General features: G+C 41.1%; 107 protein-coding genes, 3 pseudogenes and 4 riboswitches (1 of these 114 running past the window's edge). Of the genes and pseudogenes, 83 read left to right on the top strand and 27 right to left on the bottom strand.

The features are described 5' to 3' along the window. Window positions 1-47, top strand: the end of a protein-coding gene (locus tag ACTHPA_RS10870) for a threonine aldolase family protein (protein ID WP_440500268.1). It extends 988 nt beyond the left edge of the window; 47 of the gene's 1,035 nt are visible here — the last part of the coding sequence; the start codon falls outside the window, past its left edge; its stop codon occupies window positions 45-47. Window positions 48-106: 59 nt separating this feature from the next. Here ACTHPA_RS10870 and ACTHPA_RS10865 read toward each other — a convergent pair whose 3' ends face one another. Both ACTHPA_RS10865 and arr read right to left on the bottom strand, forming a co-directional pair. Next, window positions 107-673: a dihydrofolate reductase family protein gene (locus tag ACTHPA_RS10865; protein WP_440500267.1), complete on the bottom strand. Its 567-nt coding sequence runs from the start codon at window positions 671-673 to the stop codon at window positions 107-109. A gap of 36 nt (window positions 674-709) precedes the next feature. Then, complete coding sequence (arr, locus tag ACTHPA_RS10860; protein ID WP_440500266.1) at window positions 710-1,126, bottom strand: NAD(+)--rifampin ADP-ribosyltransferase; 417 nt, start codon at window positions 1,124-1,126, stop codon at window positions 710-712. A gap of 334 nt (window positions 1,127-1,460) precedes the next feature. On the opposite strand from arr, the gene ACTHPA_RS10855 reads away from it, so the two are divergent. Beyond that, a complete protein-coding gene (locus ACTHPA_RS10855; RefSeq protein WP_440500265.1) occupies window positions 1,461-3,605 on the top strand; it encodes a transglycosylase domain-containing protein in 2,145 nt (714 codons plus the stop codon). Between the two features lie 212 nt (window positions 3,606-3,817). Here the strand turns inward: ACTHPA_RS10855 and ACTHPA_RS10850 are convergent, their stop codons facing one another. Beyond that, window positions 3,818-4,363: a DUF488 domain-containing protein gene (locus tag ACTHPA_RS10850; RefSeq protein WP_440500264.1), complete on the bottom strand. Its 546-nt coding sequence runs from the start codon at window positions 4,361-4,363 to the stop codon at window positions 3,818-3,820. 371 nt (window positions 4,364-4,734) lie between these two features. Between ACTHPA_RS10850 and ACTHPA_RS10845 the strand changes: the two genes are divergently transcribed. After that, window positions 4,735-5,796 carry a suppressor of fused domain protein gene (locus tag ACTHPA_RS10845; RefSeq protein ID WP_440500262.1) on the top strand — a complete coding sequence of 354 codons (1,062 nt, stop codon included), beginning with the start codon at window positions 4,735-4,737 and terminating at the stop codon, window positions 5,794-5,796. A 146-nt stretch (window positions 5,797-5,942) separates the two neighbouring features. Then, window positions 5,943-6,251, top strand: coding sequence for a hypothetical protein (locus ACTHPA_RS10840; RefSeq protein ID WP_440500261.1), 309 nt, complete (start codon window positions 5,943-5,945; stop codon window positions 6,249-6,251). 86 nt (window positions 6,252-6,337) lie between these two features. Here the strand turns inward: ACTHPA_RS10840 and ACTHPA_RS10835 are convergent. Continuing rightward, a pseudogene (locus ACTHPA_RS10835) lies at window positions 6,338-7,132 on the bottom strand (SMI1/KNR4 family protein); the annotation flags it as partial. 137 nt (window positions 7,133-7,269) lie between these two features. Between ACTHPA_RS10835 and ACTHPA_RS10830 the strand changes: the two are divergent. The 6 genes from ACTHPA_RS10830 (at window position 7,270) to ACTHPA_RS10805 (ending at window position 13,520) form a co-directional block, all read left to right on the top strand. Beyond that, window positions 7,270-7,806 carry a sigma-70 family RNA polymerase sigma factor gene (locus ACTHPA_RS10830; RefSeq protein WP_440500260.1) on the top strand — a complete coding sequence of 179 codons (537 nt, stop codon included), beginning with the start codon at window positions 7,270-7,272 and terminating at the stop codon, window positions 7,804-7,806. Window positions 7,807-7,808: 2 nt separating this feature from the next. Beyond that, window positions 7,809-8,207 carry a helix-turn-helix transcriptional regulator gene (locus ACTHPA_RS10825; protein WP_440500259.1) on the top strand — a complete coding sequence of 133 codons (399 nt, stop codon included), beginning with the start codon at window positions 7,809-7,811 and terminating at the stop codon, window positions 8,205-8,207. Next, complete coding sequence (locus ACTHPA_RS10820) at window positions 8,197-9,495, top strand: FtsW/RodA/SpoVE family cell cycle protein (RefSeq protein ID WP_440500257.1); 1,299 nt, start codon at window positions 8,197-8,199, stop codon at window positions 9,493-9,495. Before ACTHPA_RS10825 ends, ACTHPA_RS10820 begins: the two co-directional genes overlap by 11 nt. Window positions 9,496-9,798: 303 nt before the next feature. Further along, window positions 9,799-9,899, top strand: a riboswitch (TPP riboswitch). A 134-nt stretch (window positions 9,900-10,033) separates the two neighbouring features. Continuing rightward, window positions 10,034-10,786, top strand: coding sequence for a 3-oxoacyl-ACP reductase (locus ACTHPA_RS10815; RefSeq protein ID WP_440500256.1), 753 nt, complete (start codon window positions 10,034-10,036; stop codon window positions 10,784-10,786). Between the two features lie 18 nt (window positions 10,787-10,804). Then, complete coding sequence (locus tag ACTHPA_RS10810) at window positions 10,805-12,112, top strand: LLM class flavin-dependent oxidoreductase (RefSeq protein ID WP_440500255.1); 1,308 nt, start codon at window positions 10,805-10,807, stop codon at window positions 12,110-12,112. Window positions 12,113-12,485: 373 nt separating this feature from the next. Beyond that, window positions 12,486-13,520 carry a serine hydrolase domain-containing protein gene (locus ACTHPA_RS10805; RefSeq protein WP_440500254.1) on the top strand — a complete coding sequence of 345 codons (1,035 nt, stop codon included), beginning with the start codon at window positions 12,486-12,488 and terminating at the stop codon, window positions 13,518-13,520. 151 nt (window positions 13,521-13,671) lie between these two features. Here the strand turns inward: ACTHPA_RS10805 and ACTHPA_RS10800 are convergent, their stop codons facing one another. Continuing rightward, the gene (locus ACTHPA_RS10800; RefSeq protein ID WP_440500253.1) at window positions 13,672-14,481 is read right to left on the bottom strand and encodes a tryptophan-rich sensory protein; all 810 of its coding nucleotides are present in this window, start codon (window positions 14,479-14,481) and stop codon (window positions 13,672-13,674) included. Between the two features lie 202 nt (window positions 14,482-14,683). Here ACTHPA_RS10800 and ACTHPA_RS10795 point away from each other — a divergent pair, with 202 nt between their 5' ends. The 3 genes from ACTHPA_RS10795 (at window position 14,684) to ACTHPA_RS10785 (ending at window position 19,272) form a co-directional block, all read left to right on the top strand. Continuing rightward, the gene (locus ACTHPA_RS10795) at window positions 14,684-15,670 is read left to right on the top strand and encodes an NAD-dependent epimerase/dehydratase family protein (RefSeq protein WP_440500251.1); all 987 of its coding nucleotides are present in this window, start codon (window positions 14,684-14,686) and stop codon (window positions 15,668-15,670) included. A gap of 192 nt (window positions 15,671-15,862) precedes the next feature. Then, window positions 15,863-17,110, top strand: coding sequence for an MFS transporter (locus tag ACTHPA_RS10790; protein ID WP_440500249.1), 1,248 nt, complete (start codon window positions 15,863-15,865; stop codon window positions 17,108-17,110). Between the two features lie 206 nt (window positions 17,111-17,316). Beyond that, window positions 17,317-19,272 carry an LTA synthase family protein gene (locus ACTHPA_RS10785; protein ID WP_440500248.1) on the top strand — a complete coding sequence of 652 codons (1,956 nt, stop codon included), beginning with the start codon at window positions 17,317-17,319 and terminating at the stop codon, window positions 19,270-19,272. A 140-nt stretch (window positions 19,273-19,412) separates the two neighbouring features. Here the strand turns inward: ACTHPA_RS10785 and ACTHPA_RS10780 are convergent, their stop codons facing one another. Together ACTHPA_RS10780 and ACTHPA_RS10775 are read right to left on the bottom strand one after the other, a co-directional pair. After that, entirely contained in the window at window positions 19,413-20,861 is a 1,449-nt protein-coding gene (locus ACTHPA_RS10780; protein ID WP_440500247.1) for an amino acid permease, read from the bottom strand. A 110-nt stretch (window positions 20,862-20,971) separates the two neighbouring features. Next, window positions 20,972-21,149, bottom strand: a riboswitch (Lysine riboswitch). A gap of 94 nt (window positions 21,150-21,243) precedes the next feature. Next, a complete protein-coding gene (locus ACTHPA_RS10775) occupies window positions 21,244-21,783 on the bottom strand; it encodes a hydrolase (RefSeq protein WP_440500245.1) in 540 nt (179 codons plus the stop codon). A gap of 127 nt (window positions 21,784-21,910) precedes the next feature. Between ACTHPA_RS10775 and rbsK the strand changes: the two genes are divergently transcribed. From rbsK to ACTHPA_RS10755, 4 genes are all read left to right on the top strand, one after another. Next, window positions 21,911-22,915 carry a ribokinase gene (gene rbsK / locus ACTHPA_RS10770; RefSeq protein ID WP_440500387.1) on the top strand — a complete coding sequence of 335 codons (1,005 nt, stop codon included), beginning with the start codon at window positions 21,911-21,913 and terminating at the stop codon, window positions 22,913-22,915. Between the two features lie 17 nt (window positions 22,916-22,932). After that, window positions 22,933-24,138, top strand: coding sequence for a M20 metallopeptidase family protein (locus ACTHPA_RS10765; RefSeq protein WP_440500244.1), 1,206 nt, complete (start codon window positions 22,933-22,935; stop codon window positions 24,136-24,138). Next, the gene (locus ACTHPA_RS10760; protein ID WP_440500243.1) at window positions 24,135-25,055 is read left to right on the top strand and encodes a nucleoside hydrolase; all 921 of its coding nucleotides are present in this window, start codon (window positions 24,135-24,137) and stop codon (window positions 25,053-25,055) included. The genes ACTHPA_RS10765 and ACTHPA_RS10760 overlap by 4 nt, the downstream gene beginning before the upstream one ends. 63 nt (window positions 25,056-25,118) lie before the next feature. Then, on the top strand, window positions 25,119-26,402 hold the full coding sequence (locus ACTHPA_RS10755; protein ID WP_440500242.1) for a uracil/xanthine transporter: 1,284 nt from the start codon (window positions 25,119-25,121) through the stop codon (window positions 26,400-26,402). A 27-nt stretch (window positions 26,403-26,429) separates the two neighbouring features. Here ACTHPA_RS10755 and ACTHPA_RS10750 read toward each other — a convergent pair whose 3' ends face one another. Beyond that, entirely contained in the window at window positions 26,430-27,419 is a 990-nt protein-coding gene (locus ACTHPA_RS10750; protein WP_440500241.1) for a LacI family DNA-binding transcriptional regulator, read from the bottom strand. A 171-nt stretch (window positions 27,420-27,590) separates the two neighbouring features. Here ACTHPA_RS10750 and ACTHPA_RS10745 point away from each other — a divergent pair, with 171 nt between their 5' ends. After that, window positions 27,591-28,820, top strand: coding sequence for a NupC/NupG family nucleoside CNT transporter (locus ACTHPA_RS10745; RefSeq protein WP_440500240.1), 1,230 nt, complete (start codon window positions 27,591-27,593; stop codon window positions 28,818-28,820). A 43-nt stretch (window positions 28,821-28,863) separates the two neighbouring features. Here the strand turns inward: ACTHPA_RS10745 and ACTHPA_RS10740 are convergent, their stop codons facing one another. The 4 genes and pseudogenes from ACTHPA_RS10740 to ACTHPA_RS10725 all read right to left on the bottom strand — a co-directional run. Continuing rightward, window positions 28,864-29,499 carry a 2OG-Fe(II) oxygenase gene (locus ACTHPA_RS10740; RefSeq protein WP_440500239.1) on the bottom strand — a complete coding sequence of 212 codons (636 nt, stop codon included), beginning with the start codon at window positions 29,497-29,499 and terminating at the stop codon, window positions 28,864-28,866. Window positions 29,500-29,799: 300 nt separating this feature from the next. Continuing rightward, a complete protein-coding gene (locus ACTHPA_RS10735) occupies window positions 29,800-30,969 on the bottom strand; it encodes a PqqD family protein (RefSeq protein ID WP_440500238.1) in 1,170 nt (389 codons plus the stop codon). Between the two features lie 123 nt (window positions 30,970-31,092). Next, window positions 31,093-32,280, bottom strand: a complete 1,188-nt coding sequence (locus tag ACTHPA_RS10730) for an HD-GYP domain-containing protein (protein WP_440500237.1) — start codon at window positions 32,278-32,280, stop codon at window positions 31,093-31,095. Between the two features lie 213 nt (window positions 32,281-32,493). Next, window positions 32,494-32,607: pseudogene (locus tag ACTHPA_RS10725) on the bottom strand (tRNA-dihydrouridine synthase); the annotation flags it as partial. A gap of 202 nt (window positions 32,608-32,809) precedes the next feature. Here ACTHPA_RS10725 and ACTHPA_RS10720 point away from each other — a divergent pair. The 8 genes from ACTHPA_RS10720 to ACTHPA_RS10685 all read left to right on the top strand — a co-directional run bounded on the left by ACTHPA_RS10720 (window position 32,810) and on the right by ACTHPA_RS10685 (window position 39,902). Beyond that, window positions 32,810-34,171 (top strand): sensor histidine kinase, encoded by a 1,362-nt coding sequence (locus tag ACTHPA_RS10720; RefSeq protein ID WP_440500236.1) that lies wholly within the window; start codon window positions 32,810-32,812, stop codon window positions 34,169-34,171. 20 nt (window positions 34,172-34,191) lie between these two features. Next, window positions 34,192-34,869: a response regulator transcription factor gene (locus ACTHPA_RS10715; RefSeq protein ID WP_440500235.1), complete on the top strand. Its 678-nt coding sequence runs from the start codon at window positions 34,192-34,194 to the stop codon at window positions 34,867-34,869. 62 nt (window positions 34,870-34,931) lie between these two features. After that, window positions 34,932-35,666 carry an urease accessory protein UreH domain-containing protein gene (locus tag ACTHPA_RS10710; RefSeq protein ID WP_440500234.1) on the top strand — a complete coding sequence of 245 codons (735 nt, stop codon included), beginning with the start codon at window positions 34,932-34,934 and terminating at the stop codon, window positions 35,664-35,666. 45 nt (window positions 35,667-35,711) lie between these two features. Next, complete coding sequence (locus ACTHPA_RS10705; RefSeq protein WP_440500233.1) at window positions 35,712-36,422, top strand: cytochrome c biogenesis CcdA family protein; 711 nt, start codon at window positions 35,712-35,714, stop codon at window positions 36,420-36,422. Window positions 36,423-36,645: 223 nt separating this feature from the next. After that, on the top strand, window positions 36,646-38,148 hold the full coding sequence (locus ACTHPA_RS10700) for a multicopper oxidase family protein (RefSeq protein ID WP_440500232.1): 1,503 nt from the start codon (window positions 36,646-36,648) through the stop codon (window positions 38,146-38,148). Between the two features lie 40 nt (window positions 38,149-38,188). After that, window positions 38,189-38,710, top strand: a complete 522-nt coding sequence (locus ACTHPA_RS10695; protein WP_440500231.1) for a CueP family metal-binding protein — start codon at window positions 38,189-38,191, stop codon at window positions 38,708-38,710. Between the two features lie 187 nt (window positions 38,711-38,897). Beyond that, window positions 38,898-39,224, top strand: a complete 327-nt coding sequence (locus ACTHPA_RS10690) for a four-helix bundle copper-binding protein (protein WP_440500230.1) — start codon at window positions 38,898-38,900, stop codon at window positions 39,222-39,224. A gap of 111 nt (window positions 39,225-39,335) precedes the next feature. After that, window positions 39,336-39,902 carry a YdhK family protein gene (locus ACTHPA_RS10685; RefSeq protein WP_440500229.1) on the top strand — a complete coding sequence of 189 codons (567 nt, stop codon included), beginning with the start codon at window positions 39,336-39,338 and terminating at the stop codon, window positions 39,900-39,902. A gap of 84 nt (window positions 39,903-39,986) precedes the next feature. Here the strand turns inward: ACTHPA_RS10685 and ACTHPA_RS10680 are convergent, their stop codons facing one another. Continuing rightward, window positions 39,987-40,964, bottom strand: coding sequence for a tRNA dihydrouridine synthase (locus ACTHPA_RS10680; protein ID WP_440500228.1), 978 nt, complete (start codon window positions 40,962-40,964; stop codon window positions 39,987-39,989). Window positions 40,965-41,268: 304 nt separating this feature from the next. Further along, window positions 41,269-42,033, bottom strand: a complete 765-nt coding sequence (locus ACTHPA_RS10675) for an NRDE family protein (RefSeq protein ID WP_440500227.1) — start codon at window positions 42,031-42,033, stop codon at window positions 41,269-41,271. A gap of 212 nt (window positions 42,034-42,245) precedes the next feature. Between ACTHPA_RS10675 and ACTHPA_RS10670 the strand changes: the two genes are divergently transcribed. The 4 genes from ACTHPA_RS10670 to ACTHPA_RS10655 all read left to right on the top strand — a co-directional run bounded on the left by ACTHPA_RS10670 (window position 42,246) and on the right by ACTHPA_RS10655 (window position 48,675). Beyond that, window positions 42,246-43,115, top strand: a complete 870-nt coding sequence (locus ACTHPA_RS10670) for a DMT family transporter (protein WP_440500226.1) — start codon at window positions 42,246-42,248, stop codon at window positions 43,113-43,115. A gap of 21 nt (window positions 43,116-43,136) precedes the next feature. Further along, a complete protein-coding gene (locus ACTHPA_RS10665) occupies window positions 43,137-43,544 on the top strand; it encodes a hypothetical protein (protein ID WP_440500225.1) in 408 nt (135 codons plus the stop codon). A 903-nt stretch (window positions 43,545-44,447) separates the two neighbouring features. Further along, entirely contained in the window at window positions 44,448-46,250 is a 1,803-nt protein-coding gene (gene glmS, locus ACTHPA_RS10660; protein WP_440500224.1) for a glutamine--fructose-6-phosphate transaminase (isomerizing), read from the top strand. A gap of 526 nt (window positions 46,251-46,776) precedes the next feature. Beyond that, on the top strand, window positions 46,777-48,675 hold the full coding sequence (locus tag ACTHPA_RS10655; protein WP_440500222.1) for an endonuclease MutS2: 1,899 nt from the start codon (window positions 46,777-46,779) through the stop codon (window positions 48,673-48,675). Window positions 48,676-48,864: 189 nt separating this feature from the next. On the opposite strand, the gene ACTHPA_RS10650 is transcribed toward ACTHPA_RS10655, so the two are convergent. Both ACTHPA_RS10650 and ACTHPA_RS10645 read right to left on the bottom strand, forming a co-directional pair. Continuing rightward, on the bottom strand, window positions 48,865-49,401 hold the full coding sequence (locus ACTHPA_RS10650) for a lysozyme inhibitor LprI family protein (protein WP_440500221.1): 537 nt from the start codon (window positions 49,399-49,401) through the stop codon (window positions 48,865-48,867). Window positions 49,402-49,620: 219 nt separating this feature from the next. Beyond that, window positions 49,621-49,809 (bottom strand): hypothetical protein, encoded by a 189-nt coding sequence (locus ACTHPA_RS10645; RefSeq protein ID WP_224654594.1) that lies wholly within the window; start codon window positions 49,807-49,809, stop codon window positions 49,621-49,623. Window positions 49,810-49,920: 111 nt separating this feature from the next. Between ACTHPA_RS10645 and ACTHPA_RS10640 the strand changes: the two genes are divergently transcribed. The 5 genes from ACTHPA_RS10640 to ACTHPA_RS10620 all read left to right on the top strand — a co-directional run bounded on the left by ACTHPA_RS10640 (window position 49,921) and on the right by ACTHPA_RS10620 (window position 55,651). After that, the gene (locus ACTHPA_RS10640) at window positions 49,921-50,355 is read left to right on the top strand and encodes a GNAT family N-acetyltransferase (RefSeq protein WP_440500220.1); all 435 of its coding nucleotides are present in this window, start codon (window positions 49,921-49,923) and stop codon (window positions 50,353-50,355) included. Window positions 50,356-50,477: 122 nt separating this feature from the next. Further along, a complete protein-coding gene (locus ACTHPA_RS10635) occupies window positions 50,478-51,776 on the top strand; it encodes an NCS2 family permease (RefSeq protein WP_440500219.1) in 1,299 nt (432 codons plus the stop codon). A gap of 183 nt (window positions 51,777-51,959) precedes the next feature. Then, on the top strand, window positions 51,960-53,411 hold the full coding sequence (hpaB, locus tag ACTHPA_RS10630) for a 4-hydroxyphenylacetate 3-monooxygenase, oxygenase component (protein ID WP_440500217.1): 1,452 nt from the start codon (window positions 51,960-51,962) through the stop codon (window positions 53,409-53,411). Window positions 53,412-53,497: 86 nt separating this feature from the next. Next, window positions 53,498-54,754, top strand: a complete 1,257-nt coding sequence (locus tag ACTHPA_RS10625; protein WP_440500215.1) for a GNAT family N-acetyltransferase — start codon at window positions 53,498-53,500, stop codon at window positions 54,752-54,754. 30 nt (window positions 54,755-54,784) lie between these two features. After that, window positions 54,785-55,651: a GNAT family N-acetyltransferase gene (locus ACTHPA_RS10620; protein ID WP_440500214.1), complete on the top strand. Its 867-nt coding sequence runs from the start codon at window positions 54,785-54,787 to the stop codon at window positions 55,649-55,651. 62 nt (window positions 55,652-55,713) lie between these two features. Here ACTHPA_RS10620 and ACTHPA_RS10615 read toward each other — a convergent pair whose 3' ends face one another. Next, window positions 55,714-56,355: a hypothetical protein gene (locus tag ACTHPA_RS10615; protein WP_440500213.1), complete on the bottom strand. Its 642-nt coding sequence runs from the start codon at window positions 56,353-56,355 to the stop codon at window positions 55,714-55,716. Window positions 56,356-56,544: 189 nt separating this feature from the next. On the opposite strand from ACTHPA_RS10615, the gene ACTHPA_RS10610 reads away from it, so the two are divergent. Then, window positions 56,545-57,363: a ZIP family metal transporter gene (locus ACTHPA_RS10610; protein ID WP_440500212.1), complete on the top strand. Its 819-nt coding sequence runs from the start codon at window positions 56,545-56,547 to the stop codon at window positions 57,361-57,363. Between the two features lie 133 nt (window positions 57,364-57,496). Further along, the gene (locus ACTHPA_RS10605) at window positions 57,497-57,823 is read left to right on the top strand and encodes a four-helix bundle copper-binding protein (protein ID WP_440500211.1); all 327 of its coding nucleotides are present in this window, start codon (window positions 57,497-57,499) and stop codon (window positions 57,821-57,823) included. A 69-nt stretch (window positions 57,824-57,892) separates the two neighbouring features. Here ACTHPA_RS10605 and ACTHPA_RS10600 read toward each other — a convergent pair whose 3' ends face one another. Then, entirely contained in the window at window positions 57,893-58,864 is a 972-nt protein-coding gene (locus ACTHPA_RS10600; RefSeq protein ID WP_440500210.1) for an arsenic resistance protein, read from the bottom strand. 356 nt (window positions 58,865-59,220) lie between these two features. On the opposite strand from ACTHPA_RS10600, the gene ACTHPA_RS10595 reads away from it, so the two are divergent. The 15 genes and pseudogenes from ACTHPA_RS10595 (at window position 59,221) to ACTHPA_RS10525 (ending at window position 77,839) form a co-directional block, all read left to right on the top strand. After that, window positions 59,221-59,961, top strand: a complete 741-nt coding sequence (locus tag ACTHPA_RS10595) for a YveK family protein (protein ID WP_440500209.1) — start codon at window positions 59,221-59,223, stop codon at window positions 59,959-59,961. A 4-nt stretch (window positions 59,962-59,965) separates the two neighbouring features. Next, on the top strand, window positions 59,966-60,673 hold the full coding sequence (locus ACTHPA_RS10590) for a CpsD/CapB family tyrosine-protein kinase (RefSeq protein ID WP_440500208.1): 708 nt from the start codon (window positions 59,966-59,968) through the stop codon (window positions 60,671-60,673). Window positions 60,674-60,717: 44 nt separating this feature from the next. Further along, a complete protein-coding gene (locus ACTHPA_RS10585) occupies window positions 60,718-61,470 on the top strand; it encodes a tyrosine-protein phosphatase (RefSeq protein ID WP_440500206.1) in 753 nt (250 codons plus the stop codon). Between the two features lie 141 nt (window positions 61,471-61,611). After that, the gene (locus ACTHPA_RS10580) at window positions 61,612-63,420 is read left to right on the top strand and encodes a polysaccharide biosynthesis protein (RefSeq protein ID WP_440500386.1); all 1,809 of its coding nucleotides are present in this window, start codon (window positions 61,612-61,614) and stop codon (window positions 63,418-63,420) included. Window positions 63,421-63,504: 84 nt separating this feature from the next. Further along, window positions 63,505-64,701, top strand: a complete 1,197-nt coding sequence (locus ACTHPA_RS10575; RefSeq protein ID WP_440500205.1) for a hypothetical protein — start codon at window positions 63,505-63,507, stop codon at window positions 64,699-64,701. 26 nt (window positions 64,702-64,727) lie between these two features. Next, entirely contained in the window at window positions 64,728-66,554 is a 1,827-nt protein-coding gene (gene asnB / locus ACTHPA_RS10570) for an asparagine synthase (glutamine-hydrolyzing) (protein ID WP_440500203.1), read from the top strand. After that, window positions 66,551-67,564, top strand: a complete 1,014-nt coding sequence (locus ACTHPA_RS10565; protein WP_440500202.1) for an NAD-dependent epimerase — start codon at window positions 66,551-66,553, stop codon at window positions 67,562-67,564. Before asnB ends, ACTHPA_RS10565 begins: the two co-directional genes overlap by 4 nt. 14 nt (window positions 67,565-67,578) lie before the next feature. Then, on the top strand, window positions 67,579-68,859 hold the full coding sequence (locus tag ACTHPA_RS10560; RefSeq protein ID WP_440500201.1) for a nucleotide sugar dehydrogenase: 1,281 nt from the start codon (window positions 67,579-67,581) through the stop codon (window positions 68,857-68,859). Next, window positions 68,859-70,028, top strand: coding sequence for a glycosyltransferase family 4 protein (locus ACTHPA_RS10555; protein WP_440500200.1), 1,170 nt, complete (start codon window positions 68,859-68,861; stop codon window positions 70,026-70,028). Before ACTHPA_RS10560 ends, ACTHPA_RS10555 begins: the two co-directional genes overlap by 1 nt. A 3-nt stretch (window positions 70,029-70,031) precedes the next feature. Further along, window positions 70,032-70,619: pseudogene (locus tag ACTHPA_RS10550) on the top strand (sugar transferase); the annotation flags it as partial. Between the two features lie 72 nt (window positions 70,620-70,691). Further along, a complete protein-coding gene (locus tag ACTHPA_RS10545; protein ID WP_440500385.1) occupies window positions 70,692-71,807 on the top strand; it encodes an aminotransferase class I/II-fold pyridoxal phosphate-dependent enzyme in 1,116 nt (371 codons plus the stop codon). A 75-nt stretch (window positions 71,808-71,882) separates the two neighbouring features. Beyond that, window positions 71,883-73,364, top strand: coding sequence for a lipopolysaccharide biosynthesis protein (locus ACTHPA_RS10540; RefSeq protein ID WP_440500199.1), 1,482 nt, complete (start codon window positions 71,883-71,885; stop codon window positions 73,362-73,364). Window positions 73,365-73,400: 36 nt separating this feature from the next. Beyond that, complete coding sequence (locus tag ACTHPA_RS10535) at window positions 73,401-75,074, top strand: GNAT family N-acetyltransferase (RefSeq protein WP_440500197.1); 1,674 nt, start codon at window positions 73,401-73,403, stop codon at window positions 75,072-75,074. A gap of 41 nt (window positions 75,075-75,115) precedes the next feature. Next, on the top strand, window positions 75,116-76,804 hold the full coding sequence (locus tag ACTHPA_RS10530) for a GNAT family N-acetyltransferase (protein ID WP_440500195.1): 1,689 nt from the start codon (window positions 75,116-75,118) through the stop codon (window positions 76,802-76,804). A 48-nt stretch (window positions 76,805-76,852) separates the two neighbouring features. Then, window positions 76,853-77,839 carry a polysaccharide deacetylase family protein gene (locus tag ACTHPA_RS10525; RefSeq protein ID WP_440500194.1) on the top strand — a complete coding sequence of 329 codons (987 nt, stop codon included), beginning with the start codon at window positions 76,853-76,855 and terminating at the stop codon, window positions 77,837-77,839. Window positions 77,840-77,895: 56 nt separating this feature from the next. Here the strand turns inward: ACTHPA_RS10525 and ACTHPA_RS10520 are convergent, their stop codons facing one another. Then, complete coding sequence (locus tag ACTHPA_RS10520) at window positions 77,896-78,603, bottom strand: hypothetical protein (RefSeq protein WP_440500193.1); 708 nt, start codon at window positions 78,601-78,603, stop codon at window positions 77,896-77,898. 217 nt (window positions 78,604-78,820) lie between these two features. Between ACTHPA_RS10520 and hutH the strand changes: the two genes are divergently transcribed. After that, window positions 78,821-80,299, top strand: coding sequence for a histidine ammonia-lyase (gene hutH / locus ACTHPA_RS10515; RefSeq protein ID WP_440500192.1), 1,479 nt, complete (start codon window positions 78,821-78,823; stop codon window positions 80,297-80,299). 52 nt (window positions 80,300-80,351) lie between these two features. Here the strand turns inward: hutH and ACTHPA_RS10510 are convergent, their stop codons facing one another. Then, window positions 80,352-80,690, bottom strand: a complete 339-nt coding sequence (locus ACTHPA_RS10510) for a hypothetical protein (protein WP_440500191.1) — start codon at window positions 80,688-80,690, stop codon at window positions 80,352-80,354. Between the two features lie 357 nt (window positions 80,691-81,047). Further along, on the bottom strand, window positions 81,048-82,280 hold the full coding sequence (locus ACTHPA_RS10505; RefSeq protein WP_440500189.1) for an NAD(P)/FAD-dependent oxidoreductase: 1,233 nt from the start codon (window positions 82,278-82,280) through the stop codon (window positions 81,048-81,050). 79 nt (window positions 82,281-82,359) lie between these two features. Between ACTHPA_RS10505 and ACTHPA_RS10500 the strand changes: the two genes are divergently transcribed. Beyond that, window positions 82,360-83,256: a 5'-3' exonuclease gene (locus ACTHPA_RS10500; RefSeq protein WP_440500188.1), complete on the top strand. Its 897-nt coding sequence runs from the start codon at window positions 82,360-82,362 to the stop codon at window positions 83,254-83,256. 34 nt (window positions 83,257-83,290) lie between these two features. On the opposite strand, the gene ACTHPA_RS10495 is transcribed toward ACTHPA_RS10500, so the two are convergent. The 3 genes from ACTHPA_RS10495 to ACTHPA_RS10485 form a co-directional block, all read right to left on the bottom strand. Further along, window positions 83,291-83,806, bottom strand: a complete 516-nt coding sequence (locus ACTHPA_RS10495; protein WP_440500186.1) for a C39 family peptidase — start codon at window positions 83,804-83,806, stop codon at window positions 83,291-83,293. A gap of 23 nt (window positions 83,807-83,829) precedes the next feature. Then, on the bottom strand, window positions 83,830-84,285 hold the full coding sequence (locus ACTHPA_RS10490) for an STAS domain-containing protein (RefSeq protein WP_440500185.1): 456 nt from the start codon (window positions 84,283-84,285) through the stop codon (window positions 83,830-83,832). A 115-nt stretch (window positions 84,286-84,400) separates the two neighbouring features. Then, the gene (locus ACTHPA_RS10485; RefSeq protein ID WP_440500184.1) at window positions 84,401-84,718 is read right to left on the bottom strand and encodes a thioredoxin family protein; all 318 of its coding nucleotides are present in this window, start codon (window positions 84,716-84,718) and stop codon (window positions 84,401-84,403) included. 210 nt (window positions 84,719-84,928) lie between these two features. Between ACTHPA_RS10485 and ACTHPA_RS10480 the strand changes: the two genes are divergently transcribed. From ACTHPA_RS10480 to ACTHPA_RS10350, 27 genes are all read left to right on the top strand, one after another. Next, window positions 84,929-87,313 carry a 3-hydroxyacyl-CoA dehydrogenase NAD-binding domain-containing protein gene (locus ACTHPA_RS10480; RefSeq protein ID WP_440500183.1) on the top strand — a complete coding sequence of 795 codons (2,385 nt, stop codon included), beginning with the start codon at window positions 84,929-84,931 and terminating at the stop codon, window positions 87,311-87,313. A 30-nt stretch (window positions 87,314-87,343) separates the two neighbouring features. Continuing rightward, window positions 87,344-88,519 carry an acetyl-CoA C-acetyltransferase gene (locus tag ACTHPA_RS10475; protein ID WP_440500182.1) on the top strand — a complete coding sequence of 392 codons (1,176 nt, stop codon included), beginning with the start codon at window positions 87,344-87,346 and terminating at the stop codon, window positions 88,517-88,519. 30 nt (window positions 88,520-88,549) lie between these two features. Further along, entirely contained in the window at window positions 88,550-90,337 is a 1,788-nt protein-coding gene (locus tag ACTHPA_RS10470; RefSeq protein ID WP_440500181.1) for an acyl-CoA dehydrogenase family protein, read from the top strand. Window positions 90,338-90,411: 74 nt separating this feature from the next. Continuing rightward, entirely contained in the window at window positions 90,412-90,771 is a 360-nt protein-coding gene (locus ACTHPA_RS10465) for an arsenate reductase family protein (RefSeq protein WP_440500179.1), read from the top strand. Window positions 90,772-90,851: 80 nt separating this feature from the next. Continuing rightward, on the top strand, window positions 90,852-91,235 hold the full coding sequence (gcvH, locus tag ACTHPA_RS10460; RefSeq protein ID WP_440500178.1) for a glycine cleavage system protein GcvH: 384 nt from the start codon (window positions 90,852-90,854) through the stop codon (window positions 91,233-91,235). A 100-nt stretch (window positions 91,236-91,335) separates the two neighbouring features. Continuing rightward, the gene (locus tag ACTHPA_RS10455; protein ID WP_440500176.1) at window positions 91,336-91,677 is read left to right on the top strand and encodes a toprim domain-containing protein; all 342 of its coding nucleotides are present in this window, start codon (window positions 91,336-91,338) and stop codon (window positions 91,675-91,677) included. A gap of 12 nt (window positions 91,678-91,689) precedes the next feature. Further along, window positions 91,690-91,998, top strand: coding sequence for a thioredoxin family protein (locus ACTHPA_RS10450; protein ID WP_440500175.1), 309 nt, complete (start codon window positions 91,690-91,692; stop codon window positions 91,996-91,998). 56 nt (window positions 91,999-92,054) lie between these two features. After that, window positions 92,055-92,159, top strand: a riboswitch (SAM riboswitch). Between the two features lie 95 nt (window positions 92,160-92,254). Then, window positions 92,255-93,268 (top strand): methionine ABC transporter ATP-binding protein, encoded by a 1,014-nt coding sequence (locus tag ACTHPA_RS10445; protein ID WP_440500174.1) that lies wholly within the window; start codon window positions 92,255-92,257, stop codon window positions 93,266-93,268. After that, entirely contained in the window at window positions 93,261-93,929 is a 669-nt protein-coding gene (locus ACTHPA_RS10440) for a methionine ABC transporter permease (protein ID WP_440500172.1), read from the top strand. Before ACTHPA_RS10445 ends, ACTHPA_RS10440 begins: the two co-directional genes overlap by 8 nt. Before the next feature lie 54 nt (window positions 93,930-93,983). Continuing rightward, complete coding sequence (locus ACTHPA_RS10435; RefSeq protein WP_440500171.1) at window positions 93,984-94,832, top strand: MetQ/NlpA family ABC transporter substrate-binding protein; 849 nt, start codon at window positions 93,984-93,986, stop codon at window positions 94,830-94,832. 151 nt (window positions 94,833-94,983) lie between these two features. Beyond that, on the top strand, window positions 94,984-96,183 hold the full coding sequence (locus tag ACTHPA_RS10430) for a dicarboxylate/amino acid:cation symporter (protein ID WP_440500170.1): 1,200 nt from the start codon (window positions 94,984-94,986) through the stop codon (window positions 96,181-96,183). A gap of 362 nt (window positions 96,184-96,545) precedes the next feature. Then, window positions 96,546-97,325, top strand: a complete 780-nt coding sequence (gene sufC, locus ACTHPA_RS10425; protein ID WP_440500169.1) for a Fe-S cluster assembly ATPase SufC — start codon at window positions 96,546-96,548, stop codon at window positions 97,323-97,325. Window positions 97,326-97,343: 18 nt separating this feature from the next. After that, window positions 97,344-98,648 (top strand): Fe-S cluster assembly protein SufD, encoded by a 1,305-nt coding sequence (gene sufD / locus ACTHPA_RS10420; protein ID WP_440500168.1) that lies wholly within the window; start codon window positions 97,344-97,346, stop codon window positions 98,646-98,648. Then, the gene (locus ACTHPA_RS10415) at window positions 98,649-99,869 is read left to right on the top strand and encodes a cysteine desulfurase (protein ID WP_440500167.1); all 1,221 of its coding nucleotides are present in this window, start codon (window positions 98,649-98,651) and stop codon (window positions 99,867-99,869) included. Beyond that, window positions 99,869-100,309, top strand: coding sequence for a Fe-S cluster assembly sulfur transfer protein SufU (sufU, locus tag ACTHPA_RS10410; RefSeq protein WP_440500166.1), 441 nt, complete (start codon window positions 99,869-99,871; stop codon window positions 100,307-100,309). The genes ACTHPA_RS10415 and sufU overlap by 1 nt, the downstream gene beginning before the upstream one ends. A 21-nt stretch (window positions 100,310-100,330) precedes the next feature. Then, entirely contained in the window at window positions 100,331-101,728 is a 1,398-nt protein-coding gene (gene sufB / locus ACTHPA_RS10405) for a Fe-S cluster assembly protein SufB (RefSeq protein ID WP_440500165.1), read from the top strand. Window positions 101,729-102,119: 391 nt separating this feature from the next. Next, complete coding sequence (locus tag ACTHPA_RS10400) at window positions 102,120-102,980, top strand: DUF72 domain-containing protein (protein ID WP_440500164.1); 861 nt, start codon at window positions 102,120-102,122, stop codon at window positions 102,978-102,980. A 2-nt stretch (window positions 102,981-102,982) separates the two neighbouring features. Beyond that, on the top strand, window positions 102,983-103,807 hold the full coding sequence (locus tag ACTHPA_RS10395) for a sulfite exporter TauE/SafE family protein (RefSeq protein WP_440500163.1): 825 nt from the start codon (window positions 102,983-102,985) through the stop codon (window positions 103,805-103,807). A gap of 3 nt (window positions 103,808-103,810) precedes the next feature. Further along, entirely contained in the window at window positions 103,811-105,226 is a 1,416-nt protein-coding gene (locus tag ACTHPA_RS10390; RefSeq protein ID WP_440500162.1) for a bifunctional metallophosphatase/5'-nucleotidase, read from the top strand. A 41-nt stretch (window positions 105,227-105,267) separates the two neighbouring features. After that, the gene (gene yunB, locus ACTHPA_RS10385; RefSeq protein ID WP_440500161.1) at window positions 105,268-106,083 is read left to right on the top strand and encodes a sporulation protein YunB; all 816 of its coding nucleotides are present in this window, start codon (window positions 105,268-105,270) and stop codon (window positions 106,081-106,083) included. A gap of 53 nt (window positions 106,084-106,136) precedes the next feature. Continuing rightward, a riboswitch (Lysine riboswitch) is annotated at window positions 106,137-106,312 on the top strand. A gap of 176 nt (window positions 106,313-106,488) precedes the next feature. Beyond that, window positions 106,489-108,066 (top strand): Na+/H+ antiporter NhaC family protein, encoded by a 1,578-nt coding sequence (locus ACTHPA_RS10380; protein ID WP_440500160.1) that lies wholly within the window; start codon window positions 106,489-106,491, stop codon window positions 108,064-108,066. Between the two features lie 270 nt (window positions 108,067-108,336). Then, entirely contained in the window at window positions 108,337-109,866 is a 1,530-nt protein-coding gene (locus ACTHPA_RS10375) for a sodium-dependent transporter (RefSeq protein ID WP_440500159.1), read from the top strand. Window positions 109,867-109,878: 12 nt separating this feature from the next. Further along, window positions 109,879-109,986 carry a methionine/alanine import family NSS transporter small subunit gene (locus ACTHPA_RS10370; RefSeq protein ID WP_440500158.1) on the top strand — a complete coding sequence of 36 codons (108 nt, stop codon included), beginning with the start codon at window positions 109,879-109,881 and terminating at the stop codon, window positions 109,984-109,986. A gap of 189 nt (window positions 109,987-110,175) precedes the next feature. Further along, window positions 110,176-111,102, top strand: coding sequence for a lipoyl synthase (gene lipA / locus ACTHPA_RS10365; protein ID WP_440500384.1), 927 nt, complete (start codon window positions 110,176-110,178; stop codon window positions 111,100-111,102). A gap of 16 nt (window positions 111,103-111,118) precedes the next feature. Further along, window positions 111,119-111,421, top strand: coding sequence for a YutD family protein (locus ACTHPA_RS10360; RefSeq protein ID WP_440500157.1), 303 nt, complete (start codon window positions 111,119-111,121; stop codon window positions 111,419-111,421). A gap of 106 nt (window positions 111,422-111,527) precedes the next feature. Further along, window positions 111,528-111,977: a DUF86 domain-containing protein gene (locus ACTHPA_RS10355; protein ID WP_440500156.1), complete on the top strand. Its 450-nt coding sequence runs from the start codon at window positions 111,528-111,530 to the stop codon at window positions 111,975-111,977. A 2-nt stretch (window positions 111,978-111,979) separates the two neighbouring features. Beyond that, a complete protein-coding gene (locus ACTHPA_RS10350) occupies window positions 111,980-112,738 on the top strand; it encodes a TIGR01457 family HAD-type hydrolase (RefSeq protein ID WP_440500155.1) in 759 nt (252 codons plus the stop codon). Window positions 112,739-112,828: 90 nt separating this feature from the next. Here the strand turns inward: ACTHPA_RS10350 and ACTHPA_RS10345 are convergent, their stop codons facing one another. Further along, window positions 112,829-113,065, bottom strand: a complete 237-nt coding sequence (locus ACTHPA_RS10345) for a YuzB family protein (RefSeq protein WP_440500154.1) — start codon at window positions 113,063-113,065, stop codon at window positions 112,829-112,831. A gap of 139 nt (window positions 113,066-113,204) precedes the next feature. Here ACTHPA_RS10345 and ACTHPA_RS10340 point away from each other — a divergent pair, with 139 nt between their 5' ends. Next, on the top strand, window positions 113,205-114,269 hold the full coding sequence (locus ACTHPA_RS10340) for an NAD(P)/FAD-dependent oxidoreductase (RefSeq protein ID WP_440500153.1): 1,065 nt from the start codon (window positions 113,205-113,207) through the stop codon (window positions 114,267-114,269). A gap of 75 nt (window positions 114,270-114,344) precedes the next feature. Here the strand turns inward: ACTHPA_RS10340 and ACTHPA_RS10335 are convergent, their stop codons facing one another. Then, the gene (locus ACTHPA_RS10335; RefSeq protein WP_440500152.1) at window positions 114,345-114,671 is read right to left on the bottom strand and encodes a YuzD family protein; all 327 of its coding nucleotides are present in this window, start codon (window positions 114,669-114,671) and stop codon (window positions 114,345-114,347) included. An 84-nt stretch (window positions 114,672-114,755) separates the two neighbouring features. On the opposite strand from ACTHPA_RS10335, the gene ACTHPA_RS10330 reads away from it, so the two are divergent. Continuing rightward, window positions 114,756-114,992 (top strand): NifU family protein, encoded by a 237-nt coding sequence (locus ACTHPA_RS10330; RefSeq protein WP_060210554.1) that lies wholly within the window; start codon window positions 114,756-114,758, stop codon window positions 114,990-114,992. A gap of 47 nt (window positions 114,993-115,039) precedes the next feature. Here the strand turns inward: ACTHPA_RS10330 and ACTHPA_RS10325 are convergent. Continuing rightward, the coding region (locus ACTHPA_RS10325) for a hypothetical protein (RefSeq protein ID WP_440500151.1) at window positions 115,040-115,343 on the bottom strand (304 nt) is incomplete at its 5' end.

The raw sequence follows: 115,343 nt of genomic DNA, 5'->3' as shown, positions 1-115,343 counted from the left end.
AAAAGGAAAATGTTGAGCAACTGATTGAGGATATTAAGAATATATAAAGACAAAAGTTGGAGAGTAGGTCAGATTCGATCTGACTAATGCTCCAACTATTTTTCATTTAATCGCGTTTGTTATGATAAATCAGTTGAACAACACCTGAAGAGAAAGTTTTAGTTTCAATTAATTTTAAATCTAGCTGTTTTTTAATGTCAGTAAACAATGCTTTTCCTTCACCTAAAACAACTGGATGAACAGACAACCTGAACTCATCAACAAGATCCAACTCAATGAAGGTTGTAATAAGGCTTGCCCCACCGTATAACCAGATATCCTTTCCAGGCTGGTTTTTTAGTTTATTCACTTCTTCGGCAATGTTTTTATTGATGTAGATTGTTTTGCTGTCAGTTCTGTTTTCATTTTTGGAAAATACATATTTATCTTTGCTGTGGACCAATCTCCACATTTCTTTTTCATCATCAGCGGCATTCGTTGGTGGATTAAATTCTCCCCACATATCATAACTTTTTCTTCCGTATAAAATGGTGTCAATCTGATGCAGGAAATCTGTAAATCCCATTTCAGCATCCATAATGCACCAATCTGTCTCGCCGTTTTTTCCTTCGATGAATCCATCTAGTGTCGTTGCTAAATCCAAAATGATTTTTCTTTGGCTTGTGCTGGACATTGTTTACCTCCTCTGACGATATTTGATAATGAAGCATTAATCGTATATCACATTTTTCCCTTCTTCAGTTAACTTTTGCAAAGATGTAAGCATATGATTTATCTGTTCATCGGAATGTCTTTCCCATGAGCCTAATTCGGCTACTATTTTCAATGGAGATGTTGACCGATAGGAGCGTGTGGGGTTTCCGGGAAATCGCTTGTCCGTTAAGTTCGGATCGTTTTCAAAATCACCTAACGGTTCCACGATATAAATTCTCTCCTTTTCATTGGATTTTGCTAATTCAGCACCCCATTTAGCAGCCTCTAATGTTGCAGTAAAATAGATATGGTTAGATTTTTTATCCTGATAATTGGAGAAGTGTAAAGGTTCAAGAAGATCTCCAATTTCCAGTTTTGCTTTCGTGCCATGAAAGAACGGACCTGGATCTAAGCTATTTTTATTGTCATTCATACAATTGCCCCCTTTTGCATTTTGACTTGCGTAGTACAGTATAAGGCAGTAATGGCGGGAAAAGTAGTCTATAAATGATCAGCAGATGATGGTATACTATAAGTAGAGAATAAGATGTGAATACTATCAATCCGTTAGAGAGTGCGTAAAGGAGAAGGGCAGCCAATGCTGCTCTTCTTTTCTTTTTTTCTATAGAAAAAATACAAATAGAAGCTCTCCATGACAAATCTGCGTTAGGGGTTGGTAGATTTTTCATGTAGTAATTCATTTAGGTTTCTTCTTCCCAATATGCTAAACTTGTTGTCCGAAAGGCAATCAAGAAGGTGGAATACATATGGGAAGAATTGAACATAAACAGCAACAGAACCGATTGAATAGAGAGAAGAAATGGTCAAACATAAAGAAACCTTTCCGAATACTATTATTCGTATTGCTACTTGTAGTCCTTTGTGGATTGGTCATGGTGAATCACCTAATTTCATCAAGTGATGTGAGTAAACTAGAAGAACCTGAACCGAGACCGACGTTTATTTACGATCAAAACGGAGAGATCGTTAGTAAAATTTCAATTTCCAACATTGAAGGAGTTCGTCTAGACCAAATACCAAATGAGTTGATAGAAGCAGTAATTTCTGTTGAGGATCAACAGTTTTATAAACATCATGGAATTAATTATTTCGGGATTGCGCGGGCATTTACTCAAAACCTGTTAAAAGGTGAGGTTGTGGCTGGTGGAAGTACGATCACTCAGCAACTAACAAAAAATATATTTTTAACCCAGGATCGTACATATTCTCGTAAATTCAAAGAATTACTTATCGCGAGGAAAATTGAGAGAACTTATTCTAAAGATGACATACTGGAACGCTACTTGAATCAAATTTACTTTGGCGAAGGAGCATGGGGTGTTCAACGGGCTGCGCAAATCTATTTTGGAAAAGATGTTAGCGAGTTAACGTTAAGTGAATCTGCTACATTAGCGGGATTAATTAAAGCACCTTCCCATTTATCTCCTTATAAAGACATGGAAAAGTCGGTGGAACGCCGCAACATTGTTTTATCGTTAATGAAAAGTGAAAAGTATATTAGTCAAGCAGAGTTCGATGAAGCGGTCGGACAAGAAATTGTGTTAGCCGATTCAACAATGACGGATTATAAAGGGAAATATCCATATTATATTGACTATATTATTGACGAGGCGGTCGACAAGTACAAGATTTCGAAAAACGAAGTGCTGTATGGAGGATTACATATATATACAGCGTTAAATCCTGTCATCCAAGATGCCCTTGAAGAAGTGTATCAGGATGATCGTTATTTTCCGAAGAGCAAGCCGGATCAACTCATTCAAAGCGGTTCGGTCTTCTTGAATCCTAAAACGGGTGGAATTAGTGCCTTGATCGGGGGCAGAGGAGAATATACGTATGGACGCTTTAATAATGCGACCGAGCTCGTTAGACAACCGGGATCATCCTTGAAACCACTTGTCTACACTGCGGCATTGGAGCAAGGCTATCATATTTCGGATTTGCTCGTTGACGAACCAATTAACATTAATGGATATTCTCCGCAAAATTTCGATCATAAGTTTAGAGGGCAAGTGACAATGTACGATGCAGTCACCCAATCGTATAATATCCCTCCCGTCTGGCTGCTACATAACATCGGAATTGAAATTGGCGTGCGGACCGTAGAGCGTTTCGGAATCCCATTGGAAGAAAACGACCATAATCTTGGCCTGGCATTAGGGGGCTTGCACAAAGGAACTTCACCCCTGCGAATGGCTCAAGCTTTCTCTGCATTTGCGAATGATGGGGTTATGATGGAAGCCCATGCTATTGTAGAAATAAAAGATTCAGAAGGCAAAGTCATTGGAAAATGGCGTGAACAATCAGTAGAAGTAACAGAAGCGGAAGTTGCTCAGCAAATGACCTATATGCTGCAAGGTGCTGTCGAAGTTGGTACGGCCAAGAAAGCTCAACTTTCAGGGATGGAAGTTGCCGGTAAAACAGGCACCACCCAGCTGCCATTCACGGGTGTAGATGGATCGAAGGATCATTGGTTCGTCGGCTATACACCGGACATCGTAGGTGCGGTTTGGCTAGGCTATGATAAAACCGATCCTGAACATCACTTAACGTCGACTAGTAGTTTCACAGCCCCACCAATTTTCGGGCAAGTCCTATTAAGGTCAATGAGTGAATATCCTACGAAGGAATTTGATTTACCGTTAATCGCTAAAGATAAAAAAGAGCTTGAGAAACAGAAAGAAAAGTTGAGGGAGAAAGAACAAAAAGCGGAAAAAGAGAAAAGGAAACAGGAGAAGAAAAAAGAGAAAGAACGGGAAAAAAGAGAGAAGAAAGCCAAGAAGGAAAGAGAGAAAGAAAGGAAAAAGAAAGAAAAGGAGAAACGGGAAAAAGAGATGGGGAAAGAAATAGAAGATAGCCTTGACCGATTGAAGAAGTGGATACAAGAATGATAAAGCAAAATGCAAAAAAGGATATTGAGAAGTTGGTCTTGTTTAAGGATCTACATGATTTCGATGCAAAGGAAACCAGTTCTGATTAAAAATGATCAGAACTGGTTTTTTCTTGAAATCGGAGTAAATCGATTTCATTATCATCAATGAAAAACTGGGGAGCCAATTTGATGTTGGGGAGATAGGATAGAGGGCATTGTCCCGTTGTACCATCACAATTTCGGGTACACAACCGTCCCGTTTTCCTCGATGATTGGCATGGCGCCCCATTTTCCAAGTTCGTGTGCGACCAGTTCGCCGCCGTCTTTTGTCGGGATGATGTGGGTGACTTCCCACTCATGAGCAGCAAGCCAATTGCTGATGAGCAGGCGATGGCAGCGGGCGGGGTGGCGCTCTGAGCAGCAGTATGCAGTCCTCTTCGATTTGGCCAGCTTCATCAGTTCATCGACGCCTTCCTGGAAGCAGTGCGACAGTGTGTAATCCGCATAATTATGGAACGAGGCATTCTGCCAACCGTCATTCAGTACAGGGGAGACCAGGTCGGAGGCGGGCCGCCTTCCGCCGAGATCAGGCATATGGCAGTACGCGATGTTGGCATTTGGCAGCCACTCCGCCATCGTTTCTTTTTTGAACCAAGGAAATTTACGGCTGCCCGGAAAAGACCGAACATCGACGAGCTGCTCAATCTTCGCAAGCTTGAGCAGCTCGATAAATTCTTCTTTTGAATGTGAATAATGGCCGATCGTAAAAATCTCCAATTCGTAACCCCCTCTGTTTATTACAAGTTTTCCACTGAAGGGTGCGGGTAAAACATAGCAGTGGAAAGCGCTGTACAGAACTTGCGATTGCCTCGGATGGGGGATTGAAACAGAATCGTCTCTGAATAAGAGAAGAGTTCGGGGTTTATCGTTCGCAGTTACATAGATGACTGCTTCACTATTCAAGCTACTCCGATTTGGATACTTATGCTCTATAGGAAAACTGCTGATTTAGGACATGAGGCCTTTATTTATTTTCTTCAAGTTTTAGTATAATAAATAGATTGTGAAAATGGAAAATATATAAAGTAGGACCAGTTTATCCAATTTAGAACATGACTGTACATAGTGAAGAAATAGGAGGAAAACAAATGGCGGAAGAAGTGAACACAACAGGTTGGGATGCAATTGAAGAAGCGGCAACGAAATTATACGGGGATCAGGAACCGAAGCATTATGGGACTGCGATTCCTTATTTGCTTGGCGGACAAGACCCATTGGATGGCCTTAGCGCGTATAAGGCGGAAACACCTTCTCCACATTGGCATATTATTACGTTTGGCTTTTCCGAGCTTTATGAGAAGGAATCGGAAAATGCCGAGTATAGCGGCTACGGGTTTGAGCTTTCGTTTCGGGTGTCCCGCACTGATGATGAGGAAGAGCCTCCTGCATGGGCTTTGAACCTTCTTCAAAATATGGGGCGCTATGTGTTTAACAGCGGCAACGTTTTTGCTTCAGGTGATTATTTGGATGCGAATGGTCCCATCTGCTTGGGAGCCGATACGGAGTTAACCGCTCTTGCTTTTATCACCGATCCAGAGCTAGGTATACTGCATACGCCTAACGGACGCGTTGATTTCCTTCAAATGGTTGGGATCACCGAGGACGAGCTGGAGGCGATGAAAGTATGGAATACAGCTGGTCTACTAGAAGCTGGAAAAGGACAGATTCCAGGTTATCTTACGGATTTATCCCGAACTTCGATGCTTCAAGTTCCTGCCGTTCAGGAAAGTGTTCAAATCGGCATAGACCGCGACGGTTCGAGCACTGGTTATTTATTTGTGGATCAATTGACTTGGGAACCCGGTAAGAAAGGGTTGTTCAAAAAGAAGCCTTCTGTGCTCACAGTAGGAGCGAAGCAAGCTGAAACGGTTGGAAAGTTGTTGCAAGGCCGGTTGCTGAAGGGTAGAGATTTGAGATTAGTAAGTAAAGAGGCAAACGTCACATTGGAGCTTGCTCCAACGACTGGATTCGAAACAGTTGAGGGCACGGTCCATTTACGTCTTGATGAAACAGTTGTCAACGAGCTAATGCATAAACTTCTTCCAATAGAAGGAGAAATTCATTTGTCTTCTACTAACGACTTCATCATACAAGTCGTTAAAACGTACATTAAGGATCAAGATGGACAGGTCATCTCTATCGTTGGATAAAGGATCGAAACATTGTTTACCTAAGAATTTATTTAGAGGTAAGTATTATGACCACGCATTGTCCACTATTTTTTCTGCAAGCTGCATTTAGGGCGAACACTTTTCGTCATGTTCCGGTGGAAAAGGCTACTAAAGGAGAGACGCAAATGAGTGACATCAACTCTCAAAATTGCAATCTAAATATATGGTATTACCTACCTGATAATGTATGGGATAAAGTGAAAAATATATATGAGAGTATGCCGGGGTGGAAAGGATATAAAGATGGAATTCCTTATTGGTTCGGGTGTGAAGAAGATAATGTTTTCATTACGGCCTCCGTTGAACCAAGCGGATTATCTTTTTATGCGCGGATGAGTAATGATGATTGGCATTCCTGGATAGAGAGATTTAAATTGGAAGCGACACAAGTATTAGGATTTGCTGTCGGTGAACCGGAGGAAGGATTTATGTAACAATGCAATAACATGCAATAATGTCGTACGTGGAGAAGCCGGAATGGTAAGAGCCCGCTTTTAAAGCGAGCTCTCCATGAACCTGATTAAGCTTCTCGCAACGTATTAATAACTTCCTCCGCATAGGAATCGGTAAACCGGATCATCCCGTTCTCCTGTACAATCCGCCCTTCCTGCATGCGAATATCAAGCCAATCTGTAATGAAGGAAGGGGCATAGCCGCCTTGGCCGAATTCATCACCAAATACGATGATGCTCGGATAAACAGCTACATATTGATCGCGGCTCGTGTCTGGATTTGCCCTCGTATATAACCAAAACTGTACGTCATACATGACATATGATAATTCGTCTGCGTGAAATGAAAAATGGCCTTTCTCTTCGACAATCCGTGTACAGATGCTGCGGATTTTCTGTCCCACCTGCTCCAATTCGATTACCCGAGAGCACAGCTCCTCCAGCAGAGGAGAAAATTTGCCGTATGCTACTTTCCCCATGGCCTCGATTTTATCTTCCTCAGAAGTATCATATTGTTCATCGTTCACTAAGCCTTTAATAAACTCCTCGAAATTAGCGGCTAGGAAGGTAATCTTATAATCATCTTCCTGATCGACATGGACAACTGCAGGTTCGCCATCTGAACCGCTTGCCCGATAGTCTAACATGACGACATCATGACCGGCTGAAGGGCAATCACAGATCACCACACCGATATCAGGATATCCCCATTCCTCAATCATAAAAGGACTGCCGAGATCCCCGCACAGTGAATAGCTTTTCTCGCGACCAATTCCCATAATCCCCGAAATGGCAATATGATTTTCCGCCCAAGAAGTCGGTTCCTCTGTTGGAAAGTTGGTGTTCTTCGGCACCCCGCCATTCTAGAATTATCCCGGTAATGCTAAATACAAAGGCTGTCTATCGCTATTATTAGAAGTTCATATAGACTGCTATATATTACAAATAAAAAAACTTCTGCCAATCGGCACTCGTCTAATGTTATGAAGGGGGATATGAAGTGGATAGCTATTCAATTGAACAAACGAAGTTACTACCGTATGAAAAGATCATTGATGAACTCATGATTGATTATGGTCAAGATATATTACAGCTTGTTATGCAATACGTACATAACCTCTCCGTTGCGGAAGATTTAACACAAGAAATTTTTGTAAAGTGCTATAGGGCATTGCCGACATTCCAGTTTAATTCTTCAATGAAAACTTGGTTATGGCGCATTGCGATTAATCATACAAAAGATTATTTGAAAAGCTGGTATGCAAAAAATGTAGAAGCGACCGAAGATAATCGAATCGCACAAGTGAAAAGTGGAGTTTGTGTCGAGCAGCAAGTTATTAGGCAACAAGAAGATGAAGAACTAGCACGTACTGTGTTCGCACTACCGCTGAAATATCGTGAAGTCATCTATTTATGCTATTACGAGGAACAATCGATGAAGGAAATAGCAGACGTCCTGCAGCTAAACAAAAGTACCGTGAAAACGAGATTGCGTAAAGCAAAACAATTATTGAAGAATCGATTGGAGTGTGAGTAGGAGTGGAAGAACGCTTAAAAAATTTGAAAAAAGCAGTCGATCAAACTGTCTTTAATAAAGTAGAATTTAAAACAAAACATCGACAGCAAATACATAAACAGTTACAAGTATTATCCTTACAACAAACATTACTATCCATGCTCACAGAATCAAAGTCAGGCACGGAAATAACGCAAATGCTGCATGTCCGTGGTGTCGAGCAAATTGTTCATAATGAAGGGATGATTTATTCGGTTTTACATGAAGCCGAGCAGCACGGTTGGCTTTCTGCAAGGTGGGAAAGTGGTGTGAAGTACTATCAATTAACGAAGCTCGGGAAAAAGCGATTACAGCAAGACAATGCGCATGAAAAGCTATCTCTTAAGGAACTAATTTGGGGGGTGCGCATGAATGTTGATTAAGGAGTTTCTACAGCAAGTTACAAGCTATATCCGTTCAAAAGAGGCACGTAGCTATGTAGAAGAAGAATTGCACCACCATCTGACGAAATCCAAACAAGCCTGGGTGAATTCAGGCTACTCTTCAATAGAAGCTGAGCAAAAAGCCATTGAGGAAATGGGCTCTGCTTCACAGCTCGGAAAATCAATGGACAAAATTCACCGGCCAAAATGGGATTTCTGGCTAATTGGCGCAGTGTTGCTATTGATTGCTGTAAGCATTACACCAATCTTAACGACAGATTTCAGCCATCGATTTGGTGTAGATATGACGAATTACTTTGTTAAAAATAAAATCCTTCATATCATACTAGCCGTTGCAGGGATAGCCGTCATCATGTATTTTGATTATCGTAAACTGCAATGCTATAGTATGTTCTTTTATAGAGGGGCACTGTTGTTATTAATCGTTCTCTGGGCTATGCCCAACATCTTTGTTAATGGAGAAGCAATGTATAAAATAGGTCCAATTCGTTTGCAGGCATGGATGGCGCTTCCGTTGTTATTAGTAGCCTTTGCAGGATTTTTCACTGAACGCAAATGGAGAGGTTGGAAACTGACTGGATTATTTCTACTTCCAATATTCTTATTCATGATGATAGGAAGTCTTTCTGTAACGCTACTATATATGGGAGTTGTAGCCGTTTTGTTTAGCTTTAGCTATTTCAACCGAAAAGCGAAGCTTATTGTGTTTTTAATAGTAGGGGGAATGGGGTTAGCGATAGCGGCATTTAGTGTTTATGCATATCACTATTTACTTGAGCCATATCAAACAGTACGCATCAGAGCTTTTTTACATCCTGAATTATATGCGGATTCAGCAGGCTACATGATGCTCCAATTAAATGAAGCACTTGCACGGGCTGGCTGGTTCGGGGCAGATAGGCTTCACTACATTCCTGAAGCCCACACTGATTATGCTTTGGTACAGCTTATTCAATCGTATGGCTATGTTGCAGGACTCGCAGTCATTGGTATCATATTCGCTGTTGCGCTACGCATTTTGTGGCTTGTTACTACAATGCCACAATCATATGGTAAGTTACTCGTTATCGCAGCAGGAACATTATACAGTTGCCAGAGTATTTACTCTGTTTTAATGGTGTTTGGCTTCTTACCACTAACAGGCGTGCCGTTACCGTTTATTAGTTACGGGATTACACCATTGCTGATAAATGCCTTTCTAATAGGCTTAGTCTTAAGCGTCTATCGGAGAAAAGCGTTTATCGGAAAACAAATTTACTCTGCATAAATCATCCATCTGAAGATGATGGCAACACAGAATGTGTGACGCTAAGTATATCATTGTCTCTATGGCAAAGATATTTGACTGGCGTCAATATCGGATCAAAAACAAAAATATCGGGTTTACATTTATCACTCTGTCATTTCGTTCATGAGCAGTAAAGCATTGTTACTCAAGGGCGGACAAGCACCAAGGAAATAAATGGTCCAGTTGTAATAGATCATACTATATGATATGGTTTAAAGTGCAAACTAATAGAAATATTATAAATGGCAGCATGATCTTTTATAAAAACTTTAAAAACTTAATAGTATGCACTAGGGGTGTTATTTAACTGAGATGAGTAGAGACTCAAACCCTTTGAACCTGATCTAGCTGAAACTAGCGTAGGAAAGTGTAAACTCTCGGACATACGAAGAGGGATGACTCTGTCTTCTTTTTGGTGTGTCGTCATAGTTTTACGCAACTTTCCTTTTGGAAGGTTGCGTTTTTTTATTAGCTGCCATTTACCGATTCAAAACGTATAAGAACAGGAGTGGTTAGGATGAGTAAAGTCGTATTGGTAACAGGAAGTAGTCAAGGACTAGGGGCAACGATCGTAAGAACATTGGCAAGCCAAGGATTTCGGGTAGTCGTCAATTACAATAAGAGCAAAGAGGCAGCCGACAAGATTGTTTCCGAGATTGGAAAGGAGTATGCGATTGCCATTCAAGCTGATGTAACCAATCGAACAGAAGTGGATCGTATGGTAGAAGAGGCAACTGACTATTTTGGGCAAATTGATGTTGTGGTGAATAATGCATTAATCGATTTCAAATTTGATCCAATCAAGCAGAAACCTTTCGCAGAACTAACTTGGGATGACTATCAAAGACAGTTGGATGGTACTTTAAAAGCAGCATATAACGTAATTCAAAGTGTCATACCTCAATTTATTGAACGACAAAATGGAAGTATTATCAATATAGGGACGAATCTATTTCAGAATCCTGTCGTTCCTTATCATGAATATACAACAGCGAAAGCCGGATTGATCGGTTTTACACGTAATATTGCTGCCGAGTTAGGAGCATATGGCATAAAAGCGAATGTCGTTTCAGGAGGCTTATTGAAAACAACTAACGCCAGTGCTGTTACAACGCCGGAAGTATTCGATTTGATTGCAAGTTCTACGCCACTGAAGAAGGTCACCACGCCACAAGAAGTAGCGAATATGGTCGCATATTTGTCTTCAGACAATGCAAGCGGTATTACAGGGCAGAATATCACAGTCGATGGCGGTTTAACAATGAACTGACAAATGGGGGAGTGAAAAATGGTTGAAATGAACGCAAAACAACTAAACTTAGGTGTTTTGCTGTATGGCTGCGGACACCACCAAGCTGCGTGGCTTATGCCTGACTCAAGTGTTGAACGGATTGGTGATATTACCTATTATCAAAACTTAGCCAAGTTGGCGGAAAAGGGCCTATTTGACGTCGTATTCTTTGCAGATAATCAATCTTTTGTAGGCAAAGATTGCAGTGATATGCCGGCGTTTTGGTTTGACCCGCTCATCAATTTAACAGCCATATCCCAAGTGACAGACCATGTGGGATTAGTTCCAACGATATCAAGTACTTTTTCGAATCCTTTTACAGCTTCACGACAGCTTTTAAGTTTAGACCATCTTACAAAAGGTCGTGTAGGTTGGAATCTTGTTACTTCAATGACTGATGTTGAAGCACAAAATCATAGTATGGATAAGCTGCCGTCTCATGATGAACGCTATGAAAAAGCAGATGAATTTGCTACTTTAATGAATCATTTATTTCTTTCATGGGATAGCAAAGCGTTTCTGCATGAACGTGAAGAGAAAAAATTGATCGATCCTTCACACATCACGCCATTTCATCACGAAGGTACCTACTTTAAAGTGTGTGGTCCGTCCACTACGCCGAAAAGTCCTCAAGGTAAACCGGTCGCAATGCAGGCAGGGGCGTCCAAGCAAGGCATTGCATTAGCTGCAAAGCATGCAGATGCAGTTTACTCAGTGTCGTGGAACTTCAAGCAAGCAAAAAGGTTTCGAGAAAAAATCAATGAGCAAATGAAACAAAGCGAGAATAGCAACAGATATATTAAAGTGTTTCCGGGCTTAGTCACCTATGTCGGCAAGAGTCGTGAAGAGGCTTTAGCCAAGAAAGCGGCATTAGATGTACAGTTACCTATTGACACGGCATTAAAACAGCTGAGCATTTTTATTCGGCAAGACTGCTCCAATTGGGCACTTGATGAAAAGGTTCCACCATTGCCGCCTGTGGAGGAATTTACTGGACCGGTCGGCCGATATGAGACGATAATAGAAATTATTCATGATACAAACCCAACAGTAAGGGAATTATTGGGGTATCTAAATGCTGGTGGAGGACATTTCACGCTCATCGGCACACCTGAAGAGATTGTCGATCAGATGGAGCTTTGGTTTAAAGCAGGGGTAGCCGATGGATTTAATCTTATGCCTCCCACATTGCCGAGTAGTTTAGAAGACTTTGTTGAATTCATAGTACCGGAGCTGCAAAAGAGAGGTCTTTTCAAAAAATATTATGAAGGACATACATTACGTAGACATTTAGGGCTAACATAATAAAAGATCATGAAAAGGGGAGCGATTCAATAACGCTGCCCTTTGGATTCCGTCTATAGCCCCAGAAATTCCGTTGGTTTTTCAGTATAATCAACCCTTTCCAATTCCACATATCAACATTCAATATACGTCCAGATACGGCCCTATGAATTCCGTAGAATTCACGTGCCATTTTTGTGTCTCCGATTGTTGTGGCAAGCAAGTCTTTCATTTCACTAAATAGACTTGTGGCGTACTTCGACGGTCCATTGTCCAACACAATTGAAGGCTTCTCATTTAGTTAGTTAAACTTTTGGGAAGCCTCTTTTCCTGCATGCAAATAGACATCAACTAATATAATCAAATAGTCTGCAAGAAGGGAGGTTAGGAACTGATGGTGACTAAAAAATACGATGAGATCTTTAGCCGAGTCGTGAAATCAAAGCATATACATGAGTCTGTACTATTTATCCAAAATGGAAATGGGGATTTTTCATACAAAAATGAGTATGGGGGCAAGAGCATAGATGCGCCATTGCTCATGGCAAGTATTACGAAGCTGTTTACAACTACATGCATTTTAATTTTGCTGGAGCAAGGGAAACTCTCATTAGATGATAAAGTGACACGTTTTTTTGATAAAGAGAAACTTAGTGGGCTCCATCTCTATAAAGGACAGGAGTATACCGCAAAATTGACCATCGCTCATTTGCTGTTTCAGACAAGCGGGTTACCGGATGTATCTGAAGAAGGTAAAAATAATCTTCGAAAACGTGTACTTCAGGAAGATATGAACATCACAATTGACGAAATAATAGCGTTTACGAAAGAGATGAAACCACACTTTGCACCTGACACATTAAATAGATCACATTATGCGGATATCAATTTTGATATTTTAGGCCAGATTATTGAGTCCCTTACGAATTCTTCATTGGAAGATGTCTATAAATCTTTCATTTTTGAACCATTGAAGCTTGAGAAAACATATTTACCTATAGATGAGGATGATTTTATTCCCAGTATTTATTTTAAAAATAATGCGCTTTCCCTTCCGAAATACATTAAAAGCTGTCGAGCGAGTGGAGGGGCAATTACCACTGCCCGCGAAATGATGGTCTTTATTAAAGCGTTTTTTGGAGGAGATTTATTTAATCAAGAAATCTTCAACCAATTGGAGATGTATAAGAAGTTACAAATCAGCTTTTATCCCATTCAATATGGTGGCGGCTATATGAGAATCCCATTAGGTGGATTTACAATGCTTTTTACTGGTAAGGGGGAATTGATCGGACATTCGGGCTCGACAGGTTCCTTTGCTTTTTATTATCCCGAGAAAGATCTGTTTTTTGTAGGTGATGTAAACCAAACGGCGAACCCTGCAACAGCAGTACGGATGGCGATACGACTTGCGGTTTCGAGTAAATAAAAGGAACGAATGCAATATTGCATTCGTTCTTTTTTTACATACTTTTGGTTACTCTTTGTTAGTGCGTTTCGCACCTTCTGCAGGAAGCGTGTAGTGCAAAGGGATAGAGAATTCCACATAGGAGGGACATACACCATTCAAGTAATAGTTACTACACGTTAGTTTTGGGCTGTCTTCGATTTCCCACGGCGACAAGGATGATCGTGAGAGATAGAACAATCATGCAAATAATGACAGTCCATATTATGGTGGGGTATTGGTTGTTGAATCCGGTTTCTGATGTATGTTTAGAGTAGATACCGAAATAAGCCCATAATACAGCCAAACCATATGCAGGGTTGTGTAAGCGAAGCATTGTTGTGACACTAATGATTGTTCCGATAATCAGGATAAGTATAGTCCATGTCACTTCAGATAACCCAAATCCATCCCATCTGATCGAGACGAGGAAAGCTGTAATGTTGGCAATGGTCGCAACTGTTATCCAGCCAAAATAGACACTAAAGGGAAGTTTGATAAAAAAACTCTCTTTTAAAGAGAGGGAAGCCTCTGCGGTCAATTTGTTGATGTTGATTAGGCAAAGAAGCAGCCCGATCATAGTGATGACGGATAAGAATAGTTTTTCATAATGCCATGCAAGTATCCAAAGGGTATTAAGAATTGAAGAAATTGAAAAGTAGATGCCGACTTGTGTTAACAGACGGGCTGTAGAAGGTTTTAGCTTTTTATGAAAGAAACCGAGTTGGTATAAGACATGTAATCCTAATAAGACATATATGACGCTCCAGATTGAAAATGTAAAGCCTGCAGGGGCAAATAAATTACTGTATTTCGCTGAAATTTCACCCGTTGTTTGCCCGTTAATGGGTAAAACGTTCGCCAATACATTAGTGACAATCATCAAGATGTATGTAAGAACGATTACTGTATTCAACCATACTCGTTTGCTAGTTAACTTCATCGAATCCTCCTTTCTCGAACTATATTCATCACTCTTTTCTACTATTCCTGTATTCCAACAATATAAACGATTTTTGGCAAGTGGCTGTTGAAGTGTAGAATTTCTAGCATTTTTTTGAAAGTTGAAGGAATTGTGCCGCGGAATAGAGAACAAGTACTTGTTAGATGCCATTTCTATTCAGAATACATGGGGAGGTTATCAATTGAAATTATTAGTTATTGGCGGAACATCGTTTGTCGGTCGTCATATTGTTGAGCAATTACTACTAAAAGGACATGAAGTAGTTCTATTCAATCGAGGAAAAACAAATCCTGATTTATTTCCAGCGTGTCGTCGCATTATTGGGGATCGTCGCATAAATATGGATCAGGCTGCCCTCGAACATTGGGATGCTGTCATTGATACAAGCGGTTATACGCCGAATGATGTAAAACCTGTTATTGAGGCACTGAAAGAAAAGAGTGATCATTATACATTTATTTCAACGATTTCAGTTTATGATGATTACTCAAAAGGCGATGTAAATGAGAATGGCTCGATATTTACACATACTGTCAACACGGACGAAGTGACGGGTGCAACGTACGGTCCGCTAAAGGTAATGTGCGAAAATGAAGTAAAGGATGGATTTGGCGAAAAGGCCCTAATTGTTAGACCTTGCATTATCGTAGGTCCGCATGATCCAACGGATAGATTCACATATTGGGCTTTGCGAACTGTAGAGGAAGGGCCAATTGCCATTCCGGGAGGAGACAGGAAAGTACAATGGATTGATGTTCGTGATTTGGCAAAGTGGATAGTAACCATGATTGAGGGGAAGAAAACAGGGACTTTTAACGCTGCTTCTGAACCCGTTTCATTCGAAGCGTTCATTGATGAATTAATTGCTGAACAAGGAATTGAGACAATCGCCATTCCTGATACGATTGTGGAAAAGGTAGAGATGGATGCAAAGCATCGTTTCCCATTGTGGATGCCAATTTCGGAACAGTTTCCACAAGGCTTTTTTATTGTCGATGCATCTAATGCTGTGGAGGCTGGGCTTTCGATTCGTCCCCTTCGCGACACTGCGGATGACACAAGGGAATGGGCAGCACATCTCGATTCCGGAACATGCAAAGTTGGTCCAAATAATGAAATCGAGAAATTATTACTTGAAACTGCTGCGAGAGAAAGAATATCAAATTGAATAACTGATGGGTGCTAATGACATTTGCCCCTACTTGTAGTGCCTATCCCCGAGCAATCTATTCTGTGGGGATAGGCACATTAGGTTATTAAATGAAGTCGTCAAAACGTAAAGCACTTCGATTACAGATTTTACGCGCTAGTATATGGCTTACATAAATCAAAACCAATGTCCAAATAGGAGTGATCTGCATTGTCGGAATCAACGAAAGGGGAAAGTAAATTTCCTGTCAGCATCATAGTTGCATTGGTGACTGCTTTAAGTCTTTTAGGAGATTCAATGTTATATATTGCGTTGCCTTTGTACTGGAAAGAGGCTGGTCTTGACTCCATTTGGCAAGTTGGTGTGCTTCTATCCATTAACCGTTTTATCCGTTTGCCTTTTAACCCACTTGTTGGATGGCTTTATAATAAGATTTCCCTTAAGACCGGATTAGTTATCGCAATTCTATTAGGAAGCATCACGACGTTAGGCTACGGATTATTGAGCGGTTTTATTGCGTGGATAATTTTACGTAGTCTTTGGGGAATTGCTTGGTCATTTTTCAGAATCGGAGGTTTATCCATTTTGGCCGTTGATACAAACAAGGACAATCGGGGTAAATCAATTGGTCTGTACAACGGATTATATCGATTAGGCAGCTTATTTGGTATGTTAGTAGGTGGATTGCTTGTGCCAATTATAGGGTTAAGTGCCGTTTCGATTATTTTTGGTTGTCTTACTCTGTTAGGGCTTCCTTTGATTTTAATGTATGTGAATACAACTTCCTCGATGGCTAATGTGCAGGATAACAAGGCTGTCATTGTTAACGAACGATTTATTAACAGACTTAAACAGGGCAGAGGAATGATTATTTTTACTGGCTTCTGTATCACTCTGCTCATTCAAGGGGTATTCATCTCAACTCTAAGCTCATTGATTGAACATAACCATGGGGAGAATGTCGTCTTGTTTGGATCAGTAATGAGTGTTACTTTCCTGACGGGAATTATTTTATCGATACGATGGATATGGGAACCGTTTTTAGGAGCACGTTTTGGGATTTGGTCCGATGGAGCAAAAGGAAGAGTGCCTTTACTCGTTCTATCCTTGATCTTTGGAGGCTTGACGTTTGGAATTATTTCCAATGAACTTTCACTCGCTGTGATGATTTTCTTTACTTTCTTAGTGATGATTGCATCTACATCACTTACAACCATTGTGGATGCAATTGCCTTGGACGTTTCAAAAAACACAAATGTCGTTTCATTTCTGACAACGTATACAATCGCTCAAGATCTTGGCGCATCTATAGGTCCTTTTATTAGCTTCATGATTTTTGGGTTAGTAAACGGATTCACTTACGTTTACTGGGGAGGGGCAATTGTATTTTTGTTCCTAGCAATCCTTTGGTCATTCAGCTATAAAAAAGAAAGAGGAGCATTTTCTATCACATCATAAACAGCCGTATGGAGAGGAGGAACCTCTCTCATCCGGCTGTTTTTTATTTCATCATTTAACGCTTATTCGATTCATCTTGGAAATCTTAGTAACTTGACGAAAAAGCTAAAGAGGAGTATTATATTTTACCTGTAGAAAAAGTTACATTAAAATAATGTTTTCCATAGATCAGAAGCAAAATAAAAAAGTAAAAGGTTGGTGTTTACATGAGAAAACAATGGAATATGAAAGATTTTCTTTTACACAACTTTTTAGGAATATATGCAATAGCTGTCTTAATGTTATGGATGAAAACATATATCGCTCAAGCTACACAGTTTGAATTAGGGGTAGAAGGACCTCTTCAGCAATTCCTTTTACTGCTAAATCCGCTCGGTTCAGCATTGCTATTTCTAGGAATTTCTTTTTTGTTTAAAGGAAAGAAAAAATATACATCGCTCGTCGTCATGTACATTCTCATGTCGATTCTATTATATGCAAATATCGTCTATTACCGTTTCTTCAGTGATTTCATTACAATTCCTACCCTTATGCAAACGCAAAATTTCGGGGATTTGGGCGGAAGTGTTCTGTCCTTGCTAAAACCTTATGATGTTTTGTTCTTTGTGGATGTATTCGTTATGATGTACCTTCGATTTTCACGTAAGGTACAAAAAGAGACAAATCGGGTAGGATCTAAAAAAGCGGCTGCGATTATTGCTGTCGCCTTAGTCATTTCTATTATTAATCTAGGACTCGCTGAATCAAGCCGTCCGCAACTATTGACTCGAGGTTTTGATCGAAACTATATTGTGAAATATTTAGGGATGTATAATTACACGATTTATGACTCGGTGGAAACGGCGGCAGCGTCATCACAAAGAGCTTTGGCGGATAGCAGTGATCTCACAGAAGTGATCAACTATACACAATCTGCTTACGCCGAACCGAATCCAACCTATTTTGGTGCAGCCGAAGGAATGAACGTCATCTATTTGCATTTAGAATCATTCCAAAACTTTTTGATTGACTATAAATTGAACGGGGAAGAAGTTACACCGTTTTTAAATTCATTAACAAAAGATAAGAATACAGCGTATTTCGATAACTTCTTCCATCAAACGGGCCAAGGTAAAACGTCCGATGCGGAATTCATGTTGGAGAACTCCATATTCGGATTGCCCCAAGGATCTGCTTTTATTACGAAAGCACAAAATACGTACCAAGCCGCCCCAAGCATTTTAAAGGATTATGGGTATACATCTGCTGTCTTCCACGGGAATAACGGAAGCTTCTGGAATCGAAATACCATCTACAAAGAATTTGGATTCGACCATTTCTTCGATGCGAGTTATTATGATACGAGTTCTCCTATCGACATGGCCGAATACGGATTATTGGACAAACCGTTCTATGAACAATCTGAAAGCATGCTCGCTTCATTGCCGCAACCTTTTTATACGAAATTCATTACGGTTGGAAACCACTATCCGTATGCTATGAACCAAGACTTGGTGACCATCGATAAAGCACAGACTGGGGACACCAGTGTGGACGCTTATTTCCAAACTGCGCGGTATACAGATGAAGCAATTGAAAAAGTCTTCACTCGATTAAAGGAAACAGGCTTATATGATAACTCGGTCATTGTTCTGTATGGTGACCATTATGGTATTTCAGAGAATCATAAAAAAGCGATGGGCCAAATCATAGGGAAAGACATTACACCTTATGAAAGTGCGAACTTGCAGCGCGTTCCATTATTCATACATGTTCCTGGAATGAAAGGTGGCATTAACCACACGTATGGTGGCCAGACAGACCTTCTTCCGACGTTATTACATTTGCTTGGAATTGACACGAAAGACTTTGTTCAATTCGGTTCCGATTTATTCTCGGAAGAGCATAATGAAGTCGTCCCGTTCCGAAATGGCGATTTTATCAGCCCGACGATTGATTCAATCAATGAAAAGTTTTATGATAATCAAACAGGCTTGCCTCTGGACGAGCGTCAAATGGAGCGTGCCAATGCTTTGAAAAAAGAAGTGGATTATAAATTGGAGCTTTCCGATAAAGTCGTGAATGGTGACTTATTGAGATTTTATACGCCAAAAGGATATACACCTGTCGATCCTTCTCAGTATAACTACACTAAAGATGCAGATGTACAATTAAACGATTGACATATTGCAGTTGAAGAAGCATGTTCTCTCCTAATGGAGAGGGCATGCTTCTTTTTTTCGCCGATTACCCATTCATAATATATAAAAAACAGCCGAATGGAGAGGGGGATACCTCACTCATTCGGCTGTTTTACATATCATCATTTACTTTCAAAGTCGCAATCCTTTAATGGAATCAGCTTTGTTTTGAACTTAACTTTATAAATTAGCCAAACGATCAAGAAAAGAGGAAGACCTATATAGGAAACGAGTGCGCCGTTCCAATCGATGTTACCGCCAGTAAAGGCTTGGAAGTTTTGGCCGGCAATGATGAAAATACATAGGACCAGAGCTAACAAAGGACCGAATGGGAACCATTTTGCGCGATAAGGAAGATCCGAGAGATTTCTGCCTTGTGCAATAAAGGCCCTTCTGAAACGGTAGTGACTGATTGCAATTCCGAGCCATGTAACAAATCCAGCCATCCCTGATGCGTTCAACAACCAGACGTACACCGTACCGTCTCCGAAGAAAGTGGAAAGGAAGGCAAGGGAACCGACTAATGTCGTAGCGATCAACGCATTGACCGGCACGCCTCTTCTATCTAATTTCGCTAAGAACTTTGGCGCTTTCCCATCACGCGCCAAATCCCAAAGCATTCGGGTAGATGCATACATACCCGAGTTACCAGCAGATAAGACCGCAGTCAAAATGATGGCGTTCATGACAGAAGCAGCAAATGCAAATCCGGCCCGTTCAAATACGAGTGTGAACGGACTGACAGAAACCGACTCACTCAATAATCGTGCATCCGTATACGGAATTATCATCCCGATGACGAAAATCGCAAAGATGTAGAAAAGAAGGATGCGCCAAAAAACAGAGTTTACCGCTTTGGGAATCGTCTTTTCCGGATTTTCACTTTCACCGGCAGCGACACCAAGCAATTCCGTACCTTGGAAAGAAAACCCTGCTGCCATGAAAATACCAAGGATCGCAAAGAATCCTCCGTTAAACGGTGCATCACCAAACGTGAAGTTCGAAAAGCCGATCGCTTCGCCGCCCATAATGCCAAAAATCATTAGAAACCCGGTAATGATGAAGATGATGACCGTTACAACTTTAATAAGTGAAAACCAGAATTCGGTTTCGCCAAAACCTTTAACAGACATATAGTTGATGCCGAACATGATCAGAAGGGCAAGTCCGCTCCATAAGAACGAAGGGCTATCAGGAAACCAGAATTTCATGATCAATACAACCGCTGCCAGTTCCGCAGCAATCGTAATCGCCCAGTTATACCAGTAATTCCAGCCGATTGCAAATCCGAATGCCGGATCGACGAATCGTGTAGCATATTCTTTGAATGATCCTGCCACAGGCATATAAGCGGCCATCTCCGCAAGGCTCGTCATCAGGAAGTACACCATGATCCCTACAGCTGCATACGCAACCAATGCCCCTCCTGGCCCTGCAGCATGGATTGCTCCGCCACTTGCCAAGAAAATCCCCGTTCCAATCGAGCCTCCAAGAGAAATCATCATCAGGTGACGGGCTTTCAATGTTCTTTTCAATTGAGGCGTATTCGTAGTTGTTAACTTGTTCTCCATGTTGTCCACTCCTCTTTATGACGGAAGGTTGTTACATCTACATAGTTTACCCAAATTAAAAAACAGCCATCAAGGCAAATCGACGGCTGTTGGATAAATGCGTAAATCCTTCCGAAGATAGTTCTCCACGTTAAAAACGTGACAATGATGTTCCTATTCGAAAACATCACCAGCATGGATAGCCAATGATCTATCCACACTTCGGCAACTCATCCTTTCAAACGGAGTCAACAATCTCAGAGAATCTCGTCCGTCCTACTCTTATGAGCAGCAGCCTCTATCCCATCGGTGAATGGGAGTATTAAATTAATGAATAAATTATAGGACAATATTATTCATAATGCAATGGTAAAACATTACACAATCAACTTCTTCAGATGTGCTACTTAATAATTTTTAAGATTTGTTTAAACTCTTTCGCATCCGCTGATTCTAGCAATTCATAAATAGCCATTTCTACACTTGTTCCAAAAATGCCAAGTGCCTCCATTTTTTCTAGTCCAAGTTGTTTATTTGCCAACGTGCGGGAAGATACGGCATCCTCAACGATTTGTACATCATAATTCGATTCTTTGAGATCGGCAGCTGTTTGGTAAACACAAATATGCGTTTCGATGCCCGCAATAAGGATTTGCGATTTTTGCGTTGTTAGCAGTGCATTCCTAAATGCCTCAGTTTTATAAGCGCTAAATGTCATTTTAGGAATTGGTGTAAGTCCTTCCAATTGTTCCGCCACTTCTTCTACAGTAGACCCTAAACCATCTGGATACTGTTCGAGCCAAATAATTGGCACATTCAAAATCCGCAAACAGCTGATCAGCTTCCTCAAATTATCGATTAACTCCTCGCTGTCATGCACAATTCTAGCCAATTTGCCTTGAACATCTACAAGTACAAATACCGTTTGATCTTTTGTGAACATGTGAAAATCCAGCCCCCTTTGTAAACTAGATTAATTATTTGATTATTCTATATCCAATCATATCATGTATCGCCAATAGGAACGGTGCAATTAATTATAAAAATTGATTGGAGTATTAAATTTGGGGATGCCCGAAATTCAATTTGCCGAGGTGATTGACGTATGGTATCCTAAATGTGTAATCGGTTACACATTAATGGATTTCCGAATGAAGGATGAAATAGGTGATTGGGTGAAAAAGAAAATAGTCGTCGTTGGCAGCATTAACATGGATATCGTCATTTCAGCGGAACGGCTTCCGAAGATGGGAGAAACAATTTTGGGCGAGCGGGTTACGTATTTGCCTGGAGGAAAAGGTGCCAATCAGGCAGTCGCCGCGGCACGACTTGGCGGTGAAGTCCGAATGGTTGGAGCAGTTGGAAATGATGAGTTTGGTCGTAGTCTTCTCTCGCAGCTGAAGGAAAATGATGTTGATACGGAGTTTGTAGAAACAATTGACGAAGTGCAGACAGGGATTGCGAATATCTATTCCGTCGACCACGACAATTGTATCACTGTCGTGCCTGGCGCAAATTTTGCCATAACTCCCGATAAGATCGATAAGCGGATTGAGCAAGTGATTGCTAGTGCAGATGTGCTTGTGACACAGTTGGAAATTCCGCTTGCCACCGTTGCTAAAGTCTTGCAAGTGGCGAAATATAATGGCGTAACGACAATTTTGAATCCAGCACCCGCACAGATTCTTCCTGTTGAACTGCTAGGATTGGTCGATTTCTTGACGCCGAATGAAACAGAGTTTGAAATGATGACTGGACATTCCTTTACATCTCGCGATCAATTGAGGGCACTAATGGATGAATGGCAAACTGTTCATGATCAAACCCTTCTCGTCACACTTGGAGCGGAAGGGTGCGCCTATTTAGATAACGGTATATTGAAAGTTGTTCCACCGCCCAAAGTAGAGCTGGTCGATACAACTGGAGCAGGTGATTCGTTTAATGGAGCGCTAGCGGTTGGCGTGACAAAAGGATGGTCGATTACTGACATGGTTACATTTTCAGTAAATGCATCGGCCAAGGCTGTGACGAAATTTGGAGCCCAGGAAGGGATGCCTTTCCTGGATGAATTGTAGGATAGGAGGTCAGTAGGATGGAGCATATTTCATTATCTTATATCGAAGAAAACTTAGAGTCCTATTTAAAGGAGACTTATACATTTTTACATCAGCATCCAGAACTTAGTAAAGAGGAGTACGAAACGCAAGCATTTATTGTGAAAGAATTGGAACGGCTCGGAATTTCTTATAGGAAGATGGCAAAGACAGGGGTTTGTGCTGAATTGACTGGAGCGGAGCTTGGAAAGACTATTCTGATCCGCTGCGATATCGACGCACTTCCAATCGATGAACAGACAGGACTTGACTATGCATCCACCCGGTCTTGTGTCATGCATGCGTGTGGCCATGATGCACATGTAACGGTCGGGCTCGGTCTTCTAACTATATTGAAAGAGCGGGAAGCCGACTGGAAAGGGACTGTGAAGGTGATGTTCCAGCCATCTGAGGAAGTACATCCTGGCGGAGCGAAATTAATGATCGATGAGGGAATTTTGGAAAACCCGAAAGTGGATGCGGCAATCTGCCTTCACACTAATCCATTTCTGACACCGGGAAAGTTTGAAATGAAGAAGGGGTATATGCTTGCAAATACAGATAGAATATTTGTTTCACTGATCGGGAAAGGTGGCCATGCGGCAGCGCCACAGCAAGGGATCGACGCTATAGCGATGGCGGGCCAATTCATTTCAGGAACGCAGAATATTGTGTCCCGTCAAACCTCGCCGCTCGATCCTGCGGTCATTACATATGGAACAGTGAACGGTGGTTTCACTTCAAATGTTATGTGTGATCGCGTGGACATTTCTGGAACTGTCCGCACGATCAAGAAGGAAACGCAGGACCGTATTGAACAGCAGATCGAGGCGCTGTTGCAGTCGGTGACTTCTTTTTGGGGTGGGACGTATGAATATGAATATAACCGGGGGTATCCGGCATGTTGGAATGATCCAGAGATGACAGAGGTCGTTTCCAATGCAATCCGAACAGCTTTTGGCGATGATAAAGTGGTGGAAGTAGAGCATCCATATATGAGCGGAGACGATTTTTCGATTGTCGCGAGCCACGTGCCGTCCGTCTTCATGTATTGGGGTACTGGGTCGACGGAGAAAGAGAATTTCCCATGGCATAACGCCAAATATCACGTTAATCTTGATGCACTTAAATATGGTATGGCGACTGCAGTAGAATGTATTGCAGCCTTACTCGAAACAAACAAGGTAGGAGGAGAGGAAGCATGAAAAAAGTAATTATCGATGTGGATACAGGAATAGACGATGCTATCGGTCTTTGTTTGGCAGTCCAAAGTGGACAAGCTGATATTGTTGGCATTACGACAGTGAACGGCAATACTTCACTAGAGCAAGCGACCGTTAATACGACAAAAGTGATGAAGTTGCTTGGCAGGGAAGATGTAGCTATCGTTAAAGGCGCTAACCGTCCATTGTTGAGAGATCCTCATTTTGAAGTGAGCGTCCATGGGAATGACGGAATTGGCGGCGCGTTGAAAGAGATGGAAATAGTAGTGAATGAAGACGGGTTCGCTCCTGACTTCATTATTGAACAGGCGGCAAAGTACAAGGGCGAGCTGACAATCATTTTGTTGGCACCAATGACAAATATGGCGCTTGCAATTCGTAAAGAACCACGATTGAAAGATTGGGTGAAGGAGCTAGTCATCATGGGAGGAGCTGTGAGTTCACCTGGCAATATAACTCCTACCGCGGAATATAACATTTTTATCGATCCTGAGGCAGCAAAGATTGTTCTTCATGCCGGTATTCCAATTACACTTGTCGGTCTGGACGTAACGCGGCAAACACTCTTGACGGAAGCGGATATTGAGCGGATGAATGCAGGTGCCGTCCGTGACTTCGTGCAAGAATCAACTACCCATTACATGAACCGTCATTTTCAATTGACTGGGAATCGTGCATGCGCGATGCATGATCCGCTTGCTGTAGGGGTGGCTCTCGACAAATCGCTCGTACGTACAGAACTGCACTACGTAGATGTGGAAACGAAAAGCGACTTATGTGACGGACAGACGGTTTGTGATTTCAAAGGCTGGCTGAAGAAAGAGCCAAATGTCAATGTGTGCGTGGAAGTGGATCGGGACCGGTTCATTGAGACATTAGTGGATACATTAGGTAGATAAGCTTTGGATTGGAGTCTGACGAAATGTGTCAGACTCTTCTCCGTTTAGAAAGAAGGAAATTGAATGAACTCTTTATCGAAGCCGGCATTATCGCTAGCCGGGGTGCAATGGCTGTTTTTCATGTTTGCCAATACGGTTGTCGTTCCGTTGTCTGTAGGTGCCGCATTTGAGTTGCCTGACATGGAAATAGCGGGCATTATCCGGACATCCTTCATCGTTACAGGGGCAGCAAGTATATTGCAGGCGGTATTGGGTCATAAGTATCCTCTTATGGAAGGCCATGGAGGAGTGTGGTGGGGATTGGTGCTCAGTCTATGTGCATCAGCGCCTGCTGTCGGACTCAGTTATGCAGAGGTCGGTGGCAGTCTTGCGCTCGGTATCATCCTCGCGGGAATAATGACGATTCTTCTCGGTGCATTCGGATTTGCGGGTACCTTGAAGAAGCTCTTCAACCCTATCGTCTTGACGGTATATCTGTTTTTATTGTCTTGCCAGCTGATCATGGTGTTCTTTAAAGGGATGCTTGGAATTGATGAGGAAGGGAAGATTAATGCACCTATCGCCATGCTATCGATCGGAATTGTAGTTCTTGTATTAGTACTTGCAACGAAAGGATTCGGAAAACTTGGGAATTATTCTATTTTGATTGGGATGATGGTTGGTTGGATTGCACATAGCCTTTTAATTACAACAAGTGTACAAGTGAGCGGTGGTTCGTCTACGCTCCTCCCGTTTTTACCTTGGGGAGCATTCCGGATGGACATCGGTATTGTCCTGACCGCTTTTCTCGCCGGACTGATTAATATGGCCAATTCATTGGTAGCTATTACAACAATTGAAAAGTTGTTAAAGACGAAGACTTCAGCTCGCCAATATCGCAGTTCTTTTATTCTGACAGGTTTTCATACGATCATTGCAGGGTTGTTCGGCCTCATCCCCTACGGGCCATATACATCATCGATCGGTTTTTTGGAGAGCACGAGAATTTACGAGCGACTGCCCTTCATTATAGGTGGAAGTCTTTTTATTGTGATGGGACTCGTACCGATGCTCGGTTCGTTTTTCTCAATGATGCCGACGAGTATTGGGGATGCCGTATTATTTGTCGCTTATTTACAGCTGTTTGGCAATGCGGTGAAAAATATTCGGCAGTTGCCGCTAGAGGAGATTCCCTTATACCGGCTGACCATACCTGCTCTTGTAGGATTAAGTGTCATGACTCTTACACCTGTGGCATTCAGCGTATTTCCTGTTCTTGTGCAGCCAATTATCAGCAATGGGCTGCTTGTCGGTGTTTTGCTATCATTGATAATGGAAATATCTTCGAAGAAGAAAGTGGAAGTTTGAAAAAAAGGTGAGTTCCATATTAGGAACTCATCTTTTTGTTGATTGTTTTTCCATCAATTTTACTGGGAAGCGTCTGCTCATTACATCGATAGATTTTTTATTAATTAACGCGACGACATACTCCATTGCCGTCTTACCGATCTCATAAATGGGCTGTGCAATAGTCGATAGCTCCGGCACCATCATTTCCATATGAATCCCGTCAAAACCGATGACTTTCACATCTTCTGGCACTTTGATGCCTCGTTCTATCAATGCTTTAACAGCGCCTGCAGCCATCAAATCATTGCTGGCGAAAATGCCGTCAAGATCGGGATGGGCGTTAAGGAGCTCATTCATAGAATCGTAACCGCCCCTCACTGTGAAATCACTGTAAGTAATGAGACTTGGCATGAATTGTCCTGTCTGCTTATAAGCCTCCTCATATCCTAAAGTGCGTTCTCGAGAGGAGATGATATGCATTGGACCGCAAATATGTCCGATCTTCCGGCAACCTTGCTCGACAAGATACTGTGTCGCTAATATGCCGCCGCCTCGATTATCAGCAAGAAGAGAAATGATATCCTGCCCTGGAAAAGCATTATCCATCAGAACGACGGGAATAGAGTGCTTTTGCAGATTAGCCACCTGATCTGGCTTAATTGTATAAGAAGAGATGATAATGCCATCGATCTGTTTCTGGATAAGTGTCTCGATGTATTTTGCTTCCTTATCAGGATCATTATCCGTATTGCAAAGCATGACTGTGTAACCGATTTCATGTGCCGCATCTTCTACCGCACGGGCAATTTCAGGGAAAAATGGATTTAAGATATCTGGAACCATTAGGGCGACAGTCGCTGTCTTTTTCCCTGCTAAACTCCTAGCAATATTATTTGGTCTGTAATTCAATTTTTCAATTACCTCTGTAATCGCTTGCGCCGCTTCTTTACTAACATATCCATTCTTGTTCAGAAAACGGGAGACGGTTGCCACGGAGACACCGGCCAGTTTGCTCACGTCTTTGATTGTAGCCATAAAGCACCTCAATTGTGATATCGTTTACATCAACATAACAACAATCCATAACTTGGTCAATGGTATGTTTTTAAATTCACATTGACAGTCGATAAAATGATATGGTAAATTACGTGTAACCGATTACACATAAAGTGTAAATGAGTTTAGTTTGGAACGGGGGAAAGGATTATGAATATATTAGTAGGCCTGTTAGGCTGTCTTGTAATCTTGGCAATTGCATTTCTATTATCCGAAAATAAAAAGAAGATTAACTATCGAATCGTTGGTATTGGGGTTCTTTTGCAAATTCTGTTTGGTTATATCGTGCTCAAATCCTCAGTCGGCCGAATAGTGCTTGAAAAAATATCGGAAGGGGTCAGGAATATTATCCATTACGGAAATGAAGGATTGATGTTCGTTTTCGGTGGATTGGCGGATGCCTCCCAACCTACCGGTTTCATTTTCGGTATCCGTGTCGCTGCAATGGCTATATTTGTAACAGCACTCATTTCTGTATTGTATCATTTCGGGATTATGCAACTTTTTGTCCGTGTTATCGGAGGAGGACTTTCAAAGCTCCTTGGGACAAGTAAGGCTGAATCGCTGACGGCTGCTTCAAATATTTTCTTAGGCGTTCAAGAAGCACCGGTCATCATCAAGCCCTATATTAAAACATTAACACGATCAGAAATTTTTGCGGTCATGGTTGGCGGATTGGCTTCCGTTGCCGGCGGTACGCTCCTTGCATATGCAGCACTTGGTATTCCAATCAATTATTTGCTCGCTGCTAGTTTCATGGCCGCGCCAGCTGGACTCGTTTTCGCAAAAATTTTGATCCCCCAAACTGAAACGCCATTGAATATAGTGGATCCGGAGAAATCTAATGCGACTGAAGCTGATGAAGTAAAACCGAGTGTAATTGACGCGATTACTAGAGGTGCCATGGAAGGTTTAAAGATGGCGGGTCTTATTATCGCCATGCTAATCGCCTTCATTTCGATAATGGCTCTGTTTAATGGTTTACTTGGAGGCATCGGTGGATGGTTCGGATATCCAAAGCTGTCGCTCCAACAGATTTTTGGTTATATTTTCTCCCCACTCGCTTTCGTGATGGGAGTCCCTTGGTCGGAAGCATTAACTGCAGGTAACTTGCTTGGCCAAAAGGTTGTATTAAACGAAATGGTAGCTTTCACGTCGTTCCAGCCTTTGATCGATTCATTGTCTGACAAGACGGTAGCCATTATGACATTTGCATTGTGCGGCTTTGCCAATGTGGGATCTCTTGGAATCTTGATAGCCAGTATGACCGCATTTGCGGAAAATCAACGCGGTGTTGTCGCTAAGCTTGGTATGAAAGCGGTTCTGGCTGGGACGCTCGCCAACTTGATGAGTGGTACCATCGCCGGAATGTTTATGTAAAAAAATAACCGTCCTGACATGATTTGTCGGGACGGTTTTGTATTTACCTAACTCTTTGTTTCCTCATCCATTGCGTTGCGACCCACTTTTCACCAGTGATAACAGGTGCACCGCCGTGTAAAGTTAAATCATTTAGATCTTGATCGTTATAGAAGTATTCGAAGTAGACTGCAGTCCCTTTTTTAGGCGATACTGAAAAGTTCAGTTTAGGGAAATAGGTTTCTCCGCCTTCTTCAACATCATTTAAATACATAACGAGTGTACTAATTCTATTGTTTGTTACTTTGCTTGTTGATGAAAAGAAATCATAATGAGCCTTATACTGTTGACCAGGAGTATACCGTAGGATTTGAAGGCCTTCTCCATGTTCAATAGGTATGTTCATAATCGTTGAGATTCTCTTTTCGATTCTCTCCACAATTTCGTTTTCACTTTCTTCGATAAACATACTGCTACTTGTTCTCAACTCATTTTCTTCGCGTGTTGTTCCAATCTTTGAGCGTTTCATTCTATCTGAAGACAATTTGATCAGTTCATCGCATTCTTCGTCACTTAAAATATTTCCTAAAACGACTACTAATGGCTCCTCTAATCTAGCGACAATGTCAATTTCTCTATCTGTCATAATTTTGCTTCCAACATGATTAAATATTGTTTGCTCTTTATTATCCGTTATCATCTTCGAACACCTCTTAAACTGTTTAGTTTTTAAAACAAATACGTTTTTGGGCAATAGGTAACTTGTAATAACGGCCTTCTTGTACGGTTTCCACTTCCTTTTGGAATTAAATTCAATTTATTTTATCACGTAGTTTTATATCACGTAAAATTTTAACTGAGGGATTTTTTCGGAATTATTTTCCAAGCGCGCTATGTAATAAATTTAAAATGATAAACCATATTAATCCGTAAAAAAGAAGCCAATCATAAGTCCTTGATTGGCTCCCTGTGTGTACATTATGGCAACTGTGCGTTCAATTTATACCTTTCTTTTCGAATACAAAAATAGACCTAACAACAATACTGTCTGTCCAAGAAAAGCAATGGCATCCCAAAAAGCGGATGGAGTCGAAGAATGAAATAGATTAGAAAGAACTCGTGAGTAAGCATAATAGGCTTGTGGCAGGAAGTAAAAGACAAGTAGACTAAGTGATAACAAAATCCCGCCGATATAAAATACGCTGTACATACGTACAACTCTTTGCTCTCCATCGAACGTCTCGGCATCCCTAGAGTACCTTCTTAAAAATGGCAGCCATTTACTTAAATATTGCCTCCCACTTTCCATCAAGTTATAACATCCAGTTATGTTTTCAACGAAGTAATATACGTCAGTTTTCATGTAGAAACAGCATTGATAGATTGTTTTTATGAAAATATCAAAAACGACTATACTAAGTATCCCTATTAAAATTGCATTCCCTTCCGGAAAGAGAAGCTGTATTGTTAATGCGATTAAAACACAAACTTGTTCAAATGACATACCGGCAAAATAGAGGATATTTCTTTGCCTTGGCGCCAGTCTCCATGCTGATGTTAAGTCTGTTTCAAAAACAACAAAGATAAGTCTGTTCCCAATCCCTAATGCAGCGGGTAAATTATAGGATCTTATAGCCAAAATATGTCCAAACTCATGGATGAAGATTAATACGAGGGAAATCAGCATGTAAGTAATGATATTGAACATCATCGAATCGAATATAAATATATCTTGATAATGTGGGAATAATCCAGGGTTCCACATGATAAGCGAAAGATTGATCAATACTAAAATGACATAAATCTTATTCATTATCCCATTAAAAAAGAAACGTCCGACAGAAGGGGGGAGCCATGTAAAACCACCAGAAGCTTGAATTTCTTTTTTTTGAATGATACTTTCCCCATCTATCTTTTCAACAAGACCTAATTCAATAAGCTGTTCGCCAAATTCGATCATGTCTACGTTTTCATTTGGATATTTCTTCTGCAGCTCTTTTTCGATTTCCCCTAATGTCTGGCCTTTATTTATTCTTTCAATCGCTTCTATACATATAACTGGCATTTCAAAAAAGTCACCAGAAACAGGTTCTTCCACGATATAATTCTTCTTATCTTTTTGTATGGTTAAAGGATATAAAGTGAATTGTGCTAGCAATGTTAATTTCAAACTTAGCTCCACCTCCCTTTAAAATGAAAATAGGATGCTATCAGATAGCATCCTATTGGTAGGATTCCTTAAACTTTGGGAATTAAGAAGCACCACCAACATGTCACTTTAACTTTCTTAAGCTTACGGATTTTCATGTTTGCATCCCTCCTTTGGTGTATGGTCTTTTAAATATTGTTTAGAGATTGTTATCCAATCTGGATACACTTGTTTAAAAACTTCCACCAATTCAGGATCAAACTGGGATCCTTTTCCGTCAATGATTCGTGTATATGCTTCTTCAAAAGGAAGCGCTGGTCGATAAGATCTAGTAGAAGTCATTGCATCAAAGGCATCTGCCACAGCTGTAATTCGAGCAACTAAAGGTGTTTCTTCTCCCACAAGCCCATCCGGATAACCCTTGCCATCCCATCTTTCATGATGATGATAAACGACGGCAAGATTATCGCCAATTCCTTCTACATCTTCAATTGCTTTAGCTCCTACAACAGGGTGGGTTTTAATAACTTCATATTCTTCTTCTGTAAGTTTACCATGTTTCGCCAAAATAGTGTCAGGAATATTTACTTTACCGATATCATGCAATAGACATGCATAATAAAAAGAATGTAATTCAGAATCATTTACTTTCCCTGTTGCTTTTGCAAGACTCATCGCATACTCCGCCACTCGCTCACTATGTCCACGTGTATAAGGGTCTTTGAGTTCTAATGTGGCGATGACTCCTTTCACCATACCAGCTAATTGCTCGTCATAAGAAGTTTTTAATACTGTAACGTATCTTAAGATTCGGTGTAGGAGAATATAAGATATACCTGCCAATATGATAAGAATAATAACTGGGAATAATATGACAGGGTCCTGTATGAATACTCCTACCAGTAAGTATTTTAAGATCAATCCTGATGTAACTAGATAAAAAAATCGTTTGTTAATGAAAATCGGCGAAAACATTATAATAACTAGCTCAACTAGGTTGCCACTTGAATAAGAATCTGCTTTGCCAAAGTAATAATAAATATCCGTGATGAGGTTCGTAACTAAAAAAGTAATGACGACAATATATTTGACCTTTCCGGGGTCTCCTTTTTTGAAGAAATAGATCGTAATAGGAATAAGACAGATAATAATAAAATGTTTAATGAAATTTAATAAATACCAAACTCCATCTGGTTTCACATTCGCCGTCCATGGAAATAACGGAAACAGATTATAATAAAAAATATCATATAAAAAAAAGACTATATAAAATAAGGACATAAATAAAACAGTAGCTCTTTTTTCTTCTTGTAATAAGGATGTAATCTTCATTTTTCTGCCCCAGTAAGTATGGCTCTAAGGTGATGTAGTTGTAACTCTCTCATAATCACTAGCTTCCTTCGTAATAGATTTTGCTTTATACATTCTTTTATCGGCAATTGTTAGCAAATATGAAGTGTTCTGCCCATCATAATGACGAGGAATGGAAAAATTAAAAGGGAGCCGATCATGTCAGTGCATGATTGGCTCCTTCTTCGTAGATTTTTAATCTAACTCGTTCTCCAAAACTTCCTTCACTAACCGACGTACTTCATCTGTCGTTTTCGTATTCATCAATTCGTTCCTCAATTCAGCAGCGCCTCTAAATCCGTGAATATAATACATACTCGTTTCATGCCTATTCCGTCTCGTATGTTGAAATGCCTCAATAGTAATTACTATACTAAAGAGATTTGAATAACGTGTGTAGACACAAAGAAGTCATCAATTCATGTGAATGCATGGATTATCCCTTCATCTGCATACCTTTTTGATAATTATTTTCTATACTAATTGCATGAGGAGAGGAGAACAAACTGTATTGAATAAAATTTCGAAAAAACTAGCTGCATACTTTATCATTTCTTTCCTTGTCCTTGAAACAGTTCTCATGATGTATTTGCACCAAAATATTGTTCATACAAGAGTGGATGAAGAATATTCTCGCCTATTGGCAACAGGCTCCAATCACCGAAACGTCTTAATCGATTATTATTCTGAAGAAACGATTACGCACATTGTGTTAATGGAAACCGAAGGAGACAGGGGAGTTATCATTACCGACAAGAACGGGGAAATCATTCGAAGTTCGGATGGAAAGCTGGAAGATCTCCTTCCGTCACGATTTTTATCACCTAACTCATTTGTTCAAGATGATCGGATTATAGAGCAAGAATGGGAAGATTCGCCATATATCATAAGCGCTCATCCCTACATGATTGACGAGAAGCATGCGGGGAATGTGTTGATGTTTCAAAGCACTGAACCATTGGAACAGCTGGTGCGCAAGCTGAATCTTCATTTTGGTTTAGCGGGTGGAGCAATTATTGTCATCCTGTTTATCATCTATTCGATTTTGTCCAAATTTCTTACTCGGCCTTTAATTCGAATGAAGGAGGCGACAGAGAAGTTAAGCGATGGGAAATTCGATGTTAGCCTTCCGGCTGGAGGTAATGATGAGCTTGGTGAATTATCGATTGCGATTCGGAGACTGGCGAATGATTTGGAGAGGATGAAAAAGGAGCGAAATGAGTTTCTTGCATCGATCTCACATGAATTAAGCACCCCTCTAACCTACTTAATTGGTTATTTGAAAGTGGCTATGAGACCTGATCTGACTGAAGAAGAGAGAAATCATTATTTAAAGATTATAGCGGAAGAATCAAATCGAATGAAAGATTTAATGAAAAATTTAATGGATTTAGCAAAAATGGATGAATTGACATTTTTAATTTCAAAGTCGGATTTTTCTGCGCGAAAATTCGCTGATGATATTTATCGCCTTGTCCAACCTTCTTTTGCTTTAAAGAATGTACATCTGGACTTGAAATGCAACGAGGATTTTCAAATTCATGCAGATCCGGTGAGATTGGAACAGGTTGTACTGAATCTATTGGATAATGCGTTAAAGTATTCAAATGAAAAAACTACTGTTACGTTTAGGATTTCCAAAGAACAAAATCGAACGGTCATTACAGTTGCGGATGAAGGAATTGGAATCCCGGCAGAGCAAATCGATATGATTTTCGAGAAGCTTTTCAGAGTGGAGAAATCCCGCTCGAGATCGTTTGGAGGATCGGGGCTTGGACTTGCTATTGCGAAGGAATTGGTGGAAGCACATGGCGGTTTGATTGAAGTGAAAAGTGAGTTGGGCAAAGGGAGCGAATTTACAATTAGGATGTAAAACGGTAAGGAGTTGAACAAATGCATACGATTTTGCTAATAGATGACGAACAGAGAATGCTTGATTTACTGGGGTTATTTTTGGCACCCCATGGATTCGAATGTATAAAAGCGCATACCGGAAAGAAAGGACTTGAAATCGTAAAGAACGAAAATGTCGATCTCGTATTATTGGATGTAATGATGCCTGAACTGGATGGTTGGGAAGTGTGCAAAAAGTTACGAGAACTGTCGACCATTCCGGTAATTATGCTCACTGCAAGGGCAGATAAAGTAGACATCGTGAAAGGCCTGGAATTTGGGGCGGACGATTATATCACAAAGCCTTTTGATGAAAGGGAGCTAGTGGCGAGAGTGAATGCATTACTCCGCCGCGCTTCAACCGAAGTTGCTGAAAGCAGCAATACAGTGTATGGAGATTTCATTTTGAATCGGGATTCTTATTCATTACATTACAAAAACATGGAAGTGCAATTGACGTTAAAAGAATTTTATATTATTGAGGCGTTGATCACTCAGCCGAAAAGGACATTTACACGTGAACAGCTTTTACGTACAGCGTGGGACTATAACACATTCACGGATATTCGAACGGTGGACTCGCATATACGGAATTTAAGGGAAAAACTAAAAGTTGCAGGCTTCCCAATTAATGACTTCCTAATAACGGTGTGGGGAATTGGATATAAGTGGAACTGATTCTTGAATCTTGGATTGAGTGAGATAAGTTGCTGAATAAACGATAGGAGGAGAGATCCTCAATGTATACGTTTTTATCGAAAATTAGCCAGGTCATCACGGAGCCGATTACAGGCATCCTTCATTCGTACGCAGATTTCCCGCTCATGTTTGCATTACTGTTAGGGGTGGTTGGCGCTGTTGCACCATGTCAATTGACAGGGAATATAAGCGCTATCACGCTATACGGCAATCGTACTGTTCAATTCAAGACTGATTGGCTCGAAATTTTTGCTTTTATTGCAGGAAAGGTTGTCGTTTTCAGCTCTTTTGGTCTTTTGGCATGGGGGTTCGGTCAAGCATTTGAATCCAAGATGACGGAATATTTTCCGCTTTTCCGTAAAGCGATAGGCCCTCTTATTGTTTTTACTGGACTTGTTCTATTGGGCGTATTGAAACTGAGAATCTTTCAACGTATGACGATACATATTCCGGTACGGATTCGAGAATGGAAGGCAGGTTCCTTTTTGTTAGGTGTGAGTTTTTCACTTGCATTTTGTCCGACAATGTTTGTTCTGTTTTTCGTGTGGCTCATGCCAATTATTTCCTCCACCTCTTATGGACTCATACTCCCCGCTGTCTTTGGGATTGCCACATCGTTTCCCCTTATCCTTCTATTCTTGATGATATGGCTATTTGAAACAGATCGCCGAATCATGAAAAAAAGTGTGAAAATCGGCCGGGCCATTCAACGTTTGGCGGGATTGCTACTAGTGGTGATCGGGTTTTTTGATACGTTGACGTATTGGGGGATGTAACGATTGGTCTCGTAAAATGCGTTTATCTGTAAGGAGTGTTTCTATTTGTTCACTGATTTGAATTTATTTCTAGCATTTGGTGCAGGTCTTCTTAACTTCATATCACCTTGTACGCTACCCCTGTATCCGGCTTTCATTTCCTATATTACAGGCATGTCCTTGGATGAATTGAAATCGGATAAAGTGAAAATAAGGAAAAGCGGTGTGATACATACGATTTTGTTCTTAATTGGCTTTTCCATCATTTTTATCTTTCTTGGATTTAGCTCTTCTTTCGTAGGTACTTTCTTTATTCAATACCAGAATTTGCTTCGGCAAATCGGTGCTATTTTCATCATTCTTTTTGGTTTGATGATCATTGGTCTGTTTACACCGGAATTCCTAATGAAGGAAAAGAAAATGCAGTTTAAAAACCGACCGGCTGGCTATTTTGGCACATTTCTTATCGGACTAGCGTTTGCAGCGGGGTGGACGCCATGTACCGGTCCTATTACAGGAGCTGTATTCATGCTTGCTTCCCAAAATCCGGGTGCAGGCGTCTGGTATATGCTTGCCTATGTTCTTGGATTCGCCATTCCGTTTTTCCTACTCTCCATTTTCATTACTCGTATTAAATGGATTCAAAATTATAGCCGAACAATTACGAAAACCGGTGGCGTTATTATGATTGCACTTGGAATTCTACTGTTCTTTGATGGATTGACGTTAATTATTGCATGGCTCAGTCCATTTTTCGGCGGATTCATGGGGTTCTAATACGAAAGTAATATCTAAAAGGAGTACGTGGTTATGGGCTTGCAAAAATATTATTTCCAGCAGCCAAATATATGTTATGTGTTACCTTACGATAGGTAGCCCCTGAAAGCTAATTCTTTGCATAAATTACGACCATTAGTAGAAACAACTGTCATATGCATATTTTTTCATACATTCTTGAAATACTGAAAAATGTAATCATCAACGAAAGGGGAAATAAGAGGTGGGTTTAAGGATAAAACTTGCCGCAACGGCAATCGGTATATTAGTCATCAGTGGGTGTAGTAAAAACGCTCAGCTTGGCGAGGAAATGGATCACTCGACAATGAATCAACATATGGAGGACATGGATCATTCCTCTATGGGTGATATGATGGAAGGACATATGAGTCATGACGATGTAGTTATGTTACATGATTCGACAGGGGAAAATGAATTGAAAATCCCTACGATGCTTGAACGGGATGCTGGGGAAGGGATTATATACACGGTTCGAGCACAAAAAGGAAAGACCGAAATATTCGACGGGACTAAAACGGAAACGTATGGATACAACGGATCGTTTTTAGGGCCGATGCTCCGTTTCGAAAAAGGGGACAAAGTTAAAATTAGAACGATCAATGAGCTGGACGAAGATACCACTTTCCATTGGCACGGGCTGGAAGTATCTGCGAATGTGGACGGCGGTCCCCACGATGCGCTAAAGCCGGGTGAAGAAAAGGTGATTGAATTTGAAGTTGCCCAAGAGGCGGCGACTTTATGGTTTCATCCACACCCTCATGGTAAAACATCTGAACAAGTATACAATGGGCTTGCCGGTTTAATTTATATTGAAGATGATAATTCGAAAAGCATTGGACTCCCGAGTATATATGGTGAAAATGATATCCCTTTAATTTTTCAAGATCGGAAATTTGATGATAAAAAACAATTGAATTACACCGCAGTAAAGAATGAAGACGGAACAATTGGCGATACATTATTGATTAATGGGACGTTGAATCCCAAGTTGACTGTAAAAAAAGAGAAGGTGCGTCTTCGTTTAGTAAATGGATCCAATGCCAGGAATTACACATTTAAATTGAGCTCTGGGGATCCGTTCGTTCAAATCGCGACAGATGGCGGTTTATTGAATGAACCGGTTACGTTGAAAAAGGTGACATTGACGCCTTCAGAGAGAGCGGAAATTATTGTTGATTTCTCTCAGATGAATTCGGAAGGTGAAATAGCATTAATTAATGAGGAAGGGTCAGTTCTTTTACCTTTCAAGGTTTCTGACCAAAGTGGTGCTGTCAGCAGAATACCAGGAGAGATGAATGATTTTTCATTGATAGAAGAAGAAATGGACTTGCCCGTCACAAAGAAGATAGAGCTTTTTGGAATGATGAAGATGGTAACGATAAATGGGAAGAAATTTGATCCGGAAAGAATTGATTTTACACAGCAACAAGGGGTTACGGAAGTGTGGGAGATTTATAACAAACCGGATATGATGGGTGGCATGATCCATCCATTCCATATACACGGCGCACAATTTAAAATCATCTCCAGAGATGGGGAAGCACCACCGGAAAATGAACGAGGATGGAAGGACAGCATTTCTGTAAAACCAGATGAGAAAGTGAAAATAGCTATACAATTTAAGCATAAGGGTGTTTATATGTTCCATTGTCATATTCTCGAACATGAAGACAACGGAATGATGGGACAAATTTTGATAGAGTAGCACAGTAAATGTTGAATATAGAAAGGGAGGGACATCATTCATGAGAAAAAGTGTACTCGTTGTATTCGGTTTATTGCTAAGCCTTGTTTTAGTCGCTTGTAGCAATGATTCGTCCGAAAGAAAGGAAATTGAAGATATAAAAGAAAAAGTACATGAGTATAGCGTTGGGAATTTTGGAGATGATGTAACAGCGTCCATTACATCTCATGAACTCATTGTTAAAGACAAAGGAAAAGAAACGACATATGACTTGCCAAGTAATGAATTCTTCGTTTCTATTGCTCCATTCATTACAACTACACATCCTTGTGGAATCCACAGTTTAACAGGGTGCCAAGGTGAATTAGTTAAAAAGGATTTCGACGTGTTTATTCAAGATGTAGAGGGCAACGTTGTGGTCGATGAAACAATGACCTCACTAGAAAATGGGTTTATCGATTTATGGTTGCCGCGGGATAAAAATTTTAAAGTGAAAATTACACATGACGGGAAAACGGTTGATGCTAATATTTCTACCTTTGAAGGCGACAATACTTGTATTACAACGATGCAACTAACTTAATGACTTACTTTTCATTCACACGGAATCGTGAAGTATTCACCATACTTCTCACGGTTCTTTTTATTTTTCAAGAGACTTCAATAATGAAACGAGAAATAAGGATTTTATAAGGAGATATGCAATTTCCGTTTAAATTAATACCCCTAGGGAAAAAATACACCGAATGAAAATCTCAGGAGGTGCGTTTATGAATACGAAATACGCAGAAACAATTAAGGTGATTCTAGAATGTCTTAAGGAATGCAATAGTTGTTTCGATGAATGCTTGAACGAAGAAGATGTAAAAATGATGGCTGAATGTATTCGGTTGGACCGAGAATGTGCCGACGCTTGTACATTCGCCGCGCAAGCGATAACGCGTAACAGCCCATTCACGAATCAGGTTTTAGAACTTTGTGCTGAAATCTGCAACCGTTGTGCTGAAGAGTGTGATAAGCATGACATGGATCATTGTAAACGCTGTGCAGAGGCTTGCCATAAATGCGCTGAAGCATGCCGTCAAGCAATAGCGTAATCGATATTGATGAAACTTCATTGGAGGAGCTATCTCGAGAAATGTAAGACGGTTTCTTGCGATAGCTTCATTTATAACTAATTTAGAAAAAAACAGAGGTGTAGTAGACAAATGAAGAAGCATGTATTTTTTCTAGGTCTCGCGATGGTTATCGGTTTAAGTGGATGTGGGGACAAAACGACCAACGAGAATAGTACAGACGTTAATAATGAGCCGCAACAAGAAGAAGATATGGAAATGGAGATGAACCATTCCGGCTCAGGTGAAGTGCCTGCAAACTTGAAAGTGGCTGAAAATCCAACCTATGAAGTCGGAAGTGAAGCCATCATTAAAGCTGATCATATGAAAGGGATGAAGGGGGCCGTTGCGACCGTTGTGGGTGCTTATGATACGACAGCTTATGTAATTTCATATACTCCGGTAACTGGCGGAGAAAAAGTGGAAGATCATAAATGGGTAATCCAAGAAGAGATTAAGGATGCTGGTGATAAAAAATTGGAGACAGGTACTGAAGTCACCGTAGAGGCAGACCATATGAAAGGGATGAAAGGAGCGATAGCAGAAATTGATTCAGCTGAAAAAACTACAGTTTACATGATTGACTATATGCCAACTACCGGCGGTGAAAAAGTAACTAATCATAAGTGGGTAACAGAAGAGGAACTTACAGCTAACTAACGATATAAAAGGAACGCCCCATATGTTGAGGGAATATCAACTTATGGGGCTAATCAGTTTATATGCAATTAAATTGAACTTGCCTCAATCCAATTCGTTATCCATAACTTCCTTCACTAACCGACGTACTTCATCTGTCGTTTTCGTATTCATCAATTCATTCCTCAATTCAGCAGCGCCTCTAAATCCACGAATATAAATTTTGAAAAAGCGGAGAAGTGGTTTGAATGGACGCGGCTCTTCTTCTGTTGAATATTTATCGTGTAAATCCAATTGCAATAACAGTAAATCGAGATATTCCTTCACGCTATGTTCTCTCGGTTCTTTCTCGAAAGCAAATGGATTCGTGAAAACGCCGCGGCCGATCATAACGCCGTCAACGCCGTATTGTTCCACGAGTTTTAGTCCTGTTGCACGGTCAGGAATATCGCCGTTGATTGTTAACAACGTATTTGGCGCAATTTCATCCCGTAACTTTTTGATTGCCGGGATCAATTCCCAGTGTGCATCCACTTTGCTCATTTCTTTTCTTGTGCGAAGGTGAATGGACAGGTTTGCAATGTCTTGCTCCAAGACATGCCGTAACCATTCGTGCCACTCGTCGATTTCAATATAGCCAAGTCTTGTTTTTACACTGACTGGCAATCCACCAGCTTTAGCGGCTTGAATGATTTCCGCTGCAACTTCGGGGCGTCGTATTAATCCCGCACCTTTTCCGTTTGCAGCAACGTTTTGCACTGGGCAGCCCATATTGAGATCGATGCCTTTAAAACCGAGTTTCTTCATGTCGATGCTCATTTGTTTAAAATACTCAGGTTTATCGCCCCAAATATGCGCGACAATCGGCTGTTCATCTTCTGTGAACATTAAGCGGCCACGAACGCTTTCTCTCCCATTCGGATGGCAATAGCTTTCCGTATTCGTAAATTCCGTGAAATACACATCAGGTGGTGCTGCTTCAGCGATGACATGACGAAACACTACGTCAGTCACATCTTCCATAGGTGCTAATATAAAAAACGGCTTTGGTAGATCAAGCCAAAAATTATCTTCGTTACTCATTTTGTATCCTCCTGTTGCATGCAAAATCCTTTGCTCATCAAATAGTATCATTTATTGTGGTCAATTGCACTGATACATTCTTAAAAAGTAGTAGTTTGTATGCATGATCGAATTAGGGCTCCATTAATCGCACAAGGGCTCCATTATTCTGCCAAGGGCTCTATTAATCGCATAAGGGCTCAATTAATCGAGCAAGGGCTCCATAAATCGCATAAGGGCTCAATTAATCGAGCAAGGGCTCCATTAATCGGTCAAAGGCTCCATTAATTGCACAAGGGCTCTATTCTATCGTCGTCGGAGTCATTTATTGAATGGAAAAACTAAACGTTCGGTCTTCCACAAACTCTCCGTCCCGGTATGTCCTTTCGACGAAAGTGATGTTATTCTCATTATCGATGAGAAGAGCTGTCGAAGAGCGGGTGCCATATCCTTCAGATTTAATGAATAGGGAAGAAAGAATACGTTCCAGTTGTTTTCCCACACCTGTATCAGGAAGTTGTTCGTCCGGAAACGGTTCGGCATGTTGCAGTATATCGAATAGTTCACTGGACTGTATGACGCGTTTCTGTTCGACAAGTCCCCGGAGATCTGCTTTTCCCTTAACGACTTTTGGCCATGGTGTATCAATAAAATGGTTACATAGCCCATATGTTCCGGGGGAAATCTCCTTCACTTCATTTTCGATATTCGAGTAATAGAACAACTCATCCGAAGTACCGACGATTACGTTGAATCCCGCATACTCCGCCTGCTTTCGTTGCAACGATTTCAGAAATTCAGCGGCAGTCAAATCGGAATCGAGAAAATTAGTCACAATTTCACCACGCGACCGAACGTTCTTCTTTTGCTCAGATGGATTTCTGTAGTTGGTCAGTGCAGCAAACCGGCCTTTTTTCGTAATGCCAAGCCATGTTCCGCCTTGGGATAAATCCTTGCCTGCCAACAAATAGGGCTTGTCTTCCCAAAAATGCGCCGGTGCAGTAGGGCGTTCGTAAAACTCATCACGGTTCGCAGCTACAATCAAACGGTAGATCGGATGGTCTTGAAAATGAAAATTAATCAAACACATGACAACATCACTTCTCCTTTCTAAAAGTATACATTGTTAATTGGGATTCGTACTACAGATAGTGAACGCTACTCCTACTTACCACAACTTTTGATAGAAGGATCTTTTATACAATGACATCATCTCTACGTACAATGTTTACGTGTTATACTAATTTTACAAACTTTGTAACTATTTTATATTAGATAGGTTTTTTGAAGGGGAATACAATAATGAACAGATGGCTTTTTGGATTTTTAGTCGTATTAACAACATCTTTAATGGGGTCAGCTTTCGCAATCGGAAAGATTGGATTGGTTTACGCTACACCGATCATGCTTGTAGCATTGCGCTTCCTTATAGCTGGGGCCATTATGTCAATAATTGTAAAATGTTTACGAATCGCTCATCCAAAGCAGATGGCAGATTGGATAAAAATAGCGTTGATCGGTTTTTTTCAAACGGCTGGTGTCATGGGATGTATTTTCGTCAGTTTACGGACGATAACAGCGGGGCAATCATCAATATTAACCTTTATGAACCCGCTTTTAGTTGTTATATTTGGAACGCTTTTTATGAAAATGAAATATAGTTGGCGCCAATGGTTCGGCGTTATTTTAGGTTTTGTTGGTGTAATGATAACGCTTGGAGCACAGGTGGACTTGAAAATTGGAACCCTTTTTGGCTTTCTGTCTGCCATTTCGTGGGCCATTGGAACTCTCCTCATTAAAAAGTGGGGCGTTCAATTTAATACTTGGGTGTTAACAGCTTATCAGATGTTGTTTGGTGGTTTGATTTTATTCGTTGGTAGTTTTCTACTGGAAGAACCTTCATTTCAAATTACCGCTATATCAATAACCATCCTATTATGGCTAGCACTCATGGCTTCCATAGTGCAATTCGCCGTATGGTTTTACCTTTTACAAACAGGAGAACCCGGTAAGACAAGCGCATTTTTGTTTTTAGCTCCATTTTTCGGTGTTCTTACTGGCTGGTTATTACTTGATGAAATGATTGCGTGGAATGTTGTAGTCGGTGGTGTATGTATATTTGGGGGTATATTTATGGTGAATTGGACGGCTAAAGTAAAGAAAAGTGTATGAGAAAGGAGGGGAGTACTCAAAATGGAAACAAGCTATAAAACGATATTTGACCGCGTCTCTATCTATTTACTGGCGATTTTCGTTTCTCCCATCCTCTTTGGAATTTTCATGGCACTCTACTCGATGATCGCTTTTCAAGACTCTTGGAGTTTTGGCCCGACCGTCATAGTTGTAGCTTTATATTCTTGGCCATTCTTTGGATTTGGGGCCTTTCCTATTTCAGTTTACATCGATTTTTCAGCTCGACTAAAGGAGCATCCGAACTGGATAAAGGCGTTAGTATATGCATGTTCAGGTGGCATAGCGGGTCTTATTGCTAGCGTTATTTTTTATGGTCTGTTCTCGATGATCTTCATGTTCCTCTTTGGTATGGTCGGCGGAGTAATTCATTTTATCGTATTGGTACTGATTAAAAAATTCCTAAAGTAATACTCGCGTGAAAAAGGGATGTATTTGTTGCATGAAGATAAATAAAGACCTGAAGATAAGCGAGAAAGATTGAGACAATAAAAATTAATAAGAAACCTAGGAGGAAGTATTTTATCCAACAAAAAAGACCCCTATTGAATTTAATTAGGGGAAAACAAGATGTGTGGCTTAAAAAAGGAATCTATAACATGCGGATAGTTCCTAAATCCACCAATAAATAGGTAGACATGAAAAAGTTCAACATTTTTTCTTGTTGCATTTTTTATTATTAGCGAATATTGCGATAAATGCACCCGACAAAACAGTCATCCATAAAATGAGATTCATTTTCCACCTCCAATCGGCTAGTTATATTATTATACTTCGGATAATGCGGGAACAGCAATTGCGGACTATCAAGAAAAAATAAAAAGTTAATGTCACAGTTCGATAATATTGTTCAATAATTCCTATAATCATTCGAAGGGTGCCTTTGGTAATCTCTCCTTCATCAATTAAATCTATACCTACCCCATCTGTAACCTTTTGGAATTCATCATGTTGGGCTTAAACCGTAATCATGACACTACGGTTTGACAATAAAATAGCGAGTTTTGTATGATTAACAAATCGGTGTCGAACGACCCGTGTTAAGGAGGGGAGCAATCAGGAAAATCGGAAACCAATGAAAGCGCCAGTGCTGGGAAAATCGGACGTCCCACATTCCCAGCAGACGAGGTGGAGGAGTATCGAAACATTCGGCGGATGCCTCCCGATCGAAACGCCCGATTGTAACTTTTACCTACAAAACATCCGAGCAATCGTATGGACAACAAGGTAAAAAGGCTATTCTAACAAGTAATAGGCAAACACTTCGGAATCCCGAGGTGGACTTTGTCATTTCTTCATGAGGAGGAAATTAATATGTGTGGAATTGTCGGTTATATTGGAGAGCAGGATACGAAAGAGTTCTTACTGAAAGGGCTCGAAAAACTTGAATATCGTGGATACGATTCAGCAGGACTTGGACTTCTGACAATGAACGGTGTAGAAGTCATCAAAGAAAAAGGACGGATTGCGGATTTGCGAAAAGCAGTTGATCCATCCATCGAATCCAAAACAGGGATTGGCCATACCAGATGGGCGACACATGGGATTCCCGATCGGAAGAATTCCCACCCGCACCAAAGCGAATCCGGACGCTTTACGCTTGTACATAACGGCGTCATTGAAAACTATGTACAATTGCAAAAGCAATATTTGCAAAACGTGAACATGAAATCGGAAACTGATACGGAAGTAATCGTACAATTGGTTGAAGTGTTCGTAATAGATGGCATGACAACCGAAGAGGCTTTTCGTCATACGTTATCCTTATTGCACGGTTCCTACGCCATTGCCATGTTAGATACGGAAGACCAAGGAACAATCTATGTTGCTAAAAATCGCAGTCCGTTGCTTGTCGGCGTCGGGGAAGGCTTTAACGTTGTCGCGTCCGATGCGATGGCGATGCTGCAACTGACTGACCAGTTCATCGAGCTCCACGATGAAGAAGTCGTCCTAGTGACAAAAGAAGCCATCCACATCATGACACTCGACGGTACGGAAATCAACCGGGCTCCTTATACGGCGAAACTCGACATGAGCGATATCGAAAAAGGAACATACCCGCACTATATGCTCAAAGAAATCGATGAGCAGCCAGGCGTTATGCGCAAGATTTTAACAGCTTACACGAATGATCAAGAAGAACTTACAATCGACCCTGCAATCATCCAAGCAATTAAAGATGCCGATCGACTCTACATTATCGCAGCAGGTACGAGCTATCACGCTGGCTTGATAGGTAAGCAATACTTCGAAAAGCTCGCAGGCATTCCAGTCGAAGTGCATATTTCAAGCGAATTCGGCTACAATATGCCATTGCTTTCGAAGAAACCGTTATTTTTATTCATCACCCAATCCGGGGAAACAGCGGATAGCCGCCAAGTGCTCGTGAAAATCAAAGCGCTCGGCTACCCGACGATCACAATGACAAACGTTCCGGGCTCAACGTTGTCACGGGAAGCGGATCATACATTGCTTCTTCATGCAGGTCCAGAAATCGCGGTCGCATCGACGAAAGCGTACACAGCCCAAGTCGCAGTGATCGCCGTCACTGCATATGTTGTTGCAAAACAATTGAACAGGGAAATTGATTTCGATTTGAGACAGGAACTATCCATCGTCGCTAATGCCATCCAAACGCTCGTCGACTCGAAGGATGATATGGAACAGATTGCGAAGGAGTACCTTGAAACGACACGCAACGCCTTCTTCCTAGGCCGGAACCTAGATTTCTACGTTAGCCTGGAAGGCGCACTCAAACTAAAAGAAATTTCCTACATTCAGGCGGAAGGCTTTGCCGGCGGAGAACTGAAACATGGAACAATCGCTCTTATTGAAGAAGGCACACCTGTCTTCGCCTTAGCAACTCAAAAATCCGTCAGCCTCAATATTCGAGGCAACGTGAAAGAAGTCGTTGCTCGTGGAGCGCATCCTTGCATCATTGCTATGGAAGGCATTGAAGAGGAAAGTGATCGCTTCGTCTTGCCGCCTGTGCATGAGTTACTAACACCAATTATTACTGTTGTTCCGCTGCAGCTGATTGCATATTATGCATCGCTTCATCGTGGATGCGACGTAGATAAGCCACGGAATTTGGCGAAGAGTGTTACAGTTGAGTGACTAAGCTTTTTAGTTGTGTAGTTGTAGGTTTGATATAAAGTAGTAGCGATTATGAAAAAGATGTGGTGCCCGCTTGTGTAAGAACGTTTTATGGGATATTTGACATTCTTTACATATTCCTCATCACTACGTATAATAGACCTGTAAAGTCGATTTCAATGAGCATATCAAATAAATTGATAAGTGGTGAACTTTGTGAGTGCGGTAGTCTCTAAATAAGAAAACATTATAGGAAATAAGGAAGTTTTAACAACAGGGGATTTCAGTTATATTCACCCCCTTTATTTTGTTGTGGACTTATTTCCACTTATGAAGACACCTACCATACTTTACAAACAAACAAGCGCATCACTTCATGATTAGAACTATCGTTATAGATGGTTTTATTTATGTATTTTACTTTTGCATTGTAAATGTAAGCTGCGGTAGATACCGCAGCTTTTTATATTTATCTCCAACTCATTGAAATTTTGCCGTTAGGTTTCTTCATTGCTGATTTAATAATCACATGGAGGAGAATGAAAACATGAATGAAAGTACTTTTGAAAAATTACAGTACAACGAACTAAAAGAGATTATAAAATCTTATTGCGTTAGCGGACTGGGCAAACAACTATTTGACAAATTAATTCCCAGTTCTAACTTAAAAGTAGTCAAACATCGATTAACCGAAACATCTGAAGCGCGTGCCATTCTGGATGCAGGAGGAAACGTACCTTTCATGGGGGTTTCCAACATTGAACATACAATTGATAAATTGGATAAAGGCATAATTTTAGCCCCAATAGAACTTTTAAGTATTTCCGATTTTTTAAGAGGTTGCCGAAAAATAAAAGTTTTCATGTCCGGTAAAGAATTTCTTGCTCCGATATTATCGTCATATGCCATTTCCATGACAGAATTCATGGAGTTAGAAGAGGAAATCAACCTTTCTATAAAAAATAATCAGATTGACTCGAACGCCAGTAAAGAACTCAAACGTGTTCGTCATCATATCCAAACAACTGAACAAAAAATAAAAGAACGATTAAATAAATTTCTAAACAGTAGTGTAAATAGAAATTATATTCAGGAGTTCATAATTAGTATCAAGAATGATCGCTATACAATACCAATAAAATCCTCATACAAAAATCAAGTACAGGGAACTATCATTGAAATATCATCTAAAGGTTCGACAGTCTTTATGGAACCTAGTATAGTGCAAAAATTAAGTGTAGAACTAGCAACATTAAAATCTGAAGAGGCAATGTTGGAATATCAAATACTAGCTACTTTGACAGGTCTAGTGACTGAAAATCTTAAAGCCATTACTATTAATATTGAGCTCATTTCTCAGTACGATATGATTTTTGCTAAAGCTAAATATAGCAAACATGTGGATGGAATTGAGCCAAACATAAATGATTATGGGTATATAAAATTAGTTAATTGCAAGCATCCATTACTATCGGGTCATGTTATACCACTTCAGTTTCAGATTGGGAGCACTTATCGTAGTTTAATCATAACCGGACCTAATGCCGGGGGAAAAACAATTGTGCTGAAGACAATTGGCCTTGTTACTTTGGCAACTATGTCTGGGTTCCATATTACTGCTTCGAAAGAAACTGAAATTGCAGTATTTGAGCGCATGTTTGTAGATATTGGTGACAATCAGAGTTTAGAAAATGCACTTAGCACGTTCTCTTCTCACATGAAAAACTTGTCTGAGATACTTCGATCAGTAAACAACAATACCCTGCTACTATTTGACGAAATCGGAAATGGGACTGAACCAAATGAAGGAGCAGCATTAGCAATCTCCCTCTTAGAAGAGTTTTATCTTAAAGGATGTATTACCGTTGCTACAACGCATTATGGAGAAATAAAACGTTTTTCCGAAATGCATAGTGACTTTATGAACGCCGCCATGCAATTCAATCATGAAACGTTAGAACCGCTATTTAAACTTCTCATCGGACAGTCTGGGGACAGTAATGCTTTATGGATCTCTAGAAAAATGAATGTGCCGGAAAATGTTTTAAAAAGAGCAGAGGAGTATATGGAAAATAAAGAGTATCGCTTGGAACGGTTAAATGAAAGCAAAATCCTTAGACCGAAAACAGTGGTTGGAAAAGTTGAAAAAAATATTGACTATCAAAAGGGAGACCGTGTAAAACTGCTTGACCACGATGACTTTGGGATAGTGTATAAAGAAAAGGACAACTATTATAACGTTACTGTGTATTATCAAAATCAATTTATTGAAGTGAACGAAAAACGCTTGTCACTAGAGTTAAAAGCTGAAGAGTTGTATCCAGAGGGCTATGACTTAGACACTTTATTCATTGATTATAATACTAGAAAACTAAATCATGATATAGAGCGAGGATCGAAAAAAGCACTTCGTAAAATCCAGAAAGAAATTCGAGATAATAAATAAACAAAAAAAGATTCCCACTTTCGTTCGAAGGTGGGAATCTTTTGTGATTTAAATACTTATGGGTGTTGTTTGCTGTCCGGTCGTTTGCAAATCCTTTATCTGAAAAAAATAGCATTCACATTCGGCAACTGACTCATAAAAAAATGATATTTTATGGTGTTTCAAGTTGATTGACACACGGCCAGCAGATCAATATTTCATATAATCCTCAACCAATTCATAACATCTCTCTTCTGTCAGATTTGCTAACACAACCACATATTCCAAATGTTCCTGTGTACCTCCTTCGTATTGTAGTGAAGCTTCCTTTGCAGTAACATCCCGATATGTTATCCAGTTTCGTTGTTCATCTCTCAATTGATTCATTTCTTCTGTAGCAAGTTGTTCTTGTAGGATGCCATACACTTCATTCAATAATCCATCCCACAGATCATATCGATCTCCTTCAACTTTTTTCATAGCGTAAGTAGAGGAATCATTGGAATATGTATTTCGGATTTCTTCAACTTCTTCGTTAATATCAGCAAGTTTTTGTAAATATTTTTCTTTCATAGTGCCATTTTTATCTTCACTATCTGCATCAACTTTGTCGATGCCTGTAGTGTTTTCTGTTGTGTTAATAGTAGAGGAATCGTTAAATTGTGACTCATCCGATGAGTTTCCGCAAGCGGCTAATGCAACAACTACTGTCACCATTCCTATGACTGATTTCCAATAGTTTTTCATGAAATACCAACTTTCATCTTTAGATTTACTCTTGTCCGTTACAGCCGGGCGATAAGAATTTCTTTTCTACTATACAATATCAGAAATTCTAGTTTTACATTTAGTAATTAGGTCGGTAAGTTAGAAAAGGATATTAGTTTGAGTTTGTGGAATACAATAATATGTTAGTGAGCAGCAAAATAAAAAGACTCAGAATGATTTCTGAGTCTGCACTCCTTATTAATGTTTCCCCAGTAGAGCCATTAAACCTTTGTAGATGAGGAAAAGGGAAAAAATTAAAATAGCTACGATACCTATAATGTCAGTGATGGGCTCTAAACCTGCTAGAAAAGTACCTGCCAAGGGAACCTTTACTAATGCAAATCCGGCTAAAATAGTAGCCAATATCAATAAAATCAATCGATCCATTCAGTTAACCCTCCTTTCACTACATTATATGAGCACGATTCAAGTGGAGTAGGGGTAACGTTTTGTTCAGTTTATGTTGGAAGTAAAGAAGTTATTGAAAAGGAGATTACAATGAACACATTAACTAGTAAAGAACTTCACTCCAAAGAAGAAATTCTTGAGGCTTTTCCTGTAATGAATCAACTACGGACCCATCTGAATGAAAACACGTATATTGATCTTGTGATGGAAGCGAAAGAAAAGGATATGTATCGATTATTTGCACTTTACGATCATGGAGAAATCGTTGCAGTTACCGGCTTTAAACCAATGATCACCTTATACTACGGACGTTTCATTTGGATATGTGATTTAGTTACTGATAAGAACAAGCGCTCAAACGGATATGGTGAGAAGCTTCTATCTGTCGTTCATGAATGGGCTAAAGAAAATGGCTTTGAACGTGTCGCTTTATCATCGGGTTTACAACGAAGCGATGCACATCGATTCTACGAAGACAAAATGGGCTATGACAAAGTGAGCTATGTATTTAAAAAAGAAATTTGATTGAATGGCTTCTCGGTGAATAAACTTCTCCAACTTTTAAGATTAAACACTTGCCAATTCCTCTATAAACGAATAATATATGTAATGGATTAAATAATGTTCGTCTTTGGAGGAGTATCTCTTTGTTTAAATTACAAGAAAACAATACAACTGTAAAAACGGAAGTCCTTGCAGGGTTCACGACCTTTTTTACGATGGTCTATATAGTAATTGTTAACCCAATCATTTTAAAAGATGCAGGTGTCCCGTTTGACCAAGTGTTTACGGCTACAATCATTGCGACAGTCATCGGGACATTGTGGATGGCGCTTGCAGCGAATTATCCGATTGCAATTGCACCAGGAATGGGCATGAATGCTTATTTTGCCTATTCAGTCGTAGGAACGAATGGTATTACGTATGAAACAGCGTTCTCAGCTGTGTTCGTTGCAGGCATCATTTTCGTTATCTTATCGCTTACCTCCTTCCGAAAAGTGTTGATTGAAGCGATTCCTGATAACTTGAAGCATGGGATTACCGCGGGGATTGGCTTATTTATCGCTTTTATCGGAATGAGACAAGCTGGCATGATCGTCTCCCATCCATCGAATCTTGTAGCGCTCGGGGATCTACATTCGCCAACTGTGCTTTTTGCCTTGCTCGGACTAGCTGTTACGCTTATTTTGATGGCATTGAGAGTGCATGGGGCATTGTTCCTCGGTATGATCCTTACAGCAGTCGTTGCCTTTTTCACAGGGCATTTATCGTTTGACCAAGGTTTCGTTCAAATGCCGTCACTTCCGGATGGGATCATCATTTCCAATCCGTTCACTGCCTTCACAGATGTATGGCAGCATATGCTGTTCCCGGTCGTCTTTTCATTCCTAATGGTAACGATTTTCGATACGACAGGAACGATGATCGGTGTTGCACAACAAGCCGGCTTAATGAAAGACAATAAAATGCCAAGGGCTCGCCAAGCATTACTCGCTGACTCTGTTGCAGCAACGGCTGGCTCGATGTTCGGAACAACACCGACGAGTGCGTATATCGAATCATCTGCAGGTGTCGCGGCAGGTGGAAGAACAGGACTCACTACGGTTACGGTTGCCATTCTATTTATCGTTGCAGCGTTTTTCGGACCTCTTGTTAGTGCGGTTTCAGGATTATCTTCCATTACAGCTCCAGCATTGATCATCGTCGGCAGTTTAATGATGGGATCCATTGCGAAAATCAAATGGGATGAAATTGACGAAGCATTCCCTGCTTTTCTCATCATTTTAAGCATGCCACTCACGTCAAGCATCGCAACGGGGATTGCATTAGGGTTCATTTCATATCCGATTTTGAAGGTCGTAACAGGGAAATGGCGTGTAGTCCATCCGCTTGTTTATGTGTTCGCGGTTCTATTCTTTTATCAATTGGCATTTCTGCCTCATTAATCTAGTCATCTGTGAAAAAAGCAACTCCCAATTTCTTGGGTAGTTGCTTTTTTCATTGATTAACCGGTAAATGGAAGCGACAATTTCAATTCGCTATAGGTGAAAAAGGAATATTAGCAGGCTCCATTCACATAAATTATATGTAGATTGAATGACCAACTAGCGATTATTGGGGAGTGAAATATGGGTGCTATTAATGGAAGAGATTATATTAACCGAATAAATCAGCTACATAATGAAGTTTGGTACGACGGTGAAAAAATTGCAGGGCCGCTCTCGGAACACCCAGCATTTAAAGGGCTCATTCATTCAAAAGCAGCACTTTATGATTTGCAGCATGATCCACAAATTAAAGATGAGATGATATTTATTTCACCGGTATCTGGAGAACCAATTGGTCTTTCCTATTTGCAACCGAAAACGAAAGAGGACTTAGTCCGAAGAAGAAAGATGATGCAACATTGGGCCAAGTATTCTAAGGGAATCATGGGAAGAAGCCCAGATTATTTGAATACGGTTATAATGAGTTTTGCTTCTTCAGTTAACTTTTTAAGAAATAAAGAAAATTGTTTTCCGAATAATCTACAAGCCTTTTATGAATACGCTAGAGAACATGACTTATCATTTACACATACATTTATTTCCCCTCAAGTAAACCGTTCTCAAATTTACATTGAAGACAGCGATGAGCCAATCGCTGCAAAAGTTGTGGCAACAAATGAAGAAGGAATTGTCATTAAAGGGGCCCGTCTTTTAGCAACGCAAGGGGGCTTAACAGATGAAGTTTTAGTATTTAGTGTTGGTAAGTTTTTACTCGATGAAGATCAAGCTTTCGCTTTTTCTATTCCTTCTAACACGAAAGGAATAAAATTCATTTGCAGGGATACATTCTTGGGAGGTCAATCTTCCTTTAACCATCCATTGAGCTCGCGGTTTGAAGAGATGGACTCGATCATTGTCTTTGACAACGTAGTAGTGCCTTGGAATAGAGTGTTTTTTTACAACAATGCAGAGGTTGCTGAAGAATTCCCATTTCAAAGCTCATTCCACTCCTTTGCAAAGCACCAAGTCGTGACCAGACAAATTGTGAAAACAGAGTTTGTATTAGGGATTGCTGAGCTTTTGATCGAAACAATTAATGTTAGTGGATACCAACATATACAGGAAAAGATGTCGGAAATCATCATAGGACTGGAAACGTTGAAAGCCTTATTGGAGAAATCGGAGAATAACGCGGAGGTAGATGAATGGGGTTATATGCGACCAGAAATGTTCCCGCTACAAGTAGCAGGAAACATCTTTCCTAAAATCTACCCTCGATTCACTGAAATTATCCAACTAATTGGAGCAAGTGGAATGATTGCATTGCCAACCGAAAATGCATTTCATTCTAGTATTAGAAATGACTTGGATCATTATCTTAAAGGAGCAACGAAGACGGCAGAGGAACGGGTAAAGATTTTTCGTTTAGCGTGGGATTTAACAATGAGCTCATTTGGAACGAGACAAACTCAATATGAGCGATACTTTTTTGGCGACCCTATTCGGTTGGCGAGCGATTTATATAAAAGCTATCCTAAAAATGAATATGTAGAGACGGTTAGTGATTTTTTACATCTGACAAGAGAAGAGTAACTCCCAAAATGTCGGGGGTTCTCTTTTTTAATGGCGGTTTACTCAAATAATTTTAACACTTATAATTTTGGAAGGGGGGGATTGATGTGATTCGTTTAGTAAATACAAACGATTTAGAACAAGCTGCTTCTTTAGTGACGATGGCTTATCCAGGGATGCAAATATCGGGAGAGGAAGCTCAAAAAGGATTTATTGAGAGACTGACACTCGAAATTGAATCAGAAAATAACTTGAAGTATTACGGATTGTTTAATGAACAAAATGAGTTGTTAGGGTTATATAAACTGCATGATCTGAATGGAAATGTAAACGGAAAGATGATTCGTATTTGGGGAATTGGCACGGTAGCCGTTCATTTTTTCCATAAGAAAGAAGGTATAGCGAAACAGTTGCTGCAGCATTTTCACGAGCTTGCTAGACAAGAAAATGTCGGGATTGTGTCGTTATATCCCTTTAGCACGTCTTTCTATCAAAAGATGGGATACGGCTATGGACCAACACGCTATCAATATAAACTGAAGCCTGCAAGCTTTCCAAATAGTGGTGATCGAAAGAAAGTTGTCATGTTGTCACCAGCCAATGAGGAAGAGATTGTTGCCGTATACAATGAATTCGTATCGATGCATCATGGCATGATCGAACGGACTTGGCATGAACGGAACTTAATTAAGAAAAAAGCTACGTATTATGCGGGAGTTTATGAGGGAAAAGAGTTAGTCGGTGCACTCGCTTATACATTACAACCGGTGAAAGATAGTCATTTTCTTCATCATGAAATGAATATTTTCGAATGGATATGGACGAAACCAAGCGCTTTCATTGATATGTGTACGTGGATCCATTCACAACAGGATCAAGTAGACCGTGTATACGTTCGAACACAAGATGAGTCACTCATCTATCAACTTGAAGATCCGAAGAATGATAGCAATCGTTTGATTCCGAGCGTTTATCATGAAATCGGAACGGTTGGTACAGGGCTCATGTATAGAATTAGCTCTATTACATCGTTTGTGGAACAAACGAATTTTCATTCGCTAGAGCGGCCTGATGGACCTGTTTCGATTTCTTTATTTGTTCAAGATTCATTTATTCAGGAGCAAAACGGGAGTTTCCGTTTAACATTTACGGAAGATTGTTGGAACATAGAGAAATTGTCCAATTCGATGGAAGAAGTCGACTTGTGCATTTCGATTTCAGATTTAAGTTCTTGGTGGATGGGCTGTGTCAGCTTGGAAAAGCTAGCCGAATATGGAAAAGTGGAAGTGAACAATTGGCACGCTAAGCAGTTGGATCGATGGTTCATGCCTTCTTCGAAACCAGTGTGCCTAACTTCTTTTTAATAATTAATCATTGTAAAGTGAGGGCAAGTCATGAGTATTTCGTATAAATTGATGTCTGCTATGACCTTTGAGGAAGCGCATGCTCTGTTTAACCGAGGGTTTGAAGGTTATGTAATGCCAATGAATTTACCGTTTGATACTTTCGTTGGCCGTTTCGGAAGTGATGGACTCTCTCCGGCACAATCAATCGTTGCGTATGATGGAGCAGTCCCATTCGGTTTTGTGCTCCAAGGGATAAGAGATGTCGATGGTCAAAAGATATCCTGGAATGGTGGAACAGGTATTATTCCAGAATACAGGGGGAGGAAGCTGGGGATTCCCTTGATGGAGGAAGCGGAAAAACTCTTAAAGGAAAATAATGTTTCTGTAGCGACGTTAGAGGCGCTTTCTGAAAACAAGCCAGCTATCTCTTTATATGAAAAATGTGGTTACAAAGTTGAGGATGATTTGCTCTTTTTACGGGCAAACGGGGTTCTAAATAGTCAACTGCCGGATCTTGATGGTTATGAAATGGTAAGAATTCCGGCTGCCCAATCGATTGGCTCAGATTTATTTCCAACTATTGTCCCTTGGCAAACGGATGCGAGTAATACTCCGAAAGTAGGTGGGGAAGCTGTTCTAATTACTAAGAATGGGGAAGTACAGGCAGCTTGTCTCATACGGAAAAAATGTGTGTTTGACACTGAGGCGGAAAGCATTACATTATTTCAAGTGAAGGAAAATGGGAATAAAGATGCTTTCAACAAACTTCTTGCTCACGCTTTGGAATATGACCAACCGATTAATCGCACAACTTATAACTTCCTAACAGGGAATGGTCGTGTTGTTTCCTATTTGCTTGAAAGCGGTTTTGAAAATACGCCAATATCTCAAGTTTTCATGACGAAAACTTTCTAAATTAACGAGTCGAATTGTACCGGTGCCTGGGCATCGTGCTTGTGCATAGGCACCGGTTAGAATTACAGTTCAGGAAAAGTAATTATCATTTCACCGTCGTTGTTGATTACTTCAATGGTTGCATGGTCAAATAGATAAGGTGTGTCACTTCCGTCTTGCGGCTTAATTTTTTCGTACATGTTTCTTACAGATAAAACCGGGAAAGTTACAGGTATGAATCGCCCTTTATGCAACACTTTCATATTACCCATTAAAAACAATTCTTTACTGGAAGCTGCAAAGCTTAAGTGGCCAACTTCCTTCTTTCCGCTTTCCGATAGCAATTTAACGTTTTGCAGCAATGAAATAATGCATAAGATGAAATCATTTATAACTTCGGGAGGCAGTTTTTCCAGACCTTGTTCAGTGAATAATGTATTGAAGCCATTCCGAATTTCTTTAAAGGAAAACATATTCTCGATTTTTTGCTTTTTACCTTTGCCTAGATTATTTATTATTTGCTTGCACTCATCGAAGAACGATTTCACATGACCCGTACAATTTTCTCTATGTACAATAAAATCTCCCAGTTCTTTAATTACTTTATTGTCTTGTGCATCATCTTTTACAAATAGAAGAAAGCTTAAAAGATCTTTTTCGTCAAACTTCCTATCTGCAAACTTTCTGTAATAATAATCAAAGATTTGTTGTTCTTTGTTGTCCACTGCTCTTCACTCCTTAACATCATGATGTAATCGCGGCATGCGTACATCCATTCCTCCATCATACCACGCAATGTTTCGTGAATAATATTATTTCGATTAAACCTACTTGAAATTATAATGTTGCACAAGGGAAACATTAGACATATAATAGCACTATCGATATGACAGTAAGAAGTAAGGAGAATAGATATGATGGATTATTTTTTAGGGCTAAGTCCAGTCTATCAAGCATTGATCGCCACATTGTTCACATGGGGGATGACTGCTATCGGGGCTGCTTTGGTCTTTACGACCAAGAAAGTTAACCAGAAGTTAATGGATGGTATGCTGGGATTTGCGGGCGGCGTAATGATTGCGGCCAGCTTTTGGTCGTTGCTAGCGCCCGCTATCGAAATGGCCGAGGCTAATAGTTCGTTTCCATCTTGGTTTCCTGCAGTTGTCGGCTTTTTATTGGGTGGCCTTTTTCTAGGAGTGGCGGATAAAATCATTCCTCACTTGCATCCAAGCTCTTCCATGAAAGATGCAGAAGGCATAAATCCTGCCAGCAAGCGACGAAGCACACTTCTTGTCTTCGCCATCACTTTGCATAATATACCTGAAGGTCTCGCGGTTGGTGTAGCATTCGGTGCAGTAGCGGCTGGAATGCCGTCCGCTACAATGGCAGCTGCAATTGCTTTAGCAATTGGAATAGGGATTCAAAACCTTCCAGAAGGGACAGCTGTTTCGATGCCGCTTCGCCGAGACGGGATGTCTCGCCGGAAAAGTTTCTTTTACGGACAATTCTCAGGAGCGGTTGAACCGATAGCCGCTGTGATTGGTGTACTTGCAGTGACAACGATGCAGCCACTTCTTCCATTCGCCTTAAGTTTTGCTGCGGGCGCAATGATCTTCGTCGTTGTGGAAGAGGTCATCCCAGGTTCGCAGGAAAATGGCAATAAGGATCTAGCATCGCTTTGTTTAATGCTTGGATTTGCTGTAATGATGATATTAGACGTCGCATTTGGATAAGAATAAAACTACAAAAGTACAGCCAGTGTGAATGATACCACTGGCTGTTTTATTATTTGTTTTCATATATACGATTTAAAATTTCAATTAAGGGAAAATAAAACTGACCGTAAATAGAGAAGGAGGGAGTAACATGGACAAGAAATACGAGGAGTGTCTCAAAGTAATTCAAGAATGTCTAAAAGCATGCAATACATGTTTTGACGCATGCTTAAAAGAAGAAGACGTCAAGATGATGGCTGAATGTATCCGATTGGACCGTGAATGTGCGGATATTTGCGCATTTGCTGTACAAGCGATCACGCGGAACAGTCCTTTCACAAATCAGATTTTAAATCTCTGTGCAGATGTGTGTGAACAGTGTGCTGAAGAATGTGCGAAGCATGAACATGAACATTGTAAGCGTTGTGCTGAAGCTTGCCGGAAATGTGCAGACGCCTGCCGTAAAGCAGCAGCATAAAAAAACTATGGAACTTTTCTGGAGTATCGAAACTATTTCCAGAAAGGTTCCATTTTATAATATATGTATCTATATCGTTTTATCACGCAAAAGTAAATTTGGGATGACGCGAATATAAATAAGTGAACCGATTAGCTCCACAATTGTTTGGGTTACAATTAGGGCTACAACTAACGAACTTACATTATCAGGCAATGCCAATGCAAAAGGAAGGACAACAAGTGAATTACGAGTAGCTCCGCTAAAAATTAGCGCGCGTCCTGTTTTAATCTCAAGCTTAAATAACATTACGATGATTCGAGAGATGACAGGCATAATGATCATAAAAGCGATATAAATCGGAATCACCTTACTAATTACATCTATGTATACATAAAGTTTCCCTATTTGTGAAGCTACAATAACAAGTAAGGTAAGAGCCATAAAAGGAACTGGAAGCCATGAGGAGAAATCAATAATGTTAGCTCCGATTCTTGCGTTTTTTGAATACAACTGGATCACTATTGCAATTCCTAAAGGGATGACAATTAACCCGAAAAATGCTTCAAGAAATGGTCCCACTTCCACGATTCCTACCGCTTTCCTTCCCATAAACAACGATAAATATAAAGGTAGTAGGATCATTTGGGTGACGAAAAGAATAGGAGTCGCCATCAGCAATAACTTTTCATTTCCCCGACCGAGAGCCGTAAAAACAATAACATAATCAATGCAAGGAGTTAACAAAACTAAATAAACGGCAAGCAATAATGGCGGATAATCCGGTAATAACTTGGTTAATAGCCATACGACAATAGGCACCGCCATATAGTTAACAGTAAGTAAAGCTCCAATAAAACGGCGGTTCTCAAATGGGTTTTTCAAAGATGCAAAAGGAATTTGAGAAAACATACTATACATCAATATACCAATGACTACAGTAATCGTAGTATCCAATCGACCAGCGAAGTCAGGTGCGAACAAACCTAATCCGGCAGCAACCATTATAACTATTGCATACAGTATTATTTGTCCTTCTTCTAATTTTTCTCGCGTCATCATTTCAGCAAACCCTCCGGTATGTTCCAATCCATAATTTCTCGTAGTACATCCACACTTCACTATAGTAGCATTCCAAAGATTCGATTGTAACGATCAAGGTTCGTGCTTTTTTCGTGCTTGGGAAAATTTTTTCGTGTTTAGTTCCTAAGAGAGTTTTAACCGAATTGGGCTCGATTGCATATAATAACTGTGCGCGTCAATTCAATATCATAGATTTTTCCGCGTGATGATATTGGAACTATATTATTTTGTTACTGCATAGGATAAATATATAGATTTGAATTGAAGGACTTGAGAATAATAAATTTAAAGAACTATAGAAATCTGGATAACTGTGACAATTCGCTGTAAAGGGGATGAGTAAGCCTATGCAAGAAACGATCAGCTTACATGATTTGATCAAAGTAGTTAGAAAGCGGTTTATATTCATTATCGGTACCGCCCTATTTGCAATGGCCATAACTGGAGTCATAAGTTACTTTTTCTTGACCCCTACTTACAAAGCATCAACACAAATACTTATAAATCAGAAGCAGACAGAACAATTCCAAGTTAGTGCTCAAGACATTCAGACGAATATTCAACTTATAAATACATATATCGTCATTATCAAAAGCCCTGCAATTCTTTCGAAAGTCATTGATATTTTGGAACTGGATACAACTCCGGCTTTACTTGAAAAAAAGATTAAAGTAGAAACTACACAAGATTCCCAAGTTATTAAAATAAGTGTCAACGATCAAGAACCTTATAGATCGGTAGATATAGCCAATACGATTGTAGAAGTTCTCCAAGAGGAAATCCAACTATTATTGAACGTTAATAATGTGTATGTCCTCTCGCCGGCGGTCTATCTCGAGAATCCAATACCCGCAAAGCCAAATCCGTTGCTGAATATGACAATCGCGGCTGTCAGTGGATTAATGATTGGAGTCGGAATGGCGTTTCTCCTTAATTATTTGGATATGACCGTTAAAACAGAGCAGGATATTGAAGAATTATTAGGTCTTCCCGTTATTGGGATTGTAAGTCCGATTGCGGAAACGGAACCCAATAGGATAAAAGGGGTATTAGGTCGTATATGGAGAAGGGGATAGTAGGATGTTTAAAAAGAGAAAGAAGAACAGTCGAACAGCTTCACGTAAACTTGTTGGTAGAGATGTCTCTAAGTCTCTCTCTTTAGAGCAATTCCGAATGATCCGAGAGAATATTATTTTTTTAATGCCGGATAAAAAAATAAAAACCCTTCTTTTTACCTCTACTTCTTCCGGGGAAGGAAAGTCGACAATGGCAGCAAATGTCGCGATAGTTTTCGCTCAAGCCGGAAAGAAAGTATTGTTAGTCGATGCAGATATGAGAAAACCAACGACACATTATACGTTTAGAACAACAATTTCGCCTGGTCTATCCCATGTTTTAAAAAGACAAGGGGGACTAAATGAGGTTATCAAAAGAACCCAATTCAAAGGGCTGGAACTTGTCACTTGTGGGACGATGCCAATCAATCCCGCCGAACTCCTTGGATCAAGTACAATGGATGATCTTATCACTGAAATGAAATCAAAGTATGACATTATTATTATCGACGCACCGCCAATTCTTTTAGTTGCTGACGCACAAATTCTTTCAAACAAATGTGATGGAACAATTTTAGTCGTTAGTTCTGGAAAAACCGAGAAAAACGACGTTAAAAAGGCGAAGGGATTGCTAGAAACTTCCAAGGCGAATGTCTTAGGAGTCATATTGAACAATTATAAACTTGAAAAGGGCCATTATTATTATAATTACAATGGTGTTAAGGGGGAATAGGAAGTATCAATTTATACTCTTTTACTGCTAGGAAGGAGAGACAAATGATTGATATGCACTGTCACGTTTTGTTTGGTGTAGACGATGGACCAAAAACAATTGAGGATACAATACGTATTGTGGAAAAAGCAGTGAAAGAAGGAATTACAGATATGATTGCAACACCGCATGCATTCAGTCCTCATTACCATGTCCCCAAAAAAGAGATCGAAGGTCAAATTCGACTTCTTACAGATAGTCTGCGTGCAGGGAAATATCCAATCAAACTTCACACCGGACAAGAAGTGCGACTTCATGAAAACGTCATAGAAAAAATAATAGAGGGTGAAGCGATGACGCTTGCAGGGTCACGTTATTTACTACTCGAACTGCCGTCACAATCTATTCCACTTTATATAGAAAGAGTCATACAATCGATGCTTGAATATAACACTATACCAATTATTGCACACCCTGAACGGAACAGTGCCATTGCTCAGAAACCCGCGCGACTCGAGCGGTTGATTCGACTTGGAGCATTTGCACAGGTGAATGCAGGAAGCCTATCAGGTCATTTCGGGAAAAGAGTTCAACGACTTTCAATTCAACTTGTCGAAGCAAATCTAATTCATACATATGGATCGGATGTTCATGATACAAAGGCGAGGCCGTTATTGTTCAATGAAGGACTTCGCTATCTAGAAAAAAAGAAAAAACACGATAGTATTGACATTTTATTAGAAAATAACGAGCGTATTTTAAAAGACGACGCGTTCATTGTTCTAGACCCGGAAATTCCAGTGAAAAAAAAATGGTGAAATCAATGAGCTAAGCCCCAGTTACTTTCAAGTCTAGCGAGTATTCTGGAAAGGAGACAATTATGTAAAGACGTCATTTGACTGCGACGCTTACTATTTACATAGTTGGGTTGGGAAGGAGTGGGAGGGGCCCTCGTGTTAATGAAAATGAAAATGAGAATGAGTATACTCGCAATTATCGATTCCCTTATTGTTCTATTTTCGATCTATGTCGGGTATTTCATCTTGTATCCGCACATCAATGTATTTACTAATAAAGTGCTCTTCATATGCGTCATCACAATTCAAATTGCACATCATTACTTTGCGTGGAAGTTTGGGCTTTATAGAAAAGCCTGGTCCTACGCGTCGACTGGTGAACTGAATTCGATCTTCAAGGCAGTAACGTTGACTATAACAGTTGTCATGGTCGTCCAACTTGTCCTCATGTATAACGTATCTTATAGAGCGCTCATTCTCACATGGATGCTGCATATTCTTTTAATCGGAGGATCGAGATTATCTATTAGACTCATGAGTGAAACGGTAAATCGACAAAAGAACATTGAGGCAACCCGCGTAATGATTGTCGGAGCAGGGAAGGCAGGGACAATGATAGCTCGCCAAGTCCTCCAGAATCCCGAATCAGGAATGAAACCTGTACTATTCGTTGATGATAATCGATCTAAAACCGGATTAGAGATTTATGGAGTGAAAGTTGCAAGCGGCACAATGGATATTCCGAAGCTCGTAAAAGAATATGATATTGAAAAAATTGTTATTGCTATTCCATCCTTATCAAAACAGAATATGGTGAGCCTTTCAAAACGGTGTATTGAAACGGGAGTAAAGACAATGACAATCCCACGTATCGAGGATTTGATGACGGGAAAAGTTTCTGTCACTGACATGCGTGACGTAAAAATAGAAGATCTCCTCGGTAGAGAAGAAGTTGAGCTTGATTTGAAAGCAATTGAAGAAAAGCTTGCAAATAAAACAATTCTTATCACAGGCGCGGGAGGGTCAATAGGGTCTGAAATTTGCCGGCAAGTAAGTAAATTCAAGCCTAAAAGTATCATACTTATAGGTCATGGTGAAAATTCAATTTACAACATAGATATGGAATTACGAAAGAATGTGGATGTTCATACAAAAATTATCCCGATTATTGCTGATATTAAAGACCGTTTGAGGATCTTAGAAATAGTCAGTGAGTTTAAGCCGGATGTTATCTATCATGCGGCAGCATATAAACATGTCCCTTTGATGGAAGCAAATCCAAAGGAAGCCGTCAAAAATAACATATTCGGTACGAAAAATATCGCCGAAGCGGCAGACGCGTATGACGTCACGTATTTTGTCATGGTCTCTACGGACAAAGCAGTTAATCCTACGAATGTCATGGGTGCGTCGAAACGGTTCGCTGAAATAATTGTGCAGAACCTTGCGAAAGAAAGCAAAACGAAGTTTGCTGCAGTGCGTTTTGGGAATGTGTTAGGGTCTCGAGGAAGTGTAGTCCCACTGTTTAGAGAACAGATTAAAGAAGGCGGCCCGATTACTGTCACAGACCCCGAGATGACAAGATATTTTATGACAATACCAGAGGCTTCTCAGCTTGTCATTCAGGCTGGTACGCTTGCTATGAAGGGAGAGGTGTTTGTACTCGACATGGGCGAACCGGTAAAAATAATCGATTTGGCAAAAAACTTAATTAAACTATCGGGGTATAGCGAAGATGAAATAGAAATAGTTTTCTCTGGAATTCGTCCAGGCGAAAAACTTTTTGAAGAGCTTCTGAATGAAGACGAGATTCAAACCAATCAAATCTTCCCTAAAATTTATGTAGGAAAATCAGCACCGATAAGCAAGGAAGAAATGAACAGCATACTTGAAAAACTTTTGGATATGCCGGTAGATGAAATGACGAAGACGTTAATTGAAGTAGCTAACCGCAAAACATCTGTAGCATGAAATATATTTTAATATTGAATGGGACAGAATATAGTATTCATGAAGTTTAGATTATTATCATTCGACTATACGAAGGAGATAATAATGAATTCGAACAAAATGATCCCCATCCTTCTTGGTGTTGCATTGAGCTCTACATCCTTTACGAAAGTAAGGTTTTTTGGACCTGTTGGAATAGGTGAATTGTTATTAACAATTACGGTAATCATGCTGGTCATTCAACTGGCATACAACCAAAAAATATATGTAACTGAAAAAAGTATTAAACTTGTTTCTCTTTTATATTCATTTATATTATTGGCTTTCATTTCAAATCTTTTCGGCGCGTTCAAAGGATCAATTGAAATTATAGACTTTAGGGATACAATTGCATTTTTACTACCAATCGTTTTAATCATTCTCGTAGTACATTTACCTGATTATCAAGACGTATTAACAAAAGCCGCTCTATTTTTTTATATTTTTTCGCAAGTATATATTTATTGCTGCTTATTGTATATATTGTTCATTCGTAAAATCTTCTATATAGATTTCCTTTATTATTACTCGACAAGATTTAGTGGACTTTCACTTAACCCCAATCAATTAGCAATATTGACCCTACTCCTTCCAATTATCTCTTTATATTTAATGAACAGTAAAAAAATACCGGTTTACCTAGGATTTCTAAATATAGTCGCAGCTGTCTGGGTCGGATTAAAAATAGAAAGCGATGCCTTAATATTGACTTGGATCGTATCACTTCTTATATATTGTTACGTTATTTTCTTCAAGGCGATGAAATTTAAAAAAAATGTAAAAGTGATCATAAATATTTTCGTCCTTTCATTTCTTGTAAGTATGCTGAAAATATCATTAGATATTGTTAAAAGTGTATCAAATTCGTTTAACGAAGTAAGCAATCAATCGTCTATAAGATATATCTTATGGGAAAACGGAATAAAAGCATTCGCTGGATCACCTTTAATTGGAAATGGAACTAAATCACAATCTGGCTTAACTTCTCCTTTCGAAGGAGTGGAAGCACATAATACGTTAATCGATTTAATTTCTATGTTAGGTCTACTTGGATTAATAATTATTCTACTACTATTCTTTTGGGCGACTATTAATTCACGAAATAATCTATATTACCTTATTTTATTATTACAAGTATTATTTTTTTCTAACTTTCACAATGTAATGAGGCAACCGATATTCTGGTTTGTCCTATTTATTCTATTGTTGAATAGTCAAAAGCAGGAATTGATACCATCCAATGTAGGGAACGAAATTGGCTAGCGTGCACTCTAATTGCTTGGGGAGGGATGGGCTTAGTAATGTGTGGTTTTACTGGAGTTTTAAATAAATTAAGCGCTGAATTACAGTTTCAGGACAATGAACTACTACATGCTGTGGCTGAACAATCGACTTTTTATAAAACGAATTCTAAAACAATTAGATTTACCGGAAAAATATACAATGCTCAAGAGCTAAAGAAGAAATTTGAAAATGACAATCATCAATTTAAAACCAATACTGATTCTGAATTGATCCTTACCATGTATGAACAATACGGTGAACGCTTCATGAATTATTTGCATGGTTCGTTTGCCATTGCAATTTGGGATGAAGCTAAAAAGGAATTAGTCATGGTAAGAGATAGAGTAGGTAAAAAACCATACTATTATTGTAATGGGCATGATAAGTTGCTATTTGGCTCAAATTTGAAAAAAATACTAGCTGATAACAAGCAAGAAATCAATTTCGAAGCAGTAGAGAGTTTTTTGCGTTTTTATTATATCCCGCAGCCAATAACAATATTTGAGAATGTCTTTCAATTAATGCCGGGACATTATATTACTTATTCTTTAGAAAAAGATACTTTGAAAGCAATGAAATATTGGGACATAAAACAAGATATTGCTGAAATAGATGATTCTTATCAATCTATTCAAAAAAGGTTAAGGGAGACGTTAACTAGCTCTGTTAAAGAACGTATGGAGAGCGAAGAAGCTGCTGGCGCATTTTTAAGCGGAGGCATTGACTCAAGTATTGTTGTAGGTTTGATGGCTGAACAGTCAAAGAATCCTCTCAATACGTTTACGATTGGCTATAAAAATCAAAAACAATACGATGAGTCAGCTTTAGCGAAGCAAGTTTCAAAACTGCATAATACTACTCATCATGAACTATTTATCGAATTTAATGATTTACAGGAAGTCATAGAAACAATTATAGGAAAAATGGAAGAGCCCTTTGCCGATTCCTCCGCTATTCCAACGTACTACGTTTCCCGGCTAACTAAAAATCATAGTTCTATCGCTTTAAGTGGCGATGGTGGGGATGAGTTATTTGCCGGTTATAATAAATACACAAGTGTCTATTATCAGCAGCTGTATTATAAAATTCCAAAGCTGATTAGAGAGAAGATCATTGAAGCTCCATTGCGTTTAATTCCTGAAGACAAAAGAAATCCAATTACTTCATTCGCCATGAAAGCGAAGAAGTTCGTCAGAAGCGCTACGACCGAAACCTTTCAAATGCATGTTAATCTAATGGAATCATACGGCCAAGACGAGATTTCTCGATTAGTTAAAAATAAATCTTCCAATAGATTCAATGTGGATCAACAGTTGCTTCATTACTTTCAGTATTTAAACACGAATGAGCCAGTAAATCGGATGATGTACACCGATTTCAAATTCGCTTTACCAAATGACATGCTCGTAAAGACCGACCGAATGAGTAAAATAAATGGGTTAGATATACGTTCACCTTTTCTCGATCATCAAGTAGTGGAATTGGCGTATGAAATTCCTTTGAAATACAAAAAGCGAGGCGCGCAAGGGAAAATCATACTGAAAGAGACGTTTTCGGACTTACTCCCCAAGGATATACTTACTGCCAAAAAGAGGGGATTTGAAATCCCTTTAACTGAATGGTTCAAGAATGAACTAAAAGAGTTGGTAGTTACCTCTCTGTCTAAAGAAAAAGTAGAAAAGGCAAACCTCGTTCATTTCCATATCGTTGAAATCATCATTGAAGAGCATATGAAGAGTAAAAAAAATCACGCCAACCTTATATGGAGTCTTATTGTTTTACACAAATGGTATGAAAACTTCCTTAGACATATTGAGGGAGGAGAAAAATGAAGGTATTGATTACAGGTTCATCCGGTTTTATAGGCTTTCATTTATCGGAAAAATTGTTATCCATGGGTCTTGAAGTCGTTGGTGTAGACAACATGAACAATTATTATGAAACTTCATTAAAGGAAGCAAGGCTAGAAAAACTCATTCATCATAAGTGTTTCAAGTTCTACCATACTGATTTAGTAGACCGGGAGAAAGTTCAAACGGTATTTAGTGAAAATGAAATCGATATCGTTATTAATTTAGCTGCACAAGCAGGTGTGAGATATAGCATTGAGAATCCTTATGTCTACATCGATTCGAATATCGTCGGCTTTATCAATGTGTTGGAAATGTGTCGTCAGCATAAGGTGAAGCAATTGATATATGCATCGTCCAGCTCCGTTTATGGTGCCAATACAACATTGCCATTCTCCGTGCACGATACGATCGATCATCCTCTCAGTTTATACGCGGCGACTAAGAAAGCGAATGAACTGATGGCGCATACGTATAGCAGCCTTTACAAATTACCGACGACGGGTCTTCGGTTCTTTACGGTATACGGACCGTGGGGGCGTCCGGATATGGCTCTCTTCAAGTTTACGAAAAATATTATTGAAGGAAAGCCGATCGATATATATAACAATGGAAACATGATGCGCGATTTCACATACGTAGATGACATTGTAGAATCCATTTCCCGTCTTCTTCATAAGCCCGCCATGCCTAATCCGAATTGGTCCGGGGAAAATCCGGATCCCGGCACGAGCTATGCCCCTTACCGAGTCTACAACATTGGAAATAGTAGCCCGGTGAACTTAATGGACTTCATTTCTGCTATTGAAGAAAAGCTAGGAAAAGTAGCGGTAAAGAACTTCATGCCATTGCAGGAGGGGGATGTCCCTGCCACTTACGCAAATGTCGATGACTTATATCAAGAAATCGATTTCAAACCAAAAACATCCATCAAAGATGGCGTCGACAAATTTGTTGACTGGTATTTGGCGTATTATCAAATAAAGTTGTGAAAGGGTCGTCTGTGATGGATAGAAAAATAGCTGTTATCGGCTTGGGATATGTAGGGTTACCTGTGGCGGTTGCTTTTGGAAAAAAACATCCGGTAATCGGTTTCGATATTAACGAACATCGAATATCTACATTACAGATCGGCGTCGATTATACAAATGAAGTTCAGGTGAACGATTTAAAGGAAGCGCAAATTGAATTCACATTTGATAGTGAAAAATTAAAGGAGGCAGACTTTATGATCGTGTCTGTCCCTACACCAATTGATGCACATAACCGACCTGATTTGTCACCATTGCAGCATGCTTCCGAAACAGTGGGGAAAAATCTTCATAAAGGGACAATTGTTGTTTACGAGTCAACCGTCTATCCAGGCGCTACCGAGGAAGTGTGCATACCTATATTGGAAAAGCATTCAGGCTTAAAGGCGGGCATTGATTTTTTTGTCGGTTACTCTCCAGAACGAATTAATCCTGGTGATAAGGAACATACATTTACGAAGATCACAAAAGTTGTATCGGGTCAGACGCCAGAAGTGTTGGACATCATTGCACAAGTTTATAGCGATGTTGTCGAAGCAGGTGTATATAAAGCGAGCACCATCCGTGTTGCAGAAGCCGCAAAGGTAATTGAAAACACACAAAGGGACGTCAATATTGCACTTATGAATGAATTAGCCTTAATATTTGACAGCCTCGGGATTGATACTGCAGAAGTGTTGGAAGCGGCAAGTACGAAATGGAACTTCCTTAACTTCTTCCCAGGGCTAGTCGGTGGTCATTGTATCGGTGTAGATCCTTACTACTTGACTTATAAAGCGCAAGCAGTCGGCCACTATCCGGAAGTGATCCTTGCAGGTCGTCGGATCAATGATAGTATCGGACGTTATATTGCACGGGCATTAGTGAAAAAAATGATAAAACTCAATTTGCCTGTACAAGGTGCGAAGGTAACAGTTCTTGGATTGACTTTTAAAGAAAATGTCCCAGATCTTCGCAACTCTAAAGTAATTGACGTCATTCGAGAGTTGCAGGAATTTGGGGTGGAAGTGCAAGTAGCCGATCCGCATGCAGATGTGGATGAGGCCTTTGCTGAATATCAACTCGCATTGACACCTTACGAAAAGCTGCCGCCTGCAGACGCCGTTGTGTTAGCCGTATCTCATATGGAATATGTCAATGAAGGTTGGACCCAGTTCGATCGGTTATTAAAACATGGCAAAGGGATCGTTATGGATATTAAAAGTGTGTTCGACAAGACGACTAAGCCCGATCAGATTCAATTATGGAGACTATAATGAAGGTTTTACAAATTACGAATGTAAGTTTTACAGTTAAGAAGTTTTTGCTTCCGCTTATAGATGAGATGAGTAAACAGAAATACGACGTTCACATCGCTTGTTATAAAGATCCGACAAGATATGAAATTGAAAAGGATGGGTATGTCGTTCACCACATACCGTTTCAACGAAATTTGAATGTCTTTAGCCACTTGAAAAGCATGCTAGCTTTGGTCAAATTGATAAGAAAAGAAAGATTTGACATCGTCCACTCACATACCCCAGTTGCCAGTCTCGTTGCTCGATTGTCAGCACGATTGGCTAACGTACCTTTAATCGTTTATACCGCACACGGATTTTACTTCCACGAAAATATGAAACCAATACCCTATAAGATCATTTATTCGCTTGAAAAGATTTGGGCGAAATATTTCACCGATAAACTATTCTTCCAAAGCAAAGAAGACTATGAATTGGCCTTAGCAAAAGGCTTTCAAAAACCGGAAAACCTTATTCATATTAATAATGGTGTGTCGGGTGATCGATTTAACCCCGCATTATATAGCAGAGTGAAGAGCAGAGAGTCGTTAGGAATTACGAATGAAAAAGTGATTATGTTTGTCGGGAGATTAGTGAGAGAAAAAGGCATCGTTGAACTTTTAGAAGCATTTCAATTGGTTCGGGACGAAATGAAGGACGCAACGTTAATGATAGTAGGGGATTCAGTTACCGGCGATCGGGATGGACTGGATGTTGAACAGCTTATTCAATCGATGCCAATGGAAACAAAAGAGAGAATTCGACTCTTAGGAATGAGAGAGGATATACCGGAACTATTATGTGCTGCGGATTTGTTTGTATTGCCATCGTACCGTGAAGGGCTGCCACGTTCCATCATTGAAGCGATGGCTATGGGCAAACCGATTGTGGCGACGGATGTTCGCGGATGCAGAGAAGAAGTCTTTCCAGATGTGAATGGGTACTTATGCAAGACGAAAGATAGCAGCTCATTGGCAAACACGATCCTTGAAATTATGAAAGATGAGTCCATACTGAAGCGGTTTGGAGAAAACTCACGAAGACTATTTTTGGAAGAGTTCAATGAGAAGGTCGTTTTAGAAAGGCAGATGAATGTATTTAACGAATTTCGAGAGGAAAGGTCGATGAACAAAAGACCAAGGAAGTGAGGAATGAAAAACAATCTTACTTTTTTTGAAAAGGTTGTCAAACGATCTTTTGATCTTTTGTTTTCCATAGTCGGACTCGTACTGACGGGGTGGATTATACTAATTGCTTTCATTATTGCTTCTATTGATACAAGAAGCAACGGTTTTTTCATTCAAGAACGTGTAGGGAAAAACGGGAAGCTTATTAACGTGATCAAAATAAAAACAATGAAACCGGCAGAGAATAATCATTCCACGATAACGACAAGCAGTGATTCAAGAATTACTGTATGTGGACGTTTTTTCAGGAAGACAAAAGTTGATGAGCTTCCGCAGCTATTGAATGTTTTGAAAGGCGATATGAGTTTTGTAGGCCCCAGGCCGGATGTGCCAGGTTATGCAGATAAATTAACTGGGGAAGATCGGGTCATTTTAACGATACGACCAGGAATTACTGGACCTGCGTCGATTAAATATAAAAACGAAGAACAGATATTAGCAAACGTAGACGACCCAAAATGGCATAACGACCATATCCTTTTTCCGGATAAAGTAAAGCTGAACGTGGAGTATATTCGGAACTATCGTTTTTTGAAAGATATCAACTATATTCTCATAACGATATTGGGTGAAAAGAGGAGTTATGATTTGGAGCCGAAAAGGATTTTTCTTTCAGTACCGCATATGAGTGGGAATGAGCAAAAATATATCAATGAAGCATTTGAGTCGAACTGGATTGCACCACTTGGAAAAAATGTGAATGAGTTTGAGAAAGAAATGGCCGAGTATACTGGAGCGGCAGGAGCAGCTGTCTTGTCATCGGGAACAGCCGCCATCCACTTGGCTTTGGAATTGCTAGACGTGAGATATGGAGATGTCGTTTTCTGTTCCAGTTTGACGTTCGTTGCAAGTGCAAATCCAATTTATTATTTGGGCGGTGAGCCTGTTTTCATTGATTCCGAAAATGAGACGTGGAATATGTCCCCCGTTGCGTTAGCGCGGGCAATGAAAGATGCGCAAGCAAAAGGAAAGCTGCCAAAAGCGGTTGTCGTCGTAAACTTGTTTGGCCAAAGTGCAAAGATGGATGAAATATTGGCAATTTGTGATTCTTATGCTGTCCCCGTTATTGAAGATGCTGCTGAATCACTAGGTTCAACTTATAAAGGGAAGCAGAGCGGAACGTTTGGCACGTTTGGCGTCTATTCATTTAATGGCAATAAAATTATTACAACATCGGGTGGCGGGATGCTCGTTTCCGATGATGTTGAAAAATTGGATCGTGCCCGCTTTTTAGCAACCCAAGCGCGTGAGAAAGCTAGGCATTACGAGCATCAAACTGTTGGCTATAACTATCGTATGAGCAATGTTCTAGCGGGAATCGGCCGGGCGCAGTTAGAAGTGCTCGATGATCGTGTAAAAGCTAGAAGAGCTGTATTTGACCGTTATGAAAAAGCACTTGGCGGGATTGATGGGGTAGTGTTCATGCCAGAGCTCGAAGGAACCTATTCGAATCGTTGGTTAACGGCGATGGAAGTGAATCCGGACATAACAGGCGTTACGGCAAATGAACTGATGGATGCCCTGGAAGCGGAAAATATTGAAGCGAGACCGGTTTGGAAGCCGCTTCATTTGCAGCCGTTGTTTAAAGGATGTAAGTTTTATCCGCATGCAGATGATGACATAGTAAGTGAACGCTTGTTTGCAAGAGGGATATGTCTTCCTTCCAGTTCGAAAATGACTGTGAAAGAGCAGGAAAGAGTTATTCGAGTCATTAGAGAGAAATTAAGGTACCGCCAGTAGAGATATGACCTCGTCACATCTCTACTGGAAAGTTAAACTTTGAGGTGTTACTAATTATAAAAAACAGGTGAAAAAATGCCGACTCAGATGTCGTTAAAAAGTAAAACAATCACAGGGCTTTTTTGGAGTTTCACAGATTTAATGGCAAACCATGGGATTCAATTTGGCGTGCAGATTATTCTTGCTCGGTTGCTGCTCCCCGAACATTTTGGAATTATTGGGATGATATTAGTCTTAATATCCGTTTCCAACGCAATTGTAGATAGTGGATTTTCTCAAGCGTTAATACGGGATCAACATACGACACAAGAAGACTATTCAACTGTTTTTTATTTTAACTTTTTTATTTCGTTAGTACTGTATGCTCTATTATTTAGCACGGCTAATTTGATAAGTGTGTTTTTCGAAGAACCACAACTGACAAAAATTATAAGAGTTCTCTCTTTAATATTTATCATCAATTCATTAGCGATTATCCAAAAAGCAATGCTTGTGAAGAGAGTGGATTTTAAAACATTAACAAAAATAAGTGTCATTTCTGTCGTTTTATCCGGAAGTATTACGATTTTATTGGCAATGTCAGGTTTTGGTGTTTGGAGCCTCGTATTCAATATGATCGCTTTGCAATCCATACAGACAGGATTATTTTGGTATTTTAATAAATGGATGCCTTCATTGACATTTAAAATTCAATCATTTAAAAGGTTTTTTAGTTTTGGATACAAGTTATTACTATCAGGGCTAATTGATACTTTTTTCTATTATAGTTACTTCGTTATTATTGGGAAAATGTATTCTTCCAATCAACTTGGTTATTATTCAAACGCAGTAAAAATAAAAGATCTTGCTTCATTTGCAATCGTTTCGACGGTACAGCGCGTCACGTATCCAGTCCTTAGCAGCATTCAGCAAGAAGAAGAACGTTTGAAATATGGGTTTAAGTCCGTTATTAAGACTTCAGCATTTATTAACTTTCCTTTAATGGTTGGTTTAGCAGCAATTGCAAAACCGCTGTTTATTGTATTGTTCGGTATTAAATGGATACATTCGGTTATCTATTTTCAATTATTATGCTTTGCAGGAATGCTTAATCCCATTCACTCTATCAATCTAAATGTTCTTCAAGTTAAGGGTAGATCGGACTTAATCCTGCTATTGGAAATTATTAAAAAGAGTTTATTGGCGATTCTAATTGTATGTTCTTTATTGTTTGGGTTCGGCATTATCGGCTTAATATGGACGACAGTAATTCATTCATTTATTTCTTTTTTAATTAACTCTTACTACTCGGCGAGAGAAATCGATTACTCTTCAATGGAACAGATAAAAGATCTGCTTCCCAGTTTTTTAATCTCTTTTATTATGGGGATTGCAGTCTTCCAGGTTGGTAGAATCGTCGATGAAAATCATCTTCTCCAACTAATTGGGCAAATCACATTAGGTGTAGCCATTTATATAACTATCAGTAAGATATTAAAGGTTAAAGAGTTGAATACCCTGTACCTTATCGTTTTACCAATAGTAAATAGGATTAAAGATTTTAAAGGACCAAGGTGATTAGTAGGACGATTCAAGCAATAAAAGGAGGAGATTATGGAGCTTACACGGATTACATCACTTGATCAACTCGAACAATACCGGGATGATTGGTCGCTCATATTGGAGGAAAATCAGAATACAAATCCGTTTATTGAATTTGTTTGGGTTTATGAATGGTGGAAGCATTTTGGCGGCGAATATAATATGGAAATTATGCTCTTCAAACAAGATGATAGGCCAATTGGATTTGTTCCATTGATCCACAAAAAAAGATGGTTTGGTCATACGTATACTTTTATGGCTTTCGGTCATGCGAATTATATGGATTTTGTTGTATATAACCATTTGTTAAAAGACGTTATTGAATCCACATTCGATGAATTAATAAAAGAGAAAAAGAATGTAGTGTTTTACTTATACGGGTTATTAGAAAGTACTGAGACGCCAAAAAACATTGAGGATTATTTACGACAACGAAAATACAGTTTTTCACTTCACCGAGTAATTACTCCATACATTAATTTAAAAGATATAAAACATGAAGATTATATGGATAAAAGAAAGAAACTACATCGGCTGGATAAAAGAGAAAAGCGGTTACGGGAAAATGGAGAAGTCAAATTTTCGCGTAGCGGACAAGAAGAAATGGATACAGTCTTTCAACTCCATGACAATCGATGGAAGAAAAAGCGAGACACGAGCGGATTTACGAATGACAAGGATAAAGAATTTTACCGAAGTCTTGTAGGTATACAGGAAGGACCGATGCAAACGGAACTTGATGCACTTTACATTAATGATACGATGATTGCTTTCCATTACGGATTCAAATGTCGGGGAAGAGTGCTTTCGTATGTGTTAGGTTTTGATGATAACTTTGAACCGTTCGGGCCGGGAAGAATACTGGAAAGAGAAAAGATTTTGCAATGCAAAAAAGATAGGATTACGGTATTTGACCTAAGTATCGGATATGAACCATACAAATTTGCGTTGAATACAAATGTAGATTACACAAGAAAAATGATTTTCTCATCTTCTGTAATGACCGCGAAAATTAGACGATTCTTATTATCGATGAAGGAATCTTTAATCGAACGATTAAAGAAGAATTATGAATTCGTGTTGTTTATTCGCATTACAATCGGCAAGTTTCTTTTTGTTATCCGTAATTTATTCAACAAGACAGAATCAGATGGTGCAAGGAGAGAGTTGCATGCGTTTTTGTCGCGTATTAAAAAGTACTTATATGAAAAAGAGCGATATGTAGTTTATCGAATGGAGAATAAAGACGTTCCTGAATTAGCAATCACTGAAGACATTATCGAATTGACAATAAACGATGCGATGAGTAGTCCAACCATTTCCCCCAAAAAATTAAAGGAAATTTGCGAGAAAATGTATCGTGGATATAAGGGGTATTATCCGGCAGGCAATCTAGTATTCGAAAATATAATTTGGATGAATGACAAAGTACTTCGAATTGGCCCTATTTCTTATAGTGAACGACTCGGGAGAAAAGCAATTCATTTCAAGAATTGGCATGAGGGCAATTTGGAGGCTGCATGCTCCTTTGTCAAGAAGAACAATAAGGCAAAAACAGTGTTTGTAACTGTAAAAGACGAATTTGGAAATAAGCCTAATGTTCTCGAAACTATAGGCTTTTCCATTGATAAGCAGATTGAAAAACGAACATTTTTTGGAAATGAAAAATATGAAATCATAGAATGAAAAGGAAGTAGGATGAATCATACTATTGAAAGGAGGAAAATATGGAGCTTGCACGGATTACATCGCTAGATCAACTTGATAAGTACCAGGATGATTGGTCGCTCATCTTGGAGGAAAATCAGAATACAAATCCGTTTATCGAATTTGTCTGGGTTTATGAATGGTGGAAGCATTTTGGCGATGTATACGATGTAGAAATTATACTCGTAAAATTAGATGGAAGACCAATTGGATTTTTTCCTTTTATCCACAAAAGTAGATGGTTCGGACATACGTATTCTTTTATAGCTCTCGGAATCGCAAATTATATGGATTTCGTTGTTTATAATCATTTGAAGGAAGATGTCATCGAATTCGTATTTGATGAACTAGTAAAAGTACAAAAGAACGTTGTTTTTAATTTACATGGATTACTTGAAAGTGACAAAACTCCGGAAAGGATAGAGGCTTATCTAGAGAAACGAAAATATAACTTTTCGATTCATCGAGTGGTCACCCCCTTTATTCATTTGGGAGAAATAGATCTTGAAGAATTTAGCAGCAAAAGAAAAAGACTTTATCGGATTGATAGAAGGGAAAAGCGATTACGAAAAAATGGAGCAGTGAAGTTTTTACAAAGCGGCCAAGAAGACTTGGATTCGGTCTTTCAATTGTTTGATAAAAGGTGGAAGAAAAGAAGGACTACAAGTGATTTTACGAGTGATAGAGGAAAAGCGTTTTTTCGCAGTCTTGCTCGTATTCACGAAGGGCCAATGCAAACTGAAATAGATGGACTTTATATAAACGACAGGATGATTGCTTTTCAGTATGGTTTCCTTTGTCGGGAAAGATTTGTTGGGTATGTAAAGAGCTATGATGATGATTTCGATGTGTTCGGTCCGGGAGTAATTTTGGAAAAACAAAAGACATTACAATGTAAAAGAAATGGAATTATAATATTTGATTTAAGTATTGGATATGAACCATCCAAATTCGAATTGAATACAGGTGAAGATTATACAAGTAAAATGATTTTTTCTTCTAATTCGGTGATCGGAAAGTCTATTCGACGCTTTTTTACATTGAAGGAATCTTTGCGAGAGCGAATGAAAAAAAATTACCGCTTCGTTCTATTTATCCGAAATACAATTGGAAAGATGCTTTTCGTTACTAGGAATCTATTCAGAAATACAGAATCAAAAGCAATTAAGGAAGAAATAGTAGCGTATTGGACTCGGGTCAAAAAGTATTTATATGATAGAAAGAAGTACATTGTTTATAAAATAGAGAATAAAGATCTTCCGGATTTACCTGATACAGGGGACTTTCACGAATTGACGATTGGAGATGCTGTAGATTGTCCTAGTATTGCAAATAGCTATATGAAGGAAATTTCTAAAAAGTTATTTGCCGGTTATCAAGGATATTATCCCGCAGATTGTTTGTCTATGAATTCAATCTTTTGGTTGAATGAAAGAGTATTACGTATTGAAAACATATCTTATGCAGAAGAACTTCATAAGAGTTCAGCCTCCTTACAAAATTGGTCGGTTGAAAACTTGGAGAAAATATGTTCATTCGTGAAAAGAAAAAATGCGGCTAGTACTCTGTATGTGAGCGTTGAGGAAGGGGCTACATACAAAATAGCCAAACTGGAAGATTTAGGATTTACAATAAGGAAATATGTGTTCAAAAGGACGTATTGTGGTTTTGTAAAAGAGATCATTAAACCTCTAGAAGATTCAGGATGAAATCTATTAAAACAAAGGTTAGGAGAATTCATATTCAAGAAGAATAGTGTGAGCAAAAAAGGAGCAATCATCATCTCGCTTGATTTTGAATTGAATTGGGGGGTACATGATGTTGTTCCATTAGAAAAATATAAAGAAAATCTCTTAGGTGTTCGAGAAGCAATACCGCAAATGCTAGAATTATTTCAACGCTATGATATTCATGCTACATGGGCAATTGTGGGAATGCTCTATTGTGAAAATAAAAAAGAGTTGTTGAATAGTCTGCCTTCAATCCAACCAAACTATGAAAACAGTAATTTTTCTCCCTATAAAAAACTAAACGATATTGGAACAGATGAGAAAAGTGACTTGTTTCATTATGCAAAGTCATTAATAAAACAAATTGAAATATATCCGAATCAAGAAATTGCAACACACACATTTTCACACTACTATTGTTTAGAAAAAGGACAAAACGAAGAAAGTTTTGAAGCGGACTTACAAGCCGCGATAAACATTGCAAATGGAAACGGCCATGTTGTTAAATCGCTAGTGTTTCCAAGAAACCAGATGAATCAAAGTTATTTACAAGTATGTAAAAAGCACGGGGTTCAATGTTTTAGAGGAAATGAACTAGGATGGCCTTATAGGGCAAGTCGTTTCCATAGCGAAGGGATTCTGAAAAGAGTACTTAGATTATTGGATAGTTATTTTAATATTTGCGGACATGATACGTATCCGATGACTGAAGTTGAGACAGAACCGATCGTCAACTTGCCTTCCAGCAGATTTTTAAGGCCTTACATTGCCAGGTTGAAGATTTTAGAACCTTTGCGTTTAAGAAGAATTAAAAAAAGCCTAACGCACGCCGCTCGGAGAGGTGAAGTGTTTCATCTCTGGTGGCATCCTCATAATTTCGGTAAAAACATCGATGAAAATATTCAATTTTTGACTGAGATTCTACAGTTAGTATCGCAATTGAGGAGTGAATACGGCTTCGAGAGTCTTAGTATGGCAGAAGCCTCGGACATAGTATTAACGGTGAATAGATGAATGGGAAAACCTCCATCCAAGATTGAACTGGATGGAGGTTTACTTTGTAAGGTTCGTCAAAAACAAGTAAATTGGTCAATCCGATTCAAGTCAATACCGAAATACTCCCAACGTCGACGGCTAGGTCTCCAGCGGTATCCTGCCACAGATGTACGACCGACGAATGTAGGGAAGTACCAGAATCCATTACGTCTTGATGTCCAGACGTAAGTGTATCTGAATAGACATCCTCTAATAGCACCTGGGTCTACTGCGAAAAGCTGCGCTTGATTCCCACCCGGGTAGGATGGTGTGTAGTTTGGTGGTGGTGAAGATGGCGCTTGTTGTCCGCCTTGACCGCCTTGCCCCGGCGGGAATCCACCGCCTGGGAATCCGCCGCCTGGGAATCCGCTGCCTGGAAATCCACCACCAGGAAATCCGCCACCTGGAAACCCTGGTGTTTGCCCTGGTGGAAATCCTCCTGGAAAACCTGGCCCGCCTTGACCCGGAGGAAATCCGCCGCCTGGGAAGCCCGGTCTGCCTTGCCCTGGAGGAAATCCTGGAAATCCCGGTATTCCAAATTGTGCCACCCCGTTGTACTCTCCCCAATTCATTTCAGGATATTGCATTCCCATAGAGGACATCCAGTCCGTTCCGTAGTTTGGCATGCCAGTACCCGGCATGAATCCACCCATTCCCTGTCCTTGCATTCCATCAACCTCCCCTGTATATCCTTCCGGTAGTTGTGGATACCACTGTTCTTCTTCGTAATTCATGTTCGTCATCATTTCTCTCCCTTCAAGCGATTCCTCCTATCTTATGTCCCTATGAGAGAAATGGGTTGGACTCTTGGGTAAGGAAAAATTTTTCTACTACATCACCACACTAAAACAACATCACATTACTATAGAACAAATTTTCGTAAAAATCGCCAAAATCCTTTTAACTTCGTGTACGATGACAGTATGAATACGATTTTTTTTAGATGAAAGGATGTTTTGGATGATTGAATTAACTGGAGCCTCTCTAACACTCGAACAAATGGAAAGTATTTTATATAAAGGGAAACAGGTTGAGTTAAATGTTGATGCTTTAGAACGCGTGCGAAAAAGCAGGGAAGCTGTTAATCGAATCGTCGAGAATGATAAAACGGTATATGGCATTAATACTGGCTTCGGCAAATTCAGCGATGTGAAAATTGATGAAAAAGATACGAAGGCATTACAATTGCATTTAATTCGCTCACATGCTTGCGGCGTTGGTGAACCTTTTTCTGAAACTGTATCGCGGGCTATGGTCGTACTGCGTTTGAATGCGTTGTTGAAAGGCTTTTCGGGCATACGAGTAGAGGTGCTGGAACGTTTTGCATTCATGGTGAATAATGGAATCCGCCCTGTCATACCGCAACAAGGGTCGCTCGGTGCGTCAGGAGACCTTGCACCGCTATCTCATTTGGCGTTAGTGCTGTTAGGGGAAGGATTTGTTTGGAAAGATGGCGGGCATGTGCCTGCAGAGCAAATTTGGAAGGAATTCGGAATAGAGCCGATCGTTCTTGAAGCGAAGGAAGGACTTGCGTTGATTAATGGCACGCAGGCAATGACGGCGCAAGGAGTCGTTAATTACTTGGAGGCAGAGAAGCTCGCATATAGCAGCGAATGGATCGCCGCTATGACAATGGAAGCGTTACATGGGATTACAGATGCTTTTCATCCAGCAATTCATGAGGCACGCGGTTATAGAGAGCAAGTGGATGTTGCAGCTAGAATATTGGATTGGCTGGAGGATAGCCGCCTTACGACATCACAGGGAGAGACGCGCGTTCAAGACGCCTATTCAATCCGTTGCATCCCGCAAGTCCACGGAGCTAGCTGGCAAGTGCTTTCTTATGTGAAAGAAAAATTGGAGATTGAAATGAATGCGGCGACAGACAACCCTCTCATCTTTGAAGACGGTGAAATTGTCGTGTCGGGCGGAAATTTCCACGGGCAGCCTATCGCATTTGCGATGGACTTTTTGAAAATTGGTGTAGCTGAACTCGCGAATATATCCGAGCGTCGTATTGAGCGACTTGTCAATCCTCAATTGAACGAAGGACTGCCGCCTTTCCTTAGCCCGCAGCCTGGATTACAATCAGGAGCGATGATTTTGCAATACTCAGCAGCGAGCCTTGTGTCGGAAAATAAAACACTGGCACATCCGGCATCCGTCGATTCAATTCCATCTTCCGGCAACCAAGAAGATCATGTGTCGATGGGGACGATCGGTTCCAGGCATGCACAGCAAATTATTAAGAATGCTAGAAATGTATTGGCAATTGAAGCGCTATGCGCCATGACGGGCTGTACTTTCCGTGGTGTTGAAAATATGGCGCCGAAAACGCGCAAGGCACTTGAAGGACTTCTGCAAATCGTAAAACCGATTGATGAAGACCGGATCTTTGGACCGGATATTGAAAAGATTGCAGACTACTTGAATAAATAATTAGTAGAGGCTGCGCGGGAGGTCAGGGAAGACTAGATTACCGCGGCAGTCTTTATTTATATCGCGTCCAAAGCAAGTCGCCGCGCGTCCAAAGTGAGCCGCCGCGCGTCCAAAGTGAGTCGCCGCGCGTCCAAAGCGAGCCGCCGCGCGTCCAAAGTGAGCCGCCGCGCGTCCAAAGCGAGTCGCCGCGCGTCCAAAGCGAACCGCTCCGCGTCCAAAGCGAGTCGCCGCGCGTCCAAAGCGAGTCGCCGGGCGTCCAAAGTGAGCCGCCGCGCGTCCAAAGCGAGCCGCCGGGCGTCCAAAGTGAGCCGCCGCGCGTCCAAAGTGAGCCGCCTCGCGTCCAAAGCAAGTCGCCGCGCGTCCAAAGTGAGCCGCCGCGTGTCCAAAGCAAGCCGCCGCGCGTCCAAAGCAAGTCGCCGCGCGTCTAAAGCGAGTCGCCGGGCGTCCAAAGTGAGCCGCCGCGCGTCCAAAGTGAGCCGCCGCGCGTCCAAAGCAAGTCGCCGCGCGTCCAAAGTGAGCCGCCGCGCGTCCAAAGCAAGTCGCCGCGCGTCCAAAGTGAGTCGCCACGCGTCCAAAGTGAGCCGCCGCGCGTCCAAAGCGAACCGCCACGCGTCCAAAGTGAGCCGCCGCGCGTCCAAAGTGAGTCGCCGCGCGTCCAAAGTGAGTCGCCGCGCGTCCAAAGCGAGCCGCCGCGCGTCCAAAGCGAGTCGCCGCTCGTCCAAAGTGAGAGGGGAGCCCTCCAACTCTATTATAAAATCATCTCCCCATTCACTTCCTCAGCATTTCTAGTCAACTGCACAATATGTGCTGCAGGGTGTTTAATTCTACATAGCTGATCAGCAAGTATTTCTGCGCCAAGCATGCTGTAGACCGTGCCATTTCCTCCGTACCCCAATAGATAAAAATGTTTTTTTCTATGTGGATGTTCGCCAATGAATGGCAAATTGTCTAGAGATTCCCCGAAGGTGGCACAATACGCGTAATCTATTTTTATTTCCAAATGTGGAAAGACTTCATTAAATTTATCTCGCAATTCATTACCACGTTTTGTAAGCAGATCATCCGAAATTTCGACCACGCCATTGTTTTCATCTAATCCTCCAACGATGATCCTCCTGTCTGCAGTCGTTCTCATATAAAGATAAGGGCGTTTTGTCTCCCAAATAAGCGCATTATCATACCAAGCGGGCACCTCTCCCAGCGGCTCGGTCACGATGACGTATGACCGGTTAATATCCGCGCCGTTCCGTTTACCAATCGGTAATGTTTCGTAGCCGGTCGTGAAAATGATATTTTTAGTTTGCATGTCTCCATCTGTTGTAGAGATTCTAAGTATATCTTCAAACTCATTCACATCCAGCATTTCCGTGAATTCGAATAGGTGAGCTCCCTTCGTTTCCGCAAGGTCGAAAATTCCATTTGCAAATGCATAAGGATTCACTTCCGCATCCCTGAATGTCACAATGGCGCATGGTCGATTGATGCCGGTATTGCTTAGTAACGATTCCTTGCCCCAATAGGTGCAGGGAAAGCCGTATTTCGTCAATGTTTGATACTCTTTTTCAATCTTCACCACATCGTCCTCATCACTTGCGTAATAAATACTTTCTTTACGCATGAAATGAGGATCGACTGACAGTTGGCTGGCGACATTCTCCAATTGTCCTACCGCTTCTAGGCAGTTCCTGTAAAAATGAACAGCATCGTTTAGACCGATCTGTTCAATCAATTCATGAAGCATGATATCATTAGAGTATTGCAGAAGACCTGTATTCGCGGACGTGCTTCCAGCCGCAAGTTGCCTTTTATCTAAAACTGCGATTTTTAAATTTCGTTCTACTAAGGATAAAGCGGTCAATGCGCCTGATATACCGCCTCCAACGATGACTGCATCATAGCAATCCTCTTTTTTTGTTTGTTTTTTTCTATGAGTTGATTGATAAGTTGTCGGCCAATACAATGAACCTTTATGTAAATCCATAAGTATACCCCCTTCCTTTTCTATACCCATTTACTAGTGGGGAGAAAAGCGAAATACAAAATTTTAGGAGATGATAGCAATGACTGACGAACATAAGCCGCATATTTTACTAGTAGACGGCATGGCTTTATTATTCAGATCGTTTTTTGCAACTTCAGCGATGGGACATTATTTTCCAAACGACGCAGGAGTACCGACAAACGGAGTTCAAGGATTCGCTCGACATGCATTGACGGCAGCTTCAATTTTCAATCCAACCCATATGGCGGTTTGTTGGGATATGGGTGCACATACATTCAGGAATGATTTGTTTGACGGCTATAAAGCAAACCGTCCTGAACCAGCACCGGAGCTTGTGCCGCAATTTGACATGACACGGGAATTATCCGAACTGATCGGTTGGAAGAACTACGGAATTCCAGGGATGGAAGCTGACGATTTGATCGGCTCGCTCGTTTGTGAATGGGAAGGCAAGGCAGATATCACCATTGTCACGGGAGACAAGGACCTTTTACAGCTATTGCGTCCTGGTGTGAAAATCGCCTTCATGAAAAAAGGGTACAATGTATATGATATTTATTCCGAAGAGCGGTTCGTTGAAGAATACGAGATTACTCCGGAGCGTTTTGTCGAAGTGAAAGCATTCACGGGAGATACGAGTGATGGCTATCCGGGCGTAAAGGGGATCGGCCCGAAAACAGCGTTGAAACTCGTGAAAGAATATGGAACAGTTGAAAATGTCATCGAGTCATTGGCGGAACTCGCACCAGGAATGAGGAAGAAGATTGAAGCGGATATGGATATGCTGCTTTTATCAAAACAGCTAGCACAAATCCATTGCGAGCTTGATTTTGATGAGCCTATCGAGCAATTAAGCCTTCCTGATTTCTCGGGAGTGAGGGAACAATTAGAAGAGAGAGGCTATTCTATGGTCATAAGACAGCTGAACTCTTTATTTCCGGAATTGATTGCTTAATCGCTGGCGTTTAATAAGAACGAAAAACCACTGCTTACTTGGCAGTGGTTTTTCTAATCTTTATAAACGATAAAATTGGCTTGTTAGGTTCATACGGAATAGCGCGGATTCGGCTTTCGCGGTTCCTTCCTCCATTGTCATGAACGAGTAGCGTTAGTCCACTATCGTCTTCTCTATAACCAATGACCGGAACCCAATGATAATCAAAGGCATATTCGCCGAACCAATGAAAAGTGAACCATTTATCGAACTTTGCCGCAACTGGTCGTCCTTCATTGATTTCCTCTTTCAATTCCTCAATGGTACAATGTGCAACTTTCCATCCTGAACCGAGCAGTTTTCGCATGTTGCGGATGAAACGCCATTTAAACAGTCCAATTCGAGTCCCACCAAGAATTCGGTACAGTTCATTTACGTTAATGGTGGAATTATGGAGATGATGTCGGAGGATGGTGAATGCAGTTACCGGACCGCAGGCGGAAGGCTGGAAACGTATATCGATTTCGTCATTATATTGTGATTGACCTTGAAAACCTTCCACCTGTTTCATTTACTATCCCTCCACTAACCGAATTATAGCGAAGCTTTCTGTTCTTTTAGAAGGACTTTAAGTGCCATCCTGAAATTGATATATGATTCAAAGTCCATTTGGACTCCAGCAGCAATGATCTTTCTGACGATTTGCGGATTGAAACCGACTGAGATCGGTCGGACATCCATCAGTTTCAACGTATTGTACAGCATTTGCAGTTCAAGCGCGAGCGAGTCATATTCATGCAATTCCTTCTCATTCAAATCAGCAGCCGTAAAATCGAAAATGACACAAATTACATTACGGTGCTTGTCAAGATATTCTAAGACGAGGGTACGGATCAGCTCAAACCGCTCTGCTCCCGTATAGCCAACAACCGGAACTAGAATTGTGTTATCGACAACTGATGAAATGATGGGTACGGATGATCTTTTGATGGACTCTTCCAAGTCGGCAATTCTTTTTTTATATGTTTCTATTTCTTTTTCGTAATCCATTTGGCACCTCGGTATATGCATTTTCTTTTATTATACGATAAACCGATAGAAAAGAGGCAGAATAAAATAGGAGGAGACCTATTGGATGGCCTCCTCCTTTAATTATATAATTAATTTATTTCACAGTTTCAAGAAAATCGGTTACTTGATCTGGAGTTTTGGCGTTTGCACTATGTAAGTGTGCCTTTTTCTCTCCGTTTTGGAAAATGAGCAAACTAGGAATTCCCATTACTTCGTACTTCTCTGCAATCTCGGGCAATACATCACGGTCCACGTCATACCATGTATACGTATCATATTCCTTCACGATCGGATCGATGAACATATCCATGCGCGTGCAGTCCGGACACCATCCAGCTTGGAATTTGATAAGGGATTTGTTGTCGCTGTTAATGACTCTGTTGAATTCTTCTACTGTAGTAATTGATTTCATATTAACCACACTCCTTTAGTATGTAGTGTACCTTCTTTTCATGAATGAACATAGAAAAATGCCCATAACAAAAAATAGGGAAAAAATACATTTCAATATTGCGAAAAAGAAGAGAATGATTTAGACTGATAGATATAGAGACTGTTTCTATTTTTTTTGCTCATAAAATGAATGAGTGTTCATTCAAAAGAAAAAGGGAGGCTTCGCAACGTGGCATATCAAATCAAGAAAGCGGCAGTATTAGGTTCAGGTGTAATGGGATCTGGCATTGCAGCCCATCTCGCCAACATCGGCATTCCTGTCCTTCTGCTGGACATCGTTCCAAACAAGCTGACAGAACAGGAAGAAGCAAAGGGCCTTACATTGGAAAACCCACAAGTCCGCAATAAATTTGCGGCGACTGCTTTGGAGAAACTTTTGAAGCAGAAGCCGGCACCATTGGCTGCCAAACAAAACCTATCACTAATTGAAGTCGGCAATTTCGAGGATGACTTGGAAAAATTGAAAGACGTTGACTGGATTATCGAAGTCGTCGTTGAAAATTTGGACATTAAAAAGAGTTTGTATGAAAAAATAGATGCAGTACGGAAACCGGGGACAATTATCAGCTCCAACACTTCAGGCATCAGCATTGAAGCGATGGCAGAAGGACGTTCAGAAGACTTCCAAAAGCATTTCCTCGGAACTCACTTCTTTAATCCGCCGCGCTATTTGAAGCTGCTTGAAGTGATTCCGACGAAAAAGACGGATCCTGAAGTTCTCGCATTTTTATTGAAGTTTGGAGAGGATCGTTTAGGAAAAGGTGTCGTCATCGCCAAAGACACACCAAATTTCATTGCGAACCGAATTGGAACGTATGGCCTTCTCGTAACACTTCGCGAAATGGAGAAGAGAGGCTATTCAATCGGCGAAGTCGACTCGGTGACAGGAACATTGATCGGCCGGCCGAAATCCGCTACTTTCCGCACATTAGATGTAGTCGGATTGGATACATTCATGCATGTTGCTAAAAATGCGTATGACAAGACGGAAGGCGAAGAGCAGAAAGTGTTTGAGCTTCCGCCGTTCATGAAGAAAATGATTGATAATGGCTGGCTCGGAGCGAAATCGAAGCAAGGATTTTACTTGAAGGAAGGCAAAGAGATTCTTGAATTGGATCCAAAGACATTTGAATACGGACCGATGAAAAAAATGAAAACGCCTTCAATGGAAATGGCTAAGCAACAAAAAGGCCTTTCGAACAAAGTGAAGACGCTCGTATACGCTAATGATCGGACAGGAGAAATCCTTTGGAGCATCCTTTCGCCGACGCTTCGCTATTCAGCTGAATTGACGGGTGAAATCGCGGACGATATCGTTGCAATCGACAATGCGATGAAATGGGGCTTCGGATGGCAGCAGGGACCATTCGAAGTTTGGGATGCAATCGGAGTTGCCAAATCAGTTGAGAAGATGAAAGAGGAAGGTGCCAAAATTCCTCCATTTGTAGAAAAAATGCTCGAAAACGGTGTTGAATCTTTCTACAAAGAAGAGGAAGGCGACCTATACTTCTATGACGGAGAAGGATATAAGCCGGTGCCAGTCAATGAAAAAGCGATCGACTTGAAACGGTATAAGAAAAAGCATGGTGTCATCAAAAAGAACTCAGGCGCCAGTCTAATTGATCTTGGTGACGGTATTGCTCTTTTGGAGTTTCATTCACAAGCAAATGCAATCGGCCCTGATATTATTCAAATGATTAATTTTGCAATTGACGAAGTGGAGAAAAACTATAAAGGCCTCGTAATCGGAAACCAAGGAAAGAACTTCTGTGTAGGTGCGAACCTTGGCATGATTCTTATGGAAGCACAAGACGATAACATCTTTGAGCTTGATTTTATTATCCGTTCATTCCAAGCTGCAATGATGAAAATAAAGTACAGCCGAAAGCCGGTCGTCGCGGCGCCATTCCAAATGACGCTTGGCGGGGGAGCGGAGGTAAGCTTGCCGGCAGCGCATATTCAAGCCTCAATGGAAACGTATATCGGCTTGGTCGAAGTCGGTGTCGGTTTGATTCCTGGTGGCGGCGGCAACGTCAATCTATACACGAAGCATTTGAAAGGTTTGCCGCACGGTGTGCAAGTTGATTACCAATACGTCGCAAATAAAGTGTTTGAAACGATTGCGATGGCGAAAGTGTCAACTTCAGCCGAAGAGGCACGGGAAAATAACTTCCTAAACTTTGCAGACGGTATAAGCGTCAATCCTGATCACTTGATTTACGACGCGAAGCAGGCCGCGCTTGCACTGCATGAAGCGGGCTACACACCGCCGAAGAAAGAGAAAATCCCAGTAACCGGAGATTCCGGGTATGCAACGATGCTTCTTGGGGCTGAAGGTATGTACCTGTCAGGATATATTAGTGAGCACGATTTGAAAATAGCGAAAAAGCTTGCATTTGTTTTATCCGGCGGAAAAGTGCCGTATGGAACACTTGTCGATGAACAATACATGTTGGACCTTGAAAGGGAAGCGTTCCTGAGCCTAGTCCAAGAACCGAAATCCCAACAACGTATGCAGCATATGCTCCTTAAAGGGAAGCCGCTGCGCAACTGATCTGCACATATAGCAAAAGGAGGAAGTCAAATGCGTGAAGCAGTAATTGTAGCAGGTGCCAGGACACCGGTCGGGAAAGCGGGCCGTGGCTCTCTAGCAACTGTTCGCCCGGATGATTTAGGTGCTTTAACAATTAAAGAAACATTAAAACGTGCAAATGGATACGACGGTCCGATCGATGACTTAATCATTGGATGTGCAATGCCGGAAGCGGAGCAAGGAATGAACGTCGCTCGCAATATCGGGGCGCTTGCAGGATTACCTGATACAACGCCTGCCATTACGGTTAACCGGTTCTGTTCTTCGGGTCTCCAATCAATCGCATATGCTGCTGAGCGGATCATGCTTGGTCATTCCGAGGCGATCATCGCTGGCGGCGTCGAATCGATGAGTATGGTACCCATGATGGGGAATACGATCCGACCGAACTTCAAGCTTGCTGAAACAGCTCCCCAATATTATATGGGAATGGGCCATACAGCCGAACAAGTGGCAGTAAAATATGGCGTCAGTCGAGAAGACCAAGATGCATTTGCAGTTCGTTCCCATGAAAAAGCGGCTGCAGCAATCGCTGAAGGGAAATTCGTAGATGAAATCGTCCCAGTAGAAGTTGTGAAACGATTCGTCGATGAAAAAGGAAAATATCAAGAGAAAACAGTCCTGTTTGAAATGGACGAAGGCGTGCGAACGGGCACATCGATGGAAGTGTTGGCGAAATTACGCCCAGCTTTCTCAGTGAAAGGTTCTGTCACCGCAGGAAATGCATCGCAAACGTCTGACGGAGCTGCATCTGTGCTAGTCATGGACCGTGAAATCGCTGAAGGGAAAGGCTTGAAGCCAATCGCGAAATTCCGTTCGTTTGCTGTAGGAGGCGTGCCCCCTGAAGTGATGGGTATCGGACCGATTGAAGCTGTTCCGAAAGCGCTGAAGCTTGCGGGACTTTCCATTGAGGATATCGATCTATGGGAATTGAATGAAGCATTCGCATCTCAGTCATTGCAAGTCATCCGCCACTTAGGCTTGGATATGGATAAAGTGAACGTCAACGGCGGCGCAATTGCTTTAGGCCATCCACTTGGCGCAACTGGCTCTGTTTTGACTTTGAAGCTAATGAATGAATTGAAACGCCAAGGCAAACAATTCGGCGTCGTCACAATGTGCATCGGCGGCGGAATGGGCGCAGCCGGAGTGTTTGAGCTGCTTTAATTTGATGAAAAATAAGGGAGGAATAATAAAATGACTGAAACAACAACAAAGGATTTCATTCGTGGAGGAGCATTCCTTATCGAAGAAATCGACGCATCACGCGTGTTTACACCTGAGGATTTTTCAGATGAACAAAAAATGATCGCAAAAACAACAGAAGACTACGTCAAAAACGAAGTACTACCTGTCGTTGAAAAATTAGAAAACCATGAATTTGAGCATTCTGTCAGACTACTCAAATCCGCAGGAGACCTTGGTCTTCTTGGAGCAGACGTACCAGAAGAATATGACGGCTTAGGCCTTGACAAGATTTCATCCGCTTTGATATCCGAAAAGATGTCTGTAGCAGGCGGCTTCTCCATCACCCACGGAGCGCATGTAGGAATCGGTACATTGCCTATCGTCCTCTTCGGTAACGAAGAACAAAAGAAAAAATACTTGCCGAATTCAGTGACGGGTGACAAAATCTCAGCTTATGCGTTGACTGAGCCAGGTTCCGGTTCAGATGCACTTGGGGCCAAAACAACTGCGAGATTGAACGAAGCAGGCACGCACTATGTTTTGAACGGTGAAAAACAATGGATTACAAACGCTGGATTTGCGGATGTATTCGTTGTTTATGCAAAAGTAGACGGCGATAAATTCTCGGCATTCATCGTCGAAAGGGAATTCCCTGGCGTGTCTGTCGGAGCAGAAGAAAAGAAGATGGGAATCAAGTCGTCTTCCACACGCACGCTTATCCTTGAAGATGCACAAGTGCCGGTTGAAAACCTTCTTGGTGAAGTAGGTAGAGGACATATTATCGCATTCAACATTTTGAATATCGGCCGCTACAAACTAGGAGTAGGCACAGTTGGAGGTTCTAAACGGGCTTTTGAATTGGCGGTTACGTATGCAAATCAGCGTCAACAATTCAAGACACCGATTTCGTCATTCAATCTAACAAAAGAGAAGCTTGCGACAATGGCTTCAAAGATCTATGCAGCAGAAAGCTTAATTTACCGCACAGTCGGTTATTTTGAAGAACGCAACAGCCAAATGACGCCAGAACAGCAAAAAGACGGAAAAGCGGTTGCAGCTTCCATTGCTGAATACGCAATCGAATGCTCCATCAACAAAGTTGTCGGTTCCGAAGTACTTGACTATGTTGTCGATGAAGCTGTTCAATTGCACGGCGGATATGGCTTCATGCAAGAATACGAAGTGGAGCGAGCTTACCGTGATTCCCGCATTAACCGTATCTTTGAAGGAACAAACGAAATCAACCGCATGATCGTTCCAGGCACTTTTTTGAAAAAAGCGATGAAAGGCGAACTGCCATTGCTTGAACAGGCGCAAAGCTTGCAGGAAGAACTGCTCATGATGATGCCTGAAGAAATTGGCGACGAAGCACTTGCTCAAGAAAAGGTGCTTGTGAAAAACGCGAAGAAAATCGGTTTGCTTGCAGCAGGTATGGCTGCTCAACGTTTCGGTACGAAACTGGAATCAGAGCAGGAAGTTCTTGTGAATATCGCTGATATTGCAAACAACATCTTCGCTATGGAATCTGCGTTACTCCGGACAGAAAAAGCGATTGCGAAAAACGGGGAAGAGAAGGAGAAACAAAAAATCCTTTACACAGAAATCTTCTGCCAAGAAGCGTTCGAAGCAATTGAAAAGGATGCGAAGGAGACCCTTCTTGCATCCGTTGAAGGCGATAACCAACGGATGATGCTTTCTGCACTCCGCAAGTTGACACGTTCGAATCCGTATAATATTATCGCGAAAAAACGTGAAGCATCCGTCAAATTGATCGATGCTGAAAAATACATCGTTTGATCGTACACCGCCCAGGTTATTTTATACCTGGGCGGTTTCTCTGTTATACTTGAGAAAAATGGAGGTGTTGCGAAATGGCTATGACTTATTACGGATATCCGAAATGCGGGACTTGCAGGAAAGCGAAAAAATGGTTGGAAAACGCCGGGCTTGAATTCGAGGACATCAACATCGCTGAAAACCCGCCGACAAAAGAGCAACTGAAGGAAATGATCGCGAATTCAGGTCTTGATATTAAGAAGTTCTTCAACGTGAGCGGAATGAAATACCGTGATTTGAACTTGAAGGACAAGCTCCCAGAAATGACGGATGATGAAAAAATGAGCTTGCTCGCTACAGATGGCATGCTCATGAAAAGACCGATTGTAACAGACGGCTCAAAAGTGACTGTCGGCTTTAAGGAAGATGAGTACCAAGAAGTATGGGGAGCATAATATACCTTCTTGTCTTTAGCTTCGGAATATGTCAAAATTGAATGTGAATCAATAAATGTTTACTTATGGAGGGTTATGGGATGAGCACACCTAAAGACTTGCGTTATTCAGAAGAACACGAGTGGGTAAAAGATGAAAGCGGAAAGTATCGTATCGGTATTACACATTTTGCACAATCCGAACTTGGCGATATCGTATTCGTTGAATTGCCACAAGTTGGAGATGAGTTGAAAGCGGACGAGCCGTTCGGTAGTGTTGAATCGGTGAAAACAGTATCCGAACTATACGCTCCTATCAGCGGTAAAGTAGTTGAAGTAAACGAAGAATTGGAAGACAGCCCTGAATTGGTGAATGAATCTCCATATGAAGGTGCTTGGATGGTTGTTGTAGAAGCTTCGGATGAATCTGAGCTTGATGCACTTATGTCAGCTGAAGACTACGAAAAAATGACTGTCGGCGAGTAATCGTAAAAGTAGCGCCTGGATCTATGACTCCGGCGCTTTTTTCAATGGAAACCAAACAATTAATTCTGTGCATATGGGTATCCTTTAAGGAGGCGGGCAGATGGACAGTCAAAAAGTCTTGATCGTTGAAGGTGGATCGGACCGGAAAAGATTGCAAAAGGTGCTTGCAGAACCGGTTGAAATCATTTGCACGAACGGGACAGTCAGTCCGTATCGGATCGAAGAGATGCTAACGCCTTATGAAGAGTTTGAAATGTTTGTTTTTCTAGACGCTGATGAGTCAGGGGATAAGATCCGAGCTTTATTCAAAAGGTATTTTCCTGAAGCGATACACCTTTATACGGAACGGACTTACCGCGAAGTTGAAACGACTCCATACCGTGTGCTTGCAGCCGTCCTACTAGCCGCGAATTTTGAAGTGCATTCCGAATTCTTACTTTGAAGGTGATAAATAGTGGCCAATATTGAAAACTGGACACGTGAACAATGGGAAAAGAGCAAAGTCGATTTTCCAAAATCGATTTTTTATTTATATACACCAATGTGCGGAACATGTGCAATTGCTTCCAAGATGATTGAAGTCATTGCCGCCATGAAACCTGACTTGCCCATTGGGAAAGCGGACATGAATTATGTAGAAAAACTCGCTGTCGATTATGAAATTGAAAGTGTCCCTTGTTTACTAATTCAGAAGGATGGACAATTAGTACATAAAATCTATGCGTTCCATTCCATTCCGCATCTTCTCGAAAAGATAGGTTGACATTCTGCCGACAGACATGATATAAGTATATCTATTAACTTTAACTGAATATGTCGCTCTTATAAAGAGAGGTGGAGGGAAGTGCCCTATGAAGCCCGGCAACCGTCACGAAAGTGAAATGGTGCCAAGTCACACAAAGCGTTTGCTTTGAGAGATGAGAGATCGGATGGACGTTTATTTATAAAACGTTGTAGCCTTTCTGCTTGTCTGCAGAAAGGTTTTTATTTTGGACAAGATAGTAGTAGAGGTGATAATGATGATTCAATTAAAAGACGTTAAGAAAAGTTTTGGTGCAACGAACGATCAAATCTTGGCGGTAGATGACGTCTCCTTGACGATTGATGAGGGAGAGATCTTCGGCATCATCGGTTATAGTGGTGCTGGGAAAAGTACATTGATCCGCTTATTGAATGGTCTTGAGACACCAACAACGGGAACAATCAAAATTGGAAATCGTGAAATATCGGCATTCACAGGTAAAGAGCTTCGGGAAGCAAGACAAAAAATCAGCATGATCTTTCAACATTTCAACTTGCTCTGGTCCCGGACTGTTAAACAGAATATAGCTTTTCCGCTTGAAATCGCCGGAGTGAAGAAAGCGGATCGGGAACGAAAAGTGGCAGAACTGATCGAGCTTGTCGGTCTGAGCGGCAGAGAAAATGCTTATCCATCGGAACTGTCCGGCGGTCAAAAGCAACGTGTCGGTATCGCAAGGGCGTTGGCGAACGATCCAGAAGTGCTGCTTTGTGATGAAGCGACTTCTGCGTTAGACCCGGAAACGACAGATGCTATCCTTGATCTTCTAACAAGTATTAATGAACGGCTTGGGCTAACAATTGTTTTGATCACACATGAAATGCATGTCATCCGGAAAATCTGTCATCGCGTGGCGGTCATGGAAGCAGGAAAAGTGGTGGAAATCGGTCCCGTACTTGAAGTATTCCAATCACCGCAAGCACCGATTACAAAGCGCTTTGTTTCCCAAGTGACGGAACCTGCGGGAACTGAACAGGTTCTTGCGCATATACCAGGAGGAACGCTCATCAAACTCGCATTTGTCGGAGAGAAGACTGAGCATCCTGTGTTGGCAAGTTTGATTCGAAAATACGACATTGATGTAAATATCGTCCAAGGGAACATATCCCATACAAAAGGCGGCGCTTATGGCTCGCTTATATTACAGCTTCTTGGCAATGAAGATGATGTTGATCAGGCGATTGCCTATCTCCATGAGCTAGGTGTACAGACAGAGGTGATCGGCAATGATTGAAGAGTTATTTCCAAATGTAGATTGGGAAAAAATGTGGGAAGCAACTCTTGAAACGTTATATATGACTGGGCTTTCTACTTTATATACATTTGTTTTCGGACTAGCACTTGGCGTTCTTCTATTCTTATCAAGTCCGGGGCAATTATGGAAAAATAGATTGGTGTATGGCGTGACGGGAGCATTTGTTAATATTTTTCGTTCTATTCCATTTATCATTTTGATTATTTTGCTTATCCCGTTTACGACATTGTTGGTCGGATCAATACGCGGTCCAGAAGCTGCAATACCTGCGCTTGTCATCGGGGCTGCACCATTTTATGCGCGAATGGTCATGATCGGATTGCGTGAAATTGATAAAGGTGTAGTCGAGGCAGCAAGATCGATGGGTGCAAAAACAAGTACGATCATCTTTAAAGTGTTGCTGCCCGAATCAATGCCCGCTCTTATTTCGGGAATTACGGTAACGGCGATTGCGCTTGTCGGATATACAGCAATGGCTGGAGTCATAGGAGCAGGCGGACTCGGGAACCTCGCGTATTATGAAGGATTCCAGCGAAGCCGCTCTGACGTGATGGTTGTTGCAACTATTATTATTCTGATTATTGTATTTGCGATTCAAATTATCGGCGATTTTGCAGTGAGGAAATTGGACAAACGATAATTTACAGGAAGTACCTGTTAATTATATAAACCAACTAAGAATGGAGAGAACATGATGAAAAAGATTTTAACCGCATTATTATTAACGGTTCTTGTGCTCGCATTAGCAGCATGCGGAACGAAAGATAAAGAAGAAGGCGCAAACAGCAACAGTGCAGGTGGGAAGGAAGAGAAGACTAAAATCGTCGTCGGCGCTTCCAACACGCCGCATGCCGTCATTTTGGAAAAAGTGAAGCCGTTGTTGAAGGAAAAAGGCTTTGACTTGGAAATCGAAACATACCAAGATTATATTTTGCCGAATAAAGACTTGGAATCAGGACTATTGGATGCGAACTATTTCCAAACGATCCCTTACTTGGAAAGTCAAATTGCTGATTTCGGCTATGACTTTGTCAACGCGGGAGGAATCCACATCGAACCAATGGGTGTTTATTCAAAAAAATATAAATCGTTAAATGAATTGCCTGAAGGTGCGACGATCCTTATGAGCAACTCGGTTTCGGATCATGGCCGTGTGCTTGAAATGCTTGAAAAAGAAGGATTGATCACACTTGCTGAGGGTGTTGATAAAGTTAAAGCTGAACTTGGCGATATCGTGGACAACCCTAAAAATCTGAAGTTTGAACCCGATTATGAAGCAGCTTTAATGCCGACACTTTATAAAAATGGTGAAGGCGACGCACTTCTCATCAATTCCAACTATGCCATCGATGCAGGTATAAATCCACTTGAGGATTCAATTGCGCTTGAAGAGACTGATTCACCATATGTCAACGTTATCACAGTTCGTTCAGGTGATGAAAACAGCGCCGCAATCAAAGCACTCGTAGAAGTGTTGCAAACCGAGGAAATCCAGGAGTTCATGTTGAAAGAGTGGGGCGGCTCAGTCGTGCCAGTAAAATAATTGAAAAACCGTCTGCTTCCGTCAATCGGATGTAGACGGTTTTTTCATTTAAAAGTACAAAACTCAAAATAACTGTTCCCATTTTTTCTTTACTATGATAAAGTGGTGTTGTTGTTTTCATAAACATTTGTACACCTGAGGAGGACATCTTATGAAATGGAAGATTGGCCTTATATGGCGAATCATTATCGCTATAGGGCTTGCGGTGGGGCTAGGACTGTTGCTCCCCAAAATACATGAAGGATTCGCAGGTTGGTTCACGAGCTTATTTGCAACGTTCAATATGATTTTCGGCGGTTTCTTGAACTTTGTCGTACCGTTCATCATAATTGCATTCATTGCACCGGGAATTGCGAAACTAGGCGCTGGATCCGGAAAGCTTTTAGGGATAGCAACTGTACTTGCATATGCCTCTACAATAGTAGCTGGGGTATTGGCATACTTCGCAGCAATGTCGATTTTACCGAGCTTTATAGGAGGCATCGGTGCTGAATCTGTTGCTAATTCAGGAAAATCACCTGCTGAATCATTTTTTGAGCTGGAAATGACACCGATAATGGGAGTCATGTCTGCATTGCTGCTCGCATTTATATTTGGAATTGGAATGGCGTCCATTAATAGCAAAACAATGCTTTCTTTCTTTGAAGAGATGAATGTTCTTATTGAAAAAGTTATCTCATTTATTATCATTCCGTTATTGCCATTCCATATTTTTGGTATTTTTCTTAACATGACTTATAGCGGGCAAGTTGCGAAAGTACTATCAGTCTTCTCACTCGTCTTCGTCATGGTCATTGCCTTGCATTTGCTCATGCTCGTAATTCAATACACAGTCGCGGGAACTCTTTCAAAGAAGAATCCGTTCTTCCTGATGAAAACTATGGCACCTGCATATATGACAGCAATCGGAACACAATCATCCGCAGCAACCATTCCAGTCACATTGAGACAGGCGAAGAAGACAGGTGCTTCAGAAAAAGTAACGGACTTTACGATTCCGTTGTTTGCTACGATCCATTTGTCCGGAAGTACAATCACCTTAGTATCCTGTTCAATCGGAGTATTGCTCATGAACGATATGTCGTTCAGCTTTTCAAGCTATCTGCCATTCATCCTTATGCTCGGCGTAACGATGATCGCTGCTCCTGGAGTTCCAGGCGGAGCCGTAATGGCGGCAGTAGGACTTCTTAGCACAATGCTAGGGTTCGATGAATCAATGGTTGCACTCATGATCGCGCTGTACATGGCACAAGACAGCTTCGGCACAGCCACCAATGTAACAGGCGACGGAGCCTTGGCCATGATCGTAGACCGCCTAACGCCAAAAGTAAAAGGCGTAGATGTAAAGTAAAGTTTCATTTTAAAAGTAGAAGAGGGAAGTTATCATTTCCGCTTCTGCTTTTTTATTTTTATTTTAAATATCAAAACTTTGTTTAGGATTGAAGCGTACCAGCGTCCGACCTACTGGTAATCCGTTTACTAACATACTAAAGAAAGAAAACTATATTCGTTGATTCTCAATAAGCGCCGGATAATTGAAAATGGGTTACCTTGCAAATTATATGATAAAACGTTGAATTAATCGTATTTCCCCCACAAAACGATAATAATTCTTAATGATTTGCAACAATGTGCTGAATGCGCTAAAATTAGAATGATACTAAATAGAGAATGGATTATCCCGTTCATCTTTATCATATTGGAGGTATTGGAATGGCAACTTTGGAAATTAAAGACCTTCACGTCGAAATTGAAGGTAAGGAAATATTGAAAGGCGTCAACCTAACAATTAATACAGGTGAGATCCATGCGATCATGGGACCTAACGGAACCGGTAAATCGACACTTGCATCCGCAATCATGGGCCACCCTAAATACGAAGTCACTTCAGGAACTGTCACGCTGGATGGCGAAGACGTACTTGAAATGGAAGTGGATGAGCGTGCGAAAGCGGGACTTTTCCTTGCTATGCAATACCCAAGTGAAATTACAGGAGTTACGAACGCGGACTTCATGCGCTCAGCAGTCAATGCACGCCGTGAAGAAGGCGATGAAATATCCCTCATGAAATTCATTCGTGAATTGGACAGCAAAATGGAAGTCCTTGAAATGGATCAAGATATGGCAACACGATATCTAAACGAAGGATTCTCGGGCGGAGAGAAAAAACGTAATGAAATCCTCCAATTGATGATGCTGAAACCGAAATTTGCAGTGCTTGATGAAATTGACTCAGGACTTGACATTGACGCATTGAAAATTGTTTCGAAAGGTATCAATGAGATGCGTGGAGAAGGTTTCGGATGCTTGATCATCACTCACTACCAACGCCTCCTCAACTACATTACGCCTGATTTTGTCCATGTTATGATGCAAGGCAGAGTCGTTAAGTCCGGCGGAGCAGAACTTGCGAAACAGCTTGAAGAGAGCGGTTATGATTGGATTAAAGAAGAATTAGGAATCGAAGACGAAACAGTTGGACAAGAAGCATAAGAAAGGGGACGATTCAAAATGACGGTTGAAACAAAAATGGCATTGACCGAACAGGACGTCCGCTCTTTTTCCGCAAACATGAATGAAGCCGATTGGATGGCAGAATTCCGCGCAGATGCGTTAGCGAAAGTGGAACAGCTTCCGATGCCAACACCAGATAAAACTAAAATTGATAAATGGAACTTTACTGAGTTCCCTACACATGCAGTTGAAAGCTCCACATATGCTTCACTCGCCGATTTGCCTGCTGAAGCGAAGGAATTGGTCGGCGACGATCAAAAGAACATCTACGTGCAACATAATAATACGCCTGCATTCATCTCACTTTCAGCCGATTTGAAGGCGCAAGGTGTCGTTCTGACTGATATTTTCACTGCTTCACGCGAACATGCCGATCTGTTGAAAAAGTATTATATGACGGATGGCGTTAAAGTGGATGAGCATAGACTGACTGCTTTACACGCAGCACTTATGAATGGCGGCGTTTTTGTCTATGTACCGAAAAATGTCGAAGTCGCAGAACCTCTTCAAGTTCTATTTTTACATGATGATGCACAAGCATCTCTTTTCAATCATGTCATCGTTGTAGCTGACGCGAACAGCACTGTAACATATGTGGAAAACTATTTGTCAACAGTCGAAGAGGCTGCAGGACAAGCGAATATCATTTCGGAAGTATTCGCAGGCGATAATTCTAAAATTGTATATGGAGCAGTGGACGTCCTTGCAAAAGGATTCACGACATATGTCAACCGTCGCGGAGTTACTGGAGCTAACGCGCGCATCGAGTGGGCGCTTGGCTTGATGAACGACAGTGACACAATTTCAGAAAACATTACACATCTCGTCGGAAACGGCTCTTCAAGTGATTTGAAGACTGTCGTTGTCGGCCGAGGCAGCCAAAAACAAAACTTCACTTCCGAAATCGTCCATTGGGGACTCGATACAGACGGATTCATCCTTAAACATGGCGTCATGAAGGAATCTGCTTCTTCAATCTTCAACGGCATTGGCAGAATTGCCAAAGGTGCTACAAGATCGAATGCTGTCCAAGAATCACGGGTTTTGATGTTGAGTGAAAAAGCCCGCGGAGATGCAAACCCGATTCTATTAATTGATGAAGACGATGTAACTGCAGGACACGCTGCTTCTGTAGGCCGTGTAGATCCGCTTCAATTGTTCTACTTGATGAGCCGTGGTATTTCGAAACAGGAAGCAGAACGCCTAGTCATCCATGGTTTCCTTGCACCTGTCGTTAGCAAATTGCCAATCGAAGGTGTCAAGAAGCAATTGACGGAGGTAATCGAAAGGAAAGTGCGCTAAATGCTCAGTAAAGAGATCCGCAACCATTTCCCGATACTTGACCAGGAAATCAACGGGCACCCGCTCGTTTATTTGGACAGCGCCGCGACTTCCCAAAAGCCGCGGCAAGTCATTGAGGCAATCAGTGACTATTATTTGTTCAATAACGCGAACGTCCACCGCGGAGTTCATACATTGGGCAATAGGGCTACGGATCAATATGAAGGTGCGCGTGATAAGGTCCGCAAATTCATCAATGCGAAATCTACGCAGGAAGTGATTTTTACCCGCGGAACAACAACAGCACTTAACATGGTAGCCCAAAGCTATGGACGCGCGAATATCAACGAAGGCGATGAAATCGTCATCACCCATATGGAACACCATTCCAACATTATTCCGTGGCAGCAATTGGCGAAGGAAAAAGGCGCAGTCCTGAAGTACATCGTTTTGGAAGAAGACGGAACACTCTCCCTTGATAAAGTTCGTGAAACAGTCACGGATCGTACAAAAATAGTATCAATGATGTACGTATCTAATGTGCTTGGCACAATGAATCCTATTAAGGAAGTGACAGAGATTGCGCATGCACACGGCGCCGTCATGGTCGTCGATGGTGCACAGGCTGCTCCTCACTTGAAGTTGGATGTCCAAAACTTGGATTGCGATTTTCTCGCTTTTTCAGGCCATAAAATGTGCGGCCCTACGGGGATTGGTGTCCTTTATGGAAAAAAAGATTTATTGAATGAAATGGAGCCGGTTGAATTCGGTGGTGAAATGATCGATTTTGTCGGCCTCTACGATTCTACGTGGAAAGAGCTTCCGTGGAAATTCGAAGGAGGTACGCCGATCATTGCAGGTGCTATCGGATTGGGCGCCGCCATTGATTTCTTGGAAGAAATCGGTTTAGATCAAATCGAACGGCATGAACACGAGTTAGCGGGTTATGCTATGGAGAAAATGTCATCGATGGACGGTCTTTCGATTTATGGACCACAGGATCCAGATAAGCGTGCAGGCATCGTGACATTCAATTTAGATAACGTCCACCCACATGATCTGGCCACGGTACTAGATATGAACGGAATCGCAGTGCGGGCAGGTCATCATTGCGCGCAGCCGCTTATGAAATGGCTCGAATGTTCAGCGACCGCCCGTGCAAGCTTCTATGTATACAACACAAAAGAAGATGTTGACCGTCTCGTAGAAGGACTCCGTATTGCAAAGGAGTATTTCCAATAATGCCTACAAACAATTTAGATCAGCTATATCGTTCAGTCATCATGGATCATTATAAGAATCCACGGAACAAAGGTGTACTGGAAGAAAACAATGTTACAATTGACATGAACAATCCGACGTGCGGCGATGTCATCCATTTGACTTTAAAAGTCGAAGACGGCATTGTGCAAGATGCAAAGTTTGAAGGGGAAGGCTGTTCGATCTCCATGGCTTCCGCATCGATGATGACACAAATTATCAAAAACAAAGACGTGGATACTGCAGTTAAATATGCTCATTTGTTTTCTGATATGATGCTCGGCAAGGAAATCGACGACTCCGTCGACCTTGGCGACATCGAAGCCCTTTCCGGCGTAGCCAAATTCCCTGCGCGCATCAAATGCGCAACATTAGCATGGAAAGCAATGGAAAAAGGGGTAGGAGAAAACGCTGAGCAATAATGAAAGAACGGAGGAATAATGATGGCTAAAAAAATGCCTGAAATTGGCGATTACAAATATGGTTTCGCAGATAAAGACGTATCTGTTTTCCGTTCGGAACGTGGTTTGACACGTGAAATTGTTGAAGAAATCTCCAAAATGAAAGAAGAACCACAATGGATGCTAGACTACCGTCTTAAATCCCTTGAAATCTTCTATAGCAAACCAATGCCTCAATGGGGCGGAGATTTGAACTCCCTTAACTTCGACGAAATCACATATTACGTAAAACCTTCCGAAGCGACAGAGCGTTCATGGGATGAAGTGCCTGAAGAAATCAAACGCACATTCGATAAACTGGGAATTCCAGAAGCTGAGCAAAAATACCTTGCTGGTGTTTCTGCACAATACGAATCCGAAGTTGTTTATCACAACATGAAGGAAGAACTTGAAGACATGGGAATCGTCTTCAAAGACACAGATTCTGCTTTACGTGAAAACGAAGAGCTCTTCAAGAAATATTGGGGAACAGTTATCCCGAATACGGATAACAAGTTCGCTGCATTGAATTCCGCTGTATGGTCCGGTGGTTCATTCATCTACGTACCACCAGGCGTGAAAGTGGAAACGCCACTTCAAGCTTACTTCCGAATCAACTCGGAAAACATGGGACAATTCGAGCGTACGTTAATCGTCGTAGACGAAGGCGCAAGCGTCCACTACGTAGAAGGATGTACAGCACCTGTTTATACAACGAACTCACTTCATAGTGCGGTCGTTGAAATCATCATTAAAAAAGATGCATACTGCCGTTACACAACGATTCAAAACTGGGCAAACAACGTTTACAATCTTGTAACTAAACGTGCAGTTTGTGAAGCGAACGCGACGATGGAATGGATCGACGGCAACATCGGTTCGAAGCTTACGATGAAATACCCTGCATGTATCCTTAAAGGTGAAGGTGCACGTGGTATGACATTGTCTATCGCTTTAGCTGGTAAAGGACAACACCAAGATGCAGGAGCAAAAATGATGCACTTGGCGCCAAACACGTCTTCTACTATCGTTTCCAAATCGATTTCCCAACATGGCGGTAAAGTAACATACCGTGGAATTGTCCACTTCGGCCGCCGTGCAGACGGAGCACGTGCTAACATCGAATGTGACACGCTCATCATGGATAAACTATCAACTTCCGATACGATTCCATACAATGAAATCTTGAACGATAACATTTCACTCGAGCACGAAGCGAAAGTTTCCAAAGTCTCCGAAGAACAGCTCTTCTACTTGATGAGCCGTGGTATCGGTGAACTGGAAGCGACAGAAATGATCGTCATGGGCTTCATCGAGCCATTCACGAAAGAATTGCCGATGGAATACGCAGTAGAAATGAACCGCCTTATCAAGTTTGAAATGGAAGGTTCAATCGGATAATTAACACGTAAGACCGCCTCCTTGCAGGCGGTTTTTTCGTCTTCAATAGAAAGAGAAACCAATTCGCGCTCAAGAATTATGCTCCGCGCTCAAGAATAGCAATATGCGCTCAAGAATTATGTTCCACGCTCAAGAATAGCATTTTGCGCTCAAGAATTATGTTCCACGCTCAAGAATAGCATTTTGCGCTCAAGAAATATGCTCCGCGCTCAAGATATAACATTTTGCGCTCAAGATTTACGATTCGCGCTCAAACATGTGTAAATCCCGCTCAACAACACCCGCCTTGTCCATCCCCGTCCACACGCTCAAGGTGCAAAATGGCGGAATCCCCCCGTAGACATATGATATGATGGGAAATATTCATCTACGAACGGAAAAGAGGGATACTATGATTCAAATTGGATTGACGGGTTGGGGCGACCATCCGGATGTTTACTCGCCGACTTCGAAGAAAAATGAAAGGTTGATTGATTACAGCTCCCATTTTCCAATCGTTGAGCTAGACGCATCTTTTTATGCCATTCAGCCTGAGCGCAATATTCGAAAATGGATTAACGAAACACCTGATGACTTTCAATTTATCGTAAAAGCATATCAAGGAATGACGGGACATCAGCGTGGAAAGCTGCCGTATGATACTCCCGAAGAAATGTTTCAGCAGTTCAAGCTTTCTATTGATCCGATGAGGGCTGCTGGCAAGCTTGCTATGATTCTCGTACAATTTCCTCCTTGGTTTGATTGCAAACGTGAAAATGTAGACCAAATTAGATACATACGCAGTCAACTGGAAGGATACGATGTAGCAATCGAGTTTCGCCACCAATCATGGTACGATTCATCCATGCGGGAAGGTACACTTACATTCCTGAAGGATTTGGATTTCATACACACCGTTTGTGATGAACCGCAATCTGGAGATGGCAGTGTTCCGCTCGTTGCCGAAACAACTCGCAGCGATAAAGTATTCGTCCGTCTGCACGGCAGGAATGTGAATGGCTGGCGAAATACAACAGGAGATAATGAAGCGTGGAGAAAAGTTCGCTATCTTTATAATTATTCTGACAGTGAATTGGCGGAAATTCTTCAAGTTGTCAATAAATTAAAGAAAGAATCGAAAGATGTATTTATCATCTTCAATAATAATTCTGGTGGCCATGCAGCTGAGAACGCCAAACGTTTTCAAAAAATGATGGGTATTGACTTCCAGGCACTTGCACCTAAGCAGCTTGACTTTTTTGAGGAGGAATGAGCATGGCATATTTATTGTTGGCGATTATTGGTGCAATATCCGGCATTATGGGATCGATTGTTGGCCTAGGAGGCGGTACGATACTCGTGCCGCTGACGTTATTAGTTGGAATCGACCTCGGTTGGATTCCGGGTATAACACCGCAAAGCGTAGTTGGAATTTCAGTCATCATGATGATTTTCAATGGTCTTTCATCCACTATTTCGCATATGAAAGGGAAGACAGTCGACTTCCGGACAGGTTGGATATTTTTCGCAGGTTCCATACCCGGCTTAATGATTGGAGCGTTTGTAAATAAAGGGATCGATCTGCCTTCATTTAATCTATACTTCGGCATTTTGCTTATTGTTCTATCTATCCTTTTACTGGCGCGTAAATATTTGAAACCAATCAAGTGGTTTGTCGAGCACGGCAAACAGAGGACATTTATCGATACAAATGGAGATACTCATGTGTATGGGTACCCGATCTGGTTCGCCCTTATTCTGACATTCCTTATCGGATTCACTTCGGGGCTATTCGGCATCGGAGGAGGCACGATGATTGTACCTGCGCTTATCCTATTGTTTTTGTTCCCGCCGCATGTCGCAGTTGGTACATCGATGTTCATCGTCTTCCTGTCAGCAATCGTGAACTCTGCCACCCATATTTCTTTAGGGCATGTGCCTTGGCTTTATGCGCTTCCGGTTATTCCAGGTGCTTATATCGGCGGTATGATCGGGACGAAGCTTAATAAGAAGATGAATTCGGATACATTGGTTCTCGTGTTGCGGCTCATGCTGTTATTATTCGGGGTAAGATCAATCATTGAGGGGATTTGGGGTTGAGTCATGAAACGCCAAGTAGAAACAATCCATTTTTATCATACGAATGATATTCATAGTCACTTTGACAGCTGGCCAAAGATTAACAGATATCTTCTTTCCAAAAGGCAACAGCATGAAATGGGAGGAGAGGCATGCTACATTTTCGACATAGGAGACCATGTCGACCGATCTCACCCATTTACGGAAGGGACGTTCGGTAAAGGGAATGTCGCATTGCTGAACAGTGCTGGATATGACGCGGTAACAATCGGCAACAATGAAGGAATTACGATGTCCAAAAAAGCGTTAAACAGCCTTTATGAGGGAGCGGATTTTGATGTCGTCCTATGCAATTTATCAGAGACAGATGGATCATTCCCGAAATGGCTGGTGCCTTATAAAATATATAGCACGGAGCAAGGCATAACCATTGGAGTCGTTGGCGCAACAGCGATGTATACGGCGTTTTATGAGAAATTAGGATGGCATATCGAAGAGCCAAAAAGATTACTGAAAAAAATCGCCGACCAAATCAGGCATAAAACAGATATCATTGTTTGCCTTTCGCATTTAGGTGTACATGAAGATAGATTTCTCGCGGAACAATGCGATTCCATCGACGTTATTTTAGGTGCGCATACCCATCATTTATTCCCAGAAGGAGAATTGGTGAATCATACATTGCTAGCCGCTACAGGTAAATTTGGCGAATACGTAGGACATATTGCCATCCAATTAGATATGGATACAAGGAAGGTTATCGGGAAAAAAGCGGAAGTTATCCATATGAATGAGTTGGAAAGTCACGAAGAAGATATACAGGAAGCGAATGAATTTATCCAAGCTGGGAATGAAGCGTTGGATGAAAAAGTGTTCTTCAATGCAAGCCCGCTAAAACAACAGCTTTTTGTAGATAGTCCGATGTCATCATTTTTCGGAAGAGCATTAATCGATTATACGGGTGCGGAATGTGCCATGTTCAATGCAGGTATTTTCCTAGGGAGCCTTGAACAGGGATGGGTGACAAAAAGGATGGTACACTCTTTGCTGCCGCATCCGATCAATCCTTGTACAATAACGTTGGACGGTGCAGAGCTGCTGGAAGTTTACAAACTAGCAGGCAATGAATCATGGCCAGAGACGGAAATTAAAGGGCTCGGATTCCGCGGTACGTTCATGGGCAAAATGATTTTTGAAAGGTTATTCAGGAAAAGTGATGGAGAACTGTATGCCGGCAATCGAAAAGTGGTCGTCGGCCAAACCTACACACTTGCAACACTCGATATGTTTACATTCGGCTTCTTCTTCCCTGGATTGAAAGATGCGGTTAAAGAATATCATATGCCTGAATTGATCCGGGATGTCTTCATTTGGTATGGAATGAAAAAGGATAGCCGAAACAGATCCGAGACAAATCAAGCCAACTTTACACAAGAATGAACGGCCCCTTTCCTGCATAATATTAGGCAGGAGGGGTCGTTTTGAGATTTTATGGGCAACCGTCCCGAAATTATAGAAAAAGGAACAGATATCGTCGTTCCAGTCCTAATGGCAAACCTCGTCGAAAGCGCCGTTTGTTGCCACTCATCTTTCCAGCATTCCTCGTAACAATCGCTCTATTTCTATATTTTGTAAACTCAAAACTCACTCCGATTTATCTGCAATATGCGGAAGTTGAAACGGAGAGGATTGCGGCGCATGTTATTACACAGGCGATTAAATCACGATCTACGGACATTTACGATGTGAATGAAATCATCGAAAATGTACCGAATGATTCACCTGGAATGGTGACCAATACATTGAATGCTGAAATCATTAACAAATCGAGGGCAGAGATACATAGCCTTGTGGAGGCTTATCTCAAAATGGCCGAGAGCGGAAATCTAGAAATGCTGCCTCTTAGTGAAAACATCGAATATGATCCTGATGCGATGGAGGCTGACGGTGGTGTCGTCTTCTTCGTTCCGATGGGGCAAGCAACAGGTATCCCGATGATCGGAAATTTTGGTCCGAAAATCCCAATTCGATTTCATGTTATCGGGGAAGCGCAGACGACTGTCGAGACGGGTATTACAGAGTTTGGCATTAACAACGCAATGGTGGAAGTGAATATTTTAGTGACGGTGAATGTCCAAATCATCGTCCCTTTGGCAACGCGTAGAAGTGTTGTGGAGCAGAAAATACCTGTAGCAATCGGATTGATTCAAAGCCCGATTCCTCAAATTTACAATCGGAGCGGCGACAATCCTCCTCAAATAGAAGTTCCATTTCCAATCGTAGGCGGTGGGGAATAAGCGCTTGAAATAACAATGAGTACCTGTTATGCTAGTAGCCTATAGAGGAACACCGATTAGGTAGAGGCTGCAAGGCTTATTAGTAGTGGACGCGAGATTGGCATCAAAGACCGCCCATGAAAGGAAGTTTTGCCGAAGCTTGGAATGGAAGGCCGACCATCCATGCTGGGGTCATTTCGAACAGGAATGGCACTGTCATGTGCTTAATGCATGATGAGCTACAGATCGTACGTTAGATAAAACATCTTAGATTATCTTACAAACGAACCGTAGAATACGCCGACACCTATTACACATTCTAGTGTAAAGGGTGTCGGTTTTTTACGTTTAGCTCGTGGTGGCATACTAGCCGCCATCCACATTTGGTCTGTTCTTCAATAAATCAATTATTGGAGGAATGTTTAAATGATAGGCACTTGGGTTTCAATTTTGCCGCCAATCGTGGCAATTGTTATGGTATTGACGACAAAAAGGGTACTCTTATCCCTTGGAGCGGGAATTGTAACAGCAGCATTATTAGTTGCTAGTTTTTCCCCGTTCGATACATTGCAAAATCTTTGGACTGCGATGACCGTGTCCTTCTGGTCTGAAGGGGAATTGAATACGTATAATATTTTTATAATGGTTTTCATCTTGCTTCTAGGAGTTATAACGGCGTTTGTCAGTTTGTCCGGCGGCAGCAGGGCTTTTGCTGAATGGGCAATCAAGCGAATAAAGACAAGAAGAGGGGCTAAGCTGCTCACAGTTTTCATTGGTATTCTAATTTTTGTGGATGATTATTTCAATTCTTTGGCAGTAGGACAAATTGCAAGGCCGATTACAGACCGACATCGCATTTCACGGGCGAAATTGGCCTATTTTATCGATTCTACATCCGCTCCAATTTGTGTAATTTCGCCGATTTCGAGCTGGGGTGCATTTCTCATCGGCCAATTGGCACTTATTTTTGGTACATCTGCCGCAATTAGCTATTCTCCACTATCTGCGTTTCTCATGATGGCACCGATGAATTTTTACGTTATTGCCACATTGGCAATGGTATTTTTCTTTGCTTGGACAAATATCGATTATTTTGACATGAGAAAACATGAGATGCGTGCTCAAGAGAAAGGGGAGCTTTTTGATCCAGAAAAAGAGATTCCGGGACAATTAAAAGAAGATTTTCCAGTTCATTCTTATGGACGTGTCATTGATTTGATTGCACCGATTATTACACTTGTCGTCGTTACATTAAGCATGATGGTTTGGACAGGTTATCGTATCGGTGGATCATCGAGTATTTGGACGATTTTTGAAAATACAGATGTTCCCTTGTCATTAGTAGTAGGAGGCCTTGCGGGCACAGTTTTGGCATCAATCCTGTACATTTCCCAAATGGGTAAAAACGAGACCGCTACCTATAGCCTTATTGGAAAAGCGTTCATTAGTGGAGTTAAAGCAATGATGCCTGCGATTCTCATCCTGATTTTCGCATGGGGATTAACAGACTTGATCGACGTATTGGAAACAGGTCCATTCTTATCAAGTGTCGTGGAACAGTCTAATGTGCCCGTTCACTTTTTGCCGGTCATTATGTTTGTTCTTGCTGGCCTAATGGCGTTTTCAACAGGAACTTCTTGGGGGTCTTTCGGTATCCTTCTTCCGATTGCCGGTACGATTATGATCAATGCAGAACCGGAATTGCTTCTACCTGCATTGTCCGCCGTATTGGCTGGGGCTGTGTTCGGGGATCATTGTTCACCGATTTCAGATACGACCATTCTTTCATCAACCGGTGCTGGGTCCAACCATATGGATCACGTGTCGACACAGCTTCCGTACGCTTTAATTTCAGCCGGCATTGCCGTGATCGGCTACTTAATTCTAGGCGTTACAGGATCGGTTTGGATTGGTCTTGTCGCGGTTATCATTTTAATCGCTAGTTTGTTCACCATATGGATTTCGAGACGGAATAAAGCTGAAGTGAAAGCAACTTCTGTCTAATACATTGCGAACCGCCACAACCACTAAATAAATAGTGGATGTGGCGGTTTTTTATTGAATCGAAGTATAAACCTTGCCTTTCAATCATAAATTTTCACTACAAGAGCGTTTTCAGAATCTTGTGTCGAAGAAAAAAGTCATATATCAAAATACATATTCTACCTATAAAAAACATTTTGACAATAGTAGTTAAGATAGATATACTAACTTTAAGATTATATAATAATCTGAAAAAATAATATTATAGAACAATAGGAAAGGGGAATTGTAATGGAACAGCGTTCGCAATGGGGGACACGCGCCGGCTTTATTCTAGCGGCTGTTGGATCGGCTGTCGGTTTGGGAAATATCTGGCGTTTTCCATACGTCGCGTACGAAAACGGCGGAGGGGCATTTTTTATACCGTACTTATTTGCACTATTGACCGCCGGTATTCCGATTTTGATTATGGAATTCACGATAGGTCATAAGTATCGTGGTTCAGCGCCTTTATCATTCTTCAGGATGAAAGGGAAAAAGGCAGAGTGGATCGGATGGTGGGGGATATTCGTTTCGTTTGTCATTTCAACGTACTATGCAGTTATTATAGCTTGGGCGATGAAGTACACGATCTATTCCTTCAATATGGCTTGGGGGGATGATACAGGAGGATTCCTATTCGGCAATGTTCTGAACTTGGCGGATAATCCAGGGGAAGTCGGTGGACTCGTTCCAGGAGTGCTAATCCCGCTCATCTTAGTTTGGGCAATCGCTATCACTATTTTATTAGCAGGAGTCAAACGGGGAATTGAAATGGCGAATCGGATTTTCATTCCTACACTCGTCGTTGTGTTTCTTCTTGTCGTCATTCGGGCAATTACTCTCGACGGAGCAGTTCTCGGGCTCGAAGCGTTCTTCAAGCCGGATTTAAGTAAACTGGCGAATCCAACTGTATGGGTAGCGGCTTATGGACATATTTTCTTCAGTCTTTCGATAGCTTTTGCCATTATGATCACATACTCAAGTTACTTGCCTAGAAAATCCGATTTAACAAACAACGCTTTTATTACAGGCTTTGCTAATTCAGGTTTTGAATTACTTGCAGGAATCGGAGTTTTCGCAGCTCTAGGCTTCATGGCAGCACAAGCGGACACATCGGTTGCAGAAGTTGCTTCGGCAGGTGTAGGACTCGCTTTTGTCGTATTCCCGAAAATTATTAATGAAATGCCTGGGATGAACGGTCTATTCGGAGCATTGTTCTTCCTGTCGCTTGTCCTTGCGGGTCTAACATCACTTATCTCGATCTGTGAGACATATATCGCTGGTCTGTCGGAAAAATTCAATATTTCTAGAACGAAATCCGTATTATTTGGTGTTGGACTTGCGGCGATAATTTCATTACTTTTCGCTACGCGGGGAGGTTTGTATTTCCTCGATACGGCAGACTACTTTATTAACCAATTCGGAGTCGCTGCAATCGGTTTGGTCGAAGTCGTTTTAATCGCTTGGGTCTTCAGAAAGCTTCGCGTTTTCGAATCACATGCGAATGAAATCTCGGATATACGAGTCGGTATGTGGTGGAAAATTTGTTTAGGTGCTATCACTCCAATTGTCCTTGGCTATATGATGGTAGGCTTACTACGCACCAATATTATGAAATTGCATGAAACTGACAATGGAAACTACGAAGGATATCCAGATGCGTTCATTATGTCAAGCGGTTGGATGGTTGCATTATTCGCTATAGCTATGGCGATTATCTTTACGATACTCAAATGGAACAAAAAAACAATGGAATCAACAGATTATGATAATCGATAAGGAGGATTCGCTATGAGCGGTGGAGCTATTTTTATGATGATTGTCGGAATCCTCGTTATTTGGGGAGGATTGGCCGGTAGTATATTTTGGGCAATTTCTAAATCGAAAAGTAGAGCCTGAATCTATTTGAAGTGAAACAACTTATAAGGAAAGCGCCTATTCCACGGCGCTTTCTATTCTTTTTTACTACTTTTTTTATTGGCTATCAATAGTTGTTGGATGTCAGAATATATGTTACATTGACAGAAGGTGATAAAAGCAAAACAAGCAAATAGATTGGAGTCGGTTATCGTGTCATGCAGATCAGAGATAGGGAAAAAGACAGAACATGTTCGTAAGCCCGATTGGCTTAAAATTAAATTGAACACGAACGAAAACTATACAGACTTGAAAAAATTGATGCGCGAAAAAAACTTACATACCGTCTGTGAAGAAGCTCGTTGTCCAAATATCCACGAATGCTGGGGCGAACGTCGCACGGCTACATTCATGATTCTTGGCGCAGTTTGTACTCGCGCTTGCCGTTTCTGCGCCGTGAAAACCGGATTACCGAATGAGCTTGACTTAGCTGAGCCTGAGCGCGTTGCAGATTCCGTTTCTCTCATGAACTTGAAACATGTTGTAGTTACAGCAGTGGCGAGAGATGACTTAAAAGACGGAGGATCGGCAGTATTTGCTGAAACAATCCGTGCCATCCGACGCAAAAACCCATTTACAACCGTTGAAGTGTTGCCGTCTGACATGGGAGGGGATTATGATAATCTCGAACGTTTGATGGACGCAAAGCCGGATATTTTAAATCATAATATTGAAACGGTGCGCAGATTGACACCTCGGGTCCGTGCACGCGCGACATATGAGCGTTCATTGGAACTTCTTCTTCGTGCAAAGGAATTGCATCCGGAAATCCCTACGAAGTCCTCGTTGATGCTTGGACTTGGTGAGACAGTGGATGAAATCATTGAAACGATGGACGATTTGCGTGCCCATAAAGTGGACATTATGACAATCGGCCAATATTTGCAACCAACTAAAAAACACTTGAAAGTCCAAAAATATTATACGCCTCAGGAATTTGCAGAGCTTCGTAAAATTGCAATGTCAAAAGGCTTTTCACATTGTGAAGCAGGTCCGTTGGTACGTTCAAGCTACCATGCTGACGAACAGGTTAATGCCGCGGCAAAAGAAAAACAGCGTATTGGGGACGAACTCTTAGAGTCAACAGTACATAGCTAAAATGGCGGTGATAAGTTTGGTAATAATAAATAATTATGAGTATGAAATCATTACGGATTACCGGAATGGTTTTAATGAAGAAGCATTAGTTGCGAGATTCAGCGATGTGCTTTCTAAATATGACTATATTTTAGGCGATTGGGGTTACGGTCAGCTTCGGCTGAAAGGTTTTTACGAGGATCGTAATTCCAAGGCGACATACGAATCGAAAATTAGTACATTGCAGGATTATCTATATGAATACTGCAATTTCGGTTGTGCCTACTTTGTCCTTCAAAAAGTAGGAAGAGTAAAAGTGCAGCCTGTCGAACAAGAATAAAATGGATGAACCGCCTCGTACACGGGTAACTGTGTACAAGGCGGTTCATTCGTGTGTTCAATATGATATGATGAAGAGGAGTTTAGACTACCGGGAGGGAACAATTTTGTACTTTATCGATCGTCAAAAAATCAATGAAACACTCGCGTATATGGAAAGCCTTCTCGCTTTATTTGAAGGGCATCAAAAATGGAATGAAAGTAAAGTTCAAGCTTTAGCGCTTGAAAGGATTGCACATACGATTGTCGAATCAATCATTGATGTCGGCAATTCAATGATTGACGGCTTTATTATGCGTGATCCGGGAAGCTACGACGATATTATCGACATTATGGAAGATGAAAAAGTAATTACAGCTGAAATGGCGGAGCCGTTGAAAAAAGTGATCGGACTCCGGAAAATGATTGTTCGGGAATTTGTCGATGTTGACAATGACGAGATCGAATCGGTTTTGAACGAAGCAAAAGAAGAGATTAAAGCATTTCCAATAAAGGTGAGACATTATTTGGAGAACGAACTAGGTCCTGTATCCGCCTTCAGTCCGCTGGAGCAGTAATGATGGATCACTATAAAGCGGTTTGTTTTGACCTGGATGGGACTGTCTATCGAGGCAATGAAGTGATTCCGGAAGCTTCCGCTTTGATTCAAGAACTTCAGCGGAATGGCATCGAACCTTATTATGTAACGAATAATTCTTCTCTCACGGCAAGACAGTTTCAGATTAAGTTACTTCAAATGGGGATTAGGACAGAGCCGGATCAAATTATGACATCTGCAATTGCATCCGCGAAATATTGCAAAGAACAATTCGAAGGTGCTTCTATTATGATGATCGGTGAAGAAGGGCTTGAACAAGCTCTTCTTTCTGAAGGGTTCCAGCTGACTGAACAAAATCCTGACGTCGTCGTCATCGGAATCGATCGTAGCATTACATATGAAAAGCTCGCTGCCGCCAGTTTGGCGATTCGCGCAGGGGCGCATTTTTTAGCGACAAACGGAGATCGGGCATTCCCGACAGAAAGAGGTCTCGTCCCGGGAAATGGATCATTTGTGAAACTTTTGGAATCGACAACGGACCGCAATGCCATCTATGTCGGAAAACCGGAGCCGCATATGCTGCATTTCATTCAGCAAAAAGGGTATAGAAAAGACGAGATGATCATGATTGGAGACAATTATGAAACAGACATTCAAGCAGGGATCCGCTTTGGAATCGATACGATTCATGTAGAAGGCGGTGTGACAAGCTTGGAGACGGTAAAGAAGCAGACGGAGCTTCCGACATATCTGTACAAAAGCCTCGCGGATTGGAAATAATCAAAAGCGCATGGAGCTGTACGACAAAAAGAACCGTAATAAAAGTTTACGGTTCTTTCGTCTAGCTCTATGCGCCATTCGCTTTTGGATTTAGAATAACGGGTTCTCTTCTATGTACTGATAGATCTGTTCCGTCAATTCATCAGGTGTCTCAGCTTCGACGACTTCACCGTTGACGAGTGCATATAATCCTTCAGCACATTTTGTGCAATAACTGAGACAACCATATTCTAATACATCTATATTCGGATCCTTTTCCAACGCTTCCAATGTTTTCTGTGAACCGTTTGCAAGATTGCTCATACAGAATTCTACGATCGGATTCACGACGATCACCTCACCTACTTGGCATGCTACTCTTATTTTCACCTGCCGTCAAATAGGATGTCTTATTGTGAAACTTCTCACAAACTGGTATAATTGCGATGGGAATATATCGGAAAATTGATTGGCAAAGGAGAAAGCTATGAGAAAACTAGTGTTATTAGGTGCAGGCTACGGGAATATGCGTATTTTGCTTCGTCTACTCAACAAAGAATTGCCCGCCGATCTGGAAATCACATTAATTGACAGGACACCATTCCATAGTCTTAAAACAGAATTCTATGCACTTGCAGCTGGAACAGCGCCGGATTCGGACATCCGGGTCGCGTTACCTGCACATGAAAAGCTAAAGGTCGTTGAAGGGGAAATTGCAGAAATTAAATTGAAAGACAAGGCGATTGCTCTTAAAAATGGCGACGAAATTACGTATGACGAGCTAGTGATCGGACTTGGCTGCGAAGATAATTACCACGACGTACCGGGTGCTGCTGAATATACGAGCAGCATACAGACGATTGGACAGTCGCGTGCAACGTACAAGCTGCTTCAAGGCCTTGGAGGCGGTGCGACGGTCGGAATTGTTGGCGCAGGACTGAGTGGAATTGAACTAGCGAGTGAATTGCGTGAAAGCCGGCCAGACTTGAAAATTAAATTATTCGATCGGGGACCGCGTATCCTAAAAGATTTCCCTGAAAGACTAAGTAATTATGTTAAAGATTGGTTCGACAAACATGATGTAGAAGTCGTCTCCAACTCGAACATTACGAGAGTCGAAGAGAATGTTTTGTATAATCACGAAGACGAAATCCATGTCGATGCCGTTGTATGGACTGCAGGCATCCAGCCGGTAGCCATCGCTCGTGAAATGGATGTGGAAACAAACAGGGGACGCATTGTGCTGAACCAATACCACCAAATTCCAGGATATGAAGATGCTTACGTAGTTGGTGACATCGCAGACCTTCCTCATGCGCCGAGCGCCCAGCTCGCGGAGGAACAGGCAGAACAGATTGTCCGTGTGCTCCGTCTCGTATGGAATAACGAACCTCTGCCAAATGAGATGCCCGAAATCAAGCTCAAAGGTTTCATGGGCTCTTTAGGAAAGAAGCAAGGCTTCGCTTATCTAGCAGACCGCACTGTGACAGGACGGATAGCAAGACTACTGAAATCAGGTGTGCTTTGGATGTATAAGTGGCATAATGGATAATAGTAAAAAACCTTTTCCAATTAATGGAAAAGGTTTTTCGTTCTCAGTTAACTACATTTATTATCAATCATAATATTACGCTGGAATGTATCCGTGCTTTTCCAATTCGTTGAATACCGGTTTCAGCTGAATATAGCCTTCGCCAATGACTTCATTCTCGATGATGACAAGCGGATAGAAATATTCGTCATTCCTCACTTGCTCTGCAATGTCTTTCTTTTTCGGATCTTCGATGTCCGATTCGATATCGATATATTCAATATCAAAAGGTTGGCCCGGATATTTCCTCCCAATTGCTGCTTGCAGCCACTCATATGTATCTTTTGAAGAAGGAGCATTCACACAGCTTGCGCATATAATATCGGCTCCATAAATTTCGATTTTCACTTTGTGTTTCTCCATGAATATGACCCCTTTCAATTCTCTATTGGATTTTTTCCGTAATCCAGTTTATAATAAGTATAATGAAAGGAGAGAAATAATACAATGACAGATACAGCTATGATGGAACCTGTACAAGAAGTTTTAAATAAATTACGCCCTTTCCTCCTGCGTGACGGAGGAGACTGTGAGTTAGTCGATATCGAAGAGGGAGTTGTCAAGCTTCGTCTCTTAGGTGCATGCGGTACATGCCCAAGTTCAACGATCACTTTGAAAGCGGGTATCGAAAGAGCTTTGCTTGAAGAAGTGCCTGGAGTCGTGGAAGTTGAACAAGTATTCTAATTGAAAAAGGGACTGCCCGGAAAGAATTCACGGGCAGTCTTTTTTGTTCATTTTAAAAATGGCGCGTCCAAAGCAAGCGGTTCCGCGTCCAAAACGAGGTGCTTGGCGTCCAAAGCAAACGGTTGCGCGTCCAAAACGAGGTGCTTGGCGTCCAAAGCAAGCGGTTGCGCGTCCAAAACGAGGTGCTTGGCGTCCAAAGCAAGCGGTTCCGCGTCCAAAACGAGGTGCTTGGCGTCCAAAGCAAAGCAATCCGCGTCCAAAGCGAGGTGCTTGCCGTCCAAAGCAAGCGGTTCCGCGTCCAAAACGAGGTGCTTGGCGTCCAAAGCAAACGGTTGCGCGTCCAAAACGAGG

Source organism: Sporosarcina sp. SAFN-015, assembly GCF_051966875.1.
Taxonomy (GTDB): Bacteria; Bacillota; Bacilli; order Bacillales_A; family Planococcaceae; genus Sporosarcina.
The sequence above is the reverse complement of the archived record's forward strand: the minus strand, read 5'-3'. Positions and strand labels throughout refer to the sequence as shown.

What these genes read in the sequence shown, in the direction of transcription:
- arr (WP_440500266.1), bottom strand. Translation starts at nt 1,126, where the DNA reads ATGAATGACAATAAAAATAGCTTAGATCCAGGTCCGTTCTTTCATGGC.
- ACTHPA_RS10730 (WP_440500237.1), bottom strand. Translation starts at nt 32,280, where the DNA reads ATGAAGATTACATCCTTATTACAAGAAGAAAAAAGAGCTACTGTTTTA.
- ACTHPA_RS10330 (WP_060210554.1), top strand. Translation starts at nt 114,756, where the DNA reads ATGACAGATACAGCTATGATGGAACCTGTACAAGAAGTTTTAAATAAA.
- ACTHPA_RS10440 (WP_440500172.1), top strand. Translation starts at nt 93,261, where the DNA reads ATGATTGAAGAGTTATTTCCAAATGTAGATTGGGAAAAAATGTGGGAA.
- hpaB (WP_440500217.1), top strand. Translation starts at nt 51,960, where the DNA reads ATGGGTGCTATTAATGGAAGAGATTATATTAACCGAATAAATCAGCTA.
- ACTHPA_RS10560 (WP_440500201.1), top strand. Translation starts at nt 67,579, where the DNA reads ATGGATAGAAAAATAGCTGTTATCGGCTTGGGATATGTAGGGTTACCT.
- rbsK (WP_440500387.1), top strand. Translation starts at nt 21,911, where the DNA reads ATGCCCGAAATTCAATTTGCCGAGGTGATTGACGTATGGTATCCTAAA.
- ACTHPA_RS10490 (WP_440500185.1), bottom strand. Translation starts at nt 84,285, where the DNA reads ATGGATTACGAAAAAGAAATAGAAACATATAAAAAAAGAATTGCCGAC.
- ACTHPA_RS10530 (WP_440500195.1), top strand. Translation starts at nt 75,116, where the DNA reads ATGGAGCTTGCACGGATTACATCGCTAGATCAACTTGATAAGTACCAG.
- ACTHPA_RS10465 (WP_440500179.1), top strand. Translation starts at nt 90,412, where the DNA reads ATGGCTATGACTTATTACGGATATCCGAAATGCGGGACTTGCAGGAAA.
- ACTHPA_RS10690 (WP_440500230.1), top strand. Translation starts at nt 38,898, where the DNA reads ATGAATACGAAATACGCAGAAACAATTAAGGTGATTCTAGAATGTCTT.
- ACTHPA_RS10590 (WP_440500208.1), top strand. Translation starts at nt 59,966, where the DNA reads ATGTTTAAAAAGAGAAAGAAGAACAGTCGAACAGCTTCACGTAAACTT.
- ACTHPA_RS10470 (WP_440500181.1), top strand. Translation starts at nt 88,550, where the DNA reads ATGACTGAAACAACAACAAAGGATTTCATTCGTGGAGGAGCATTCCTT.
- ACTHPA_RS10805 (WP_440500254.1), top strand. Translation starts at nt 12,486, where the DNA reads ATGGTGACTAAAAAATACGATGAGATCTTTAGCCGAGTCGTGAAATCA.
- ACTHPA_RS10695 (WP_440500231.1), top strand. Translation starts at nt 38,189, where the DNA reads ATGAGAAAAAGTGTACTCGTTGTATTCGGTTTATTGCTAAGCCTTGTT.
- ACTHPA_RS10745 (WP_440500240.1), top strand. Translation starts at nt 27,591, where the DNA reads ATGAATATATTAGTAGGCCTGTTAGGCTGTCTTGTAATCTTGGCAATT.
- ACTHPA_RS10785 (WP_440500248.1), top strand. Translation starts at nt 17,317, where the DNA reads ATGAGAAAACAATGGAATATGAAAGATTTTCTTTTACACAACTTTTTA.
- ACTHPA_RS10670 (WP_440500226.1), top strand. Translation starts at nt 42,246, where the DNA reads ATGAACAGATGGCTTTTTGGATTTTTAGTCGTATTAACAACATCTTTA.
- ACTHPA_RS10840 (WP_440500261.1), top strand. Translation starts at nt 5,943, where the DNA reads ATGAGTGACATCAACTCTCAAAATTGCAATCTAAATATATGGTATTAC.
- ACTHPA_RS10750 (WP_440500241.1), bottom strand. Translation starts at nt 27,419, where the DNA reads ATGGCTACAATCAAAGACGTGAGCAAACTGGCCGGTGTCTCCGTGGCA.
- ACTHPA_RS10335 (WP_440500152.1), bottom strand. Translation starts at nt 114,671, where the DNA reads ATGGAGAAACACAAAGTGAAAATCGAAATTTATGGAGCCGATATTATA.
- ACTHPA_RS10810 (WP_440500255.1), top strand. Translation starts at nt 10,805, where the DNA reads ATGGTTGAAATGAACGCAAAACAACTAAACTTAGGTGTTTTGCTGTAT.
- ACTHPA_RS10655 (WP_440500222.1), top strand. Translation starts at nt 46,777, where the DNA reads ATGAATGAAAGTACTTTTGAAAAATTACAGTACAACGAACTAAAAGAG.
- ACTHPA_RS10650 (WP_440500221.1), bottom strand. Translation starts at nt 49,401, where the DNA reads ATGAAAAACTATTGGAAATCAGTCATAGGAATGGTGACAGTAGTTGTT.
- ACTHPA_RS10390 (WP_440500162.1), top strand. Translation starts at nt 103,811, where the DNA reads ATGAAACGCCAAGTAGAAACAATCCATTTTTATCATACGAATGATATT.
- ACTHPA_RS10455 (WP_440500176.1), top strand. Translation starts at nt 91,336, where the DNA reads ATGGACAGTCAAAAAGTCTTGATCGTTGAAGGTGGATCGGACCGGAAA.
- ACTHPA_RS10500 (WP_440500188.1), top strand. Translation starts at nt 82,360, where the DNA reads ATGACTGACGAACATAAGCCGCATATTTTACTAGTAGACGGCATGGCT.
- ACTHPA_RS10715 (WP_440500235.1), top strand. Translation starts at nt 34,192, where the DNA reads ATGCATACGATTTTGCTAATAGATGACGAACAGAGAATGCTTGATTTA.
- ACTHPA_RS10710 (WP_440500234.1), top strand. Translation starts at nt 34,932, where the DNA reads ATGTATACGTTTTTATCGAAAATTAGCCAGGTCATCACGGAGCCGATT.
- sufC (WP_440500169.1), top strand. Translation starts at nt 96,546, where the DNA reads ATGGCAACTTTGGAAATTAAAGACCTTCACGTCGAAATTGAAGGTAAG.
- ACTHPA_RS10595 (WP_440500209.1), top strand. Translation starts at nt 59,221, where the DNA reads ATGAGTAAGCCTATGCAAGAAACGATCAGCTTACATGATTTGATCAAA.
- ACTHPA_RS10580 (WP_440500386.1), top strand. Translation starts at nt 61,612, where the DNA reads ATGAAAATGAAAATGAGAATGAGTATACTCGCAATTATCGATTCCCTT.
- ACTHPA_RS10350 (WP_440500155.1), top strand. Translation starts at nt 111,980, where the DNA reads ATGGATCACTATAAAGCGGTTTGTTTTGACCTGGATGGGACTGTCTAT.
- ACTHPA_RS10610 (WP_440500212.1), top strand. Translation starts at nt 56,545, where the DNA reads ATGATGGATTATTTTTTAGGGCTAAGTCCAGTCTATCAAGCATTGATC.
- ACTHPA_RS10400 (WP_440500164.1), top strand. Translation starts at nt 102,120, where the DNA reads ATGATTCAAATTGGATTGACGGGTTGGGGCGACCATCCGGATGTTTAC.
- ACTHPA_RS10675 (WP_440500227.1), bottom strand. Translation starts at nt 42,033, where the DNA reads ATGTGTTTGATTAATTTTCATTTTCAAGACCATCCGATCTACCGTTTG.
- ACTHPA_RS10780 (WP_440500247.1), bottom strand. Translation starts at nt 20,861, where the DNA reads ATGGAGAACAAGTTAACAACTACGAATACGCCTCAATTGAAAAGAACA.
- ACTHPA_RS10800 (WP_440500253.1), bottom strand. Translation starts at nt 14,481, where the DNA reads ATGAAGTTAACTAGCAAACGAGTATGGTTGAATACAGTAATCGTTCTT.
- ACTHPA_RS10415 (WP_440500167.1), top strand. Translation starts at nt 98,649, where the DNA reads ATGCTCAGTAAAGAGATCCGCAACCATTTCCCGATACTTGACCAGGAA.
- ACTHPA_RS10520 (WP_440500193.1), bottom strand. Translation starts at nt 78,603, where the DNA reads ATGACGAACATGAATTACGAAGAAGAACAGTGGTATCCACAACTACCG.
- ACTHPA_RS10820 (WP_440500257.1), top strand. Translation starts at nt 8,197, where the DNA reads ATGTTGATTAAGGAGTTTCTACAGCAAGTTACAAGCTATATCCGTTCA.
- ACTHPA_RS10620 (WP_440500214.1), top strand. Translation starts at nt 54,785, where the DNA reads ATGAGTATTTCGTATAAATTGATGTCTGCTATGACCTTTGAGGAAGCG.
- ACTHPA_RS10535 (WP_440500197.1), top strand. Translation starts at nt 73,401, where the DNA reads ATGGAGCTTACACGGATTACATCACTTGATCAACTCGAACAATACCGG.
- ACTHPA_RS10845 (WP_440500262.1), top strand. Translation starts at nt 4,735, where the DNA reads ATGGCGGAAGAAGTGAACACAACAGGTTGGGATGCAATTGAAGAAGCG.
- ACTHPA_RS10380 (WP_440500160.1), top strand. Translation starts at nt 106,489, where the DNA reads ATGATAGGCACTTGGGTTTCAATTTTGCCGCCAATCGTGGCAATTGTT.
- ACTHPA_RS10585 (WP_440500206.1), top strand. Translation starts at nt 60,718, where the DNA reads ATGATTGATATGCACTGTCACGTTTTGTTTGGTGTAGACGATGGACCA.
- ACTHPA_RS10370 (WP_440500158.1), top strand. Translation starts at nt 109,879, where the DNA reads ATGAGCGGTGGAGCTATTTTTATGATGATTGTCGGAATCCTCGTTATT.
- ACTHPA_RS10605 (WP_440500211.1), top strand. Translation starts at nt 57,497, where the DNA reads ATGGACAAGAAATACGAGGAGTGTCTCAAAGTAATTCAAGAATGTCTA.
- glmS (WP_440500224.1), top strand. Translation starts at nt 44,448, where the DNA reads ATGTGTGGAATTGTCGGTTATATTGGAGAGCAGGATACGAAAGAGTTC.
- ACTHPA_RS10740 (WP_440500239.1), bottom strand. Translation starts at nt 29,499, where the DNA reads ATGATAACGGATAATAAAGAGCAAACAATATTTAATCATGTTGGAAGC.
- ACTHPA_RS10685 (WP_440500229.1), top strand. Translation starts at nt 39,336, where the DNA reads ATGAAGAAGCATGTATTTTTTCTAGGTCTCGCGATGGTTATCGGTTTA.
- ACTHPA_RS10680 (WP_440500228.1), bottom strand. Translation starts at nt 40,964, where the DNA reads ATGAGTAACGAAGATAATTTTTGGCTTGATCTACCAAAGCCGTTTTTT.
- ACTHPA_RS10645 (WP_224654594.1), bottom strand. Translation starts at nt 49,809, where the DNA reads ATGGATCGATTGATTTTATTGATATTGGCTACTATTTTAGCCGGATTT.
- sufU (WP_440500166.1), top strand. Translation starts at nt 99,869, where the DNA reads ATGCCTACAAACAATTTAGATCAGCTATATCGTTCAGTCATCATGGAT.
- ACTHPA_RS10375 (WP_440500159.1), top strand. Translation starts at nt 108,337, where the DNA reads ATGGAACAGCGTTCGCAATGGGGGACACGCGCCGGCTTTATTCTAGCG.
- sufD (WP_440500168.1), top strand. Translation starts at nt 97,344, where the DNA reads ATGACGGTTGAAACAAAAATGGCATTGACCGAACAGGACGTCCGCTCT.
- ACTHPA_RS10485 (WP_440500184.1), bottom strand. Translation starts at nt 84,718, where the DNA reads ATGAAATCAATTACTACAGTAGAAGAATTCAACAGAGTCATTAACAGC.
- ACTHPA_RS10430 (WP_440500170.1), top strand. Translation starts at nt 94,984, where the DNA reads ATGAAATGGAAGATTGGCCTTATATGGCGAATCATTATCGCTATAGGG.
- sufB (WP_440500165.1), top strand. Translation starts at nt 100,331, where the DNA reads ATGGCTAAAAAAATGCCTGAAATTGGCGATTACAAATATGGTTTCGCA.
- ACTHPA_RS10505 (WP_440500189.1), bottom strand. Translation starts at nt 82,280, where the DNA reads ATGGATTTACATAAAGGTTCATTGTATTGGCCGACAACTTATCAATCA.
- ACTHPA_RS10600 (WP_440500210.1), bottom strand. Translation starts at nt 58,864, where the DNA reads ATGATGACGCGAGAAAAATTAGAAGAAGGACAAATAATACTGTATGCA.
- ACTHPA_RS10540 (WP_440500199.1), top strand. Translation starts at nt 71,883, where the DNA reads ATGCCGACTCAGATGTCGTTAAAAAGTAAAACAATCACAGGGCTTTTT.
- ACTHPA_RS10755 (WP_440500242.1), top strand. Translation starts at nt 25,119, where the DNA reads ATGAACTCTTTATCGAAGCCGGCATTATCGCTAGCCGGGGTGCAATGG.
- ACTHPA_RS10575 (WP_440500205.1), top strand. Translation starts at nt 63,505, where the DNA reads ATGAATTCGAACAAAATGATCCCCATCCTTCTTGGTGTTGCATTGAGC.
- ACTHPA_RS10640 (WP_440500220.1), top strand. Translation starts at nt 49,921, where the DNA reads ATGAACACATTAACTAGTAAAGAACTTCACTCCAAAGAAGAAATTCTT.
- ACTHPA_RS10495 (WP_440500186.1), bottom strand. Translation starts at nt 83,806, where the DNA reads ATGAAACAGGTGGAAGGTTTTCAAGGTCAATCACAATATAATGACGAA.
- ACTHPA_RS10475 (WP_440500182.1), top strand. Translation starts at nt 87,344, where the DNA reads ATGCGTGAAGCAGTAATTGTAGCAGGTGCCAGGACACCGGTCGGGAAA.
- ACTHPA_RS10565 (WP_440500202.1), top strand. Translation starts at nt 66,551, where the DNA reads ATGAAGGTATTGATTACAGGTTCATCCGGTTTTATAGGCTTTCATTTA.
- ACTHPA_RS10445 (WP_440500174.1), top strand. Translation starts at nt 92,255, where the DNA reads ATGATTCAATTAAAAGACGTTAAGAAAAGTTTTGGTGCAACGAACGAT.
- ACTHPA_RS10395 (WP_440500163.1), top strand. Translation starts at nt 102,983, where the DNA reads ATGGCATATTTATTGTTGGCGATTATTGGTGCAATATCCGGCATTATG.
- ACTHPA_RS10775 (WP_440500245.1), bottom strand. Translation starts at nt 21,783, where the DNA reads ATGTTCACAAAAGATCAAACGGTATTTGTACTTGTAGATGTTCAAGGC.
- ACTHPA_RS10340 (WP_440500153.1), top strand. Translation starts at nt 113,205, where the DNA reads ATGAGAAAACTAGTGTTATTAGGTGCAGGCTACGGGAATATGCGTATT.
- ACTHPA_RS10760 (WP_440500243.1), top strand. Translation starts at nt 24,135, where the DNA reads ATGAAAAAAGTAATTATCGATGTGGATACAGGAATAGACGATGCTATC.
- ACTHPA_RS10665 (WP_440500225.1), top strand. Translation starts at nt 43,137, where the DNA reads ATGGAAACAAGCTATAAAACGATATTTGACCGCGTCTCTATCTATTTA.
- hutH (WP_440500192.1), top strand. Translation starts at nt 78,821, where the DNA reads ATGATTGAATTAACTGGAGCCTCTCTAACACTCGAACAAATGGAAAGT.
- ACTHPA_RS10865 (WP_440500267.1), bottom strand. Translation starts at nt 673, where the DNA reads ATGTCCAGCACAAGCCAAAGAAAAATCATTTTGGATTTAGCAACGACA.
- ACTHPA_RS10765 (WP_440500244.1), top strand. Translation starts at nt 22,933, where the DNA reads ATGGAGCATATTTCATTATCTTATATCGAAGAAAACTTAGAGTCCTAT.
- asnB (WP_440500203.1), top strand. Translation starts at nt 64,728, where the DNA reads ATGGGCTTAGTAATGTGTGGTTTTACTGGAGTTTTAAATAAATTAAGC.
- ACTHPA_RS10855 (WP_440500265.1), top strand. Translation starts at nt 1,461, where the DNA reads ATGGGAAGAATTGAACATAAACAGCAACAGAACCGATTGAATAGAGAG.
- ACTHPA_RS10545 (WP_440500385.1), top strand. Translation starts at nt 70,692, where the DNA reads ATGAGTGGGAATGAGCAAAAATATATCAATGAAGCATTTGAGTCGAAC.
- gcvH (WP_440500178.1), top strand. Translation starts at nt 90,852, where the DNA reads ATGAGCACACCTAAAGACTTGCGTTATTCAGAAGAACACGAGTGGGTA.
- ACTHPA_RS10555 (WP_440500200.1), top strand. Translation starts at nt 68,859, where the DNA reads ATGAAGGTTTTACAAATTACGAATGTAAGTTTTACAGTTAAGAAGTTT.
- ACTHPA_RS10435 (WP_440500171.1), top strand. Translation starts at nt 93,984, where the DNA reads ATGAAAAAGATTTTAACCGCATTATTATTAACGGTTCTTGTGCTCGCA.
- ACTHPA_RS10815 (WP_440500256.1), top strand. Translation starts at nt 10,034, where the DNA reads ATGAGTAAAGTCGTATTGGTAACAGGAAGTAGTCAAGGACTAGGGGCA.